Origin of the sequence: Cystobacter fuscus DSM 2262, from assembly GCF_000335475.2 — a bacterium.
In the GTDB taxonomy this organism is placed as follows: domain Bacteria; phylum Myxococcota; class Myxococcia; order Myxococcales; family Myxococcaceae; genus Cystobacter; species Cystobacter fuscus.
Genome location: NZ_ANAH02000065.1, coordinates 1 through 115343 on the forward strand (window position 1 = coordinate 1; position 115343 = coordinate 115343).

The following is a 115343-nucleotide window of genomic DNA, read 5'->3' on the forward strand; positions in this document are numbered from 1 at the left end:
ATCAATACCTGGTAGGTGACTGGAATGGTGATGGGTTGGACAACCTGGCGGTTCGTCGTGGCAATTGCGTCTACATGGACTTCAACTTCGATGGCGTGCACGACCGGCTTCAGTGCTATGGCAACGGTATCTCGGAAGATCAATACATGGTAGGTGACATGGACTTCAACTTCGATGGCGTGCACGACCGGTTGCAGTGTTACTACTGAAGCGTTCTCTCTTGTACTGCTCCCAGGAGGAGGGGCGCGGGCGGGGGGCCGGTGAAGGCAGAGTACGAGGCGGTGCGAAGTAACCTCGTCCCGATGCTAATACAATGAACCCCTCTCCTTCGCCTTGAAAGGCGGATTGCCCTGCACGGACCCACCTCTCGTGATGGGAAACTTCGTGCGGGTCAGCTGCCGCTGAGCTTCGCGTTTCAGGGATGGCTGGATTGGGGCAATCGGTCCCGTTTCTTTGAAGTGGGAAGATAGCATTTACCTTGGTACTCCGCCTGAAGTTCCGTGCAAGGAGGCTTCCAGGCGAGTTCTACCCAGCAACCACCATTGATCTCCACTTCGCCCGCCTTGAGTCTGCATGGCGCTGTCGCCTGATCCTTGAATGGCTTCGAGGGTAATGGGTAGGCGATGAGTCCCTCGTACAGCTCACTGCCATTGGCCATATGGGGTGCATTGACTTCCGAGGTGTTGGTTGGTGTCGGAGCGGACGTGGCCTGGACCCGCGCGCCTCCAGTATCCCTTGCCTCGTGGAGCCAGAACCCCAGGGTGACCACGGCCAGTCCCGCGACCGCGACCCCCTTCCAGGAACTCCCGAGGCGGCGAGCACGTTCCGCCCACTGCTTGACGAATCCCGCCGAGCCTCGTGCGAGGTGGGCCTGGACCTGGGCGTTGTTCTCCACGCGTTCGACCGAGGCCGCCATCAGGACGAGGATGTTGGCCAGTTCAGACACCCGCGCAGGGGAGGGCGCCTGCTTGACCTCCAAGGTCACCCGGGTGGGGGTCGGCCGACACGTGAGTTGCACCCGCCACGGGCCCTCGGGCTGCCAGTCCACGTGCTCTCCCAGTCGCAGCATCAAGGCCGCTGTCCCCGTGCCCACATGCCGTGCTTCATAGAGAAGGCCCAGGTCCGGCCCCACCTCTTCGCACCGCCTGACGAGGTGGAAGGGTCCCATCCAACCACCCGTGATGCTCTGCTCGTCCGTCACGCGACCTCCTTACTTCGCAAGTAGGTGCGTCGTAGCAGATCATCGGACGTGACTCAAGAGGTCATGGCACATGACCACCCGGAGAGGTCATGTCGCGTGGCTTACTCGGGATCGAGGGCCCAGGTACCTTCTTCCCATCGCTTGAGTGCTTGCCCGGCTTCGAAGGGCACCAGACCTTGACCCTTCGCGGCTTCCTCCCTCACTCCCCCAGGCCCGTGCACCACCAGCCCCCCCTCCTCGCCCCGGGGCTCGCTCCGCCTTCGCCTCCACGGGCACCAACGCCGCCTTCGCGGGCTGCTGCTGCCCGGCTCGGCGCCTCGTGCTTCCCGACCGGCTGAGCGTCCAGCTGCTCATTCCCAACTCCTTCTCCGCTTCCTCCACGCTCACCCCTGCTGCTGGCGCGCTCGCACGTACTCCAGCGCCTCCTGTCTCTGCTTCTCCGACAACCCCATGCGTCCTGAAAATGGGGTCTTGCCTCCCAATCCTATGGGGGGTGGACAATCCCCGGCTCACGCCCCTTGGGAGCCCCGAGGGGCAGGAGGAGTCGGTCATGCGTCAGCTCGTCACCCAGGCCCTGTGACTGCTGCTGATACCGATGTTGGCTCGAGGCGCCCCGCCCGGCCGGGGGGCACTCGAGCCCGTTGAGGTGCGCGAGTACGACGGCGGCGGGGGGCGCAAGGGGGTCCAGCTCATCTTCGAGAGGCTCTCGCCCGACCAGGGCGAGGCACCGCTGACCCGGGAGGACGGGCGGGCCATCCGTGAAGCCTTCGAAGCGAAATACGGCAAGAAGGAGCCACTGCCTCCGCCACGGTACCCAGGGGGGACATGGGTCGCGAGTGTGGGGACACGACTGGTCAGCACTGCCGCTCCAGAGTGGCAGGAGACGATTCGCAAGGACTATGAAGAGCTTTTCGGGAAGGGACCGTCTACCCTCGTGTTGCCAGCCAACCTGGAAAACAGCCGCTTCTTCCAGGCGCTGAGGCTCTCCCCTCAGTATATGGGAGAGGGCGCGCGCGAGGCGGCCGAGGAGCTGTTCAACTCACCCGCCTTCATTGTATCCCTGACTGTTTCCATGGGTTTGTATCTCTGGGCTCTTGTGGCACCCGATCCCCTTCTGAGCAAGGGGTTCGTGGCGGCTGTCACGATATGGCTCTTGGTCACGTATGGCGCCACGGAAATCATGAACGTGGCGATGGCGGTCAAGCAGCTGTACCTGGAGGCCGAGGCGGCGCGGAACTTCGAGCAACTGGACAAGGCCGCCCAGAACTTTGGCCCGAAGATAGGCGGCACGGCGCTGAGAGTCCTTGTGACGATAGCTCTGGGGCGGTTGGCGGGGAAACTGCCGCAGGTGCCCAAGGCGCCGGGTGGAGGTGGGTTGTGGGCAAGGCTCGGCACGCCCCAGTACTCAAGGCCGCTCGGACAACGGGGGGCTGCCGAGAGGACAACAGCAAGGGCGACGCTCCGGAACATCACGTGGCGACCAACAAGAACGACATCGCCGAGGTCAGAGGTGGCCCTTGGACTCCACAGTTTGAGCTTCTCTTCGAGCAAGCCGGCATGAGTCTCAACGATCCAGCGAATAGGCTCTTTGTCATCGACCACAAAGGTCCTCATCCCGAGGAGTACCACCAGAAGGTTTACAACAGGCTGAGAGCTGCACTCAGGAAATGTGGGACAACGAGCGAATGTAAGGCGAATTTGACCGAGGCGCTCAACGAACTCGCGAGCGAGATCTGCAAGCCAGGATCGGCTCTCAACAACCTCGTCACAAAGAAACCATGAGCATAAAATCTAGACATTACGACATGCGGGGTGATGTGCATGTTCCGGGGCGATGGTACATCCAAGGCCCCCTCGATACTCAGGGGAACAGAATCATTCCTTGGGAACTCGAACAAGGGAGACCTGTACATCTGGAAGGCATGCCACTCCTGTCTGTGCGCTACCCCGGGCTAGCGCTCGATTATACGGAGTCAGCGTCTGCAACTATTGTGAGTCGTCGTTTTGTCTACCTTTGCGAACGGTTGGGAATTCAGAGCGAGGTACAGTTCATCCCGGCACGGGTGGAAGGCCAAGCGGAACCGTACTTCATCCTCAATGCGCTCCGCATCATCCGGTGCGTTGATGAGGCTCGATGCGAAGAAATTGCCTTCTGGGAGCCCAGGCACGGGGATCCCGAAAGGGTAGGTCACTACCGTAACGTCGCCGGTCTGAAGATTGATCCAACGAAAGTGGAAGACGCCAATATCTTCCGTCCATGGGGCTGGACGGTGGTGCTGATCGTCTCCGAGCGCGTCAAACTGGCCATAGAGAAAGAAGGCCTCACCGGCGCCAGGTTCATCGAAGTGTAGCTGGGGCCTTCCGCACCGAGCAGCTCACCGGCCGGCCTGCTCGCATGGAGATCGTGTCCTTCCGGCAAGGGTGCGTGAATGGCGACCGGCCCGCTGCTACCGCGAGGGGTCCACCCGAGTGGATTCGAGAGGACGGACAGATGGTGCGCAGGACGGGTTCGGAGGCAGAGCTGAAGAAGCTCCGGGAGCGGATTGAGCAGTGGCGGCAGGCCGCCGCGGGCGGGGGATGCCGGCTGAGCTGTGGGACGCCGCCGCAGCAGCGGCGCGGCGGCTCTGACACCATCTCCTTCGGCCGCAGTGAAGATTGAGGTGGTGGCCCGTGGCGAAGCGCGACTGACCATCACGCTGCCGACGGTGAGCGGGCTGGACGTCGCGGCGCTGGTGAACGCGTTCTCCAACGGAATGATGTTCTCGGTGTTGTGAAACGCCTTGGCCCCGAAGCGCTTCACGTTGCCCGGGGTCTTTCGACGATGTGGTGCCACTCTTTTTCGGGACGCGCCGGGCCCATGGCCTTCTTGAAGCCGCTGAACGAGCCCCACGCCCTGAAGCCACTGGAAGGCGCCTTGGCCGCGGCGCCGCTCATGGCCCGAGCCGTCGTGGCGACCGCGCCGGGAGCGAGGGCGACGGTGACCTTCATGGAGACGCCTCCTGGCTTCCCCATCCTCCCTTGAATACCCGTCCCCGGGTGCAACCCCGGGCCTCTCGCCCTGTCCGGCGGTGAACCCGACCCCCGTACGGGCGTACGGGTAAGGGGCTGAACGGAAGCGCTACGGGAATGTTGCGGCGGCCCGGGCGGAAGATGATTCTGCGCGCCGGATGAACGTGCTCGACAAGGTACTGACGTTGCGGCCGACGAGCGTGGTGAGCCGGCTGGGCCCCGCCTCGCGGCTGCCCGTGCTCAGTCCCCGCGAACTCTCCCTGGCGCTGGAGAACGCCCCGGCGGCGCTGCCGTGCCTGCCCGTGCCCGCCCGGCCCATGCTGCCCGGCCTGCTCGCCGCCGCCCGGGGCGAGGACGCCGTGCTGGGGCTCGTGTGCCCCCATCCCCTCGCGGACCGGGGCGCCGCCGAGCGCTTCGTGGCGGCCGTGCAGGAGGTGGCCGAGGCCGATGGTCACGCGCGCCCGCTCTTCCTCCAGGCGGGGCCCGTGCGCGTGACCAGCACGGCCCCGGCGAGCCTGGCGCCCGTGAAGGACGGGCTCTTCCGGCTCGTGGACACCGGCTTCTCCCTGGTCGCGCTGGACGTGTCGCGGCTGCCCGCCAGCGGCGCGGTGGAGGCGGTGCTCCGGCTGTCGGAAACGTTGGTCGAGCGCGAGTTCGCCCTGGAAGTCTCCCTGCCGGGCGGCCCCGAGGGCGAGGAGCTGGAGGGCGCGCGCCTCCTCCTGGAGGGGCTGGCGCCGCGGATGCCGGGCCTGCGCTTCCTGCGCGTCTCCGAGTCGGTGCTCGGCGAGGAGGTGCAGGACGTGCAGTTCCTGCGCTCCCTGGTGGACCTGGCCGGGCAGCACGGGCTGGGCATCTCCGTGGGCGAGGCGGGGCGGCGCTCGACGCGGGTGCTGCCCACGTACGTGGCGGCGGGGGTGAAGAAGGTGGAGTGCGCGGCGCCCTTCGAGCGCCTGGCGCTGGCCGTCCGGCCCGCCGCGGAGCGCGAGAGCCTGGAGCAGAAGGCGCACAAGGCGGGACTGACGCCGGGGGAACTGCTGGGGGTGCTGGGTGGACAACTGTCACCGTTGGAGTCCGCGGACGCCTCGCGGCTCGAGGCGCTCACGTTCGCCGAGGCTTCCGAGGTATTGGAGGCCCTGGGCGCGAGCCGGACGGGCTGGAAGTCCATGCTCTTCCTCGCCGAGAACCGGGGAGATTGATGCGGATTGTTGCGGGCAGTGCGAAGGGACGGGCCCTGGCGGGGCCCAAGGCGACCTCCAAGCATATCCGCCCCACGGCGGATCGCGTGCGCGAGACACTCTTCAATGTGCTCGGCCAGTGGTTGGAAGGGCAGCGGGTGTTGGACCTGTATGCCGGCACGGGCGCGCTGGGCCTGGAGGCCGTGTCGCGCGGGGCCAAGGGCGTGGTGCTGGTGGACTCGGATCGCGAGGCCCTGGCGTTGTGCCGCGCCAACACCGACACCCTGGGCTTCTCGGCCCGCGTGGAGGTGCTCGCCCAGCCGGTGGCGCGCGCCCTGGAGACGCTCGGCCGCAGGGCGGACCGCTTCCAGCTCATCTTCGCCGACCCGCCCTACGCGGCGCGCGTGGTGGAGACGGTGCTGGAGGGACTCTCGGCCCACCAACTACTCGCCGAGGGGGGCACCGTGGTCATCGAGCACGACAAGCGCGAGCCCGCGCCCGAGGCCCACGCGGGCTTCACCCGGGTGGATCAGCGCCGGTTCGGCGACACGTTGGTGAGCTTGTTCCGCATTGCTTGACCCGTTGCCGGGGTGCGTCGAGACTGAACCGACATGCGTATCGCCATCTATCCAGGCTCGTTCGATCCACTGACCAACGGTCACTTGAGCATCATCCATCGCGCGCTGCAGATGTTCGATCGGGTGATCGTCGCCGTGGCGGTGAACCCGAAGAAGACGCCGCTGTTCACCGAGGAGGAGCGCAAGGCGTTCATCCGCGAGGCCTGTCCGGACCCGCGCGTGGAGGTGGATGCCTTCCATGGCCTGTTGGTGGAGTACGCCAAGGCGCGTGGGGTGAACGTGCTGCTGCGCGGCCTGCGGGCCGTGTCGGACTTCGAATACGAGTTCCAGCTCGCGAACATGAACCGCAAGCTCGCCCCCGGCGTGGAGACGGTCTTCATGATGACGGGCGAGGATTATTTCTACGTGTCGTCGAACCTGGTGCGCGAGGTGGCGCTGTTCGGCGGAGACGTGGAGGGGCTGGTGCCTCCCGGGGTCTTCCAGGCCCTGCGCGCCAAGTACACGAAGAAGTAGGGCAGGGTGCCCACCGCCGTTGTCTCCACCGTTTCCTCTTTCTCTTCCCAGGTCGATCATGAACCTCGCGAACCGGCTCAAGGCCATCAAACCGTCCCCCACGCTCGCCCTCACCGCGAAGGCCAAGGCGCTGGTGGCCCAGGGCGTGGACGTGGTGAACTTCGCCGCGGGCGAGCCCGACTTCGACACGCCCGACTTCATCAAGCAGGCGGCGATCGATGCCCTCGGCAAGGGCTTCACCAAGTACACGCCCACCGCGGGCATCCCCGAGCTGCGCGAGGCCATCTGCGCCAAGCTCGAGCGCGACAACCACCTCACCTTCGCGCCGGAGCAGGTGCTGGTGTCGGTGGGCGCCAAGCACTCGCTCTACAACATCTTCCAGGCGCTCTTGAACGAGGGGGACGAGGTCATCATCCTGTCGCCCTACTGGGTGAGCTATCCGGAGATGGTGCAGCTGGCCGGGGGCAAGCCCATCATCATCGAGACGCGCGAGGAGGACGGCTTCGCGCCGGACCCCGAGGTCATCCGCAAGGCGCTCTCGCCGCGCACCAAGGCGCTCATCATCAACAGCCCGAGCAACCCCTCCGGCGTGGTGTTGTCGCGCGACACGCTCGCGAAGATCGCCGACGCGGTGCGCGGGCATGAGTGCCTGCTGGTGAGCGACGACATCTACGAGAAGCTGCTCTACACGGGCGAGTTCGCCAACATCGGCAACGTGGCGCCGGATCTGGTGTCGCGCCTGGTCGTCGTCAACGGCATGAGCAAGGCGTTCTCCATGACGGGCTGGCGCCTGGGGTACGCGGCGGGGCCCAAGTGGCTCATCTCCGGCATGCAGATGGTCCAGGATCAGTCCACGTCCAACCCCTCGTCCTTCTCGCAGAAGGCCGCGGTGGCGGCGCTCAAGGGGCCCGAGTCCATCTTCGAGCCCATGGTGAAGGAGTACCGGGAGCGGCGGGACATGGTGGTGGAGCTGCTCAACTCGTTCGACGGGGTGCGCTGCCGCGCGCCCGAGGGCGCCTTCTACGTGCTGCCCAACATCTCGGGCCTCTATGGGCGCTCGTACAAGGGCACGCCGCTGCGGGGCTCGCTCCAGGTGTCGGAGATCCTCCTCAACGACTTCCGGGTCGCCGCGGTCCCAGGCGCGCCCTTCGGCGTGGACGCGAACATCCGCGTGAGCTTCGCCACCTCGCGCGAGCAGCTGCGCAAGGGCCTGGAGCGCGTCCGGGAGTTCACCGCCTCCGTACGCTGAGGCATCCCCCCCGCTGGCTTGCTCGGCCGCAACCCGAGTGGACGGCGGGGGGCACTTCCCGTACGAGGGCCGCCGCCTGGCTTCAGTCCGTGTAGGCGAACGCCTTCCAGCCGTCGTCGGTTTGCCGGTAGAGGATGACCGCCGCGTGCCCCGACAGGTTGGCCACGGCGGCGTACACCTCGGTCCCCCGCGGGATGACGGCGCCCAGCCGGGCAGGGGGCTTGCCGTACTTCCTCTCCAGCTCCGCGTAGGGCAGCACCTCGATGTCGTACAGGGTGACGAGGTCCGTGCGCTTGTTGCGCAGCTCCTTCACCCACGTGGCCACCAGGGACTCGGGCGCGTCGAACCGCCGCTCCTCCAGTTGGAAGGGGAAGGCCAGGTACCCCACGGAGCCCCGGACATCTCCGGCGAGCAGGGAGTCGACCAGTGCGTGCGCCTCCTTGCGAATGCGCTCCGGCTCGCTCCCGGTTCGTGACGTGGGCCGCGGCTCGGGCACCTCCTCGGCGGGAGCGGGAGCGGGAGCGGGAGTGGGAGTGGGAGTGGGAGCCGGGGCGGGGGCCTCGGACCGGGTCCGGGAGCGACGGCGAGAAGGCCGGGGGCTCTCGGAGGCGGGCGCCTCCGCGGCGGGTGCCTCGGCGGGCGGGGCCTCGGTGGGCGGGTTTTCCTGGGAGAGGGCGGGAGCGGCGGACAGCAGCAGGAGCAGGGACCAGCAGCGCATGGGACCTCACGAGAATCGACGCGGAGCCTACCAGAGGCCGGCGGGGGACCGACCCCTTCACACGAGTTCGTGCAAGCGCGGGCGAACGTGCTATGGGCCCCCCCTCGATGCCTAAGCGAAATGATATCCGGAAGGTTCTCGTCATTGGCTCGGGCCCGATCGTCATCGGGCAGGCGTGCGAGTTCGACTACTCAGGGACCCAGGCCATCAAGGCGTTGCGCGAGGAGGGCGTCGAGGTCGTCCTGCTCAACAGCAACCCGGCCACGGTGATGACGGACCCCGAGTTCGCTCACCGGACGTACATCGAGCCCATCACCGTCGAGGTCGCCGAGCGCATCCTCGCCCAGGAGCGTCCCGACTCGGTGCTGCCCACCATGGGCGGCCAGACGGCGCTCAACCTCGCCAAGGCGCTCGCCGAGCAGGGGATCCTGGAGAAGTACGGCGTGCGGCTCATCGGCGCGTCGCTCGAGGCCATCAACAAGGCCGAGGACCGGCAGCTCTTCAAGGCGGCCATGCAGAAGATCGGCGTGGCGCTGCCCAAGAGCGGCTACGCGACGAACATGCAGGAGGCGCTCGCCCTCATCGACGAGGTGGGCTTTCCCACCATCATCCGTCCCTCGTTCACCCTGGGCGGCACCGGCGGCGGCATCGCCTACAACCGCGAGGAGTTCGAGGCCATCTGCCGCTCGGGCCTCAAGGCGAGCCCCAACTCCACCATCCTCGTCGAGGAGAGCGTGCTCGGCTGGAAGGAGTACGAGCTGGAGGTGGTGCGCGACTCGGCGGACAACGTCATCATCATCTGCTCCATCGAGAACCTGGATCCGATGGGCGTGCACACCGGCGACTCCATCACGGTGGCCCCGGCGCAGACGCTCACCGACCGCGAGTACCAGCGGCTGCGCGAGGCGTCCTTGCGCATCATCCGGGAGATCGGCGTCGACACGGGCGGCAGCAACATCCAGTTCGGCGTGAATCCGCGGGACGGGCGCATCGTGGTCATCGAGATGAACCCGCGCGTGTCGCGCTCCAGCGCGCTCGCGTCCAAGGCGACGGGCTACCCCATCGCCAAGGTGGCCGCGAAGCTGGCCCTGGGCTACACGCTGGACGAGCTGCGCAACGACATCACCCGCGACACCCCGGCCTCCTTCGAGCCCACGCTGGACTACGTGGTGGTGAAGGTGCCGCGCTTCAACTTCGAGAAGTTCCCCCACGCCGACCGCACCCTCACCACCAGCATGCGCGCGGTGGGCGAGGTGATGGCCATGGGCCGCACCTTCCGCGAGGCCTACCTCAAGGCCATGCGCTCCATGGAGTCGGGCCGCACGGGCCTGGAAGCGCCCGAGCTGCCCACGGAGAAGGAGGAGCGGCGCAAGGTGCTGCGCGACTACGTGCGCGTGCCCCGTCCCGAGCGCCCCATCTACGTGGCCCAGGCCTTCCGCGAGGGGCTGAGCGTGGAGGACGTGCACGAGCTGTCCGCCATCGATCCCTGGTTCCTGCGCCACATCCAGGGCCTCGTCCGGGAGGCCGAGTCCATCCAGGCGCTTGGTGGGCTGGACAAGCTGCCGGATGACACGCTGCGCGCGGCCAAGGCGGATGGCCTCTCCGACAAGTACCTCGCCCAGCTGCTCGGGTGCACCGAGGCGGAGGTGCGCGCGCGCCGGCACGCCAAGGGCATCCGCCCCGTGTACAAGCGCGTGGACACCTGCGCCGCCGAGTTCGAGGCCTACACGCCCTACCTGTACTCCACCTACGAGGAGGAGGACGAGGCGCCCCCCACGGCGCGCCAGAAGGTGCTCATCCTGGGCAGTGGCCCCATCCGCATCGGCCAGGGCATCGAGTTCGACTACTGCTGCGTGCACGCGGCGTTCGCGCTGCGCTCGGCCGGGTACGAGACGGTGATGGTCAACTGCAACCCGGAGACGGTGTCCACCGACTACGACACGTCGGACCGGCTGTACTTCGAGCCGCTCACCATCGAGGACGTGCTCGAGGTGTCCCAGCGCGAGAAGCCCGTGGGCGCCATCGTCCAGTTCGGTGGCCAGACGCCGCTGCGCCTGTCGGTGCCCCTGGAGAAGGCGGGCTTGCCCATCCTCGGCACGTCCCCGGACGCCATCGACCGCGCCGAGGACCGCGAGCGCTTCGCGCAGCTGATTGAAAAACTGGGCCTCACCCAGCCGGAGAACGGCGTGGCGCGCAGCCACGAGGAGGCCTTCCGCGTGGCCCAGCGCATCGGCTACCCGGTCATGGTGCGGCCCTCCTACGTGCTCGGCGGCCGGGCGATGGAAGTGGTGTACGACCAGCAGAGCCTGGAGCGTTACATGCGCGAGGCGGTGAGCGCGTCGCCCGAGCACCCGGTGCTCATCGATCGTTTCCTCAAGGAGGCCATCGAGGTGGACCTGGACCTCGTCGCCGACCGCACCGGCGCGGTGCTGGTGGGCGGGGTGCTCGAGCACGTGGAGGAAGCGGGGGTGCACTCGGGTGACGCGGCGTGCACGCTGCCGCCGCACTCGCTGTCGCCCGACCTGGTCGAGCGCATGAAGGATCAGGCCATCGCCCTGGCGCGCGAGCTCGGGGTGGTGGGGCTGATGAACGTGCAGTTCGCCATCCAGGGGAAAACCATCTACGTGCTGGAGGTCAACCCGCGCGCGAGCCGCACCGTGCCCTTCATCTCCAAGGCGACGGGCGTGGCGCTCGCGAAGATCGCCAGCCTGTGCATGGTGGGCAAGACGCTCGCGGAGCTGGGCGCCACGAGCATTCCCGAGTTCAAGCACGTGGCCGTCAAGGAGTCGGTGTTCCCCTTCGCGCGCTTCGCTGGCGTGGATGTCATCCTCGGCCCGGAGATGAAGTCCACGGGTGAGGTGATGGGCATCGCCGCGGACTTCCCGTCGGCGTTCGCCAAGAGCCAGCAGGCTGCGGGCGTGAAGCTGCCCCGCAGCGGCAAGGTCTTCATCTCGGTGCGCAACGACGACAAGCCGGCGGTGGTGGACCTGGCGCGGCGCCTGCGCGCGCTCGGCTTCAAGCTGGTGACCACGGGCGGCACCCACGACTACCTGGCGGCCAAGGGCATCGAGACGGAGAAGGTGCTCAAGGTGGCCGAGGGCCGTCCGCACATCGTGGACAAGATCGTCGACGGGCAGATCGTCCTCGTCATCAACACCACGTTCGGCAAGCAGGAGATCTCCGACAGCTTCTCCATCCGCCGCGAGGCGCTGATGCACAGCGTGCCGTACTTCACGACCGTGCAGGCGGCCCGCATGGCCGTGGGCGCCATGGAGTCGTTGACCCACACCGAGCAGACCGTCAAGCCGCTGCAGGACTACCTCGGCGTGAAGTAGTCGTCGCCCACGCGCTCCGGGCCGTCGCGGCAGAGGTGGCGGCCGACGAGCGGGGGAAGAGCCGGTCGATGCATGACCGGCTCTTCGGCGCATGGCACCGCCCTACACCCCCAGAACGGCACCCAGTACCTCGATGAGCGCCCGCGGATTCTCCCGGAAGTAGAAGTGGCCGCCAGCGAAGCGATGGAGCCGGAAGTCCGAGGTGGTGTGCTCACGCCAGAGTTCGAGCTTTTCCAGCGACACGGCATCCCGGTCGCCGCCGAACACCTCCAGCGGTACCGTCAGAGGCGACCCCGGCCGGTAGCGGTACGTCTCCAGGAGGGTGAAGTCCGCCCGGAATGCCGGTAGCAGCAGGGCGAGCAACTCGGGGTCGGCCATGACGTGTTGAGGGATCGCTCCGTAGCGTTCGTCGATGGCCCTGGCCAGGCTCGCGTCTGGCAATGCGTGCAGGTTGGAGGCCGTCCGAGGCAGGTGCGGAGCGGCGTATGCGGACACGATGAGTCGCTCGGGGAGCGGCCGGCCCTGGACGGCCAGCTCGCGGACCACCTCGAACGCCGTGAGTGCACCCAGGCTGTGACCGAAGAGAACGAAGGGTGGGGTGAAGTCCGTTTCAGCGAGGAACCGGTCGACGAGCTCGTGCATGCTCGCCGGTGGCGCCTCCGCGACGCGCTCCCCGCGCCCCGGCAGACAGACGCCGTAGACCTGAACGCCGGGCAGTTCACGACCCCACCGGACGTACTCGCCAGGCAGGCCTCCCGAGTGCGGAAAACAGTACAGGCGAACCCTGGGCTCTCCAGGGATGGCCTTGCCTACCAGCCACGGGCTCTTGGCTCTCATGGGTTGATCCTTTGCATGGTGGGGGCGGCGCCGGCCCGGCGTTCCTCGATCACCGAGGCGAGTCTGGCGGCGTTGCGGCTGCGCAGGATGTCGGCGGCTGTTACCGCGACCGCGAACTCCGTCCGCGCCCAGGCGGCGACCTTGGTCGCGATCAGTGAGTCGCCACCGAGATCAAAAAAGCTGTCCTGCGCCTCGATGTCCGGCTCTCCCAGCGCCTTGCCGAACGCCACGAGGAGCGCGGCCAGCACCGGTGGATGGGGCGGGTTGTCGCGGCGCATTCCCTCATCGGGTGTCCCTTGGGCCCTGGCACCGATCCAGGAAGCAGGTGTGTTGCCCGAGGCGGTGGGGCGGGCATGTTCGGGTGGAGGCACCAGATAGCGACGTCGCTCGAATGGGTACGTGGGCAGCGGGGTTCGCCGGCGACGCTCGCCCGCATGCAGTGCGGTGAGGTCGACGCTGGCACCACCTGCCCAGAGCTGGCCCATGGCGGCGAGGGCAGTGCCCAGGTCGGAGATGGCATCCACGGGATGGGGCAACATGTGCACGACGACGTGCCGGTCTCCGAAATCCGGATGCTGCCGGGTGAGTGACTGCAGCGTGCGTCCGGGCCCGACGTCGACCAGGACTCGGCTCTCCGTCGCCAACAGGGTAGACAGCGCATCGCCGAACCGGATCGGCTGACGCAGGTGCGCCACCCAGTAGTCCACCGTGCGCAGCCTGTCGGGGTCGGCCCAGGTTCCCGTGGTGTCGGAGAGCATCGGCAACTCGGGTCGGTGCATGTGCAGGCCGGCGACGACCTCCGCGAACCGGTCGAGGATCGGCTCGACGAGCGAGGAGTGCCCGGCGGTCGCGATCCGCAGGACGCGGGCCTCGATCGCTCGCTCCGTCAGCTCCCGCACGAATCGGGCCACCAGGTCAACGGGGCCGGTGACCGTGCACTGCCGCGGTCCGTTGACCGCGCCCACGGACAGTCCCGCGGGCAGCAGTGGCGTGAGCTCAGCCTCGGGCATCCGTACGGCGGCCATACCGCCCGCGGGGATCAGACCGAGCAGCCGTCCCCGCTCGACCACCAGCTTGACGGCGTCGGCCGGGGAAAACACGCCGGCCACGCAAGCGGCCGCGTAGGCACCCAGGCTGTGCCCGACCACGGCACTCGGCCGCAGCCGCCAGGACATCAGGAGCTGGGCCATCGCGTATTGGACGGCGAAGACCGCGGGTTGGCTGACGGCGATGGTGTCTAGCCGTCGTCCGGCGAGGTCGCGCTGGTGGTCGCCTTGGGGGAACAGCACGTCGCGCAGGTCCAGTCCCAGTGACGGGCCCGCCAGGTCGGCGATCTGGTCGAGGCCGCGGCGAAACTCCGGTTCCTGACTGTAGAGCGCGGCGGCCATGCCGACGTGTTGGCCCCCCTGCCCGGGGAACATGAACACCGGCGCGGGACTGGCGGTCTTCGCGATGTTGCCTTCGAGGCTGCCCCCGCGGAGCGCGGCGACCGCCTCGCTCGGGTCGGCGGCGACCACGAACCGGCGGTGCGGGTACGCGGTGCGACCGGTCTGGAGGGTCCATGCCACGTCGGCGAGGTTGACGTCCGGGTGGGCCCTCAGGTGGTCGGCGAGCTGCCGCGCCGCCGTCTCGACGCCGCTGGGGGTGCGCGCCGACAGCACGAGAAGCTGATGCGACCGACCCGCCGAGACCTCGGGCGCGGAGGGGGCCTGCGCCACCACGGCGTGCGCATTGGTACCGCCCACCCCGAGCGCGTTGACGCCACCGATCCGAGGGCGGCCCGGGGTGCCCCACTCGCGCAGCCGGGTGTTGACCTCGAACGGCGACGAGGCGAAGTCAATCGCCGGATTGGGCCGCTCGAAGTGCAAGCTCGCGGGCAGCACGCCGTGCTCGACAGCGAGCACCGTCTTGATCAGCCCCACGACGCCGGCCGCGGCATCGGCGTGGCCGATGTTCGTCTTGACCGAGCCGATCCAGCAGCGGTCGCGCGAGCCGGTCCCCGCACCGAAGGCCTTGGTCAGCGCCGCGACCTCGATCGGGTCGCCCAGTGCGGTGGCGGTGCCGTGAGCCTCCACGTAGCCGATCTCGTCGGAGTGGACCCCGGCCGCGGCGTGCGCGGCGCGGACGACCTCGACCTGCCCGGAAACGCTGGGCGCGGTGAACCCGATCTTGCCTCGGCCGTCGTTGTTGATGGCCGAGCCCCGGATCACCGCGTGAATGTGGTCGCCGTCGGCGAGCGCGTCGGCCAGCGGTCGGAGCACCACCAGCCCCACGGCGCTGGCACTGACCGTCCCGGCGCTGGCCGCGTCGAAGGTCCGGCAGTGGCCGTCGGGGGCCACGATGCCGCCGGGCGTGTACCGCATCCTCGGCAGGCTCGCGATCACGCTTGCCCCGCCCGCGATCGCCATGTCGCAGTCGCCGGCGAGTATCGACTGAATGGCAACATGCACGGCGACCAGCGAAGTCGAGCAGGCCGTCTGCACCGTGACGGCCGGACCGGTCAGCCCGAGCTGGTAGGCGATCCGGCTGCTCAGGAAGTCCACGGCCGTGGATTGCCGGAGCTGCCACTCGTCGACGAACGGTAGCTGGTCGAGCCGGGCCCGGACGTGCTCGGCGTAGTGGGTGCCGGAGCCGCCGACGAAGACCCCGGTCATCGGCCGGCCGGAGCCGCCGTACCCGGCGCTCTCCAGCGCCTCGTGCGCGCACTCCAGCACCAGGCGGTGCTGCGGATCGAGAATCAGCGCATCGTTCGGCGAGTAGCCGAAGAACTCCGCGTCGAACTCGGCCGCCCCCGCCAGCACGCCATACGCTGGGACGTACTCCGGGTGCGCGGGGTCGCGTTGATCGTCGAGCACCGAAATGGATTCGATGCCCTGGCACAGGTTCCGCCAGAACTGCGTCACGCTGGCGGCTCCGGGAAATCGTCCCGCCATGCCGATGACGGCGATGTATCGACTCGGGTCGTTGTCCTCGTAAGCGATGTCGGTCATGTCGTGCTTCCCTGGAGCGCCGATGTGGAGGACGCTGCGATGTGGCTTGCTGCCATGTGGTCGAGTGCGCGCCTGTCGAGCTTGCCGTTGGACAGGCAGGGAAGCTGGTCCATGGCGCAGAATGCCGCGGGCACCGCGGCGTGCGGCAACATGCCGCGCATGTGGCGCCGCAGCGCCACCGGTTGCAATTCGCCGGGTGCCGAGACGACGAAGCCAACGAGTGCGATCGGGGTGCCGGCCTGACGGACCACGCCAATCGCGCTGCTCCGGCCGCCAGAAGCCGCGCTCAGGGCGTGCTCGACCTCCATGAGCTCGAGCCGGACGCCAGCGAGCTTGAGCTGCCCGTCCCGGCGGCCGTGATAATGCACGTGTCCACGCTCATCCACCCGGGCGAAGTCCCCGGTGCGGTAGAGCCGGTTCGCTCCCCGCGAGGTGGCCGGCTCGGTCGTATAACCGAGAGCCACTCCGGGGCCGCCGAGCCACAGCTCGCCGATCTCATCGGTCGCGGCCGGTCCGTTGTCGGTTCGCAAATAGGCCTCGGTGCCGGGGATGGGCCGGCCGATGGGCACCGCGGTGGCGTCACCATCGCTCGGCTGGCACTGGTGGACGAGAGCCCAGACCGTGCACTCCGTGGGGCCATATTCGTTGTACAACGCGACTTCGGGCAGCAGGTCGAAGTGGCGACGTACCAGCTCCGGTGGGCAGGCTTCGCCAGCGACGATCACCGCCCGCAGCGAGGACAGGCTGTCGTCTTCGTCGCTCTCCAGCAGGATGCGGTAGAGCGACGGGATGAGCAGGACATGCGAGGCGGCGTACTGCTGGCACGCGTCGCGGATCGCGACGGTGTCGACCACGGAGGGGCTGGGGATGACGAGGTGCGCCCCGGTGGCGAGCGCCCAGTAGATGCCGGCGACCGAGCTGTCGAAGGAGATCGACGAGCAGAGCAGGAACACCGACGGGGCTGATGGGTAGTACGCCAGCCGGGCCTGGGTCGAGTACGCCAGGGAGTGCCTGGACACCACCACGCCCTTGGGCACCCCGCTCGACCCGCTGGTGAACAGGGTGTAGGCGGCCAGGTCGGGAGCGTGGCGCGACGGCGAAGCCGGTGTCGTCCCGTCGAGGTGCGTCGGGATCCGAAGCACGGTCTGGAAGGTGCAACCGGGGGGGAGCTCGGTACGCGACCGCGGGTCGACGACGGCAACGACCGCGCCGCTCTCTCGGATCATCGCCATGCGCCGTTCGACCGGGAAGGAAGCGTCCACGGGCACGTACTGCGCGCCCGTGCGGAGCACGCCGAGCATCGCCACCACCGCCCATCGCGACAGCGGGCAGTGGATGACCACGGGCGTACCCGGCCGAACTCCGGCGGCGTACAGCTCGAGCGCGAGCGCGGAGGCCGCCTGGTCGAGCTCGGTGTAGGAGTGGGTGCCGTCGCGGTCGGTGAGGGCCGGTCGCGAGCCCCCGGCGCGGATGCCGGCCGCGATCATGTCGGCGAGGTCCGGGACCCCGTGGAGGGGGGCACCTACCGACTGGGGCGTCCAGCCGGGGCGAAGTGCGTCGAAGGGGGAGGGAAGTGCCATGGTCAGCCTTTCTGGGGTTCCTGGGCCGGGGCCCTGGCGCCGAACACGAACAACGCCGCGGCCATGACTTGGAGGACGGCCAGGGCATGGAAGATGGTCGGCAGCCCAGCACTCTGCGCCGCCGTGCCCGCGAGGGCCCAGCCCAACGCCCCCGCCGCGAGTGCGAGCGCGGTGGCGACAGTCAGGCTCTCGGTGCGTTTCGCGGGCGGGATGCGCAGGGCGCGCACCGCCGCGATCGGAGCGCTGGAGACTCCGTTCAGCAAGCCGGCCAGCAACAAGCAACCCGCCAGGGCCTCGATGCTCAACGGCAAGAGCAGCATGACGAAGGCCAGGCCCAGCGCCACCCGGCCCACCACCGCCAAGGTCAGCGCGGGCACTCGCCGCAGCAGGAGCCCCACCAGCAGCGTCCCGGCGACGGCTCCGCCGCCGAACATCGCCAGCAGCACGCCCGCCACCATCGGAGAGCCGTGCTGCTGGGTGAGGGCGATGACGGGCAGCAGGGCGAACAGGGCCTGCCAGACCATCTCACCGATCACGAGCCCGAGTGACCAGCTCCCGACCAGCCGGTCCGACAGCAGCATGCGCGCTCCCGCACCCACGGACCGGCGACCGGCCTTGACCGGCTCCGTGACTGGCTCCGTCCGGGGCAGATACAGCCGCAGCAGCACCGCCGACGCCACGAAGGACGCCGCGTCCAGCATCAGCACCACGGGAGCGCCCAGCGCGGTGATCAGCACGCCGGACAGCAGCGGGCCGATCAGCACGCTGAGCCGCGTGGCGGTCTGCAGCGTCGCGGTCGCCCTGCTCAGCAGGGCCTCGTCCTCTCCCACCACGAGCGGCAAGATGGACTGCTGGCTGGCCAGGTAGGGCGCGTAGAACGCACCGACCGCGAACATCACGACGATGAACACGCCGATATTCAGCCAGCCCAGGTAGTAGAGCAGCGGCAGGAGGGCGACGAGAGGCCCTCGGACGGTGTCGCCGACGAGCATCACCCACCGCGGGCCCATGCGGCCCACGAGCGACGCGCCGAACACGCCGAACACGGCGATGGCCGCCAGTTGCGCCGCCATGACCAGGCCCATGTCGCGCGACGAGCCCGTGAGCTGAAGCACCAGCCACGGCATTGCCACGGCGCTCAGCTGGGTACCCAGCATCGACATGAACTCGGCGGTGAGCAGAACCCGCAGGGTGCGCTGGCGCCTGAGCCGAAGCTGACTGTCTTCCGAGGTGCTCATGTCAGGCTCCATCCGTAGTGCCTCGGCCGCGGCGAACGGGCCGGGCCGCACGGCGTGGCCGGACCGGTGCCGACTGCGCGCCGTTCTCCAAGGCCGTGGCGAGCGCCGCCACGGTGGGGTGTTCGAACAGGTCGACGATGGGGATGTCGCGGCCCAGCTCCGCGACCAGCCGGCTATGCAGCCTGGCCAGGCTCAGCGAGTTGCCGCCGAGGTCGAAGAAGTTGTCGTGCGCACCGATGTCCTGGGTGCCCAGCACCTCCGACCACACCGCGGCGATGCGACGCTCGAGCTCGCTGCCAGGGGCGGTGAATCCGCTCCCGCCGACGAGGTCCGTTCGGATCGGACGGGGCAGCCTGGCCACGTCGACCTTGCCGCTGGTGTTCAGGGGCAACTCCGTGAGCCACACCACGGCCTCGGGGACCATGTAGACCGGCAAGCTGGAGCGCAGCCGCGCCAGCAACCGCGCGGTGTCGGTGCGGCCGGGTTGGCTGGGGATCACGTAGGCCACCAGCGCGGGTGTCTGTTGCGAATCGCCATGGACGACCGCCTGGGCCACCTCCGGCTGGCGGAGCAGCACCTGCTCGATCTCGCCGGGCTCGATCCGGTACCCGCGGATCTTGAGCTGTCGGTCGGCCCGGCCCAGGTACTCGACGGTGCCATCGGCGAGCCAGCGGCCAAGGTCGCCAGTCCGGTAGATCCGGAGCGACTCGCCATCGAGTTCCACCGAGCGGAACCTGTCAGCGGTCAGGTCTGGCCGCCGGAGAATGCCGGTGGCCAGACCGCCGCCAGCCAGGCAGATCTCACCGGGGACACCCACGAGGCACCGGCGCCCCTGGGGGTCGAGCACGAGCACGCGGACCCCAGCGATGGGCCGGCCGATCCGGTTGATGGGAGGCTGCGGCACTGCCTCGAGGTCGTGGATCGTGGCGACCACCGAGTTCTCGGTGGGGCCATAGGCGTTGCACACCCTGTAGGGCAGCCCGGGCGGCGGCCACTCCGAGAGCGCGGCGCCGCCGATGAACATCCAGCGCAGCCGCGTCGGGCCCGTCCCGGCCCTCCATACGGCCTCCGCGAGCGGCGTGGCCAGGAACGCGACGTTGATGTCGTGCTGGTCCAGCCAGGTTCCGACCGTCGATGCGACGACCGGCGCCTCGTGCGGCACCAGGCAGGCGCCAGTCGCCAGAGCGGACCAGACCTCCCATTGGGACGCGTCGAACCCGACGCTCATCAGATGCGAGCAGCGGTCGCGGTCGCCAATCGTGTAGTGGCGCGCGGTCCACTGGATCAGCTGCGCCAATCCCTGGTGCGTGACGACCACGCCCTTCGGGGTACCCGTGGTGCCGGAGGTGTAGATCACGTACGCGGTGGATCCGGCGCTCCAGTTCGGGTCGTCCGCCTCGGTGCCCCCGGCGGTCGCGTCGGTCTCGTCCACGCGGAGGGTCGGCACGGAGCCTGACCGTGCCGCGCCGTCGTGGTCGGTGAGCAACACAGGCGCGTCGAGGTCCTCGAGAACGAACCTCACCCGACTGTCTGGCCACGCCGGGTCGATCGGGCAGAAGGCCGCACCAGCCAGCCAGCTTCCCAGCATCGCCACCGTGAAGTCCTCGCCGCGCGGGAGCAGCAGCGCGACCACCGGGTCCGCGCCGCGCAGCCTCGGTCGGATCCCGGCCGCCAGCGCCCGTGCACGTCCGACGAGTCCCTGGTAGTCCAGCGTTCCACGCAGCGACTCGACGGCCGGTGCCGAGGCCCGGTCGCGGCCGTGCCGCAGCACCAGCACGGGGACCGGAGTCATCGGCTCGGGTTCGGGTCCGCGCTCCCACCGGCGCAACCGCGCGAGCTCGTCCGCGGCGACGTCGAGCGCCGCCACCGGCTGGTCCAGGTGGTCCGGCATCAGCTCCATCAGCCGGCCCAGCAGGGTGGCGAAGCGCTCCACGTCGTCACGGCGATAGCGCGCCCCATGGTACGCAACGTTGCCGGACAGCTTCGTGCCGTCCAGGGTGAAGCCCACGGTGAGGCCAAGCTTGCCGGCGTAGCCAGCACCCGCGTGGCTGATGTCGGCGGCCTGCAACGGGCGTCCAGCCAGCGAGGCGGGCTGTGTCGGCACGGCACTGAAGGTCAGCGACACGTCCGCGTACGGAGTCCGACCAGGTCGGCGGTGCGGGTTGAGCCGCTCCACCACCTCCTCGAACGGTGCTCCCGCGTGCTCGAAAGCCTCCAGCACCTCCGAGCGCATGCCGTGCAAGACGTCCAGGAACGTCGCGTTGCTGGCGAGCTGGGAGCGCAGCACCACCGTGTTCAGGCACGGCCCCAGCAGCTCGGCGAAGTCCGGGTTGTCACGGTTCGCGATCGGGTTGCTGATCACCACGTCGGCGTGGCCGGTCCAGCGGTGGAGCAGAGCGGCCAGGCCCGCCGCCGTGACGATGAACGGTGTGACGCCATACCGGGCCTGCAACGGTCGCAACCGCTCCAGCAGGTCGGCGCGCAGTGGGATCGTCACGACGCCGTGGGGCCCAGGCTCCGCCGGGGGGCTGAATTCCACGTAGGCCGGGGCACCCGCCAGTTTCTTCTCCCAGTAGGCCAGATCGTTCCGGCGCTGCACGCTGTCCCGCTGAGAGAGCTGCGCGGTGACGAAGTGTCGGTACTGCACCCGGTCCTCGGCGGCGCTCGTCGCGGTCCCCCGGGACGAGCGACCCTGTGTCGCTTCGGTGAGTTCGCCGAGCAGCCCGGCAATGCTGCCGGCCAGTGCCGAGGCGTCCGCGGCCGATACCCGCTGCCCCTGATACGACAGAATGGCGGACAGCTCGCCGTCCTGCTCGGCGACCGTCAGGGTCAGACCGAACTTCGCTTCGTGCGACCACAGCGAGTCGAAGAACAGCGGGGTCAGCTCGATCCCGCCCAGCAGGGCCCGCCGGTCACTGCGCAGGTTCATGTTGAGCGTCACATCGATGTAGGGCGTGTGCCCCACTCCGCGGGCCGGGGAAAGCCGGTTCACGACCTCCTCGAACGGCGCCCCGGCGTGTTCGAGCGCGCCGAGCATCTCGGTGCGCATCGTCTGGAGGGCGTCGCCGAGGGGAGCGCCGGCGGCCAGATCCGAGCGGAGCACGAGCGTGTTCAGGCAGGGTCCGAGCAGCCCAGCGAAGCTGGCGGGGTCCCGGGTGGAGACCGGCACGCCCAGGGTGATGGTGCGCTGTCCCGTCCACCGGTGCAGCGCGACGGCCAGCGCGGCGCCGAACGCCATGAACCACGTGACCCCGTGCTGGGTCTGCAGCGGCCGCAGCCGGTCGGGCAGGTCCGCCGGGAGTGGCACGCGAACAGCGCCGTTGCGGCCCGCCGGAACCGGCGTGGGGAACGCCAGGTTCGCCGGTGCGTCGGCCAGCTTTCGCTGCCAGTAGTCCAGCTCGTTCTCGCGCCGCGCCGAGTCCTGGCGGGCCTCCTGCGAGGCCACGAAGTCCCGGTACTGCACGGCTGGCGGCGCCGCGGTTTCGCCGGTGACGACCGCACGGTAGTAACGGTCCAGCTCGGCCAGGAGCACGGGGACGGACTCACCGTCGATGACGAGGTGGTGCAGGCACAAAAGCAGCGCGTGCCCCTGAGCGCCGAGGTCGGCCACGGCCACTCGCAGCAGCCGGCCCGAGGCGAGGTCGAATCGTCTGCTGGCGGCCGCGTCGAGCCACCGCGCCATCTCGGCGTCGGGGTCGCGCGAGGCGCGCAGGTCCAGCATTTCCACCTCGGGCCGCCATCCGCCGGTCACCACCTGCCGGACGGTGTCCTCGTCGGCCACGAACGCCGTCCGCAGCAACTCGTGCCCGGCCACGAGCTGGGTCAGGGCGCGACCCAACAGCTCGACGTCGAGCTTGCCGGCTGCCTTCCACGCCAGGACGACGTTGTTGCGGGCCTGCTCGTCGACGGCCTCGGCGAGCCACAGGCGTCGCTGGAAGGCGGTGGCGGCCAGCTCGCCCGCGGCGCGCGCCGAGGACGATCCGGAGTGCCCGGCGGACGGCTGCCCGCCGATCTTCTGGTCGATCAGGTCCGCGAGATCCTGCAGACGGGGGCACTCGAACAGCGTCTTCATCGGCAGGTCGATCCGGAACCGCCGACGGAGCTGGTTGACCAGCCGGACCGCCAGCATGGAGTGACCACCGAGGGCGAAGAAGGAGTCATCGGCGGACACCCCGTCGACACCGAGCAGCTCGGACCAGATGCCAGCCATCGCGACAGCCGTGGGGGTGCGAGGCTCGGACCCGGCGCCGCTGTCCAGCGGGACGGCACGCGCACGCACGGCGGCGACGTCGAGCTTGCCGTTCGAGGTCAGCACCATCTTGTCGACGAGCTGGAACACCGACGGGATCATGTACTCGGGCAGCTTGCGTGCCAGGTGGCCACGCAACTCGGCCAGGGCGACCCCGACCCGGCTCTGGACGACCGCGACGAGGCGATCGTCCTCGGCGATGACGACCGCTTCGACGACCGCGGGATGCTCGCGCAGGCAGGACTCGATCTCACCGAGCTCGATGCGGTAGCCGTGCAGCTGCACCTGGGAATCGGCGCGGCCAATGAAGTGCAGCGCGCCGTCGGGGGTGTAGCGGGCGAGATCCCCGCTGCGGAACAGTTTGCCGGAGCCGACGGGCGAGGCGACGAAGCGCTGCGCCGTGAGCTCCGGCCGGTTCAGGTAGCCGCCGGCCACGCCCGCGCCGCCGACGAAGATCTCGCCCACCGCGCCAACGGGCAACAGCCGGCCGCGGGTGACCGGGTCCAGCAGCAGGAGCGTGGTCGTGGGGATCGGCGTGCCGATGATGCTGGTGTCGGAGTCGACGTCGGCCCGGGTGACCGTGCGGATGCTCGAGTGCACGGTGGTCTCGGTGATGCCGTACATGTTGACCAGCCGCACATGCGGGTAACGCTCCATCCACGAGCCGAGCATGGCCGGACGCAGCGCCTCTCCGCCAAAGATGACGTAGCGCAACCGGCTGAGGCTGCTGGGCGACTGGGGCTTCAACCCGAGCAGCCGCCGGAACGCGCTGGGCGTCTGGTTGAGGACCGTGACGCGCTCGCGCTGCAGCAGTTCCCAGAACTGCTCGGGGTCCTTCGCCTGCTCCTGGGTGACCAGGACCACCCGTCCGCCGTGGACCAGGCCGCCAAACAACTCCCATACCGAGAAATCGAAGGCGTAGGAGTGGAACATCGTCCAGACGTCGGACGCACCGAAGCTGAACGGCAAGCGGTCGTTGACCAGCAACCGGACGAGGTTGCGATGCGTGATCACGACACCCTTGGGCCGGCCGGTCGTCCCGGATGTGTAGATGCAGTACGCCGGCGTATCCAGCGCGACCCGCGGCAGCGCCGCTCCGGAGTTGTCGGACCGTGTCGGGTGCATGACCTGTCCGGCGAAGCCGTCCAGACCCGGATGAGACACCGCATCGTCGGCCACGATGGCCCACCGGGTGCCCGAGTCCGCGAGGATGAACTGCACGCGATCACCGGGCAGCGCTGGGTCGATCGGCAGGTAGCCGGCGCCGGCCAGCAGGACGGCCAGCATCGCCTGGACCTGCTCGGGGCCGCGCGGCAGCAGCAGGGCCACCAGCTCGCCCCGGCCGACGCCCTTCGCCACCAGCGCCCGCGCCAGTGCCTCGGCCCGGTCCAGCAGCTCGCGGTAGGTCAGCGAGATGTCCCCCGCGGTGATGGCCACCGCCTGTGGCCGGGCGAGTGCCCGCTGCCGGATGAGGTCGTGGACCGCCGTCTCGGGGTACCCGGCATCGGTGGCGTTCCACACCATCAGCTGGGTGTACCGCTCGTCCTCGGTCAACGGATCGGCATCGCCGATCGCCCGCTCGGGCGCGGCGATGAGCTGGTCGAGCAGCGCGCGATAGTGCTCGGTCATGGCCCGCATCTGGTCGTCGTCGAAGTACCGGCCATTGAAGACAAGCCAGCCATCGAGCGAACTGGAGCCCGGCTGCAGGAACAGGTGCAGATCGTACTTGCCGTATCCGCTGGCCGTCTGAACCTCCTCGGCGACGATGCCGCCGGCGGTACGCATCAGCCTGGGATCCTCGGAGTACGTGAACAGCACGTCGAACAAGGCCGTACGGCTCATGTCCTTGGACGGGTCGACCCGGCGTACCAGCTCGTCGAAGAACGCCTGATCATGTGCTCGGGCGTGGGCCGTCTCGGCGGCCGTCTGCGCGACGAGCGCGGTGAAAGGCATGCTCACGGCCGGGCGCAGCCGTACCGGCAACAGGTTGGCCAGCGGGCCGACCACATGCCGGGTCTCCGCGCGCCGCCCGGGGTGACTGACGCCGATGACCATGTCCTGCTGGCCGGAATACCAGCCGAGAAGCGCGGTGAAGGCGCCCAGCAGCACGTCCGAGACGCTGAAGCCAAGCCGCTCGGCGTTGGTCGCGAGGGCGGTGGGCAACGAGAACGCGACGCGCCGCTCCTCGTAGACGTGGATCGCCTCGCGCGGCCGCCGCTCGGGGAGCCGCAGCACGTCGACGGCGGGTTGCAGTCGAGCCGCACGGGAGTCCAGGTGCTCGGCATTGACCTCGGCCGACACCTCATCCAACCAGCCGGCGTAGCTGCTCTGGACGGGGGCCTCGCCGGCCATGCCGGCCAGGAGTTGCTCGGCGATGAGCCGCAGGGAGGCTCGGTCGACCACCGCCTGGTGGCCAACCAGTGCCAGCCAACCGCCGCCAGACTGCTCGGGCAACACGGCGACCCGCAGCAGACAGCCGCTCGTCAGATCGAACGGGGCCACCGCCCAGTCGGTCAGTGCCTCGGGCACACCGGAGCCCGCCACCCCGGGCTGCGCTGGCAGCCACTGCGGGCTGACCGTCACCTCGGATCGCACTCGCTGCACGATCCGACCCTCGACGCTGTCGAGCACGGTGCGCAGGGACTCGTGTGCCCGTACGACCGCGTCGAGCGCCTTGGCCAGCACGTCGGGGGCGGCGAGACGGTCGACCCGAAGGAACAGCGGCAGGTTGTGGTACACGGGCGACGTCGGGTACACGTGGCCGGCCTCGAACCGGTCGACGAACCACATGCGTTCCTGATGGGCCGAGGCGGCGCGCGCGATCGCCGGGAGACCGGAGTCGGTTGCCGGCGGAGCGGACACGACCACCGTGCTGCCGGCGGCCGTGGGCCTGTAACAGGCGTTCAGCTCCCGCAGCAGGACGCCCATCGACTCGCCGTCCCACAGCAGGTGGTGCAGGCAGAAGAAAACCAGCTGATCGGCCCCGGGGAGCTCGACGAGGGCCGCGGTCAGCAGGCGTCCAGACGCCGGATCGAACTCATGATGAGAGGCACTGGCCAGCCAGTCGCGCAGCGCCGCCTCCGAGTCCGCGCAATCGCGCAGGTCGACGCTGTCGACATGGGGTGACCACGGCTCGCCGACGACTTGCCACAACTCGCCGTCGCGCTCGTGGAACGCGGTGCGCAGCAACTCGTGTCGCGCCACCATCCTGGCCAGCGCGTGGGACAACTCCGCCGCATCGAGGCCGCCACCGGGAACCCGCCACGCCAGCGGGACGTTGTAGGCGGCACGGCCGGACTCCACCCGCTCGGCGAACCAGATGCGCTGCTGGAAGCTGGACGCGGGGACCTCCACGGCGGGGGCAGCGGGCGGAGAAGTCTTCTCGGCGGCCACGTTCGGCTTCGACGCCCGGACCTGCTCCGCGAAGTCAGCCAGGCGCGGATACTCGAACAACGTCCGGATCGAGACCTCCGTGCCGAAGTGACGCGACACCGCGAGAACCAGACTCTCCGCGAGCAGCGAATGCCCACCCAGCTCGAAGAACGAGTCCTCGGGGGTGATCCCGCCGACTCCCAAGACCTCCTGCCAGACGCCGACCATCGCGGCGACCTCGGCGGGGTACGCGGCCGCGGGGCGGGCATTGGTGGCGAGGGGGGCGGAAGGCGCTGTCGGGCTCGGCGCGGCCAGTACGGGCAGCGCGGCGTTCGGGTTCGTACCCAGCTCGCGCAGGATCGCGCGATAGTCGGCCGCCATCGCGGCGACCAGGGTCGGGCCCACGGCTCCAGCCGGATCCTTCCACAGCACATGCGTTCCCGCGCTGTCCTCGCGGACCATGACGGCCAGGGTGAACCCCGCGGTGCTTTCCATGTCCAGCAGGCTCAAGGTGGCGGTCGCATCGGGAGCGCACAGCCGCAGTGCCTGCACATCGACGCCCTCACGCAATCCCGCATTCCAGTACTGGAACACTGTCTGGTGGGTCCGAGCACGGGCGGCCGGGCCGGTCAGCCCAGCCGCTCGCATGATGGCCGGCAGCGGCAGCTCACCGTGCCGCATCGCATCCTTGACCCGGCCGCGCAGGCGGTGCACCAGATCGGCGTAGCTGTCCGAACCGCGGACCTCACTGCGGATCGGCAGTGCGTTCACGAAGTAGCCAATCCGGTCGCGCAGCGATTCGGTGGTCCGCCCGTGAAACGGCAGGAACGAGATCACGTCCTCGGAGCCGGTGTGTCGGCGCAGCAGCGCGAAATACCCGGCCATCAGGATGGTGACATAGGAAACGCCCAGGTCCTCGGCGCGGCCGCGCAAGTCGGCGACGAGCCGTGGCTCGAGTGTTTCACTCCGTACCGTGTACTGCGGTGCATCGACGGTGGCGGGCAGGGCGAACTCCGGGGCCGCCGCGCCCAGGACTCGGCGCCAGTACTCCCGGGACGGGTCACCGGCGGTGGTATCGGCCAGCTCCCGCGAACGGCGAGCATACTCCGTCAACGCCGCGGTAGGGTCGGCCGGAGGCAGCGACTCGCCCGCATAGGCCCGGCGCAAGGCATCGAGCAGGATCAGGATCGACGCCCCGTCGAACACGAGGTGGTGGATCGCCAGCAGCAGGACCGTCTCGTCCGGCCCACGCAACACATCGACCCGGGCCAACGGTCCTCGGCGAAGGTCGAAGGGGTGCTGCCAGGTCCGGCGTATGGCCGCGTCACGGTCGCCCACGAAGGTCGACTCCCGCACCTCGATGGGCGGCGCGTCGGACCAGTCCAGCACGAGCCCGTCGGCGCCCGACGTGATCCGAGCACGAAGTTGCGGGTAGGCCTCTCCCAGTGCGGCGATGGCCGCGCGCAGCCGCGTCATATCGAGCGTGCCGCGCACCAGGAATGGGGTCGGGATGATGTGCGACCATTGGCTGGGATCCAGCTTCCAGCCAATCCACATGGCCTCTTGTCCGACGGAGAGAGGGATTTGCCGTGGTGCGGTGTTCATGTGTTGCTCTTTCTTGACCGGTCAGCGCCGGGAGCCGGTGGCGGCGTCGTAGGTAAGGTGATCGAGGGTGGTGCCGCTCAGCCATGCGGCATTGAGCGATGGGACATGGGTGGGCGCGTCGGCGGAGAGCCGGCGACGCAGATCGGCGATGCGGTGCCCGGCCGATACGCAATAGACGTCGGCCAGATCCTGCCCGCTGTGGTCGCCGGTAGAGGCCATCTTGGAGGCGCGGGCGAGCGTCAGGGACATGACGAGGAGTTCTCGGGCAATGCCGGTGAGCAAGATGAGAGTCCGCTCGTTCTCCTGCAGCGAGGCACGATCGGCGTTGCGGCGCGCCAACTCCAGACAGGTCGCCCCGAACCGATGGACCTCGTCCGCGACCCAGCGGAGGTGGCCGAGGTTGCGGTCGGTGAGGACGGCGCCGTCGAAATCGCGCCGGCCTGGCTCGTTCTTCGCCAGTTCGTCCGCGTGGTCGGGCTCGGGGTAGTAGTACGACAGGATCGACATCCGAGCGATCCAGTTGTCGATCTGGAAGTCCACGCCCCCGGAGATCCGCAGGTTACGCGCGTCGCGCATGAACCGCTCGACCGGGACCGGCGGCGCGCCCCGCTGTTGTTTGCTGTGCGCGGTCTCATAGCCCTCCGCCGCCAGCAGCGACATCGTCCGGTCGACGACGTCCCAGCAGAGCAGCGAGCTGACGTTCTTGGAGGCGTTCTGCTCGAAGCGCTGGTTGATCTGCCGCCCCTGGTCATCCGGGAGCAGGCACCACTGCGACATCGTCTCGATCGCGAAGGTCTGCGCGAGCGACTCCGCCAGCTGCTGCTGAATCTCCTGGTAGTCCGCCAGCTTCCGGCCGTCGACCTCCCGCCGCAGCACGAAGTCTCGCGCCCATTGCACGCACAGCTTGGCGATCGCCAGCGACGGCGCCGCGATGAGGTGCAGCCGGCCCCGAGCCACCATCTTCGCGGTCTCCGGGGTCACCCGGACCTGATGTTCGGAGGCGCGCTCCACGAACATCTGGTCCGCGGGCACGAGCACGTTGTCGAAGTTCAGCCAGCCGTTGGGGAAGCCCTTGATTCCCATGTACTCGTGCCACTGTCCGGCGGTCACGCCAGGACTGTCGGTCCGCACGAAGAACATCTGGACCCGCTCCTGGCCGTTGTCGCGGACTGTCGCCGAGACGCTGACCAGCTCGGCGACGGGCGCGTGCCCCACGAAGACCTTCTGGCCGTTCAGCAGATAGGCCTCCGCCGTTTCGACTCGCGTGGCGGTGGTGGCGCGGCGCTGGTTCGCCGCCCCCTGGGGCTCGCTGTCGGCGCTGGCCGAGAGGCCGCCGCGAGCGACATGCGCGCGCAACAACTCACGCAGCGGCCCTTCGGGCACCACCGAGAGGAACGCGCTGGCGCCGAGCGCGTTCTCGATCGCGATCGACAGTGCAACCGGCGTGCTCCAACTCGCGGCCGCCACGACGACCCGGAACGTGTTGTAGTGCGAGAGTTCGTGCCCGCCGACCGATCGATCCGCCTGCAGCCGAAAGTAGCCGCGCGTGGCCAGCTCCGCGAGGAAGCCTTCAGGGAGCTGGCGGTCGCGGTCGACGGCCGTGGGGTCGATTCGCTCGCGAAGCAGAACGTTCAACTGCTCGACGAGGCGGTCGCCCTCGGCCCGGTCCTGTACGTCCTGGACAGGAAAGTCTCGGATCAGGTCCCAGCGGAACCTGCCCTGATAGAGCTCCTCCAGGAAGCTGGGCCGATTCGGGTCGCTGGAGAAGTTACGGGGTTTCTTGCTCATCGGATTCCTCGGGCTCAAATGGCGGCGGCAGGTCTGTGCGGGGCTACTGACGCTCCGACAGCGCCCGCCGGTCGGTCTTGCCAGACGCGTTTCGCGGCAACTCCGCCAACTGGACGAATCGTCCGGGCACCATGTGGGCGGGGAGCGTCGTGCGGGCGAGCGCGGTGAGTTCCTGCGTCGAAACGGCATCGGCGGCGTAGAAGGCAGACAGCATCCGGCCTCCTACCCGGCTACGGGTACAGACCACGGCCAGTTCCCGGATCCCGGAGGCCTTGCGCAACGCCGCCTCGACCTCTCCGAGTTCGATCCGGAAGCCGTTGATCTTCACCTGATCGTCGGCTCGACCCGAATAGCAATACACGTTGTTCTTCGTCCGCGTGGCCAGGTCACCACTGCGGTAGTAGACCCTCGGAGGATGGCCAGGGAGCGCCAGCAGGCGGAACCGTTCCGCGGTGAGCTCGGGCCGGTTGAGGTAGCCGACAGCGACTCCATCACCGGCAACCCAGATCTCGCCAGTCACCCCCGGCTCGACGGGAGCGCCACCGTCGTCGAGGACCTGAAGCTCCCAGCCATTCAATGGCTCGCCGAGGTCGGTGGCGAATTCGCGTTCATCGCCGGTGGATTGGAGCTCGGCGGGCAGAATCGGCCGAGTGGTGACGAACACCGTGGTTTCCGTGATGCCGTAGGTATTGATGAACTCACAGTCGGCGCGAACCGATTCCCGCCAGGACCGGATGTCGGCCACATCGATCGACTCGCCACCGAAGATGATGCGGCGCACGGTCACGGGGCGATCCGCGAACTGCCGCGCGGCGGCGGTCAGGTAGCGAAAGACAGAGGGCACGATGTTCATGACCGTGACCCGCTCCCGTACGAGCAACTCGGCACTGGCGCGCGGAGAGGCGGCGACCTCCGCTGGCACCACCACGAGGGTGGCACCCGTGGCCAACGCTCCCCACATCTCCCAAACCGAAAAGTCGAAGCAATAGGAGTGGAAGAGCGTCCACACGTCGGTTTCGCCAAACTGGTGCCGCGAACACACGGCATTCACCATGGCCACCACGCTGCGCCTGCGCACCTCCACGCCCTTCGGCTGACCCGTCGAGCCCGACGTGTAGATGACGTAGGCGGTGCTCTCGGGGTCGGCCTCGAGTCTCGGCGTGACAGGGACGTCCACGGACCAGTCGACCCGGTCCAGGCGAAGCACTCTCGCGACGCCGATTCCGTCAGGCACCTCCCGGTCGGAGATGATGACTGTCAGTCCACTGTCGCTGGCCATGAACTTGAGCCGCTCCAATGGGTACGCCGGATCGAGCGGCACGTACGTGTGGCCGGTCGCGATGATTGCAAGCACTGCCACCACCACGTCGGCCGTGCGTCCCAGGTGTAGACCGATACGGATACCCGGCTGCGGACACAGCTCGCGGATCGCCACCGCGAGCACATCCGCGCGGCGGGCAAGTTCCGCGTAGGTCAAACTGCCGCGCGGGTCGCGCACCGCATCCCGGGCGGCAACCCTGGCGGCCTGATGCGAGAACAGGCTGTAGAGGTCACCTGCTGATGTCATCGACATATTCTTTTGCCTTGTTTTGAGGAGACTAGAGATTGACGCGTACGCGCAATCGGCGAAGCCAGCTGTCGAGTTGGAGGACCATTTCGACGTCGGCCCGACCGAGCCAGCCGCCGCGGTCAAGCAGGCGGTGGTTCTCGATGACTTCCGTGGCGCGACGAAGGTCAATCAACGGACGTACGGGGGCAGTCGAGTCATCGAGCAGCATCCGCAGCCGTGTGACGAGCGAGGCCTTGTAGTGCGCGTCATAGGTGATTGGGTAGGGAACCTTGGCCCTCGTGAGCACTGACGGGGGCACCAGGTCCTTGGCAATGGCCCGTAGCAGGCTCTTCTCACGTCCGTCGAAGCGCTTCAATTGCCATGGGACGTTGTACAGATAAGAGACCAGGCGGTGGTCGGCAATAGGAAACCGGATCTGAAGCCCCGCCGCCGCTCCGAGCCGCTCCGAGTGATAGACCGTCTGCTCCAACAGGCGCGTCACATGGAGGTAGTCCACCTCCCGCGCCACACGGTCGACGGCGGCGGTGCCCGCGAGCTGCGGTACCTCTGCCTTGGCCTCGCGGTACAGCCGATCCAGGTAGCCGGCGACGTCCACCGATCGCAGTAACGCCTCGTCAAACAGCCCAGTGCCGATTCCGTACTCCATGCCGAACCCGCGGGCTCGCGCGATCCACGGAAACATGGAGGGCTCGCGCACCCCGTCGGTCGCACCGGAGAGGCCGCTGAAGATGGCATCAGCGGCCTCTCCGCTGAGTACCACGGGCACCCGCTCCGCGACGCGCCGGCTGAAGATGAACGGGGTGATGTTCTTGTCCCCGAAGGGTGACGGGTGGTCCTTCGCCGCGAGCACGGAGGACAGGAGCACTGGATCAGACAGCTCCTGCGGGCGGACCGCGACCTCGTGGTGCTCGCAGCCCCACATCTGGACAACCTCTTCGGCGAACGGCCGATCAGGCACCGCGGCCGCCGTGTCGCCGAACATCACCGTGAATGTCCGCGGTGGCTTGCCGGAGTTGCTGGCGATCAGACCTGTCAGCGCGCTGGAGTCCAGGCCACCAGAGAGCAGGACCGCGGGATCGAGGCCGCGCAGATCCCGGCTGATGGCGTCAACGAGCAGCTCACGGATCTGCTTGAGGGTGTCTTCGCGGCCGAGGGTGTGGGGGCGGGCCTCCAGCGTCCAGTACCGGCGGTGGATCTCCCGGTCGCGCGTGAATCGGACCGTACCACCCGCCGGCACTTCGTACACGCCGCGCAGCGCCCCGCGCCCAGGGCTGCGCAACTGGGTAACGAGGGCGCATAGCCCATTGTCGTCGATCTCCGGAGTCACCAGGGGGTGCGCCGCCAGGGCCGCGACCTCCGAGGCGAACACGACGCCATGGGGTAGCAGGGCATAGCTCAGCGGCTTGATGCCCACCCGGTCTCGCCCGAGTAGCAGCTCGTCGGTCCGAGCGTCCCAGACGGCAAATGCGAAGTTGCCCTCCATCCGCTCCACCGCCTCGTGCCCCCACCGCAGGTACGCATGCAGCACGACCTCGGCCACCGACGGGGGCCCTCCCGCACAGGAACCAGCACCCGCGGCGGCCCACAGGTCATCCGCGTTGTGAAGGTACCCATCGCAGACCGCCGCGACCATCGCCTGACCGTTCTGCTCAATCACAGCCGGCTGGGCCGTCCCTACCCAGACGGCATCCGTCCGCTGCCCCAATATCGCCCGCGGGCTCAGCCACAGACCCTCGCCGTGACGCCCACGCGCGACGAGCGCCGCCACGAGCTGGGACGCGGCCAGCCCTTCAGACCTCAGATCGCGTTCGCGATCGATCCACCCGGCAATCCCGGACATTACCCATCCCCCGACATTCCGAGATCGCTGACCAGCGCCTCGATGCGCGCCGTGACGCAAAAGACGAACTTCACGGAATTTTCCATGATTTTGTTTCCGTGGTGATGTGTGATTATGGCTGGCTTATGAGCTGTAATTATAGAAGCCACTTGCATTCAGACTCTTGAAAATCATCTTCTTCTCAAGGGATGAGAGAACTGCTCGGGAAACACTTGCAGGCCGTGGCCAGATGATTCCGAGGCGACAGCAAGAGGGGGCGAAGAGGGGGCGCCTCATAGTGAATGAGAGCCAATGAAGTAAAGCAAGTTCGTAACCCCGCGAACTCATTGGGTGTAGAGCCTGTCGTGCCGCCGTAGCTGAGAAGTTTCTGAGGAATACACTCAGCCCCTGCATGGGCGGGTTGTAGCGTCTGGCTTAGAATCTTCTCAGGATCTCCCCAGGCGGGCCTTCCAGGTTCGAGCCATGTGCTCTCCGCTTTGACTGCTGGATGCCCACTTTGGTGTTTGCTGGGCGAATGTGTGGGACTGAGTCTGCCCGGGGCGAGGTGTGACGCAAATGCTGGCGAATATCGTACCTATTCGGGCAGCTACTAACCGAGCGGGTGCTCGAGCGTTTCGTAATACGGCCTTGGCCAGGATGCAGCGAAATCATGCGACTCCAGGTCTTCTCCGCGTCGCGTGCGTCCGCGCGTGTCCAACCGGTTCGAGGCCTCTGGCCTGAATCGTGGCTTCGTCGACGAAACTCGCATGTGACGCTCGGTCGAGAGTTCCTGGAGCGTCTGGTCCACGCCGTGGAAGGCGCGATCCACCGGGCTCGGCGTGTCCCTCAGCCAGCCGCCGTTGGCGTGGGCCAATGAATCTTCATCCCAGGACTCCCGAGGCCCCCACTTTGGATTCACCCGGATTCAGGTTCCAGGCACGAGTCCCTGTCCGGTGAGCTTGAGCGCGAGCTGGCGCACTTCCTGGCTGTTGAAGGGCTTTCTCAGCTCCTTGAGCAGCTTGAGATCCCTGAACTCCCGCATCAGCTCCGCCCAGGAGTAGTCGGAGTAGGCCGAGCAGAGCACCACGCCCAGCGAGGGATCCACCTCGCGCAGCCGCCGCAGCGTCTCGGCGCCATTCCAGCCGGGCGGCATCCGGTAGTCGAGGAAGACCAGCGAGTAGGGCCGGTGGGCCTTCAGGGCCGCCTGGATCTTCGCCAGGCCTTCCTGCCCCTGGTAGGCCGAATCCACCTCGAACATGTTCTCGTCACAGACCACGGCGCGAACGGGCGCCGAACCGAAGAGCGCCGCCTCCAACTCGTCGATGTCGCTCTGGCTCCGGCGCTGGGGCGGACCGAGGATCCGGCGGAAGTCGGTGTGAATGGCCTCGGAGTCGTCGATGACGAGAATCCGCTTCTTGCTCGCACATGCGCTCATGCGGCCTCCTGGTGGGGCAGGTAGGGGAGTTCCAGCGTGAAGGTGGCTCCATGCCCCGGGCCGTTGCTGTGGACGGTCAGCGAGCCACCCATTTCCTGGGCCGCGATGGCACTGGAATGCAAGCCGAAGCCATGTCCCTCGTCCCGGGTGGTGAAGCCGTACTGGAAGATGCGGGTGAGCATCTCCGGCGCGATGCCCATGCCGTTGTCGTGCACCTGGATGCGGACGCGGCCGGACTCCGCGGGCTCCAGCTCCACGCGCAGTGTCCGCTCGGCCGGTGGCACTCCATCCATGGCGTACTTGGCGTTGCTGACCAGATTGACGAGGATCATCAGCGTCTTGTTCTTGTCGGTGAGCATCGGCGGCAGGGCCGCCAGGTGCCGCACCACCTTCACCTGGTGACGGGTGAGTCCGGCCGAGTTGATGCGCAGCGCGTCCTCCACCAGGTCGGCCAGCTGGACGGACTCATGCAACCGGGGCGTGCGCGCGTAGTTCTGCTGCACCTTGACGATGTCACCCACGTGCTCGGTGTAACGCCCCACCTCCTCGAGCAGCGAGATGATCTGCTGGCGCTCGTCGAGCAGGTTCTCCCCCAGCTTGCTCAGCAGGGGCATGACGTTGCGTCCGCGCGTGTCCTGGGTGAGGAAGGTGCCGAGGTCGGACTGGCGCTCCTGGAGCAGGAGGGCGATGCGGCCCACGTGCTCCACGCGCAAGTTCGCCACGCGCTCCTTGGCGAGCTGGGCGGAGGTGTAGACGCTGTTGAGGACGTTGCCCACGTTGTGCAGCACGTTGGTGGCGATCTCGGCCATGCCGGCGCGGCGGGCGGTCTGCACCAACTGCATGTGGACTTCCTTGAGCTCTCGCGTCCGCTCCTCGACGTGCTGCTCGAGTCCCTCGTTGGCATGACGCAGCTCTTCCTCTCGCCGTTGCACCTGGTTGGCCATGCTCCGGAAGGCGCGGGCCAGTTGCCCCAGCTCGTCGCCCCGGGAGGTGTCCAGCTCGACGTGGAACTCACCGGCGGCCACCCGATCCGAGGCCTGGGTGAGGGCGAGCAGCGGACGGGAGATCTGCTGCTGGAGCACCTGGTACAGGATGGCCAGCTCGAGGCACAGCGAGAGGACTCCGAGTAGCAGGACGGTCCGGGCCGCCTGGAAGGCGGGCCCGGTCACCGTGGATTCGGGCAGCACGGTGGCGAAGTTCCAACCGGGGCCCTGGAGCCGGGCCAGGGCGAGGTACTCGCCGTACCGGGGCAGCTCCAGCACGGTCTCGTCGGGGGGGAGGTTCTTCGCCTGCTCGATGAGGCTCCGCAGGTGGGCCTGGGGATCCGTGGCGCCTGTCTGCTCGGATTGGGCGATGAGCTCCCCATTGTCGCGGAAGATGAGGTTGTACGCACCCGGCAGGTGATCGTTGATGGTGCGGGCCATCAACTCCTCGAGGAGCACGTCATGGCTGAGTGTCGCGAGGTGGCGGCCCTCCTGCTCCATCGGCGTGGAGACCGAGGCCATCGGCTCGTGGCTTACCGGATCCTCGTAGACGCCGGACCAGGTCGTCTTCCGCTCGGGATCGTTCTGGGGAAGGCTGATGGTGTAGTGCGTGAAGTCGGTGATCCGGAAGTCCGGCGCGACCTGCTGGCACCAGGCGGAGTTGGCGGGCCAGTAGAGGACGAAGGCCCCCTCGGGCAGCGTGATGCCGGTATTGGTGAAACGGACATGGAAGGCGGGTCCGTACCAGGAGACCACGTCGTATGAGGCGAGGAGCCTCCGGCGCAGATCCGTGTCGACCGTCACGCCCCGGGGGACGAAGACACACGGCTCCCGCGTCCCCTCGAACTCCTCGGCACGGTTGCGCAGGGTGCCGTCGGGCTCCTGGACGAAGAGGCGAGCGAAACGGGCGTCCACCTGCTCCGGCGGGAGGGCCTGGAGTTGCTCCTCCAGGGCCTTCTTGAGCAGGGCATGGTTGTCCTCGGCCAGCAGGAAGATGGCCTGCTCGCGTTGGCCGCGCTCCGCGACATGCTGCCTCAGTTGAGCGAGCGCCTCGGTGTGCAGCGTGCTGTACATGTGGAGGTAGCTGAGGAGCGTGGTCAGGGCGATGATCACCGCGATGCGCACGCCCATGTGGATGAGCGTCGAACGGGCCAGCGGAGCTCGGAGGCGGGAGGGATGCGGCATGGCGAGCGGTCGGCGTGGCCTGAGCAGTCTATTTCAGCGAGCCGTCGATTGTGACCTACACGACGCCAGGGCCGTCTTGCCAATTCCATCCGGGAACGTGCCGGAAGGGGCTCGTCGGGCTGGTTCCTGGGCTAAGACGGCCTCGTCCTCACGGGCGGTGAACTACTGAAACGCTACGCGAGATACAAGGGGGCAGCGACATGGCGGAACGCATGGTGAAGTCCAATGGCATCGAATTGTGGACCGAGAGCTTCGGCGAGCCGGGCAACCCGCCGATCCTGCTGGTGATGGGCGCTTCGGCCCAGGGCCTTCTCTGGCCCGAGGAGTTCATCGAGCTGCTCGTCGCCGGGGGGCGTTACGTCATCCGCTACGACCATCGGGACACCGGCCAGTCGACCTGCCTCGACTTCCAGAAGAATCCCTACACGTTGGAGGACCTGGCCCGGGACGCGCTGGGGGTGCTCGATGCGTACGGCATCGCCGCGGCCCACCTGGTGGGCGCCTCACTGGGCGGGATGATCTGCCAGCTCGTGAGCATCCGCCACCCGGAGCGCGTGCGCTCCCTCACGGTGATGATGTCCACGCCGCTGCGTCCCGGAATCATGGAGAGCTTCCAGCAGGCCTTCCAGGGGAAGACTCCGGAAGGAGAGCTTCCACCGCCCGCGCCCCGCGCGATCGCGGTGCAACTGGCGGCGGCCAGCCACCCGCCTCGCAACCGCGAGGAGATCATCGAGCTCCAGGTGAAGATGGCTCGGACGATGGCCGCCAGCGCGGTCCCCTTCGATGAGCAGGAGTGTCGGCGCACGGTGGAGCGGATGTTCAACCGCGCGCGCAACCCCGCTTCCTCGATGAACCACGGGTTCGTGCCCTCACCCACGCCAGCGCACGCCGAGGCGCTGAAGCACCTGCGCGTGCCCACGCTCGTCATCCACGGGACGGATGACCCGATGTTCCCCGCCGCGCATGGGGTCGCCGTGGCGGAGCGCATCCCCGGAGCGAAGCTGCTCATGCTGGAGGCAATGGGCCATGATCTTCCCCGCCCGCTGTTCGGGGAGATCTCCCGGGCGCTCCTCGCCCATACGGGCGCGAAGGCCTGACGCCGGGCTCGTCAGGCGAGCGCAGGAGCGAGCGGCTCGGCGAGCGGCCCGTGCTGTTGCTGGAGCGGGTGCAGGGGCAGACCCTGTCCGAGTCCACATCCACCGGGCCCCCCTCGGGTGTGCGTCTCGCGCCAGGGCTCAATCCCTGGCACCGCGGTGGCTCAGTAGAAGGAGAACGGCCACCACGAGAGCATCGGCTGGCCCGCGTCATCCCTGGCCAGGTTGCCGTTGCCCGGCATGCTCTGCATCCAGTACATCACCCAACCCCCGCTGCAATCCGGGGCGATGCTGTTGTAGGCGGAGAACTTGGAGGTGGAGAAGACCTCCCGCTTGTCCTGGCCGCCGGGGCCGTTGCGCATGCGGAAGTTCTCGCAGGTGGACACCTGCGCCTGGGGGCTCTGATCGTCGTAGTGGCCGCGCGAGTTGGGCGCCAGGTGGATGCTCTGGCAGGCCGGCACGTAGGGCTGGATCGTTCCCTGGCTCGTGCCCACGTTGTAGCTCACCCGGCCGCCGGACCCCTCCAGGGCCTTCTGCACACAGGTGCTGTCCCAGGCGGTGGTGCAGCACTGCGGAGCCGACGCGCAGACGCTGGCCGCGGTGGCGCTGCACGTGCTGGACAGGGCGGCGCCCACCACCAGCTCCTGGTGCGCGCAGGTGCTCGCGGCGTGGTTGAGGCAGGCGTTGGGGTTGTCGTAGGGACAGGAGTACCAGCTCTCGAAGGGGCGGCCGTAGCGGGTGTCGAGGTTGAAGTCGGCGAACTCCTTGAAGTACCGGGTGAAGTAGGGGATGAGGCCGCGGTTGCCGGTGGACTCGATGCCATGGCCCATGCTGTGCGAGTAGCAGCCGGGGCCGCGGGTGTTGTTCACCCAGCCGATGCGGATGGAGCGCGTGCAGTGGGCGGGCAGCGCGGCCACGTCCTCGTCATCGAAGCAGCCATTGCCCGCGCAGGTGTCCATCGGCTGGCCGGCGATGCGGTTGCGGTTCGCGTCGTACCGGGGCTTGAGCTCCAGCACCTCGGCGGCGCTCACGTCCGGCACGTCCGCGTCGCCGTACACCCAGACCTCGTGCACCACACCCGCGTTGACGGCCTCGCACAGATCCATCAGGTGCCCGTCGGCCGCGCGCAGGCCGTAGTACTGGGCGAACTCCTGGGAAAAGAGCTTCGCGTAGTCGAAGCTCCAGTAGCCCTGCGCGGGGTTCTCGCGCGGGTACTTCGTGCTGTTGCGCCAGGCGTAGCCCGCGGGCACGCTCGCGTCGCGCAGGTCCACCGGTTTGATGGTGTATTGCAGCATGGGCTCGGCCGATGCGTCGCGGTAGGCGTGGTAGCGCGAGCCCTCCGTGAGGGCGTTGTTGATCTGATTCAGGTGGCTCATCATCGCCGCGTTGTCCTTGGCGTTGACGAAGTTGAGCGCGAGCACCGTGGGCCGCAACATGCGCACCTTCTCGTGGTTCTGCGCCAGCCAGGGATCCGAGTTGGCGGCGGACTGCGTGTTGGGCCACACCTCCTGGCCGAGCTGCTGCACCTGGGCCTGCGTCAGCGCCACGTTGTACAGGCGCACCTCGTCAATCAGCCCGCCGAAGCCGGAGTTGGCCGGGTTGTTGCCGATGACGAGGGGACGGTTGGACTGCTGGAGTGTCCCGGAGACGGCCTTGGTGGCCCGCAGGACGCCATTCACGTAGAGCCGCAGGCTGGTGCCGTCATACACGCCCGCCACGTGCGCCCACTGGTTGGGCACCGCGGCCACGCGCACATCATGGGTGACGCCCCAGGTGCCGCCCGGCAGGGCGATGGAGAAGGAGTACTCCCCATTCCAGATGCCGAGGTTGTAGGAGTCGTAGCCGTACCACTTGTTGAGGATGGCGCGCCCACCCGTGAGCGTCTGACCGGGCTTGACCCAGGAGGCCAGCGTCAACGCGTTGGTGAGGTGGAAGGCCGGACGGTCCGGCACCTCCACCTTGTCATCCGTGAGATCGAACGAGCCGGCGCGGCGGATGCGCCCGTCCTCGTCGCAGCCCGCGCCGTTGGAGCGCGTGCCATGTGCGCCGTTGCCGGACGCGTCCGTCACGGTCGTCGTGGCGCAGCCATCATCGAACTTCCAATACGCCAGCGGCGCGGGCAGGGCGAGCAGTCCCCGCTGGCCCTGGTGGGTCTCCGAGGCCCGCTCGGGGCTCTCCTCCGTGGGGAAGCTCTCCCCGGTCGTGTCTGGCTGCACACCATTGCAGCCCGCGGCGAGCGCTCCCCACAACAAGACTCCCCTCAGAAGATCGCGGTGCATTGTTCGAACATCTCCCCCTTCATGGCGCGAACCATTCGCGCTTCGTCAGAGGGAACGTGGTGCCCGCGATTTCTTACGTGCGCCTTTTTTCACCCGCCCGAGCCCTAGGTCGGGTCTTGATGACCGGGATCCTCGATCCTCACGGGAGGCGTCTCCCCGACCTGGTTCTCATCGGGAGTGCCGTTCGGGGTTTTCTTTTTCTCGCTCGCGGGGCGTCGGGCAGTGGGCGTGCCCTGTGACGTGGAGTTCGAAGTGGAAGGCCGGGTGGGAGTACGAACGTCTGCCATGTGTGTCTCCTGCGTGTGAAGCGGGATGCCGCGTCAATGGGACGGCATCCCCGCGAATTCTTACGTGGGCTCACTCGTAGAGCAGCACGCCCCCGAGCCACCGTTGACCCTTGCCCTCGGCGAGCCACTGGCGCCGCTCGTCCCTCAGCGCCGAGGCCGGCGAGCTGCCCTGGCGGATCCGCTCCCGGACGGCGTTGAAGAACGCGGCCGCCTCCAGATCCGGGATTTCCTCGGTGGCGGCGAGCACCGCCCGGGCTCCCGCCTGGATGAAGGCCGCGGGCAGTCCCGAGGGCTCGTGGAGGATGTGGGCGCCGCGCGCGGCCCGGCAGGCGGCCAGCACCACCAGCGGCGCTCCCTCCAGGTGCTGCTCCCGGATGTGCCCCGCGCCCAGCTCGTCACTCATGCCCTCCTTGGCGAGCACGAGGGAGGAGAAGCGTGAGGCGGTGAGGAGGCCGTGGGTCACCAGATCGATGTCCGTCGCGTCCCGCATGGCCGCGAGCACCCGGGACGGTGTCGCCTCCGTGCCCAGCAGCACCCGCTGCTCCTCGGTCGGGCCAAAGGCCGTGCTCCATGCGTTGAGCTGTCCCAGGGTCCGCACCCTCTCGGAGGAGAGCGCCACGTCCTTCACCACGAGGTGGATGCCGCGTCCCATCGGCGGGGCGGGGGGAGGCCCCGCTCGCAGCCTGTAGCTCCACGCCACGTCCGCGGGCAGCAGGCCCGGTCGATCCATCAGGGGAGGCCGGGCGAAGGCCTCCACCTTCTCACACCCCTGAAGCGCGGCGAGGGCCTCGCCGGGAACGAAGCCGCTCAGGTTCTCCGGTAGCGGACTCCGGCGCGCGCCTTCGTGGTAGCCCAGGAGCTGACCCGCGGCGCCCCGGACGATGAGCAGGCTCCGCTCGCTGTCCTCGGTCGCGGCGACCAGGCACCGCCCGGGCAGGGGGTGGCCCTGCTCCCGGCCGAACAGCTCCAGCGCCGCGCCATGGTCGCCAGCCTTGCCCGCGTCGAGGATGAGCGACGTGAAGGTATAGGCCCGGAGCTTCTGGGCATCCTCGTCCCGGGTCAGGACGTCACTGGACTCCAGCTCCTGGAGGAGCTGCTCGAGCAGGGCGCGGCCCTTCTGGCGATCCCTCTCGATGGTGAACCGGCCCAGGGAATGTCGCAGCAGCAGGCGTTGGACCCGCGTGGTGCTGGCGGGCGCCTCCGCGAGCGCCCGGAGCAGGGCGGCCTCGTCCCCGGGGGTGGGGCGCTGCCGCGAGATGTCCGCGAGCGCCAGCGTTCCGACGAACGTCAGGGGGAGTTCCGTGGCCATCGCCCGATCGAGCTCCACGCGCGCCAGGTCGAAGCGCAGCTCGCTCAGCGCGAGGTTCGCCAGACTCTGGTGGGCGAAGCGCTCGTACTCCTTGTCCCCCTCGCGTCGCATGAGAAGCTCCGCGAACCAGGCACGTGCGAGCGGCCCATCGTCGCGCAACCGCGCGAGCTGCGCGAGGTGGCCGAGCGCGAGCTCCTCCTTGTCCCGGCTGTTCGTCGCGCGGGCACGCCGCCAGGCCTGCTCCGCGGCCACCTCCGCCTCGTCCAGCCGCAGCTGCTTGGATTCGATTCCGGCGAGCTCCATCTCGATGAACTGACAGCGGTACTCGATGGGGGTGGTGGCGCAGAGCGAGCGGGCGCCCAGGAGCGTCTGCCGGGCCTCCTCCTCCTGGCCTCTCGCCACCTGGGCCGCCGCGCGCTCCTGGGCGGCGAGCAGCCGGAACCAGGGATCCTGGCTGGCCTCGGCCCGCGCCTCGAAGTCCTCGAGGTGGCGGCCCACGGCCTTGGCGTAGACGAGCGCGCCCATGAGCAGATCTCCCTCGGGGGAGCTCAGCAACCGCGCGATGAGCGCCTGGACCTGCTCGGGCGGAAGGGTGCCCTGGCGAAGCTGGCCATAGGCCTGGGCCAGGGGGGCCCGGCGCGCGAAGTCACTCGCGGCGATGCGCTCGACATAGCGGGCCAACACGTCTCCTCCGGCCTGCTGATCGAGCTGCCGCGCCAGGGGAAGGAGTGCCTGGACCTGCTCGGGCGAGGTGCGGGTCCGAACGGCGTCATAGAAGTACAGCCGGAAGTTGGGGGCGCGCTCGGCGAGGAGCTCCGCGGAAGGTGGAGTGCCATTCGCGGCGAGCGCCCGCCCCGCGCTCACGACGCTCTTCCACCGCTGGATGCGGGCCTGCTCGGCGGCGCGAAGTGTCTCGGCGCGCTGGCGTGCCTCCTGCGCCCACCCGGGCTCTCCCCGCTGGGCGATGTCGAGGAAGAGGCGGGCCGAGGGCTCCAGGAGATCCAGCTCCCTCAGGGCCAGGGCCTTGTTCCAGAGCGCCGGGGGGAGTGTGGGCTCCTGGTCGAGCGCGCGCTCCAGGTGCCGGAGCGCCTCCTCGGGAGAGCCCTCGAGGAGCAGGGCCGTGGCCCGGAGCGTCTCGTTCCGAGGTGTACCCGGCAGGGGCGCGAGGTACTCCAGGGCCTGCGCCACCAGACTCTTGTCGTTCCTCGCGAGCAGGGCGGCCGCCAGCCCCGCGCCGTCGTCGTTCCGTTCGAGCTCCGCGAGCGTCTCGAGCGGAAGCCTCGCGCCTCGCGAGGGCTCCTGCCCCATCCTCCGGGCCGCCAGGGGCCGGTGGGGCTCGGCGTCCGCGAGGGCCAGGCGCATCTCGAGCCGGCGCTCCGGCTCACGCATCAACCAGGGATCCGTCCGCGAGGCTCCGGGCCGCACGAGGACGAGGGCGAGGAGCGCGGCACAAGCCACCCCCACGAGGGCCGCCATGCCCCAGCGGGGGAAGGCGCGGCGGGGCGGCGCGGGGAGGGGAGCCGGCAGCCGCTCGACATGGCGCGAGGCCATCATCTTGAGCTGCAAGAGGTCTCCCAGCCCGGCCTGGCACCGGGCACACTCCAGCAGGTGCTCGCGGAAGGCCTCCGCCTCGTCGGGAGCCAGCTCGCCATCCGCGAAGCGCTCGAGTCGTTCACAGTGCGCGGACATCAGTTGTCTCCCACTTGGATGAGGGGTTCGAGCAGCTTGCGCAGTTTCGAGCGGGCGTCGTGGAGCCGCTTGGCCACGGTGCCCTCCTGGATGCCGAGTTCCTGGGCGATCTCCTTGTACTTCCGGCCTCGGGCATGCATTTCGAAGGTGGTGCGCGCCACCGGGCTCAAGGCCTGGACGGCCGAGCTGAACTGCTCGTCGGAGACGCGCTCGTGGAGGGGGCGCGGGGGCGGCTCGGGAGCGGCCGGGAGCGCCTGCCGGGCCAGCTCCTCGACGCTCCGCTCCCGGGTGCGCTGTCTGCGGAGCTGATCGTAGAAGCAGTTCGTCAGGGTGGTGACGAGCCAGCTGGCACAGACATGCTCGTCGGGTAGCTGGGAGACCTGGCCGAAGGCCGCCAGGAAGCGAACGATCGTCTCCTGGGTGAGATCCTCGGCATCGGCGGGATTGCGGCAGAGGGCGCGAGCCTGGGCGAGCAGCCAGCGCCGTTGCCGGGCGAGGAGCTCATGTAGCCGCTGGGCAACCACCTCATCGGCATCTGACGGCAGGGTCATTAGCACTCACGAAGGGGACGGAGAGCGGGGAGCCTCTTACCCTCGAAGTGCCAGAGCGTTCAAACCCGGACGGTTGCCTGGGGAGGAATCATGCCTCCAGGGGGCGCTCGATGGTGAAGGTGGCGCTCTCCCCTCGGGAGGGAGAGAGGGCCTCGGACCTTCCTCTCCCGACGTGCCGCGCCCCGCCAGGCGATGAGGTCCGAGCGGAGGAAGTTCCTAGAGGTGCAGGCCTCCAGAAACCTCGATGCGCTGGGCGGTCACCCACCGGTTCGCATCGGAAAGCAGCGAGGCGATCATCGGACCGATATCATCGGGAACGCCGGTCCGGCCGAGCGCGGTGTTCGCGGCCACCTCCCGGTTGAGGGCGGGATTGTCGCGCACCGCACCTCCGAAGAAGTCAGTCTCGGTGGCGCCGGGCGCGACCACGTTGACGGTGATGCCGCGCGGGGCCAGTTCCTTCGCCATGTAGCGCGTGAGGATCTCGACGGCCCCCTTCATCGAGGCATAGGCCGCACTGCCCGCGCTGACGAAGCGGGTGAGCCCGGTGGAGAGATTCACGATCCTTCCGCCCTCGGCGATCAGCGGTAGCAGCTTCTGCGTCAGGAAGAGCACGCCCTTGAAGTGGAGGTTGCAGAGCCGATCGAAGTCCTCTTCGGTGATCTGGTCGAACGGGGCCGGGTGGTGTGCCCCCGCGTTGTTGACGAGATGGTCGAAACGGTCTCTTGCCCACACGCTCCGTAGCGCTTCTTGCACCTGCTTGGCGAAACCATCGAAGGAGGCGATGTCGCCGACGTCGAGCCGCAGGGCGACGGCCTTTCGTCCGAGCGCTTCGATGGCCACTACGAGGTTGTCGGCTTCAGCGCGATTCGAGTGATAGGTCACAATCACATCGGTGCCGCGCCTGGCCAGGCTGATGGCCGTGTTGCGTCCGAGACCGCGGCTGGCACCGGTGACGAGTGCCACTTTTCCTGTTGGGTTCATTTGCATCTCCTTCGGCCTGGGCCACTCCCAGGCGTGTTGGGTGAGTGCAATCATGCGAAAGGCCACTTGGGCCTTCATGCTCGAACCCTCGAATTTCTTGCCTGATCCTCCAAAAGTGGTGGGTGGTGCCTGGAGGCCGCGGTACAGTTGGCTGGAAGGAAGGTTCGCGGGCCGAGCGGCTCGTGCGCGGAGACCCTGCATGCCGTCGGCCCTGAAGACCGCCCTGGTGCAGTTCATTGACGCGAGCGGCGGTGGTGATGGTGTGTTCTCCACGCCGATAGACGGTCTCGCCGTGATGAGGACGAGCCGAGAAGTCCTGCCTCATCATTTGATCTACAAGCCGGCGCTCTGCATCGCCGTGCAAGGCTCGAAACAGGTATCGCTGGGCGATAGCGTGTTCGACTACACAGGGATGCAAGCCCTTGTCGTCGGCGTGGAACTTCCGGCGTTCGGAAGGGTGACCCGGGCGAGTGCCACCGAGCCCTATCTGGGCATGACCGTCGAATTCGATGTCGGTGTCATGAGGGAGGTCATGGAGCAGCTCGGTGTTCCGCCCCAGCCAGGAGGTGATGCCGGCTCCGCGGTTTTCGTGGAGGATCTCTCCGCTCCCCTCGTGGATTGTCTCACGCGGCTGGTGCGCATGCTCGCGACGCCCGTGGCGATCCCCATCCTTCAGCCCTCTGTCATGCGGGAAATCTACTTCTGGTTGCTGACGGGTCCCCATGGTGGCGAGTTCCGCAAGCTCGCGCTCCCGAATGGTCACATGCAGCGTATCGCCGACGCGATCTACATCCTGAGGCGGAATTTCTCGCGTCCCATTCGCATCAAGGAGCTGGCCGCGGCCGCGCGGATGAGCGAGTCCTCCTTTCATCAACACTTCAGGGGGCTGATGTCCATGACCCCGCTTCAATATCAGAAACAGTTGCGGCTGCTGGAGGCACGGCGTCTGATGGTGGCGGAGGGCGAGAACGTGACGCAGGCCGCTCTTCAGGTGGGCTATGAAAGCGCATCTCAGTTCAGCCGGGAATACGCGCGCATGTTCGGGACGCCGCCCAAGCGCGATACCCTGAAGGCACTCCAGAAGCCGCGCGCCAGGGCGTGAAAAGGCCTGGCGAGACGAGGGGGCGCCGTGCGAATACCCCCGAACGCCGTCTCCCCTCACACAGGTGAAGGCCCGAGTCCCGCTCTTCCCCCGGGAACCCCGGGCGTGACAGCGTTGTCGGTGGCCACGTCCCCATTTCGAGGGCAGGTGGCCCCTGGGCTCGCCGATGGATCTCTTCCGCTTCGCGGGAGGAGACCCCGAGGGCATGGGGAACAGCCGCGGGCGGGGAACGTCTGTTCGCCCCTCAGTCGGGAGTGCTTCGGACCGGGAAACGGACGAACTCGGCCCCATCCGTTGCCAGGAACTGATCCAACAAGCGGAGGATGTCGGTGAGCGTCTTCTCCAGGTCTCCGCCATTCGCATGGAGGATTTGCTTGGCCCACCACTCTGGCAGATGGCGCCAGGTTGGATGCTGTTTGTAGATCCACTCGTTGAAGCGCGCTTGAGGGCTCACGAGGCCCGCATCTCCCAGGGCGTCATCGTAGCCCACCAGGTAGATGAAGAGATGATCGAGCGTGAAGTCAGGCGCGAACATCCCAGGGCGTTCGCAGATGTGGCGCATGTGCTCGAACACACTGCCCGCACGCAGAGCAGGACTCATGGAAGTTGGCTCACGATCTTCATCGAAAGGGTTCCAGGCGATTGCAACCGAGCCATGTACTCAGCGAGGGGCAGGCCAGCGGGTCCCGTCATGGCGTCATACAAGCGGTTCTCGATCTGTACCGCGTAATGGACCGCGTTCTCCGAGATTTGAATGGTTTTCGAGCGAGCACCCACGGGAAGATCGAAGCCGATGAGGTTGGCTCCTCGATGAGTGCCTGACGTGGTGAATTCGACGTATGAGGGCTTTCTTCCCAGTTGTTTGAATCCCTCGAAAACACTTCGAGCAACCTGGATGCATGGACCTGTTTTTTGATTGGTCGTGCTGAACGCGGACTGAAGGGCCAGCAGCCACTGCGGGGCGGTCCTTCCTGTCTGTAACTCCCAGAAGCTGATGGCCTCGGCGAAGTCCCCTCGTGCTATGGCGGCCAACATCCGAGTCCGGAGCGTGTCCGGCATCTGGAGAATGGCCTGGGAGACCCATCCCGCTGCTCCATTCGTGGGCGATGCCTGAACCGCTGTCGTCAAGACAAGCGTTAGAAAGAGCACGCGGATGTTCATTGATCCCCCCGAGATGTTGTCCGTCCGAAAGCACCTGCTCCCGGACGGACAACGCACCGTGTCCGGTACTACCACGGTGGGGTCGATTCCTGTCCCCGCCGGGTGGTACTAGAACGACAACCGGAAGTGGATGGACTTGGGCCGGGTGAGCTGATCGAAGCCCAGCGCGCTCAGGCTGTGTCCACGGCCCGAGTTCTTCACGCCAATCCATGGCAGTGCCGGATCCACCGAGTCGCACCGGTTCATGTAGACGGTGCCGAACTCGAGCTGGGTGGCGAAGCGCGCGGCACGCTCCCGATCCTTCGTCCAGACGCTCGCCGTCAGGCCGAGGTCCGACTTGTTCATCCGCGCGAGCGCTTCCTCGTCCGAGTCCACCGGCGCGATGGGCAGCAGCGGCCCAAAGGACTCCTGCCGCATCAACTGCATCGAGTCGTCCAGGTCCGTGAGGAGCGTGGCCTCGAAGAAGCGGCCCTTGCCCTCCACCTGGGTCCGCTTGCCGCCCACCACCACCCGGGCCCCCTTGCCGCGGGCGTCCTCCACGAGCTGCTCCAGCTCCAGCGGGTGGTTGGGCTGCGCGATGGGGCCCAGCGTCGTCTTGTCACTCATCGGATCGCCGAGCACGTACCCGCGCACCAGCGCCTCGCACGCCTCGGTGAAGCGCTTGTAGAGCGAGCGGTGCACGTAGACGCGCTCCACCGCGCAGCAGCTCTGGCCCGCGTTGTAGATGGCGCCGTCCACCACGTTCTCCACCGTCTTGTCGAAGTCACAGTCCGGTGCCACGTACGCGGGATCATTCCCGCCCAGCTCCAGCCCCATGTGCCGGAAGCGCGCGGAGCCCGCCAACGTGAGCCGCTGGCCGCCGTACACCGAGCCGGTGAACACCACGTGGTCCACCCGCGCGTCGCCCACCACGCGCTCGCTGGTGGGGTGATCGCAATGCATCGCCTGGACGAGGTGCGGGGGCGCTCCCGCCTCGACGAAGGCCCGGGCGAAGTGCTCCCCACACAGGGGCGAGCGCGGCGAGTGCTTCACCACCACCGCGTTGCCCGCCAGCACCGCCGGCACCACCACGTTCACCGCGGTGAGCAGCGGGTAGTTCCACGCGGGCAGATCCACCACCACGCCCAGCGGCTCCTTGACGATTCGGCGCTCGAAGCCCGCCTTGGGCGGCAGCACCACATCCGCCAGGGCCGTGTCCGCGATGGAGATCATGTACCGGGCCCGCTCGGCCATGCCGCGAATCTCTCCGCGCGCCTGGGCGAGCGGCTTGCCCATCATCCGGGAGATGTCCGTGGCGATGGCCTCCGCCTTCGCCTCCATGGCGGCGACCATGCGCTCGCACCAGTCCTTGCGCTGGGCGAGCGAGGTGGCACGCGCTGCCCGGGCGGCGGCTCGGGCCTGCTCGAGTACGGTGTTCACGGTGGCCTCGTCCGCGAGCGGAACGGTGCAGGCGACGTCGCCCGTGTAGGGATTGTCGACAGTCAGGGTGGTCATGGCCGACAAGGGTAGTGCCTTGGGACACGTCTCGTCCCGGGGGATGTCCAGCGCGGCGCCCTTCGTGCGTTCGCTCCTGGACGGCCGGAGGGCCGGGACGTACGGTGCTGCCATGCGCCGTCCCCCGTTCGCGAGCCTCCTGCTCGCCGTCCTCGCGCTACCTGCCTGTGTCTCCTCGCCCCCCCTCCGTCCTTCCGCGCCGACGCTGAGCGCCGTGGCGGACGCGCTCTTCGAGTCCGTGGAGCGCGAGGGCACCGGTGTGGGCGTCCTCGTGGTGGATGCGGCCACGGGCCTGCCGCTCTACGCCCGGCGCGAGAACGCCCGCTCGCTCCCCGCGTCCACCATGAAGGTGGTGTCCACCTCGGCGGCCCTGTCCGCGTTCGGCCCGGACTACCGCTTCCACACGCCCGTATGGTTGGAAGGCGCGCAGCTCGGCAACCTCTTCCTCGGAGACCTCGTGGTGGAGGCGTCCGGAGATCCCTCCCTGGGCTCGTGGCGATTTCCCGAGACGGCCCTGGCCTGTGAGCGGCTCGCCGATGCGCTGCTGGCCCGGGGCATCCGGCAGTGGCACGGGGCGCTCCAGGTGAGCCAGGCCAATTCGGGGCCGTACGATCTCTATGGTCCGGGCTGGGCCTGGGACGACGCGGCCTCGGCCTACAGCGCGGCCCCCACCGCCTTCGTCTTCCGGGAGAACGTGGTGGACCTCACCCTCACGCGCCCCGAGGGCCAGGACTGTGCCTCGCCCCTGCGGCGGCCCCTGGAGGTGCGCTACACCCCGCCCATCGATGCGTCCTCGACCGTGGTGTACACCGACCCGAGCGCCCAGCGGGCCGGGGTGGGGTGCGTGCGCGAGCGCGGGACGGGACGCACGCGCTGCGTCTGGCGCGCGCCGGGAGGACAGTGCCCGCGCCAGGCGTCCCTGCGCGTGTCCGTGGACGAGCCCCAGGCGCTGTTCACCGCCTGTCTGGAAGAGGCCCTGCGCGCGCGGGGCATCTGGCGCGTGCCGGAGGCCCAGGCGCAGGCCGTTCCCCCCGCGCTCCTGCGGCGAGAGCCGCTGCTGGACTTCGTCAGTCCCTCCCTCGCCGAGTTGGTGAAGGTGACGAACAAGGAATCCCTCAACCTCTACGCCGAGCGGCTCGCCTTGCGCTTCGCCCGCGAGCGCACGGGCAACGAGAGCTATGCCGCGCTGCGCGAGGCGATGGAGAAGGAGCTCGCGCGCCGGGGCATCCCCCCGCGGCTGTTGCGGTCCGTGGATGGCAGTGGCCTGTCCCGCTACAACCTGGCCACCGCGCGGGGGATGGTGGGGGTGCTCGCCACCAGCCTCCAGGAGCCGTCCGCGAGCGCGCTGGTGGACAGCCTGCCCATCGCCGGCGTGGATGGCACGCTCGCGAACAGTGCCTTCCCGCCGGAGCTTCGGGGCCTCATCCGCGCCAAGACGGGGACGCTCTCGGGGCAGAAGGCCTATGTGGGGCTCGCCGAGCGCCCTCACGACGCCGAGCACCCCCGCGTCGTCTTCGCGCTCCTGCTGAGCAACCTCGACGAGCAGCCGGCCTACACGGCGGGCCAGGTGTTCGAGCGCTTCGCCGAGGCGATGGTGAAGCTGCCCCCGCGCTGAAGACGATGGGGCAGCTCAAGGGCGCGAAACCCACTCGTCCGGCTATGCGCAAACGAGATGTGCCCAGTCCTGATGGCTTGAATGGACCCGCTCGGCTTTCCGAGCACCATGTATTCGAAGATCCGCATGAGCGGCAAGAACAGAAGCGCTCCATTGGAGACGAATCTGTCCTCGAAGGAAATCCATTTGTCCATCCACGTCTTCGAAGCTTGATCTTCTCTTACAGGAGAATGATAGGCGTTGGTTTCGGGCGTTCGTGGGTTTGAGGTTGGTTTGGAAAATTCATTTTCAACATGACAGGTGCGAAGTCATAAGAAGGGCGTTACTGCGGCGTGACAGCCCAGCCCGTGCCGTGTGCCGAAGTGTGCGTCCAGCGTGACAGCCCATCCGTTCTCCGCACTTCATGGGGCGCACAAGCACCTTGCGATAAACCCTCTTGGGTGCAAAGAATCCATACTCATCGTGAAGGAGGGGACGATGCGGAATGGGGCCGCCATCCAGGTCGAGTTGCTGGGACGAGCGCGGGTGCTCCTTTCGGAAGAGCCGCCCCGGCAGCTGGAGCGCAAGGCGGCCGCGCTGGTGACCTATCTCGCGCTCGAAGGGGCCACGCAGCGGCGCCGGCTCGCGGGCCTTCTCTGGCCGGGGACCTCCGAAAGAAAGGCCCGTGGCAACCTGCGCCAGCTCCTGCACCGCTTGAGAGAGAAGCTCGGAGACCACGGCATTGAAGGCGATGACCCCGTATGGCTGTGCGACGGCTTGCTGGTCGATGCCGTCGCGCTGCGCAAGGTCGTCCTGACCGGAGAATACTCGCGGCTCTCGAGCTTCACTGGAGAGCTGCTCGCGGGTTTCTCTTTCGAGGATTGCTCCGAGCTGAACGAGTGGCTGCGTCATCAGCGTGGCTACTTCCGCGACATGAGGTTTCGTGCCGCTGAAGAGCAGGCCCTTCAATTGGAGAAGGAGGGACAGTTCGGCACGGCCATGGACGCGGCCCGGCGTCTGCTCAATCTGGAGCCCACCTCCGAGTCCGCGTGGCGGATGGTCATGCGGTTGCACTTGCATCAAGGAGACCGCTCCGCGGCGTTGAAGGCCTATCACGCTTGCAAGAAGTTGCTCGAACGGGAGCTGGGTGTCCAACCCTCGTTCCAGACTCAGGAACTCGCCCGGAGCGCCGAGCAGCCGTCCTTCCCGGAACGGGCACCTCCCAAAACAGACGTAAGCGAGCTGTCTCTTTCCGTTCTCTCGCCGCCAGAGCTGATCGGCCGCGAGCGGGAATGGGCCCTGCTGAAGGAGTCCTGGGCCGGCAACCAGCCCGTCTACATCTTTGGTGAGGCTGGTATCGGGAAGACCCGGTTGGTCACTGACTTCTGTAATGCCCAAGGCTCCTGGCTTCTGGTCTCGGCAAGGCCGTCCGACCCTTCCTTCCCCTATGCCACGTGTGCGCGGATGATCCAGCTGCTCCTGGAAGTCACCTCCGCTCACGCCCTGGAACGCAGGGTCCTGCAGGAACTCTCCCGGCTCAGTCCGATGCGAGGCGTCGAGGTGCGCTCCCCTCCCTCCAGTCCCGAGGAGAAGCTGCGTCTCTCCGAAGCTTTCGCCCAGCTCCTCTCGCTGCTCGGCCATGAGATGGACGCGATGGTCCTCGACGATGCACACCATTGTGACCCAGCCAGCTTCGAGCTGTATCTCCGCGCGCAGGATCTGTTGGACCAGAACGCGTCTTCCAGGAGGCCACGCATCATCACCTGCTTCCGGACGTTCGAGCTGCCGCCCCCGTTCGGGGAGCTGCTCCATCGTTATGTGGAAGCGGGATTCGCCAGGAAGCTCCTGCTGGAGCCACTGCCGCCGGACATGATGGCCCCCCTGCTTTCCAGCCTGGCCGTTCCGGAACTGGAGTCCCTCGCGGAAGACATGGCGAGCTATACGGGTGGTAATCCGCTCTTCATCGTCGAGACCGTCAAGTCGCTCGTGGAAACCCGGCACATCTCGAAGCTTGCCCTGACCTATCTCCCTCCGCCGCTCCGAGTGGTGCTCATCCTCGAGCAGCAGTTCAGACGGCTCTCGCCAGATGCGTTGAGGCTCGCCCGCCTCATCGCCATTGCCGGCACCGCCTTCCGGCCCAGGCACGCCTCCCGCATCCTCGACTTGTCGCTCGAACAGCTCGCCATGCCCTGGAAGGAACTGGAGCGGGCACGGCTGCTGTCCGGCACGTCCTTCACCAGTGGGTTGGCGCGGGGGCTGGTGATCGAGACCATGCCCCCGGGTGTGCGAGATGGCGTCATTCAGTACATCCTCTTTCTCCTGCGGCAGGAGCGCTGACCACCCCCGAGCTGGGGTGGAGTGGAGGAGGGGAGGAGCCACTTCGACGAGCAGCCGGCCTACACGGCGGGCCAGGTGTTCGAGCGCTTCGCGGAGGCGATGGTGAAGCTGCCTCCGCGCTGAACTCCTGGCCGCCCCTGCATTCTTCTTATGCTTGAGCGAAGCGGGTCCCGAGGCGAGGTCCTGGAGAGGCGGATGAGCCACGTGGGGAGCATCAGGAGGGTTCTCGTCACCGGCAGCTCGGGACGGCTCGGCGGGGAGATCTGTCGGCAACTCTCCGGCGAGTACCAGGTGACGGGCCTGGACACCGCACCTGGACCCTTCACGCAGGTCATCGGGAGCGTGGATGACCGTGCGCTCGTCTTCGCCCAGGTCGCGCGGGTGGACGCGGTCATCCACGTGGCCTCGCTGCACGCCCCACACCGGGAAGTGCTGCCGAAGTCGCGCTTCGTCGACGTGAACGTGCAGGGAGCGCTCCATCTGCTCGAGGCGGCGGCGAAGCACCGTTGCCAGCGCTTCGTGTACACGAGCACGACCTCGGTCTACGGGCGCGCGATGGAGCCCCGAGCGGATGCCGCCATCTGGGTGACGGAGGAGCTCGCGCCCGGGCCGCGAGACATCTACGACGTCACCAAGCTGGCCGCGGAGCAGCTCTGCTGGCTCGTCCACGAGGAGACGGGGCTGCCCGTCATCACCCTGCGCACCGCGCGCTTCTATCCGCAGCCGAGGGAGCTGATGGCCATCCACCGGCTCCACCGGGGGCTGGACGTGCGCGACTGCGCGTGGGCCCACCGGTTGGCGCTCGAATCCCCGGTGCCCTTCGGGCTGTACAACATCTCCGCCCGATCGCCCTTCCGGCGCGAGGACCTGACGGAGCTGCTGCACGACGCGTCGGCCGTCATCCGCCGCCGGGCCCCCACGGAGGCCGGACTGCTCCTCCAGCAAGGCATCCCTCTCCCCTCGCGCCTGGACCGAGTCTACGTCATCGAGCGGGCCGAAGCCGAGCTGGGCTTCCATCCCCGATTCAACGCACTCGAGCTCCTGCGGGACGAGTGAACGCCGACCTCCTCACGAGATGCGGGCGCGCCACGGCAAGGCCGAGCGCGCGCCGCCCGTTTCTTCCCTGGCCGAGGCGGGCCTCTCAGGGCTTCAGGTAGGGGCCGTCCACGCCCACCTTGCCCGGCGCCGGGTTGCCCGCGAGGTCGAGCACGTACACCCGCAGGTTGCCCTTGCCGGAGACGCTGGCGGTCAACGTGCCGCTCGTCACCGTCTTCACGTCCCCGGTGACGGCGTCCTTGTAGGTGCCGTTGGGGATGCCATTGAAGGTGGCGCCGCCGGAGACCGTCACCAGCGCGAAGCTGTCCACGCCCTTGGCCGAGTCCGTGAAGCGTCGCTTGAAGGCCATGCCGCCCACGACGCCGTCCGTGGAGTACTGGCCCTTCTGGAGCGCGGGGATGCGCCGGCGGATCTGATTGAGGCGTTGCAGGTGCTTCGCCAACGGCCTGGCGAGCGTCTCGGCGACCTTGCCCGAGGCGCTGCCCACCACGCCGAAGTCCGAGGCCGAGACGCTGCCCTCGAGGTTGTCGCCATAATAGGCGCGGCCGGTGGTGGCCAGGGCGCACGTGGGGCCGCAGTCGATTTGCTTGCCGGCCTGGAACTCGATCTCCGAGCCGTAATACAGCGTCGGGATGCCGCGGAAGGTCCACATGAGGCTCATGTTCTCCGCCCAGGCGTCGGTGCCTCCGGCGTAGCGGGTGCTGGACTTGTTCGGGCCGTAGTCGTGGGAGTCGACATACACGACGTTGTAGGTGGCGTCGTTGTAGCTGTCGTCCGAGTCCTTGCCATTGAAGAAGGCGTTGCTGGCCTCGCCGAAGTTCATGTGCATGCGCATGTCGATCACGCTCATGCCGGAGAACTGGCTGTGATCCGGCGCATGGTAGACATTGCCCTGGAGGAAGGCATTGGTGGACGTGGGCTGCGAGGCCGTGCCCTGGGCCTGCTCGTAGTTGTACTGCTCGAGCGCGGCGGCGGTGTCATCGGTGCTGTACGTCCGGCGCTCCTTCCAGGTGAAGAACTGCGCGGAGTGGTTGGGCGAGCCGCGGTTCCACTTGTCATTCACGAACGAGCCGACCTCGCCGAACATGAAGAAGTCCTTGCCCTTGGTGCCGAACTTCGCCTGGGCGTGCTGCTGGGCGGCCGGCAGGAGGCGCCGGTTCCAGGTGACGCGGGGGATGTGGACCGCGGTGTCGATGCGGAAGCCATCCACGCCCATGTCGATGTACTTGTTGTACACGTCGATGAGGAAGTTCTGCACGGGCGTGCTCTCCGTGTTGAAGTCCGCCAGGTCCTCGTGGATCCAGCAGCTGCGCGAGTCCTCGCCCTCCCAGTTGCCAATCCAGCACTGGTGGAAGTACTGCGCCGGGAACATGCCGGAGGTGGGATTGGGCCACTGGCAGTTGTAGAGGCGGTAGCCCTCCTTGCTGTAGCCGCCCGTGGCGACGCCCCAGTTGCGGCAGGTGTTGCCCGCGGGCTCGGCCGTCGACCACAGGTCCCCATTGTAATAGGACTTGCCGGAGGTGGGCTCCACCGTCAGACCGTCATAGGTGAAGCCAGACACGGGCGCGTCGTAGTACCAGCTCCACTGGCTGTCGCGCACGCCGTAGACCTTGGGCGAGAACAACCCCTTGGCTCCCCAGCGGCTGGAGTGGTTGTAGACCACGTCCTGGATGATCTTGATGCCCTTGGTGTGGGCGGCGTTGATGAGATCCTGGTAGCTCGCGCCGGAGGACTCCAGGCGGGGGTCGACCCGGTAGAAGTCCCAGCCGTGATAGCCGTGATAGTCATAGTCGGAGCGGTTGAGCACCACGGGGGTGATCCACACGGCGGAGAAGCCCAGGGCTTTGATGTAGTCGAGCTTCTGGATGAGCCCCTTGAAGTCGCCGCGGAACATCGGATCGTTGTTGGCGGCGTTGCCCGACTGGGTGTGCATGCTGCCGCCGCGGTTGTTCGAGGAGTCGCCGTCGTAGAAGCGTGCGGTGAGCACGAAGTAGATGGAGTCCTCGCGGATGTCTCCCCCCAGCGGCTGTCCCGCGGCGGCGGGGGGCGGGGCGTCGCCCGTGGTGGCCGAGGCCGTGGTGCTCGCGGCGGACTTGTTGCCCGCGGCGTCGAAGGACTTGACCGTGTAGAGGTAGGCGGTGCGGGCGCTTAGGCCGGTGTCGTTGTAGCTGGTGGAGGAGGTGGTCCAGGTCTTCGTGCCCTGGGTGCCACCGGTGCGCACCAGCTCGTAGCCCGTCACGCCGCGATCATCGCTCGAGGCGTTCCATGACAGCGTGATTTGGGTGCCAGAGGCCGAGGCGGTGAGCCCCGAGGGAATGGACGGCGCGCTCGTGTCGGGGGGGAGCGTCACGCAGGGGGAGGCGGCGTTGGTTGTGACCACGCCATCCTTGACGGTGATCCGCCCCGTGCCCAGGGAGTAGTCCGCGCCGCCGTTGTTGTCCCAGGTGGTGCCGTTGTTGAACGCCGCCTTCATGCTCGTGGCGGAGCCCAGGGTCACGGTCTTCTTCACCCAGTTGGCGCAGGCGGTCTCGTTCATCGCCACACCGGGCGACGGGGTCCAGGTGCCACCGGTCGGCGCGTAATGGATGTTGACGGTGCTCCAGCCGCGCGTGCCGGTGAAGTAATACACCTCGGCCTGGTTGGTGGTGGAGGTGGTGCAGGGCGAGCCCGCGTTGGCCAGGAGCTGGCCATTCTTGACCTGGTGGGTGCCGCTGGTCGGGAGGTTGTAATTGGCACCGGACTGGTTGTTGGGGTTGTCCCAGTGGTTCTGCCCATCGGTGAAGACGGCCTGGAAGGTGCTCGCCGTCCCCGTGGTGAGCACCTTCATCACCCAGTTCGTGCAGGCCGGGCTCAAGGCCGTGCCCGGCGAGGTCGTCCAGCTCCCGCTGGCGTCGTGGTGGATATAGGGCGCGCTCCACGCCTTGTAGGGGGTGTAATAATAGACGGTTACCGTGCCAGCGAACGCGGACGGACCTGTCAGCATCAGTGCCAGCAGGGCACTTCCTTTCCAGCGGACATTCATGGACTCGCGACCTTTCCAGGTGGTAGGGTTAAGACAGCGGGCGCTTGTATAGTCTTTTCTGGGTTTCTTGGAAATCGAGATGCTCGAGTCGTCCCGGATGTCTTGATGCGTCACGGATGAGGACCCCATGCGATTGTCGTGTCTTGGACTGGTGTTGGTCTCGTTGGGAGTGGGGGCCTGTGGGGTGTACGACGAGCCCCGGAGTGGGGACGAGCCCCAGGGTGGGAACGCGCCCGATTGTGTCGATGATGCGAAGGAGAACGACGACACGCTGGAACAAGGGCTGGCCGCCGGTCCCATTGGCCATGTCTTCAACCGTGGGCCCTTGAGTCTCCCTGGAAGGGTGGCGTGCCCCGGAGATGAGGATTGGATTCACGCCCGTGCGGACTGCTGCAGTGCGTCCGGCGCGCGGGTGAGCTGGGATGCCGCGCAGGGGCCCTTGGAGGTGGAACTCCTCGATGCCGCGGGCGCCCCGATCTCGCTGGACGCGCCCGATGACATCGTCCAGCGCCAACCGGGCGAGGTGTACCTGCTTCGTGCCAGGTACGGGGGCTCGTTCCTCGTGCGCGTCCGTACCCCTGCCGCGGTGGCGGTGCCATACTCCGTCGAGGTGTTCGCGCCCTTCTACCTCCCCTAGGGAGCGGACGCACAGGGGAGCGGAGCCGGTGCACGCGTCAACGCGCAATCACATACAGCCCTCAGGTTCAACATCACCCCCTGCGTCACGGAGGAGGAATCCATGCGGTGGCCATGTCTTGGGCTGATGCTGCTCTCGTTGGGAGGGGCAGGGGCCTGTGGTTCAACCGGGGCGGTGTCCGCCCCCCGGAGTGGGAACGCGCCCACGTGTACCGATGATGCGCGGGAGGATGACGACACGCTGGAACAAGGGCTGGCCGCCGCTCCCATCTCCCATATTTTCAACCATGGGCCCGCGAGGCAGGAGGGGCGGGTGGCCTGCCCCGGGGACGTGGACTGGATCCACGCCCATGCGGACTGCTGCAACCCGTCCGGCGCGCGGGTGCGCTGGGATGCTTCGCTGGGGCCCTTGGAGGTGGAACTCCTCGACTCCGAGGGAAACCCGATCCCGCTGGGCGCACCTGGCGACATCGTCCAGCGGCAACCGGGCGAGGTGTACCTGCTTCGCGCCGAGTACGGGGGCCGGTTCCTCGTGCGCGTCCGCACCAGCGGCGAGGTGGCGGTGCCGTACTCCGTCGAGCTGTTCGCGCCCGTGTTCGTCCGCTGAGCCATCCTCCATGGCTCCGCAGGCCACACCCGCGTGCCCTCCTTGTTGCTCCGTCGTCGACAACACGGGGAGCCGCGGTGTGGCCTCGCTCTCCGGGAAGGCCGCGAGGACGGCTCCGCTCGTGCTGGTACGCACCGTGCAACTCCCGCCGCGTCCACCCCCGGAGAACGCGATGATGAGACGCTCTGCGCTTCTGCTGTTCCCAGTCCTGTTCGGCCTCGCTTGTGGCGAGGACGCTACCGCCCCTTCTTCCGCCGAGGAGTTCCAGGCCAGCTCCGCCGCGCTGTCGGCGGTCTTCTCGGGCAGGGTCCTGGATGCCAACAACCAGCCCGTCGTCAATGCCCGCGTGACGGTGAATGGCATCAGCCGCTTCACCAACGGCACGGGGGCGTACTCCCTCTCGGTGACGGAGTCGCCAACGGGGTACGTGCTCGACATCCGCAAGGACGGCTACGGCCCGGTGAACAAGCTCCAGATGTCAGGCCAGCTCAGCCAGGTGTACGTGCTCCGCAAGGCCTACACGCAGCAGATCAGCCCCACGGCCAACACCGTCATCCAGGACCGGGTCTCCGGCATCCGCGTGGATGTGCTCGCGAACACCCTGCGCACCGCGACGGGCGGCCTGCCCGTGGGCGGCGTGCTGTTCTCCATCGTTCCGCACGGCCCGGACACCATGCCCGGTGACTTCACCGCGCGCAACGCGCTCGGCCAGACGGTGGCGCTCGAGACCGTGGGCGCGGTGACGCTGTCGGCCGTGGACAGCCAGGGCACCACGCTCGTGTTGGCCGCCGGGGCCACGATGAACGTGCGCCTGCCCGTGCCCGCCGCCCTCGGCGGCACCATGCCGGCCTGCGTGCTCAACGGGAGCTGCCGGACCGTGATGTGGCGCTTCAACCCGTCCACGGGTCTGTGGATCGAGCAGAGCGCGAGCCCCCAGTTCTCCACCACGGCCACGACGTTCCGGCTCACGGGCGTACGCCAGGGCGGCATCATCGATCCCCTGGATGGCCTGGGCACCTGGAACACCGACATCGAGAAGGTCAACCCGTCCTGCTCCATCATCGAGTTCGTCAACATCCCCCTGTCTTGCTACAACCCGCTGGGCACGACCCCCGAGCCTGGGCTCACCCTGCACCTCTCGCAGACGTCCTCGGGCAACGTGCTGTGGACGAGCACCGGGACCGTGCGCTCCAGCGCGACGTACATCGCGCAATACAACCTCCCCTCGAATGCCCCCCTTCAGTTGAAGGTGGAGTTCCCGGCGGATGATTGCGCCGACAACCTGACCCTGAGCGCGACCCCGGGGCCGTACACGGTTACGGGTAACACCATCTCGTACAACTCGGGCGCGCCCGCCTCCGGTCCGGGTTATCCGAAGGACTCGGCCGGCAACCCGATCGACTTCGCCGACGTGGCCGTCGGCGATCACACGTGCAGTTCGCACATCTACATCGAGGCGCATCCGTAAGGCGGCTCGCGTGGCACCCGGCGGCGTGCGCGAATCGGGCGCACGCCGCGTCCCCCCGGGGATGATTACACGCCGGCCGTCGCCCGGCACGCCTGACGACATGCAAGGGCGGTCGTGCTCCTAAGGGGCGAATCCCGCGGAGCGCATGGACAGGTCGCAATGCTCGATCAGGAGTTCGGTCAGCACCCGGATCTTCCGTGCGGGATGCTGACCCGGCGGTCGAACCACGTACGCACCCGCCGCGGGTGGTGGATGCCGCGTCATGACGGGCACGAGGGCTCCGGAGGCCACGTGTTCGTCGGTGAGCCAGTCGGGCAGGAGCGCGATCCCGACGCCCGCTGTCGCAGCCGCGAGCAGCGCCACGCCGTTGTCGGCCTTGAAGCGTCCCTGCGGACGAACCGTGATGACCTCGTCGCCGTCCATGAACTGCCAGGTCTCGGTGCCCTGCATCAGGCACGGGTGAGCGAGCAGTTCCTGCGGGGTCTCGGGCGACCCGTGCGCCTGGACATAGGCCGGGCTCGCGACGAGCTTCCCGTGGATCGTGGCGATGCGTCGTGCGATCAGGTTGGAGTCCTGGATGTATCCCACCCGTATCGCGCAGTCGTACCCTTCGGCGATGAGATCGACGAAGCGATCGCTGTAGCTGGTCTGGATGTGAAGCTGGGGGTGGCGTCGCGCCATTTCCGCGAGCACGGGAGCGAAATGAGTCAGGCCGAAAGACAGTGGCGCGGCCACACGAAGGCGTCCGCGAAGGTCACCGGCGGGAAGGATCGTCTCCCTTGCCGCGTCGATCTCGGCGCACACCCTGGCGGCGTGGTCACGGAACGTGGCCCCGGCCTCCGTGAGCGCAGCCCCCCGGGTTGATCGGGTCAGCAGCTGGACGCCGAGTTCCCCTTCGAGACGGACGAGCCGACGGCTGACGATCGACTTGGACACGCCGAGCCGCAGTGCCGCGGGCGAGACCCCGCCGGCATCAGCCACCTCCACAAACGTTCGCAGATCTTCGACGTCCAACTCAGCGTTCCACTTTCCGCGACACAGCTCGCCACGGAATCGTACTACCGCGTCGAGCGCCAGAACGCCACATTGAGTCTCCCAGCGGCGTTGTCGCTGGCGCACCACTCAATCACCCACTTCGCCACAACGGCACAAGGATGCTCCGATGACTTTCCGCAACGGCCTCTCTTCGCTTCTTCGTCCCGAGGACTCGGTCCTCGTCTTGATCGACCACCAGCCGTTCCAGCTCGCGAACGTGAACAGCCACGATCCGCACATGGTGGTCAACCATGCAACGGCCTTGGCGAAGGCCGCCAAGGCCTATGGCGTCCCGACCATTCTGACGAGCGTGATCGCCGATCGAGGCGGCCTCCTCTTCCCGCAGATCACCGATGTCTTCCCGGGCCAGGAGGTGATCGACCGGACGTTCATCAACACCTGGGAGGACCGGAAGGTCGTGGACGCGGTCAAGGCCACGGGGCGCAAGCAGCTGATCATCGCGGGCCTGTATACGGAGATCTGTGTCGCCATGCCGGTGATCCAGGCCCTCGGCGAGGGCTGGGATGTGACGGTGATCACCGATGCGTGTGGCGCCTTTTCGGTGGAGGCGCATCAGGTGGCCATCCAACGCATGATCGCGGCCGGCGCCAACATGATGACGTGGCTGGCACTCGTGTCCGAATGGCAGCGCGATCACGCGCGGACGGCGCACGTGGCTGAATTCGTCGACCTGCTCAAGAACCATGCGGCTGGCCTCGGCATTGCGTTCCTGTGGGAGCAGCAGTTGCTCAACACGCCCGTGCCCGGCAAAGCACGATGACCTGGGCGGGGGTGTGACGGCTCATCGGGCCTCGCATCCCCGTCACCGGCAAGGCCGGCCTGTGCGGTGCGGACGGCCCTCGTTCAGCCGACGTCAGGCCTTGATGTACTTCTCGGACACGTCCGAGAAGTCACGCTTCACATACCGCTCCAGTTGCATCGTGTTCACCGCATGCAGCAGCGCCTGGAAGTGTTTCACCAGCACGGTCTCGTTCTCGATGGCCGTGAGCTTGTGATCTGCTCGGGCCGCCCCCGTCTGCGGCCCTCCTCGGCCCCTCCGCTCCACTCCACCACCTCTCCACGGGCCTTCAATCCTTCCTATGCGCACTGCCTCCAGGGTCATGGGCCCCACGCGCTTCGCCTTGCGTGACGTGGCCATCGGATTTCCTCCTCCCGGGCGGGGATGATACAGGGTCCGTGGCCCGCGACGGACGTGGGCCTCATGGGAGGGAATACAATGCACTTTCGTTGGCTGGCCATCGTGGCCGCGTCGGGACTCTGGGTGGGGTGTGGCGGCGAGGCGGACAAGGCCCTCAATGGCTACAAGAAGGCCTCTCTGTCCTCCAAGGCGGACGTGGAGCAGTGGGCGGCGACGTCCAGCGCGCCCAACGTGTACGTGGCCGCCAACCAGGTAGCGCTCCTCTTGGGCCTGACGGGCATTGGCAGCGGCACCCAGGACACCTCGTGCCCCGCCCAGAAGAAGGACGGCACCACCACGACCTTCACGGGCGGCTGCACGGACGAGAACGGCGACGAGTGGTTCGGCTCCATGGAGCGGAAGCTCGAGAAGGAGGGGTCCGAAAACGCTACCCTCACCTACAAGGACTTCGGCTTCCATCAGACCACCAGCTGCTCGGGCAAGAGCGGCAAGACGAAGATCCTCTTCGCGGGGACCGCTTCCGTCAAGGGAGCCGACACGAAGCAGGAGTTCGACCTGGACATCCGCATGGACGTCTCGGGTCTGGATGAGGACTCCTGCGTGGAGCGCACCGACTCCGGCGCCTGGTCGTACCAGGGCACCTACGAGGGCTCGTCGGAGCTGACGGGGCGGCGCACGTGGAACGGCTCGGGCCGCATCGGCACCTCGGAGCTGGGCGTGGTCGAGGTCGAGACGAAGGCGGAGGTGGTGGACCCGTCGGAGTGCGGCGACGAGGCCCTCTCGGGCACCACCACCATCAAGTCGGACGGCCACACCGCCGTCATCACGTACGATGGCGCCACGGACTGTGATGAGTCCTCCACCGTGAAGTCGTCCCTCGACGGGGGCGCCTCGGTGGAACTCGAGGGCGTGAGCTGCACGAGCGCCACCGGTCCCGCGATCTCGGCCTGGGGCCTGGGCCTGCTCGGGGCGCTGGGGCTGATGCGCCGCCGCGCCCGGCGCTGAGCCGCGAGCGATGAAGTCCTCCCCGGCGCCTGTCTCGAGCGCCGGGGAGTCTGCTCACTGGAACCTGCGGCGATTCCTATCCGGCACCGCCGTGGTGGCGGTGCTGGTCGCCACCTGCATGGCATCCGGCCCGCCCTCCGCGCAATCGGGGCATTGCGCCAGCTCGTCCCAGCACTCCATGTGCACGGCGAAGAGCTCTCCACAGTCCTCACACGAAGACTCGACGACGACATTGGCGAACAAGCCCTTTGATTCCTCTCCACAGACAACACAGGGCAGGGAGTGCCTGGGCTTGAGCGCTCGGCTGTCTGGGAAGAGGTGGGAGTCGAGCAACGCCTGCTCGACACCTTCATGGGACGGCCTGATGCTGCAGTGGAGCGTTTGAAGGTGCGCCTGAAATAGACACGCGCAGAGGAGCGGACGCGGCTCAAAGCGGCGGGTGCGCGTCCCCTGAGAGTAGAAGGTCCGCGAGGTCACTGTGACGCCGTCGAGAACCGTATTGGCCGTGGCCGCGGAACGGGAGCCGCTTCCAGCCGCGGTTGCGCCGGACGGAAGGTCGAAATCCGTAGCTGGAGGAGGTGTGTCTCCGGCAGGGCGCGTTGGTCGTCCTCGTTCATCTATGTAGCATTACGTGTCTGTACCCTCGAGGCCGCTGCTGTCCCGGGCTGAACGCATGACGAGAAAACCCTTCTCCGCCTCCCGATGACAAAGATTCGCAATGCATACCTTCCCAAACCAAAAGCACCGCACATCCGGAGAAGTACTGAAGGCGAAGACCTCTCCCGACATGTACTCCGAAAGGGCAAAATGTAGCCCTGGTCCAATCAATACCAGGAGCGGAGCTGTTGTCACCTCCAGCGGCCCCGGAAGGAAAAAATCCCGTTTTTCTTGAAAATGATGCAATGTGCGTTGCAGTGAAGGCGTTTGCCTGAAAACCTGGGACTGCCCCGAAAGTCAGCCACGAGGCCCCGCATGATTTCCGCTGCTCGTCACATCTCCCTGGTTGCTCCTGCTTCCTCGACGGATCACTCGCCCCAGAAGGACTCGGGGCTCGTGCTGGACTGCCGCCCCTTCCGGGCCCAGCTCCAGAAGCTCCTCGCCGAGCGCCGGATGCCGTCTCTCATCACGGAGACCGAGCGCTTCCTGTTCGAGGCCGAGCTGCTCTTCCATTCGTTTCCGGAGCCCCTCCGGCGAGCCGTCTGTGAGTTCAAGAGCGGACTGAGCCGCTACCCCTTCATCGTTCTCTCCGGGCTGCCCACGGATCCCGCGCTGCCGCCCACGCCCCTGAACTCGCGGCGGCCCAGCATGGAGGGCAACCTGCTGGGGGAGGTCATCTCCGCCGCCTTCACGCGAGCGCTCGGCGAGCCCTTTGGCTATCTCCAGCAGAACGAGGGGGAGATCTTCGAGCACAACTCGCCGGTGAAGGTTCACGAGCGCGCCCAGTCCGGCGAGAGCTCGCTGGAGGAGCTGTTCTATCACACGGACGCTTCCTTCCATCCGCTGCCCCCGGACTTCGTGGTGCTCTGCTGCCTGCGTCCGGATCCGGAGCGCGCGGCCGTCACCTCGTTCTCCGCCCTGGATGACATCCTGGCCCGGCTCACGCCCCGGCAGCGCGAGGTGCTCGCCCAGCCGCGCTTCATGGCCGAGGGCGTGGAGTACGACTACGACGAGGTGGACGTGCGCGGCAACCGCAACCCGCTCGTGCCCCTGCTGCGCGGAACGCAGGAGCGCCCCTTCATCTTCTACGACCAGGACGTGCACCGCCCCCTGGACCCGGAGGCCGCCGAGGCGCTGAAGGCGCTGGATGAGGTCATGGAGGCTTGCGCCCTGAGGGTGCGTCTGGACGCCGGGGACGTGGCCCTCTTCGACAACCGCCGGAGCATCCACAAGCGCTCGCCGTTCCAGTCGCACTACGATGGGACGGATCGCTGGTGCCTGCTCACCTACGTGAGCGCGAGCCGTCTGGAGGCGTGCACGGAGCGGCGCGCGCCCGGTCGACGCCGCATCATCGACATGCCCGCCAACGTCCCCTGAGCCCCCAAGTGACGGGCCCGCGCCACCGGGCGCGGGAGGCCGTCACGCGGCGTCGTCCGCGAGGACCTGGGGCTTCACGCTCTTTGCCGGACCCGTCTCGTCGTTCGCGATGGGGAACCGGAGGATGAAGGTGGTGCCCTGACCTGGCTGGCTCTGCACCTCGACGCGGCCCTGGTGGCGGGTGATGATGTTGTAGCTGATGGACAGGCCCAACCCCGTTCCCTTGCCAGGGGGCTTGGTGGTGAAGAACGGGGTGAAGAGCTTGGCGCGCACCTCTGGCGGCATCCCATGCCCCGTGTCCGAGAAGCGCACCACCACCATATTCTCCTCCTGCTGCGTGGCAACGCGGATCTCCCCCCGCTCCGTGATGGCATGGGCGGCGTTGCTCAGCAGGTTGGTGAACACCTGGCTGAGCTGGGTGGGGTAGCCACGGATGAGCGGCACCTGCCCGTAGTCGTGCCGCACCTCGCACCGGCCCTCGAACTGATGCATCATCATCTTCAACGCGGTGGCCAGCTCCTTGTTCAGGTCGACCAGCTGTGGCTGTGCGGTCTCCTCCCGGACGAAGCTCCTCAAGCTGTGGACGATGTCCTTCACGCGCTGGGCCCCCGCGCGCGAGTCCTGGAGCAGCTCGTCCACGTCTCCGAGCAGGTAGTCCAGGTTCTCCTCCTGCCGCAAGGCGCGCAGGCGCTCGAGCAGCTCGTCCGGCGGCCTCTTTCGCTCTGGACCCATGGCCTCTTCCAGCTCGGTGTAGAGCCGCAGCAGCCGCGTGAAGTACGAGACGTACTGGGTGAGCGAGGACAGGTTGCTCATGATGTAGCCCATGGGATTGTTGATCTCATGGGCGATGCCGGCCGCGACCTGTCCCAACGAGGCCATGCGCTCGGACTGATGGATCTGGAGCTGCTGGGCCTCCAGCTCCCGGGTGGCGAGCCTCAGCTTCGCGGTCCGGCTCTGCACCAGCGCCTCCAACTGGTCGCGGTGGTGGCGGAGCTCCTCCTCGCTCTGGCGCAGCAGCTCCTCGGCGCGCCGCCGTCGCTGCTCACTGCGCCACCCCAGGATGACGCTGCTGCAGGTGGAGAGGAAGGGCTGGAGGAACTCGATGACCCCCTCGTCATAACCTCCGGGGCGGTTGGCGATGCCCACCATCCCCACCATCTCTCCACCGGACTTGAAGGGCAGACCCAGAAAGGCGCGCAAGGCGGGGTGTCCCTCGGGGATGCCACCCCGGCGCGAGTCCGTCGCGGGCGTGTTGGCCACCACCGGCTCCTTCCGGGTGAGCACGACTCCGAAGAGAGAACGGAGGTTGCGGAACTCCATGCCCGTGGGCGCCATCCGGGCGTAATGCTCCCTCAGCTCGTCCGTCCAGGCGATGTTGGTGATGGCGTGGGTCCGCAGGAAGGGCGAGCCATCCTCGTTGTGGTGCACCTCGCCAATGAAGCCGTATTCACTGTCTGTCAAATCGAGCAGTACCCCGAGTAACTTGTTGAAAAGTCGACTCGTACCACTGCCCTCGATGAACTCCAGCTGCGCCTCGGTGAGGGCCTGGAGCAGGCGGTTGGAGCGTTGGAGCTGCTGCTCTGCAGGGCCGCGAGCCACAGCGGACGCGTCGGAAGGGGTGGACGGAGTAGTCTTCGCGGAGTCGGACGAAAAGCCCAAAGCAGCTCACCTCGAGTTTCCCGGATTCTACTCGCGAGGAGCGTTTCTTGCTCCCCCCTCCGAAACAATTCAGCCGGAGTGAAACACCGGTACAAAAAAGCAGACCACCGCGATGCGCGGCGCCAACCCTCTCCCTCGGCACGGCCCTCATTCCGCCTCGACGCCCTGGTACCGGGGCCACGAGGGCTGAGCAGCCACGACCTTGGTTCTGGCCAGAGGGCGCCACAGCAGTGGAAGAAGCAGGGGGCTGGCGGTGCGGCCGGAGAGCTCATCGTCACCGGAGGATCGATCGCCGCCGCGGCCGGTAGTGTTCTCCTGGTCTGCTTGACCGTCAGCGCGGCCGTGGAAGGGGCGGAGACCCCGATCGACATCGCGGATGAGTTCTACGTCACGCACTTCTCGGCTACGGGAGGGCGCTGACGCGAATGCATGATGCCTTCTACGACTACAAGACCGAGAGTCCTGATACAGAGTTCGATCGGCTTGCATCCAAGCCCATCCTCTTCGCGGCTGAACGCACTCGGCACGGTGGTGGCCTCGGACACCACCAAGGTCATGCGAAGGATGCCCTGCGGCTCATCGCGGCGACTGGGCAGATCGTCGATCGCCCCTTCGAGATCGGCGATCGTCCGGGCGCATCGGACCTGAAGGGCGCGCCCTTCGTCGGTGAGCGACACGACCCTGGTTGTTCGGTGGAACAGCCGCGTCCCGGTCTGCGCCTCCAGCCTCGCGATCGCCTTGGCGACCGCAGACCGGGTGACGCGGAGCTTGAGAGCCGCTTGGGCGAAGCTGCCCGCGTCGGCTGCGGCCAGAAATATCCGTATGACATTCAGATCGTCCATCCAACCTCTTGGGGAACATCGGGGGCCAGAGTGGGGAGCCTCATTCGTCAATCAGCAGACTACATTGAGGATTGGAGAAGTCACTCACAAAGGAGAACGGCGCATGACCCGAAAGACAGTCCTCGTGACGGGCGCAAACGGCTACATCGGAAACGCGGTCGCCAAGGCGTTCAGCCGCGCCGGGTGGAAGGTCTACGGCCTGGTCCGGCGCGCGGAGGCGGCCAACGATCTGGCTCGTCATGAGATCCACCCGGTCATCGGTACGCCGGAAGATCTGTCCTTCCTGGATCAGACCGAGGGCTCGGTGTTCGACGTGATCGTGTCGAATACCGAAGACCCCAAGAATGCGGTCGACCATCTGGCGAAGGTTCGCACGATGATGAACACGATCGTGCGCCGGAGCGAGGACGCCGGAGTCCGTCCGCTGGTCATGTTCTCCAGTGGTTGCAAAGATTACGGCATGATGGCCGAAAAGCACGGCGATGCAGCGCTTGCCCCCCACACGGAAAACAGCCCGCTCAATCCTCCTGAGGTGCTGATTGCGCGGTGCACGCTCGGCGCGACGCTGCTCGACAAGGTTCAGACGCCCTATGACGCGATCGTCCTGCGCCCGACGATCGTCTATGGATTGTCATCCAGTCTCTACGGTTCGCTGTTCGATCTGGCAGCAAAGAGTGATGGCGTCCTCAGGTTCATGGCCGATCCAAACGCCGTGATGCACTCCTGCCACGTCGATGACTGTGCCGAGGCCTATGTGATGCTCGCTGAGCATCCGAACCGCAGCGGGGTTGTGGGCCAAGCCTTCAACATCTCAAACGCGCGATATGAGACGGCGCAGCAGATCGGAGAGGCGCTGGCGCGCTCTTATGGGCTCACGCTGGAGTTTGCCGCGCCGGAAGACGGTTCGGGTTTGAATTTAAACTCCGTGCACGGCCTCGCCAATTCCTGGCAGTGGGTTGGCTCGGACAAAATCCGCGCCGTCATCGGCTGGAAGGAACGGCGAGCGACCTTCGCCGAGGCGATCGAAGAATACCGCCTCGCCTACGAGGCGATAGTTCCCGCCAAGAACCAACATGTGCGCGACGCCGCCGGAGCCCCAGGAGTGTGTCGGACTTGAGCGCTCGGCTGTCTGGGAAGAGGTGGGCGTCGAGCAACGCCTGCTCGACACCTTCATGGGACGGCCTGATGCTGCAGTGGAGCGCTTGAAGGTGTGCCTGAAATAGGCACGCTCACCCTGGCGCGGTGTGACCGCGGAGGACAACGTCCTGCATGCGCTGGATGACATCGGCCCCGACACGGATGTCACAAGGGGCCCGTCCGCCGCGACTTCATCTATGAGTGCGATGGAGACGCTCCCGGCGGGGAGGGGCCGCCGGGAGCCGCCGGGGCTCAGCCGAGGATGAGCCGCTCGATGAGCGCCTTCTGCACGTGCATGCGGTTCTCCGCCTCGTCCCACACCGCCGACTGGGGACCGTCGAGCACCCCCGCGGAGATCTCCTCGCCGCGGTGCGCTGGCAGGCAGGCCGCACGATGGCGCCCGGCTTCGCCTGGGCCAGCAGGGCCTCGTCGAGCTGGTAGCCATTCAAATCCTTCATGCGCCGAGCGGACTCGGCCTCCTGGCCCATGCTCGTCCACACGTCCGTCACCAGCACGTCCGCGCCCTGGACGGCCTCGGAGGGGTCCGCCGTGACGTGCACGCGCCCCCCGGCCTCGGCCAGCAGCGACGCCGCCGGACGGTAGCCCTCGGGACAGCCCAGCCGCAGGTGGAAGTCGAAAAAGCGCGTGGCCTCCACGAACGAGCGGCCCATGTTGCTCGCGCAGTCACCCAGGAACGCCACCGTCTTGCCCTTCACTCCGCCCAGCCGCTCCTCCACCGTGAACAGGTCCGCCAGCACCTGCACCGGATGGCCTCCCTCGGACAGGCCGTTGATGACGGGCACCGCCGACGCCTTGGCGAACGCCTGGAGCCGGTCGTCCCCGAAGGTGCGGAACATGATGCAGTCCGCGTAGCCGGAGATGACGCGCGCGGTGTCCTCGATCGTCTCGCCGCGGGCGATCTGGCTGCTCGCCGAGGTGATCGTCGTCACCGTGCCGCCGAGCTGGTACATGGCCGCCTCGAAGGACAGGTGGGTGCGCGTCGAGGCCTTCTCGAACACCGCCACCAGGTGGCGGCCGGCCAGCGTCGTCACCACCTCCTTGCGCTTGCGACTCGCCTTGAGGGCATGCGCCCGGTCGAAGAGGGACCGGTAGTCGGCCTCGGTGAGGTCCGCCAGGGAGAGGAAGTCTTGCTTCACAGTGCAGCCTCCTGCAGCGAGTCGAAGAGGGTGGCGAGCCGGGGGATGGCCGTGGCCATCTCCCGCGCGCGCGCCGCGTGGGACTTGAGTTCCACCAGTTGTTTCTCCACCGACGCGGGGCCGGTGCCCCCCGCGTTGGCCTTGCGCTCCACCGCGCGCCGCGGATCCGCGCTCTTGAGCACCTCGGCGTCGAAGCGCGCATCCACCGACTGGGCCAGCTCCAGCGTCACCTGCGCCAGCGGCAGCCCCTTCTCCTGGCACGCGCGCACCAGCGCGCCCGTGGACTTGTAGGCCGTGCGGAAGGGAATGCCCTTCATCGCCAGCGCCTCGGCCACGTCCGTGGCCTGCATGTAGTCCGACTCCACCGCGGCCAGGCACTTCTCCTTGTCGAAGTACACCTTGCCCAGCGCCAGGTGGAGCATGGACAGCACGCTGGTGAGCAGCGGCCCCGTCTCCAGCAACACCTGCCGGTCCTCCTGCAGGTCGCGGCTGTAGCCCACCGGCAGGCCCTTCACGAGCACCGCCAGGTTGGTCAGGTTGCCCACCGCGCGTCCCGCCTTGCCACGGATGAGCTCGAAGACGTCCGGGTTGCGCTTCTGCGGCATCATGCTCGAGCCGCAGGCGATCTCCCCGTCCAGCTTCACGAAGCCGAACTCGGGCGAGGCGAAGTCGTAGAAGTCCGTGGCCACGCGGCTGGCGTGCAGCAGCGAGCGCATCGCCGCGTACGCGAAGTCCATGGCGAAGTCGCGGTCGCCCACCGTGTCCAGGCCGTTCATCGTCACGCGGGGAAAGCGCAACAGCTCGCGCGTCACCTCGCGATCGATGGGCAGGGACGTGCCGCCGATGGCGCCCACGCCCAGGGGCATCGGCGCCACGCTCTGCAGCACGAAGCCGAGCGCGTCCACGTCCCGGACGAACATGGCCGCGTAGCCACACAGCTGGTAGGCCAGGGAGATGGGCTGCGCGCGCTGGCGGTGCGTATAGGAGGGGAGGATGACGCCGCGCTCGGCCTCGGCCCGGGCCACGAGGCCCTCGATGAGCGTGGCCAGCACGCCGAGCGTCTCGGCCACCTTCTCGCGCACGTGCAGCCGCAGGTCGACCGCCACCTGATCATTGCGCGAGCGCCCGGTGTGCAGCAGGCCCGCGCGCTCACCCAGCACGCGGGTGATCTCCACCTCCACGGCCATGTGCACGTCTTCCTCGTCGGCCAGCCGCAGCGTGCCCGCCTGGGAGGCCTTCCAGATGGCCACGAGCTGCTCGCGGATGGCGCGCGCGTCCTCGGAGGGAATGAGGCGGGTGCGCGAGAGCATGGTGAGGTGGGCGAGGCTGCCCACCACATCCTCGCGCAGCAGGGCCTTGTCGAGCGACAGCGAGCTGGTGAAGGCCAACACTTCCGGGTGGAGGCCGGTTCCGCCCGTCGCGGCCGTCTTGGCAATCGTCATGGGGTGTCTTCCTTTCCAAAGAAGGCTTTCAACTTCCGGTTCAACGTGCGCGTGGAGCGGCCCCGCGCCGGGGCGACGAAGATGGTGTCATCTCCGGCGAGCGTCCCCAGGCACTCGAGCAGCCGCGCGTGATCGATGGCCGAGGCCACCAGGGGCGCGGAGCCGGGACGGGTGCGGACGACGACGAGCATCTCGTTGTCCTCCACCGAGAGGATCATCTCCCCCAGCTCCATCAATCGGGACTCGCCCCCGCGCGGGGGGGCCGCCTCCAGGCCGTACACCGTGCCGCCCTCGGGCAGGGACACGCGCATGGCGCCCAGCTGCGCCAGGTCCCTCGAGAGCGTGGCCTGGGTGACGTCGAAGCCCTCGCGCGAGAGCAGCTGTCCCAGCTCCTCCTGGGTACCCACCTGGTGCGTGCGCACGATGCGGCGGATGGCGTCCTGGCGCGCGGCCTTGTCTCCATTGTTCCGAAGCGGACTCACGTTGTAGGGCCTCCGGGGTCCTGGCTCAACGGGTGACAAGCGTGCCCACGCCCTTGTCGGTGAAGAGTTCGGCGATGAGGCTGTGGGGCACGCGCCCGTCGATGACGTGCACCCGCTCCACGCCCCCGCCAATGGCCTTGATGGCCATGATCGCGCGCGTCTGCATGCTGCCGCTGAAGGCGCCGGCGTCCAGGTGGGTCTGGAGTTGCGCGGCCGTCAGCTCGCTGAAGAGCTCCTTGTCCTTGAGGATGCCCGGTGCGTCGTGCAGGTAGACGAGCTTGTGCGCCTTGAGGGCCGTGGCCACCTCGGCGGCCACCACGTCCGAGCCCAGGTCATAGGTGAGGCCGTCCTCGCCCAGGCCCACCGGGGAGATGACGGGCACATAGCCCTGGCCGAGCATCATCTCCAGGAACTCGGGGTTGACGCGCGTCACCTCGCCCACGTGCTCGCGCGAGCGCCCGTCCTCGCTGGACATGCGCCGGGCGCGGATCATCGCCCCGTCCTTGCCGGACAGGCCCACGGCCCGGTCCCCCATGTTGTTGAGGATGGTGACGAGGTCGGAGTTGACCGAGCCCGACAGCACCATCTCCACCACCTTGAGGCCCGAGTCGTCCGAGACGAGCACGCCCTCCTGGCGCAGGCCCAGCTTGTCCAACGTGCGGGTGAGCTCCGGCCCGCCCCCGTGGACGATGATGGGTTGCAGGCCCGCGGAGCGCAAAAGCTCGATGTCGCGGCAGAAGGCCTGCTTGAGCGACTCCTTCACCATGGCCGCGCCGCCGTAGCGGATGACGCAGCGCTTGCCGCGGAAGCGCGAGATGTACGAGAGCGACTCGACGAGCAGCGTCGTCTTGAAGGCGGGGCTGTAGTTGGCCAGCCGGTCATCCTTGCCCACGCCGCCGTCCGGCTTGGACACGATGAGCGAGGTGTAGTCCGCGTTGATCTTCACGTAGTCGTACGAGAGATCGCACCCCCACGCCACGGCGGACGCCTCGCCATCGGTGAGGTGCACCTCCACGCGCACCTCGGGCTCGCGCATGCGGGCCTTGAGCACCGTGGCGTCGTAGGGCTGGGGCGTGCCCTCGTAGACGCAGACGCCCTGGATGCTGACCCGGGCGGGGTAGGGGTCCACGGCGTAGCCCTGGGTGCCAGCGCGCGCGCCCACGGTGGCCAGCACCCGGCCCCAGTTGGGATCGGCCCCGAAGACGGCCGCCTTCACCAGGGTGGAGCCCGCCACGGCGCGCGCCAGATCCTGGGCGATCGCCGGGGTGGGCACGCCCGTCACCTCCACCTCCAGCAGCTTGGTGGCGCCCTCGCCGTCCGCGGCGATCTCCCGCGCCATCTCCTGGCACAGCTCCGTCAGGGTGCTGGTGAAGGCGTCCCACTCCGGCCCGGTGCCGGTGAGGGGAGGGTTGCCCGCCCGGCCGTTGGCCAGCGCGTACACGGTGTCGTTGGGGCTCATGTCCCCGTCCACCGTCAGGCTGTTGAAGGAGCAGGACACGGCCTGGCGCAGGGCGGTGGCGAGCGGCTCCGGGGCGATGGCGCAATCGGTGACGATGACGGCGATGACCGTGGCGAGCGACGGGTGCATCATCCCCGAGCCCTTGAAGATGGCGGACACCGTCACGTCCCGGTCGAAGAGCCGCACCGAGCGCCACACCTGCTTGGGGCGCGTGTCGGTGGTCATGATGGCCTCGGCGGCGGCATCCGACTCGGGGCGCAGGCCCTCCTTGAGCGGGGCGAGCACCGCGCGCACCTTGGGCACGGGCAGCGGATGGCCGATGACGCCCGTGGAGGCGCAGAGCACGGCGGAGGGGGAGACGGAGAGGAGCTGGCCGAGCTCCTCGCGCAGGGTGCGCACGGCCTCGAGCCCCGCGGCGCCAGTGAGGGCGTTGGCGTTGCCCGAGTTGACGAGCACGGCCTGGACGTCCGCGGCGGGCAGGCGGGGCTCGGCGTCCTGCACGGGCGCGGAGCGGGCCTTGTTGGCGGTGAAGCAGCCCGCGGCGGCACAGGGCGTGTCGCTGTAGACGAGCGCCACGTCCTTGCGCTGGGGTTTGAGGCCGGCGTGCTGACCGGAGAAGAAGAATCCCGGAGGGACCCTCACGGAGTGAAGCCCCGGAGGGTGGACAGGCCGAGCGTCTCCTCCCAGCCCTTCATGAGGTTGAGGTTCTGCACGGCCTGGCCCGCGGCGCCCTTGACCAGGTTGTCGATCGCCGCCGTCACCACCACGCGGCCCGGATCATGCCCCGTGGCGTCCACGGCGAGCCCCACCGTGCAGCGGTTGGTGCCCACCACGGCCTTGAGCCCCACCGCGTCCGGCGAGGACTCCACCGAGAGGAAGGGGCAGTCCGCGTAGCTCTTCTCCAGGGCGGCGCGGGCCTCGGCGGCGGTGGCGCCCTGGGCCAGGCGCGCGTAGGCGGTGACGAGGATGCCGCGCTTGAGTGGCAACAGGTGCGCGGTGAAGGTGAGCGGCACGGCACGCCCGGCCACCCCCGCGAGCGTCTGGGCGATCTCCGGCGTGTGCTGGTGGCGCAGCACGCGGTAGGCGCGGAAGTCCTCGTCCACCTCGCTGAAGCTCATGTCCTCGTTGCCCTTGCGGCCCGCGCCCGTAGTGCCCGAGGCGGCGTCGAAGATGATGGAGCCCTCGTCGAGCAGCCCCGCGCGCAACAGCGGCGCCACGGACAGCGCGCACGCGGTGGCGTAACAGCCCGGGTTGGACACCAGCCGCGCCCGGGCGATGCGCTCGCGCGAGACGAGCTCCGGCAGGCCATACACCGCCTCCGCCAGCAGCGCGGGCGAGCCGTGGGTGAAGTTGTAGAAGGACGGGTAGGCCGCCGTGTCCTGGAGGCGGAAGGCGCCCGAGAGATCGATCACCCGCACGCCCGCCTCGAGCAGCCCCGGCACGAGCTCCAGCGAGGACTCGGCGGGCGTGGCCAGCAGCACCACCTCGCACTCGCGCGCCAGCTCGGCGCTCTGGTCCAGCGGCGCATAGCGCAGCTGCCCCACGGGGCCCATGATTCCCAGCCGGCGGCCCACCGACTCGCCCTTCCAGCGGTCGCTGGTCACCAGCCGCAGCTCCACCTGCCCGTGGGCCGCCAGGATGTGGGTCGCCTCGACGCCGGAGTAGCCGGACGCGCCAATGATGCCGATCGCCGCCTTATGCATGAGCGTGCATGGATATTCGCAATGCTGCATACACGCAAGGGGCAAATACGTGGCGGACGCGGCGGCGGGCCCCCGTGCCCCGGAGGGCGGAGCCTCAGGGCAGGGGCAGGGTGGTGGAGAAGGCGCCAGCCGCGTTCGACGTCGTCTCGCCGAGCAGCAGGGCGGAGTTCTCTCCCTCCACGGCCACCAGGCGGTAGAAGCGCAGGGCGGCGTTGGGCACGTCGGGCTGCTGCCCGCTCCCCTCGCCGAGGCGGACATAGCCGGTGACGCGGCGGCCCTTGGGCAGCGTGACGGAGACTTCCTGGGGCGTGGCGGGCGGGGGCGACACCCAGGGGTGCACCGTGACGATGCGGCTGAAGCGGGGCAGGTTCTCCAGGGAGGTGAAGTCGAAGCGGTAGACGCCGGGATCCAGCCAGAGCTCGAAGTGGCCCGCCTCGTCCGTGCGGCGGAGCGCCTCGACGCGACTGGAGGCGGGCCGGGGCGTGCCCGCCACTTCCTTGAGCAGTGTGGCCTCCACCAGGACGCCCGCGGCGGGCAGCGAGCCGACGGGCCCCAGCACGGTGCCCTCCACCTTGCGCCGCTGCTGGCAGACCACGTCCCCGAGCTTCGAGACGCTCACGCGCGGCACCACGATGCTCGTCTCCGTGGAGCCGGCGGGGGAGTTCGCTCGCGGCAGGATGGTCAGCAGGAGCTCGCGGTTGCTGCCCAACGGGGAGCTGGGCAGCGTGAGGAGCTCGAAGGTGCCATCCCCCTGGGACTCCACCTGCGGGCTGCGGTACTGCCCGCCGCCCAGCACCGAGCCCGACACGAAGAGCGTGGCCCCGGCCACCGGCTTGCCCTGCGGGTCCACCACCCGTCCCTGGAGCCGCACCGGCTCCCCATAGTCGGGCAGCAGGATGGGCTCGAGCAGCGCCCGGCTCGGATCGAGGTGGACGAGCATCTGGGGCACCAGGTCGTTCGTGGAGGTGACCCGCAGGGTGAGCGAGTCGCGCTCGAAGTCCGTCCGGCGCAACACCAGGGAGAACAGCCCGGTGGGGCCATTCACCTCCGCCCGCTGGGTCAGCGGATTCTTCCGCTCATCGAGCGCCTGCACTTCCAGCGGCACGTCCGCGGGCATGAGCTCTTTGTCGTAGCGCAACACCCTGGCGGTCAGCCGGACGAGCTGGGAGGGATCGGGCAGGAGGAAGTCGAGCATGGCGCTGCTGCCCGGCTGCACGTCGCTGCTGCTGGACAGGGGAGGAAGCTCTTTGTTGGCGGTGAGCAGCTCCACCGCGTAGCGCCCCGAGGCCACCGACAGCGAGTAGATGCCCTCGGCGTTGGGATCCAACGTGCTGGCCTCCTGCCTGCGCTGCACTCCGGGGATGAGCAGGCTCTCGCCCGAGATGCGCAGGGTGATGGGGGCGGAGTAGGCCGTGCTGGAGGTCGGCCCCTGCACGCGCACCCGCGCCCGGAGCGTGGAGGGGCCGCTGAGCAACAGCGTCTGCTGGTCGCGCAGCTCGTCCACCCTCAGATCCTGGGCGAACAGGCCCTCCTTGGGGTTGGGGACGACCTCCACCACGAGGTTCCTGCCCGGATCGCCGCACCCGTCGACGAAGCACACCTGGTCGTCCGCGCAGTCGCCGTCATCGCGGCAGCCCAGGACCCAATCCCCAAAGGACTGGCCACAGCCCAGCAGCAGCACCCCCGCGAGCAGTACCCTCGCCAACAGTCCCATGCCCGAGCGGTTCATGGGCAATTTCCCCGCTCGGTCCGCACGAACCACACATAGGACGTGGCGTAGCCGGGATTGGTCAGCGTCTCGCCGTTGGGCAGCTGGACGATGTCCGCCTGGGGCACCCGCCCCTGGAGGGCCCGGTCGGAGACGACCACCTCGACGACATGGTCACCCGGGGTGTTCAGCCGGCTGAACTCGGCCGAGTTGAAGATGGGCTTGATGGTGGGGCGCTCTTCACGTCTCGGATCGTTGCCCTTGGGCAGCAGGGTCACTTCCCGGTCCGCGCCACGCGGTTGGTTGGGATCGTAGTCCACGTACCAGTACGCCGTGAGCGTGTCGCCCACGTTGGGATCCTCCACGATGATGGAGAACTCCAGCGCGCAGAGGGGGACGGAGCCGAAGCCTCGGAGGATGCGGTAGGGGGGTTGCACCAGGTTCTCCACGATCCGGGGGGGGTCGTTGCGTGGGAAGGGCAGCCCGTCCAGGTAGTACTCGTCCTGGGGTAGGACACAGCCGCCCAGGACCCAGACCGCGGTCCCCAAACCCCACCCCTTTTGGAGGCAGAGTCCTAGCAATTGGCTGGCCAGCCGACTCGGGGGGGATTTCGTCGTCGCCATGCGCATTTACCCGGGGGTCACGGGAACGGGGGGGGAACGAACCGTGACAACCCTGTCATGAATTACAACAATTCCTCGTCGCCGTCCGTGGCGGGAGGCAGGGGCTCGCCGCTCTTGTCCGCTTCCAGCTTCTCGAAGTGGCGGAAGATGGTGCGCGGGTCCACGCCCAGATCCTTGGCCGTCTTGGTCTTGTTGCGGTTGTTCCGCTCGTAGACCTCCTGGATGTACTGCTTCTGCCAGCGCTCGCGCGCCTCGGCCAGGGGCAGCACCGGCTCCAGGTTCTCCGGCTTGAGGTCCAGGTCATCCGGCCCGAGCAGCGGCTTGTCCGAGAGCACCACGGCCTTCTTGATGCGGTTCTCCAGCTCGCGGATGTTGCCTGGCCAGCCGTACTTCTTCATGGCCACCGTGGCCGAGGGGGAGAAACCCTTGGCCCGGGCGCCGAACTCCTTGGTGTACTTCTGCAGGAAGTACTTGCCGAGCACGAACAGATCCTCGCCGCGCTCGCGCAAGGGGGGCAGCTTGAGCGTCACCACGTTGAGCCGGTAGTAGAGGTCCTCGCGGAAGGTGCCCTTGCGCACCTCTTCCTCCAGCACCCGGTTGGTGGCCGTCACCACGCGGATGTCCACGGGCTCGCCGCGGTGGTCGCCCACCTTGTAGACGACCTTCTCCTGCAGGGCGCGCAAGAGCTTCACCTGGAGTTGCAGCGGCATCTCGCCGATTTCGTCGAGGAAGAGCGTGCCGCCGATGGCCGCCTGGAAGCGGCCCATCTTGGTGTTCACCGCGCCGGTGAAGGCGCCGCGCACGTGGCCGAACAGCTCGCTCTCCAGGAGGTTCTCGGGAATGGCGCCGCAGTTGATGGTGACGAAGGGCCCCTTGGCGCGGGGCGAGTGGCGGTGCAGCTCGCGCGCGATGAGCTCCTTGCCCGTGCCCGTCTCGCCGGTGATGAGCACGGAGATGTCCGTGGGGGCGATCTTGTCGATGCGCTTGTACACGTCGAGCATGCCCTGGCAGGCGCCGACGATCTCCCCGTAGCGCGTGTCATCCAGGCGCTTGCGCAGCTCGGTGTTGTCCAGCTTCAGCTCGTTCACCAGGAGCGCGTTGTGGATGAGCAAGAGCGCCTGGGCCGCGAAGATGGTGAGCATGTCCAGGCTCTTGGGCTCGAAGCGGTTGACCAGCCGATCGTTGCCCACGTAGAGCACGCCGAAGAGCTCGTCGTCGCGCACCAGCGGCACGCACATGACGGAGAGCATCTGCAGGTTCACCACGGACTTGCTCACCTTGAACTCGGGATCCTCCAGCGCGTCGCTGAGGATGAGCGGCTGGCGCGTGCGCACCACCTTCTCGATGATGGAGTCGGACACGCGCTCCACCGCGTCCTCCAGGTTCTCGCGCGAGAGGTTGCGCGCCACCTTCACGCGCAGCTCGCCATTCTCCCGGAGGATGAGGAAGCCCTTGTCCGCCCGCGTCACCTCGATGGCCTCGTCCAGGAGGCTCTCCAGCAGCGTGTCCCGGCTGGCACCGCCGCCGAGCACCCGGGCGCTGAAGGCGGTGAGGCGGCGCAAGAGCAGCAGCTCGCGCCCCACCACGCCGGGCACCTCGCGGGTGGTGGAGTCGGGATCCGCCGTCGGCTCGGCCTGGTGGGTGAGGGACAGCGGGGGCGAGGCCGGGGCGGCGGGGCCGGGCGCGGCCTCCTCGCGGGTGAACACCAGCTCGGTGGCGCCCACGCGGATGACGTCGGAGGTGGCGAGCACGGCGCTGTCGCGCTTCTTGCCGTTGACCTGGAAGGTGGCGCCCAGGCTGCCCAGCTGGTAGCGCGCGCCATCGAAGAGCACGTGCAGGGCGCTGTCCGGCACGGACGGATCCTCCAGCGCCACGTCGTTGTCGGCCGAGCGGCCGATGCTGGTGATGCGCTTGTGCAGCAGGACCGTGCGGACCTTGCCCTGGGGAGAGCGGATGGTGAGGCTGGCCATGAGCGGACGCGTTCCTAGAAGGCGAGGGTGAAGCCGGCGCTCGCGCCACCGGAAGAGGGAACCAGGTGCAGCCGGGCCCGGGGCGCGGCCGGGTCCGGGGGCGTCTCGATGCGCGTGCTCACCACCTCGTCCTGGTGACGCCACAGCGCCTCGAGCACGCCCAGGGCATACACTCCGTAGAAGCCCAGGGCCGTGTTCCTGTTGATCGTCGACAACAGCTCGGCCTGATCCTTGTTGCTGGTGGGGATGTAGCGCACCTGCACCTCCCGGGGGCCGCGGACGTCATCCACCGACACCTTCTCCGTCCTGTAGAGCGCCTGGTGGGCGAAGTAGGTGGCGAGGCTGGTGGCGGCGAGCAGGCCCTCGGTCGCCGCGAACAGGGCGCCCATGCTCGTGCGGCCCTGCTGGAACTGGCCCGCGCCAAAGGGGACGAAGTTCACCAGCAGGCTGCGCTTCTCCACCTGGCGCACCGTCACCTGCCGCGACATCTCCTCCATGCGGCGGCGCTGCTCCTCGGCCTCCGCGCGCTCGCGCTCCCGGCGCTCGGCCTCCGCGCGCTCGCGCTCCAGCCGGGCCCGGCGCTCCTGGCGCACCCGCTCCAGCTCCTCGCCCATCTGCTCGCGCAAGGTGTCCAGGAAGTTCACCGCCGGGGGCGGCACCGCGAAGGGATCCAGGTGGAAGTCGGGATCCAGGCGCAAGAGCGCGCGGAAGTGGCGCGTGGCCTCGTCGGTGTGGTGCAGGTGGAAGGCGCTCAGCCCCGCGAGCTTGTGCAGCTCCAGCAAGTCCTGCTCGGACAGCCGCCCCCGGTCGATGCGGCTCGTCGCGCGCTCGAGCACCTCGGCGTAGTGGCCGTACTCGTAGGTGGCGCGCAGGGCGGGCACCTCCTCGTCCACCCAATCCGCGGCGAGCGTGATCCCGGGCACCCACAGCCCGAGCACGACGAGCAGGCGCAGGCAGCGGCTCATTCGGGGACGAGCACTCCTCTCACGATGTCGGACTTGCCCGGCTCGACGTAGGCCACGCGCTTCTCGGTGCGGTAGCCCGAGCGGCTGATCTCGTACTCCACGCGGTGCTGGAAGACCGCGGGGCCACGGACCGAGGGAATGTCGAAGGGGCGGGCCTGCGTGTCCCGGGCGGTGCGCGTCACTTCTCCCACGCGCACCAGGGCATCCGCCGGCTCGAGGTCGAAGGACAGCCGCGAGGCCTTGAGCTGGGCGCGCAGCCGGAAGACGTTCTCCGCCCCCGGACGCACCTCGATGCTCTCGCGCGCGTCCTCGCAGTAGTCGCAGGAGATGGTGATGGTGTGCATGCCCGCCAGGAGCGCCACCGAGTGCTGGGCGAGCGGCTCGGCGCTGCGCGCTCCGTCATCCACGCGGATGTAGCCGTAGGGCCGCACCAGGATGGAGACGGGCACGCGGGCCTGGACCGCGGGGGCCTGGGCCATGGAGGCCTGGGCCGCGGGGCGTGGGGCGGGCTTCTTGTCGCTCGCGGGTCGCCGCTCGAGCGGGGCCGGAGGGGGCTTCGCGGTGGACACCGTCTCGGGGGGGGCGGAGGGCGTCGCCCTGGCCGCCTCGGCCGCCGAGGCCGGGGGCGAGACGGGGGGGGCGGGCGGGGGCGCCTCGGTCCGCCGCGGGGCCTCGAGCTGGTTCAAGGCGAGGTGGACCCCCACACCGAGCGCCGAGACCAACAGCAACCCTCCGCCGATCCGCGCGCCCCGCGTGCGCCAGCGCTTGCGGCGGCGCTGCCGCTCCAGGCCCTCGAGCAGGGTGAGCGCGCGCGCGTTGGTGCCATCGAGCGCGAGCACCTGGTTGAGGCAGGCCAGCGCCCGGGGCGTGCGGCCCTCGGCGAGCAGACGCTCGCCGCGCTCGAGCCGCGAGGCGATGATGCGCGGGCGCATCAGCTTCTGGTACGAGGCCGGGTCGGCGAAGAAGGACACCAGCTCCTCGCCCACGCGCGCGAAGCCGAGCCCGGCGAGGTAGTCGGCCAGCGCGTCGCGCAGCGCGCCCGCGTGGGCGTAGCGCCGCGAGGGCTGCCGGGCCAGGCACGTGGCGCAGATGTCCGCCAGCTCGTCCGAGAGCGTGGGCACGCGCTGGCGGGGATCCTCGTAGGCGCCGTCGAGGATACGCTTGAGCGTGGCGGTGGCGTTGGCGGCGGTGAAGGGCAGCCGGCCGGTGATGAGCCCGTAGAGGATGGTGCCCAGCGAGAAGATGTCCGCGGCGGGCCCGGCCTCGTGGCCCTCGATGATCTCCGGCGCCATGTGCGCGGGCGAGCCCACCAGCGCGCCGGTGAGCGTCATCCGCTCCTCGGCGTCGAGCAGCCGGGCGATGCCGAAGTCCATCAGCTTGAGCACCCCGTCCTCGCGCACCATGACGTTCTCGGGCTTGAGGTCGCGGTGGATGACGCCGGCCTCGTGCGCGTGGGCGAGCGCGGCGGCGATCTCATGGACGATCATCGCGGCCAGCTCGGGGGGCTCGAGCGGGCCCTGGCCGTCCACGTACTCCTTGAGGGTGCGGCCACGCACGTACTCGGTGACGAGGAAGGCCTCGCGCGCTCCCTCGGCCGAGAAGTCGAACACCTCGAGGATGTTGGGGTGGTGCAGCCTCGCCACCGCCCGGGCCTCGCGCGCCAGGCGCTGGCGCGACTCGCTCTTGTGCGCCAGGTGGGGGTGCAGCACCTTGACCGCCACCTCCCGGTCCAACGCGGTGTCGAGCCCCTTGTAGACGACGCTCATGCCCCCCGAGCCCAGCTCCTCGAGGATGCGGTAGCGCCCGATGTGACTGCCGATGAGCGTCATGGAGGCGGAACGAGGTGGGAGACGGGCGCGCGTGTCAGGCAGAAGGCGGCGGGTATGACAGCGAAGTCGGGGTGCGGAGTCTAGAAGCCGAGCCCGCCGGGGCGCAACGCATCAGTCGCGCTTGAGACGGCGGCGCGCGGCGAGTCTGTCCAGCAGGGCGTGCAGGAGCGGCTCGGCCTGGCGGGGAAGCGAGCGGTCCGTTGGCGAGTGAACGGGCAGGGTGCGCGCGAGCCGGTAGATCTCCTCGAGCCGTTCGCGGATGAGCTCGCTGTCGGGGCGCTCCTGGAGGGCGCGGCGGTAGGCGGCGGCGGCGCCGACGTAGTCGCCCAGGCTGAAGAGGCGCTCGCCCTCGGCGACGGGTGAGGAGGGACCCTGGGGAATGGACTGGGGCAGGTTGCTGGCCTGGAGGGCACGCGAGGCCTGCAATTCCTGGGGATCCACGCTCTCGCGCAGGTGGGCGAGCTTGGTGGCGAGGGCGGGATCGTCGGGGAAGGCCTGGCCGAGTGTCTCGTAGAGGTGCAGGGCCTCGTCCAGTTCTCCGCGGCGCAGGGCGCGTTCGGCTTGGGCGACCATCTCGGCGCGGGCTTCGGGGGTCATCTGCGCCTCAGGTTACCGTGCGGGGCGCGGAAGTCATCTCCAAGTCTCGGGTGCTCACACACCCCGTGGCGAGGCCTTCACCTGTGGCACGGTCGTCAGGGGTCACCGGGTTCCGGGGCCGGGGCGTTTGGTGCTTGCCGCCTGACCTTGGACGTTGGCGGCATGAACCGACCCGACGAGTCACGAGGGCCTGGATTGGAGACAATTTTTTCATTTATTACAGGCTTTTCTGGTTTTGTTGGGAGTAACCTTTAGTATGGGAACAATCCACGGGGGGTACTGGATGACTTCCACACTGCGGGTACTGCCTGTTCCAAAGTCCGCTGAGAGGCCATGGAAGTGGGTGGCCCTGTTTCTGGGGTCCATCGTGCTGGCGACTGGTTGCGCGACGGTGACCACGGCCTCTGGCGACGGTGTGTTGCTGGACCACGGTCCTCTTGTTGCTCTGTCCGGGTCCGAGTTGAAGGTGGCACTGGCGAGCCCGACTGAAATTGTCATGCGCGCGGTGCCCGGAGGCGCCGTGCGGGCGGACGCCTTCGACTATCTGCTGCTGCTCGCGGGACTGGACAACGTCAGTGAGGAACTCCCGCGAGACGCGATCCTCACGCCCCAGAAGGCGGCTTTGGTGTTGGCTGGGCTGCTGCGCAAGCCCGTGACGCCTGGCTCGTTCCCGCCGCGCATGGCGGTCTGCCACCTGCTGCGCGAGGTGGTGGCGGGAGGGTCCGTTTCCCGTGAGGAGCTGTCTCGTCGCGTGGAGCGATTCAAGCGCGTGGCCGTGTTGCGGCCGGACGGCTATCTGGCCTGGGCACTCAACGGACGCACGCAGCAGAAGGTGGGTCCGGTGGCGTGGAAGGACGAGGCGTTTCGCGCCGGTCCCTTCGAACTGGGACGTTTCTACTCCAGCCATGGAGGAGTCTTCCGGTCGGCGGACGCGCAATTGCGCCCCATCATGAAAGAGCCCCCACTGGCCGAGGAGTACGACGACGCCGACTACATCAGCCGCACACTGGATGGAGCGGAGGAGTCCTTCGTCGAGCTGTACCACGCCATGGGCCAGTTGCTCACGCACCCGCTGGACAGCCTCGCGGCGCTGCAACGCCTTCCGGCGGGAGTGGCGGCCCTCATCGCGTCCTCTCCGGACTACTTCGAGCGCTTCCGGTACATGACTCGGGGCGAGCAGGTGAAGGCGCTCTCGAAGTTGATGACCCAGCTCTTCGTCACCTTTGGCGCGGTCAAGGGCACGACCAGCACGTTGACGAGAACCTTCTCGGGAACGGAGGCCACCGTGCCCGTCCTGTCCCTCTCGGCCGAGGGGGCGCTGATGGTGGAGCGCGTCGCGGTACCGGTGGGGAAGGTGGCCACGGTGCTGAGCGGTGGGCCATGGGCGGCGATCATCGTCCAGCAGGCACATGGGGCTGCTACCGGAGCCTCGGAGGCATCGCGGGGACAGATGCGGCCCGCCGCGGAGGAGCTTCTTCAGCAGGCCACCCGGCTCCCCCCCGAGCGCCTCGGCGGGTACCGAATCTTTGGAAACAAGGGGTTGGTGGGTCAGACCTTCCAGCGGAATATCTTGTTGATCGAGGCCGACAAGGGAGCAGCTTTGAGCAGATTGATAGCGGCCCTCGAGGCTGAAGCGCGCGCCGCGGGCGCCTCTCGGCTGAGCATTACGGGGCATGCCGTGATCAACAAGGGATTCTTGAAGCCGGAAATCGCGCAGCGGTTCGGGTTTGAACTCCGGCTCATCAACAAAGACACCATTGAGTTGGTCAAGGAGTTGCGGCCATGACAAGTCTCAGCGCGGAGGCGAGGCGTCAGAGGCTTCTTCGGAAATTCCACCACTCAGGTGACGCGGGGAAGTGGACACGCCCCTTCGATGGTTTTCCGGCGGATGTACGCGCGAACCTGCTCCACGTGGCCGCCGTCCAGGACGGGGAATTGCCGGTGCTTTCATATTTCCGAGATCCACGGCATTGGGTGTTACTCACGACGGAGCGGGTCGTGGCCTCGCGGCCTGAAGGTCTCCTGAGTCTTCGCTGGAGCGACATCGAAGGCGCGACGGTGGATGCCACTCACGCGAACGAAGCCCTGGCCTCCCTTCCGGAAGGAAAGCTGGCCCTCAATCGCCTGAAGGTTCTGCTCCAGGGAGGAAGGGCCGTGGAGTTGGAGCTGGAAGCCGGGGCGTCGTTCCTTGGTTTCTGGAACGCCTTGAAGATGGTGGCCTCCCTTCGTCACGCATGAGCCCCTTCACGGGGAGCGCGGCCCGGCAACTCGCTCCAGGGTGAGGCGCGCGAGCCGGAGGATCTCCTCCTCGGAGAGTTGCCGGGTGGGGATGAGGTTGCGATCCGCCTTGAGCTGGCGTGTGGCCCCCTCGGCCTGGAGGTGGAACTGTCCCTGCTCCTGCGCGGCGAGCTTCTGGGTCCCATCCGCGCCCCGGCCGTTGGAGAACAGCGGCTTGAGCTTCTTGAGCGCCGTGTCCTCCTTCACGCGGCCCACCAGCCAGGTGCCCACGTTCTCGCGGCACTTGTAGTCCAGGTCCCCCGGGCTCTGGGTCGCCAGCATCACCCCCACGCCCGCCGAGCGCGCGCGCTTGAGCAGGCTCTCCATGGGTTGCTTCGTCGCGGGTTGGCCCAGCGCGGGCAGGTACAGGTCCGCCTCGTCGAAGAGCAGCACCGCCTGCAGCGTGGAGGAGGGGTGTTGGCTCGCCCAACGCAGGGTCTCCAGCAGGAGCTGGGACACCCAGAAGAGCACGCTCGGGGTGCCGCCCAGGAACTTGGTGCTGATGACGCTCAGCCGCGCCCGTCCCGTTCCCCCCGCGCCACTCCGGCCGAGCAGCGCCTCCAGATCGAGCCGTTCCCCGCTCGCGGACAACAGCACGCGCGAGTTGAGGCGCAGCATGGTGAGATCCTGGGTGAGCTTCGTGAAGGACTTGGGATCCAGGCCCTCCGCCTCGCGCACGAGCTCCGGATCCGCCGAGTGGATGAACTGCTGCAGCATTTCCAGTGTCACGTCCCGGCCGCCCAGGGGCCGGCGCACGAGCAACTGGAGCGCCTGGCCGAGCAGGGCGCGCGCGGACTTGTCCCGCGAACCGCTCTTGTACTCGAGCATGCCGGCGATGGCGTCCGCCGCCTGCTGCACGGCCTGCTCGCGCTCCTCTGCGGGCAGGGCATCCAAGCCCCGGGGCACCACGGGAATGGCCAGCGGACGTCCATCCGAGCGGCCCGGGGTGTAGAGCGCCACGTCCAGGCGCTCGCGCAACTGGCGGCGGCGCTCCTCGAGGGCCGGGTCCGCCAGGGGCTCGCTCCAGGCCTCCTCGCGTGCGTACCCGGCCAGGTCTCCCTTGCGGTCCACGAGGATGACGGGGATGTCGCGCGCGAGCAGCTGCTCCGCGATGTTGAGCGCCACCGTCGTCTTGCCGCTGCCGGTGCTCCCCAGGAAGGCGCTGTGCCGGGTGAGTACCTCCGGATCCAGGGTGATGATGCTCTCGAAGAGCCCCTCCTGGGTGCCCAGACGCAACGGACCCGTGGGCGTCCGGGGCCGCGGCGCACTCGTCTTCGGAGGAGCGTCCGGGGACTTCGGTGCGGGGGCCGTGGCGTCCTGGCTCGGACGTGGCCCGGAGGCGGGCCCTCCCGATCCAGACGGCGGCTGGCCCTGGCGGGAGCTGCCGTTGGGGTCGATTCCCAGGATGTCTCCCAGCAGCTTCAGCCGGGTGAGGGGCCGTTGCGCCTGGCGCCAGGCATTCAAGGCGCTCGCGTCGTGGGGCTTCTGGAGGAAGGCGCGCAGCGCCAGCAGGTCGCGCAGATCTCCATCTCCGAGCACCACCCGGCGTCCCCCCTTCTTCTGCAGCCGCAGGAACTGCTCGGCCACGACGGTGCCCGTGCTCGAGGGAAATTCGGTGGTCCGCACCAGCACGGGCACCTGTCCCTTGGCGGATTGGATCGCCTCGGCCATCTGCCGGCCCAGGTGCCCGCCCCGGGAGGACTTGTTGCAGAGCGCGACGAGGAGCCGCTGGCCCTCGGGTCCCGAGGTGAGCTCCAGGGAGGCGCCGTCCCGCGTCCGCACGGTGACGCGCGCCGCGCTGTCCAGCTCGTCGTTGGCCGTCTTCAGGCTCCAGGCGAGCAGGATGGAAAGATCCTCGTCCTCCGTGGGCACTTGCGCCTGGAAGGTCGCGCGGAAGTCGATCCACGCCTGTTCCAGCTCCGCGACTGGCGTGGGCTGTGGCGGGTGCCCCTCCGTCTTCCCTCCGCCCTGCGCCGGGCCCTCCAGGGGGAAGCGCTCGGGCAAGCGGCCCTCCTGGATGGCGTGGTCGCGGTAGCGGCGGAGCAGATCCAACACATCGCGGGGACGCCAGCCGCTCAGCGACTCGAAGCCCGCCGGAGGGAAGGGCCAGGTGGGATCGCCCGGATCGAACGCGGCCCCCCGCCGCTCGTAGAGGACCTTCAAGCGCAGCGCCGCGATGTCCCGCGCCGTCTGGGCCGTCACCAGGTGATCGAGCTGCACGGGCTCGGGATCATGCTCGATGCGATCGAGCATGGGGCGCATGAGCCCCTCGCGCGCGCTGACCCAGAAGTCGGACAGGCAGCAGACCACGATGATCGCCGTAGGCACGTTGCCCGCGAGGTGGACGAGGAAGTTCATCGCCCGGCGGAAGGGGGGCTCCATGCCCGGCCGCAAGGCGAAGTCGGCGATGTCCTCCACCTGGTCCACGCACAGCACGAACGCCTGGCCCAGCACTCCCAGCAGGTGGCCCACCTGCTCCAGCATCCACTGCGGTCCCTCCTCGTCGGCATGGGAGACGAGGTTGCCGAGCACCCGGGCATCCGCCGGGGACAGCTCCCGGCAGCGCATCCACTGGAGCACCGCGTGGTGCAGGCGCACGTCCCGGTGCTGGAGGAAGAGCAGGGCGCGCAGCAGATCCACGGACACCGCGCGGAAGCGGGGATCCTCCCGATGCAACTCGTAGGCGACCGTGGACACCATCTCGTGCAGCTCCTCGTCCTCGAGGATGCGCTCGGCGGCGATGAGGGGGGCGAAGACGCTCTTGCAGGTGCCCATCAGCGCGTCCGACAGCTTCATCAGCCCCGAGGTCTCGTCCACGCGCTCGTCATAGGGGCGGTCGAGCGAGTCCATCACGCAGCGCAACACGTGGCGCCCGTAGTGGGGCGTGTCGACCGTCATCGGCAGGTAGCCGACATAGCCCTGGGTACGTCCGTGCACGAGGTTGCGGAACGCGCGCACCAGGTGCGTCTTGCCGCTGCCGGACTCGCCGCGCAACAAGAGGATCTTCCCCGTGTCGGGTGGGGGCGAGGCCACGGCGCGATTCAACAGCCGTTGGAAGGCACGCCGCGCGGTGGCGTTGACGGACTCCACGTCGAAGGGATCCTGCTTCCACAGGTGCTGGCCCTGCTGGACGCCGCTGAACACCTCTTCGCCGTCGGTGAGGAAGGCCTTGAGTCGGGGATCGGAGGTCATGGACGTTCCTGGGCAGGGGAGTCGACGACGACGAAGTGGAAGCGGGCACCCGGGGTGCGCACCTCGGATTCGGCCACCACGGTGGGATCCATGGCCGACACGAGATCCGCCCGGCTCAGCGACAGCCGCCGGGCGCGGTTGGCCTCCAGGAGCGCGGCGTTGAAGGACTCGCGGTCACGCCACGCCGGTTGGAGGGCCCGCCACACATGGGCGATGAACACCTTGTCGGGCCCGAAGCGGTGGCCCGCCGGAAGCGACCGGGCCGTCGCGAGCACCTGCTCCGCGAAGCCCGAGGTGGCGCTCGGACGCGGAGCCGGGGCCGGGGTCTCGGGTGGGGGAGGAGGAGGCTCGGTGGCGGACGGGGGTTGTTCCCCGGAGAGCAGCCAGGCGCGCGCGTTGGCGAGCCGCACGGCGTCCGCGTCCACGCGGGTGGCCCCGGCGGCCCGCGCGGCGAGCTGCTCCAGCGCGTGGTCCGGGTCGGTCACCTCCAGCTCCAACAGGGAGCCCAGCAGGTGGGTCTGGACGGCGCTCAGCGTGAAGGGCCGGTGGGTGTCCACGCCGAGCTGGCGCCACAGGAGCCGGTCGCGCACCTGGAGGAGCGTGGGGTGGGGCTTGCCCCCGCCGCCGAGCTGGCGCTGGAGCAGGGCCGCGCGAAACCCATCGGCGTCCGCGAGCCACGCGAGCGTCGTGGGCGAGGAGGGCAGCCCCAGTCCGAGCGCCTGCAGGTAGGTGGCCTTGAACTTCTTCCACGTCAAGCCCCGGGGCCGGGCTTCCGTGCCGAGCAGGCGCAGCCCCCGGGCGAGGCCCCCGTCGGACAGGGTCAACCCCCCCCGAGGGCCCACGCTCACGAGCGACTCCTGGCGCAGGTGCTCGACGAGGGCCAGGCAACGCTGCTTCCACTGCGCGCGGCCGAGGTGGTGCTCCACGAGGGGACCGAGCGCCTCTTCCAGCTTCGAGCGGGAACCCTTGCGCTTGGGTTGGGTCATGAGCCAACAGAGGGCGAGCTCCGTCAACCGGGTATCGAGCGTGTCCATGGAGCGCCCACACTCCCGCGAGCCTTCCGTGCCCTCAATCCCTCCGAAGGGGTATGGACAGGGGGAGCGCGCTTCCCCATGCGGTTGAGCGGGCAATACGCGGCCGTTCCGCTAGTGTGGGCGGCGCATGTTGACCTTCCTTCTGCTCGCCACGCTGGCCCAGGCCCCGGCGCTTCCCGGGAAAGAGCCCCCGGAACCGGAAGACGTACCGGACGAAGCACCCCCGGCCGTGGTGCCTCCCCTGCCGGTGGCCACGCTGCCCCCGGCCACTCACGAACTCTTCGAGCGCATCAAGCGCCGCGTGGCCCAGGTGCGCATCATCGAGCGGCGCAGCGGCACCAAGTCGTCCATCGGCTCGGCGTTCTTCGTGGACGCCCAGGGCCACGCCGTCACCAACTACCACGTCATCTCCAGCATCGTGCACCAGCCGGAGGACTACACCGTCGAGCTGGTGCGCGAGGGGCAGGACGCGCAGGCGGTGCCGGTGCGGGTGGTGGACGTGGACGTGGTGCACGACCTGGCCGTCATCCAGCAGGACGCGCCGGTGAAGGACTGGTTCGAGCTGGCGGCGACGGAGCCGCCCCAGGGCGCGCGGCTGTACGCCATGGGCAATCCGCACGACCTGGGCACCACCATCGTCGAGGGCACCTACAACGGCCTGGTGCAGGACGCGCTCTACGACAAGGTGCACTTCAGTGGCGCCATCAACCCGGGCATGAGCGGCGGCCCCACGGTGACGAGCGAGGGCCGGGTGGTGGGGGTCAACGTGGCCACCCTGGGCAACCAGCTCGGCTTCCTGGTGCCGGTGGTGCATGCCCGCGCGCTGGTGGAGCGGGCCCGGGGGCAGCAGGGAGGAGAGCCGGCGGCGCTGCTCGCCGTGGTGGGCGCGCAGTTGCTGGACAACCAGCAGCGCATCACCGAGCGCCTGCTGGCCGAGCCCCTGATGTCTCAAGGACTCGGGGATTACCGGGTGCCGGGCCGCTGGCGGCCCTTCCTCAAGTGCTGGGGCGACACGCCGCTCGAGCCGGAGAATCCGTACACCGTCACCCGCTACCAGTGCTCCTCCGAGGAGGACATCTTCCTGAGCGGAGAGCACCGCACGGGGGTGGTGGCCTATGATCATGCCTTCGTGTCGAGCGACGAGCTGGGGCCGCTGCGCTTCGCGGCGCTCTACTCGGCCACCTTCGGCGACGACGCGGGGGGCGTGGACGCCACGAAGGCGGACGTGACGAACTTCCGCTGCAAGACGGAGTTCGTGCAGGTGGGGGGCATGGCGGTGCGCACGGCGCTGTGCCTGCGCGCCTACAAGAAGTTCCCCGGCCTGTACGATCTGGCGCTCCGGGCGGCGACGAACAACGCGAGCACCTCGGGGGTGCAGACGAGCCTGGATCTGGCGGGGTTCTCCGCGGACAACGCCCGCGCGCTGGCGCGCCGCTACCTGGAGGCACTCGCGTGGACGAAGTGATCTTCCTGGAGGTGTTGGAGGGGGATGACGTGGTGGCCTCGCGGCACCGGCTGGAGCGCTTTCCGGCGACGGTGGGACGGGGCTACACCAACGACGTCATCCTGGACGATCCGAAGGTGTCGGCCTCGCACCTGCGCATCGAGCGCACGGAGGAGGGGGTGCTGGTGCTGCGGGACGTGGGCAGCCACAACGGCACGTTCCGGGTGGCCCCCTGGGCACGGCTGGCGGAGCTGGTGCTCACGGATGATGCGCGCGTGGCGGTGGGGGACACGATCCTGCGCTTCCGCGGCCGCAACCACCCCGTGGAGGACACGCGCATCTCGGCGGCGACGGTGGCGCCCCGCCATCGCCTCTTCGAGCGGCCCTTCGCCTTCCCGGCGACGCTGGCGGCGACGGTGGTGGTCGCCCTGCTCGACGAGTACCTGACGAACTTCCAGAAGACGAACTGGGGCGCGCTCGCGCTGGCGGTGGTGCTGCCGGTGTCCGCCGCCTTCGTCTGGTCGGGGCTGTGGTCGTTGGCGAGCAAGGTGACGCGGCGGCACTTCCACTTCGGGGCCCATGGCACCATTGGAAGCCTGGGGCTGCTCGGGGTGATCGTCGTTCCCATGCTGCTGAACCTGGTGGCGTACAGCCTGGCGCTGGGCGCGTGGACGCGGTGGCTGTTCCTGGCGGGCACCCTGGGGTGGGTGGGCTTCGTGCTCTTCCACCACCTGCGCTACGTGACGCGAGCGGAGCCCCGGAGGCTCGGCTTCATGCTCGGGGGAGTGCTCGTGTGCCTCGGGGCGCTGACGCAAGCGGACTCGCTCCTGGACGAGGAGGAGTTCTCGTCCTCCCTGCCGGTGGAGCGCACGGTATTGCCGCCCGCGCTCCGGGTGGTGCCCGCCCGGAGCATGGACTCCTTCTTCGAGGACACGCGCGAGTTGCAGACGGAGGTGGACGAACTCGCGAAGGAGAAGCCCTGAGCGGTCAGAAGCCGCGCACGGCGTGGGGCTACCTTCTTCACCGCCTCCACGACGTCCCAGGGCTCATTCCTCGTGGAGGCCTCATAGTCGCGCAAGGGAGAAGGGGTAGATTGCGCGATGATGGACGTTGCGGTGGTGCACCGCGAGGTAGGGCTCGTTGCCAATCTGGATGACGCTCTGCGCGGGCGGATCGGCTTGCTGGCCGAACCACGCGTCTGCCTCCGCTCGCGTATTGAACGTGGCGACCGCTGGCGGGAGACCCGCCTCCAGCATTTCCTGGAGATGGTAGGCGAGGGCGGGGTGCGGGCCGAGCGAGCGACGGTCGGGGTCGCGCAGATACACGACCATGTAATACGCGTCCCCGATGAGCACGTAGGTCAGATGAGGCGGCTTGGGATGCGCATGCAGCCATGCGTCCGCTTCCTCGCGGGTCTTGAAGACGGCGACGACGGGAGGAGGCTCATGAGCGGAGAGGCTCTTGCGGTAGTCCTCGAAGTCATAGGAGTGACCCGTGGATGAAATGAATCGGATGGCGTCGATGGCAACGAGGAGCAGCTCCTTTTCTTTCGGCGAAGGGTTGTCCTCGCGAAGCCGTCCGAGCAGTCCCTCCACTTCAAGAGAAAGCTCTTCAATCGTCATGGTGCCACCGCCATTGGGGCTTCCGTTGAAATGTCTGCGGAGGCCATCAGTGTCGCGGGGATGAGGATGAGGACTCCCGCACCGGCAGAGGCCACGACAAAGGCCACACCCGCGATGACGAAAACACTCCCGACCAGAATGGATTGGTGATGGCGCTTCAACCAATCGGTTGCCGCTTCTCCGGACGAGAACTCTCGCGGTTTGAGATCCTGCAAGTCCATGCAGTCACGATACGGTCGCATGCATCGCTTGTTGCAGTACTCTTCCTTTCCACCTTTCCCTCGCCCCTGCGTGGTGTGCCCAAATCCGCGGGGAAGAGGGCGGCTCATGCACTCGCGCATGCACTCCAAGAGTTCCGCGTAACAGTCCCGCCCGGAAGCGAGCACGATTCTCGGAGCATCGCTCAATGCTGGGTGGACGTCCTCGACGGAGCGCCAGTCATGGTGGACCTGGCCAGGGCGTGCTTCCTTCAAGATGAGCACGAGGCGAGCGAATTCCTCTGTCTTCGCGACCGCTGAGTCGTGAGAAGGGAGCGCATGCTGGCTGGTGCCGCAGGAAATCAGCAGCGCTGCCATCACCACGGCCATGTGGCTTCCGAGGCTCATCTCATGCCTCGTATCCCAGGCCCGAGTACCTGGAAACTCCGGAATCAACACCCCGGGTGTTACCCAACGCTTCACTTCGGGGTCAGCGCGTCCACCAAGCCCTGGGCCACCGCCGCCGCGAAGGCCTCCAGCGTGCGCTCCTCGCGCCAGCGCGCCTCCTCCTCGAAGTCCCAGGCATGGTGGGTCTCGATGATGACCGAGGGCATGCTCGGCTTGCGCAGCACGAAGATGCGCCGCCCTGGCACATGCCGGCTCACGAAGGTCCCCGGTTGCTCGGGATCCGTGGCGTACAGGCCCACGTAGTCCTCGCCTCCGTAGGGCAGGAAGCCCGCCTCTCCCATGCGCCTCGCCAGCGCCCGTGCCAGCGCCAGCCTCCGTGACACCAGCGGCGTGCCGCTGTCATCCGCGTAGAGCACGCTGTAGCCAGGGGCCGCGTCGTTGCGCGCGCACCAGCGCTCCGGCGCCGCCAGCCACTCGCTCGCCTCGCCCCGCGCGTCCGAGTGCAGGCTCAGGAAGAGGGCCGCCCGCCACTGCTCCGCCTCCTGGAGGCGCTGCGGATAGGCGGGCTGTTGGCCCGGCTCGCGGCGGCTCAGCTTCACCTGGAAATGGCCCGTCGCCTCCAGCCGCCGCGCCAGCTCGCGCGCCACCCGCAGCGTATAGGTCTCCTCCGCCTCGCAGGTGACGGACGAATTGCCCTCGTTGCCGGGCGCGCCATGTCCCGCGTCCAGGTAGATGCGCGGGCGCCCGAAGCCCCGGGGGAACTCCACCTTGGCCACCGTGAGCGGCGCGCTCGCCGAGGGCCACGGGGCGGTGGGGGGAACTCCCGGGAGGGCCGGGGTGGGGGAGGACGGGGCGGGAGGGGACTCCGCGCCGTGGGCGGACAGGCTCGTGGCGATCAGCAGGAGCCCCAGGAAGGGTTTCAGCATGGCACCTCGGACACTCGGGGGCGCGCGGACGTTCCCCGCAACGACGACGGGCGGGCCCCCGGTGAGGGGAACCCGCCCGCCATCACTTCACCGCCCGGCTCGCGCCAGGCGTGCCTTCTCAGGCGCGGACTTCAGGAGTCGCCTCGGGCTGCGGAGGCAGGCTCTTGTCGGCGCCCTCCTTGAAGGGAGACTTCTCCAGGGCCGCCTCGAGCACCTCGTCCATCCGCGTGGCGAAGATGAACTCGATCTCGTTGCGGGCCTGCTCCGGCACGTCCTGCAGGTCCTTGCGGCAGCGCTCCGGGAGGATGACGCGCTTGATGCCCGCGCGGTGCGCCGCGAGCACCTTCTCCTTGATGCCGCCCACCGGCAGCACCAGGCCACGCAGCGTGGCCTCGCCCGTCATCGCCGTGTCGCCGCGCACCCGGATGCCCGTGAGCAGGCTGGTGAGCGCGGTGAGGATGGTGACGCCCGCGGAAGGACCATCCTTGGGGATGGAGCCCGCCGGGAAGTGCAGGTGCAGGTCCGTCTTCTCGAGGAAGTTCGGGTTGATGCCGAGCGACTCCGCCTTGCTGCGCAGGTAGCTCAGCGCCGCCGTGGCGCTCTCCTTCATCACGTCGCCGAGCTGGCCGGTGAGCGTCATGCCGCCCTTGCCCGCCATCTTCGTCGCCTCGATGAAGAGCAGATCTCCACCGGCCGCCGTCCAGGCCAGACCCGTGGACACGCCCGGCACCTCGGTGCGCTCGGCCACTTCCGAGTAGAACATCTCTGGCCCCAGGATCTCCTTCACCCGGTTGCCATCCACGTTCTGCTTCTCCGTCTTGCCGCCCGCGACCTCCACGGCCACCGCGCGGCAGATGTCGGCGATGCGGCGCTCGAGGTTACGCACACCGGCCTCACGGGTGTACGCCGTGGTGAGGATCAGCAGCGCCTCGTCGGTGATGGTGATGTGGTCCGGCGTCAGACCGTGCTCCTTGAGCTGCTTGGGCACCAGGTGGATGCGCGCGATGCTCTGCTTCTCCTCGAAGGTGTAGCCCGTCAGCTCGATGATCTCCATGCGGTCGCGGAGCGGCCCGGGGATGGGATCGAGCTGGTTCGCCGTGGCGATGAACATCACCTTGGACAGGTCGAACGCCACGTCCAGGTAGTGGTCGCTGAACGTGCTGTTCTGCTCGGGGTCGAGCACCTCGAGCAGCGCCGCGCTCGGGTCGCCGCGGAAGTCCGCGCCGAGCTTGTCGATTTCGTCCAGCATCATCACCGGGTTCTTCATCCCGGCCTTCTTCATGCTCTGGATGAAGCGGCCCGGCAGCGCGCCGACGTAGGTGCGCCGGTGGCCACGGATCTCCGCCTCGTCACGCACGCCGCCGAGCGACAGGCGCACGAACTTGCGGCCCACCGCCTTGGCGATGCTCTGGCCGAGCGACGTCTTGCCGACGCCCGGGGGACCCACGAGGCACAGGATGGGGCCGCGCATGTCGTTCTTCAGCTTGCGCACGGCCAGGTACTCGAGGATGCGCTTCTTGACCTTCTTGATGCCGAAGTGGTCCTTGTCCAGCGTCTGGCGCGCGTTCTCGATGTCGAGGTTGTCCTCGCTCATCTTCGCCCAGGGCAGGTCGGCGATCCAATCCAGGTAGGTGCGCGCGACGGTGTACTCGCTGGAGGCCGCCGGAATCGTCTTCAGGCGGTTGAGTTCCTTGTTGGCCACCTTCTCCACGTCCGGAGGCAGGCCCGCCTTCTTCAGGCGCTCCTGGAGCTCGTCGAGCTCCTCCTCCTCCTCGCCCATCTCGCCGAGCTCTTCCTTGATCGCCTTGAGCTGCTGGCGCAGGTAGTACTCGCGCTGGGTCTTCGACATCTCGCCCTTCACGGCGGAGTCGATCTTGTTGCTGAGCTTGAGGATCTCGCGCTTGCGGTTGAGCAGCTCGAGCACGAGGTTCATGCGCGCCTTGAGGTCCACCGTCTCCAGGACGGCCTGCTTCTCCTCGATGGGCACATCCACGTTGGCGGCGATGAGGTCGGCCAGGTGGCCCGGGTGGGTGATGGACTCCACCAGCTCGGTGGCGGCCGCGGGCAGCTCGGGCATCAGCTCGATGACCTCGCGCGCCAGCTTCTTCAGGTTGATGCCGAGCGCCTCGACCTCGACGTTCTCCGAGGCGGTGCGATCCTCGACGGCGTCCACGCGCGCCTTGAGGTAGGGGGCCTCCTGCACGAGGTCCAGCACGCGGAAGCGCGCCAGGCCCTGCACGACGAGCGAGTAGTTGTCCTCGCCCATCTTGAGCAGCTTCACGATGCGGGCCACGGTGCCCATGGTGTAGAGGTCGGACGCGCCAGGATCTTCCTCCTCGGCGCGGCGCTGGGTGACGACGCCGATGACCTGGTCATCGCGAACGGCGTCCTTGATGAGGGCGATCGTCTTCTGACGGCCCACGGCCAGGGGCAGCACGCCCCCGGGGAAGAACACGGAGTTGCGCAGGGGGAGGATGGGGAGGACCTGCGGGATGTCCTCCTTGTTGATCATCCCCGGAGGCGCCATGGCGGCCGGCATGGCCGCGGCGGAGGAGGGGCCCTTCTTCTTTTCGTCGGACATTGTCTTCGCTGCCTCGATGGGCGGCCCGGCCGGATCGTCGTCTCTCCCGGGCTCGTCAAGTGGTTCTAGTGGCGAATTTCTCTTCGGGGGTTGTTCCAACGTAGCAATCAAAACGGACATGGCAAACGCGACCTGTACTTTTCCCCCTCGTCGTCGGCTGCCGGACGGTTACCCGTCCCTCGATTCGAAAGGGGCGATACGGCGTGGCACACGCTACTCTGCGCCGCATTTCCCCTGGAGACTCCATGCGTCATTCCATCCCCCTGAGCGCACTGCTGGCCCTCACCCTGTGGAGCGGGGGCTGCTCCACTCCGGTGGACGCGCCCGGCTCCACCCTGCCTGGCACCTGCCAGGCCAACGCCCCGATCCTGTCGGCGCAGAAGACGGATCTGCTCTTCGTCATCGACAACTCCGCCTCGATGGCCGAGGAGCAGGCGGCGATCGCCACCGAGCTGCCCGCCTTCCTGGAAGAGCTCCGGCGGGACAACGGGTTGGAACAGGACTTCCGCGTGGGGGTCATCACCACGTCGGTCTACCTGAACGCGGACATCAATGGCCACGTCCAGTTTTCCCTCTATAACGATCAGGCCGGACGGCTGCAGCCGGTGCCGGATGCGCAGGGCCGGCCCACCGCCGAGCGCTACCTCGAGGGGACGGATCCGGAGCTGCTCGAGAAGTTCCGCCGCCTGGTCAAGCAGGGCACCCAGGGCAGCGGCCAGGAGACGCCCTTCGAGGCCGTCCGCCTGGCGCTCACCCCTCCGCTGTCCACGGCCGTCGTGGGGGCGGGCGGCAACGGGGGCTTCCTGCGCGATGGCGCCCGGCTGGTCGTGGTGGTGGTCTCGGACGAGGAAGATTGCAGCTCCACGCAGCGGCCCGCTCCGGTGGCGCTGACGACGGACACCTCGCGGGACCTGTGCAGCGAGCAGGCCGACCAGCTCACGCCCGTCCGGGAGTACTACCAGCTCTTCCGGGGGCTGGTGGATGGCACGGGAGCGACGCGCGAGGTCCTGTGGGCGACGATCGGCCCCGTGGGGCTGACGGACAAGCGGGCCGAGCTGGTGACGGACACGACCTCCCAGGGCACGTTCGTGCGCAACGCCGACTGCCCGACTTCCTACGGGCCCGGCTACCGCCAGCGGGAGATGGCGTCCCTGTTCGACTCGGGACTGCGCAACCTGGACTCCGTCTGCCGGGCGAACTTCCGTGACACGTTGGTGTCCATCGCCTCCGTGGCCCGCACGTCTCAGAGCATCGAGGTGATGAATCTGCCCGATCCCCGGCTCGCCCAGGTGCGCGTGACGCGCGAGGACGGCTCGATCCAGACGTGCAGTGTGGTCGGGGGAGACGTGTCGTATGTGCCGTCCGCGCAAGGCCGCGCCGCGCGCCTGTACTTCCAGTCCTCGTGCCCGCGCCAGCTGACGGATCAGAAGATCGAGGTCAAACTGCTGTGCGCCAACTGAGGGGCGTCCGCTGAAGGGTGTCCCCCGAGCGCTTCCCATGAGCAGGCGCCGTGCGTGGGGGTGTGTGATCCTCCCGCGTACCCACTCGATCGTCCGCCCCCCAGGCGACATTTGCTGGCGCATGTCAGAACGCCCGGCATACTGAACCTCGTTTCAGGTCCAGTGCGGGGCAGGTGACGTGATGAGTGCGACGGCCGGGAATCTGGCGGTGACGGTGGAGGCGTTGAGGGAGCAGATCCGCCGGTTGCAGGCGGCGCCGAGGAAGTACCTCGCGGCGCTGCGCACGGGGGTGGAGCCCTTCGACGCGCTGTTGCCCGGCGGCGGGCTGCCGCTGGGGCAGGTGGTGGAGTTGTGGGGCGAGCGGGCCTCGGGGCGCACGAGTCTGGCGCTGCGGGCGGTGGCCTCGGCGCATCGGGAAGGCCGGCTGTGCGCGTACGTGGATGGACCGGGAGAGCTCTACCCGCCCGCGGCGGTGGCGGCGGGGGTGGATCCGTCCCGGCTGCTCATCGTGCGGCCCCGGACGGTGGAACACCTCGCGTGGTCGGCGGTGCAGCTGGTGCGCAGCGGCGCGTTCGCGTGCGTGGTGCTGGATTTGACGCGGGCCCCTCCGGGGACGGCGCGGGGCGAGGATGGGGTGCGGCTGTCCCCGGCGGAGGGCAAGCGGCTGATGGACGCGGCGGGACGGGGCGGAAGCCTGCTGTTGCTGCTGACGGCGTCGGAGGCCCCCGCGGACGGGATGTTGCGGCTGCGCACCGAGTCGCGCGGGGACCGGGGCCTGTCGGTGGAGGTGGTGCGCAGCCGGCAGGGAGGGCTGGGCACGAGCACGCTCCTGCCCTGGCGGGCGCTCTACCCGGAGCTGACCGAGGGCGAGTGCCCCTGGGGAGCCCAGCTGCCGCCGGCCGAGGCGGTGACGGTGCCGGAACTCGTGCGCGAGCCGAGCCCCGAGCGCGAGGGGCACCGGGGCATCCTGGGACAACGTCCGGGTCGGGACGTGCCCATGCCGTCGCTGCGTCCGATGCTGGCCTCGGAGCCGGGGCTGCACTGAGTCGAGGGGAGGGAAACGGTCATGCGCCTGGCATATCTGCACTTTCCGCGCTTCGCGGTGCAGCGCAAGGTCATCGAGCTGCCGGAGCTCACGGGCAAGCCCTTCGTGCTGGTGGAAGAGGTGCGGGGCCAGCAGCGGGTGGTGTGCGCGTCCACGAGCGCGCTGAAGGCGGGCGTGCGTCCGGGCACGACGCTCACGGCGTCGACGGCGCTGGAGCCCTCGCTGCGGCACTTCGCCTGGAAGCCCGAGGAGGAGCGGCGGGCGCTGGTGGCGCTGGGCGAGATGTTGATGGGACTGGCCCCGGGCTTCCAGCTCTCGGCGCCGGATGGGATGTGGCTCGACGCGGGGGCGGCGAACCTGGTGAATGGCGAGGAGGGGCTGTGCGCGAAGGTGCTGGCCCAATGCGCGGAGCTGGGTTGGCGGGGGCGGGTGGTGGTGGCCTCGGAGAAGTTCACCGCGCGGGCCCTCGCCCGGCATGGGGAGAAGCGCTTCGCCGTGGTGCCGGATGGGGAGGAGGCCCAGGCGCTGGCACCGCTGCCCCTGAGTGCCCTGGAGGGCCCGGAGCAGACGGCGTTCGCGGCGCTCGGGTTGAGCACGCTCGGAGAGGTGGGCGCGCTGCCCGTGGGCGCGGTGACGGCGCGGGGTGGGGCGGCCGGGATGCGGGCGCACGCGCGCTGCCGGGGTGGGGATGAGACGCCGTTCATCCCGGAGGTGTTGGAGGAGGTGTTGGAGGAGCGGCTGACGCTGGAGTGGCCCGCCGAGTCCCTGGAGCCCCTGCAGTTCGCCCTCAAGACGGTGTTGGATCGCCTCTGCGGGCGGTTGGGGGGCCGGCGCCGCGCGGCGGTGCGGCTGAGCCTCACGTTGAAGTTGGATCCCTCCGGACAGGCGGTGGTGCCGCTCACCCTGGCGCGGCCCACGGCGCAGTCGAAGATGTTGTTGGACCTGACGCGGCACCGCCTGGGCGACGTGCGGCTGGAGGGCCCCGTGGCGGGGCTGCTCCTGCGGGTGGAGGAGGACTGCGAGGACCGGGGCCAGCAGCTGTCGCTCGGGGATGCGCCGGAGGGAGACGCGGCGCTGGAGGTGGTTCTCTCCCGACTGGCGACGGCGCTGGGCGAGGAGTCGCTCTTCATGGCGGCCCTGGAGGACTCGCACCGTCCCGAGGCGGGGTACTCGCCGCGCGCCTTCCGGCCGCCCACGGTGAGTCGGGGCCTGGAGGGGGAGCTGCTCCAGGCGGTGGAGGCCCCCGAGGCCGTGCCGGAGGTGCTGCGCGAGCGGCCCTCGCGGATGCTCAGCAGCCCAACGCCCATCGACGTGGAGATGACGCCCGAGGGGGAGTTGCTGGCGGCGCGGGTGGGGGGCAAGAGGCGCCGGGTGGTGGCGTTGATGGGCCCGGAGCGGCTGAGCGGGGACTGGTGGGATGAGCGCCCGTACAGCCGCGACTACTACCGGGTGCACTTCGAGGGGCTGGGTCAGGCGTGGGTGTTCCGCGACGCGCGTGACAGCCGCTTCTATCTCCAGGGCCTGTTCGATTAGCGCGGTGGTTCCTCCGAGCCCCGCGTCAGCCGCAACTTCCCGCGCAGCCCGGGCGAGGTGAGCACCTCTCCCTCCGCGGTCACCACCACGGCGGAGGCGCCGTGCTTCTGCGCGAGCGCCAGTCCCGCCTCGCCCCCGAGGATGAAGACGGACTTGGTCAGCACCTCCGCGTCCACCGCGCTCGGCGCGAGGATCGTCGCCGAGCGCGAGGCCATGGCCGGGTAGCACGTCCGGGGATTGATGATGTGGTGGTAGCGCTTGCCGTCCAGGAGGAAGAAGTTCTCGTAGTCCCCGCTCGTCGAGAACGCCGCGTCGGAGACCTCCAGCACCGCGAAGACGCGGCCCGGCTCGCCCCGGGGCTCCCGGATGCCCACCTTCCACGGCCGGCCCGCCTTCTTCCCCGCCGCGTAGAAGTCCCCGCCCGCCTGCACGAAGAAGTCCCGGAAGCCCAGCGCCCGGAGCTTCTCCACCGCCTGGTCCACCCCCCAGCCCTTCGCCAGTCCTCCCAGCCCGAGCTGCATCCCCGCGCGCGCGAGCCGCACCCCACACCCCGCGCCGCCTCCGTCCGCCTCCGGGGCGAACTCCAGGCCCCGGTAGGAGATGAGCGCGCAGCGGTTCTTCAGCTCGGCCGGATCGGGCAGGGTGGGCGTCAGCTCCGTACCGAAGCGCCACAGTCCCCGCAGCGCGGCCCATGTTGGATCGAACAGCCCGCCGGTCTGCTCCGCTCCCCGCACCGCGCGCCGCAGCGCCGCGCACAGGTCCTCGGGCACCGGCACGAAGCTCCCGTCTCCCGCCCGCCGGTTCACCTCCGAGAGCGCGCTGTCCGGCCGCCACTCGTTCATCACCTCGTTGACCCGGGTGAAGGCCGCGAAGGCCCCGTCGAAGCCCTCCCGCGCCTTTCGGGACGTGCCTCCCACCAGCGTCACCGTCACGTGCGTCCCCATCATCGGGCGCGTCTCGGTGCGCACGCGCGGCTCGGGCGTGGCGGCCAACATCACCAGCAGGGCAGGGAGCACCATGGCCCCGTTCTGTCCCACGCGCGTCCTCCTCGTACCAGCCCCCTGGTTGGCTTGACCGTTTGTGTGGGCGCGTAGTACGCCCCTGGGCCTTTTGTTGAGACTGAGTTTCAACATCATCCCCTCCCCGGTGGAGGCACCTGACGCGGCGCGGGGGACGATGCCGCCGCGCTCCTTCCTGGTGCTGCTGCTGGGGCTGGTGGGGGCGGGCGTGGCGGCCCGAGTGCTCGCGCTGCCCCCACTCCTGCCGGATCTGGACGCGGTGAACTTCGCCCGCGCGCTCCGGGGCTTCGATCTGTCCACCCAGGCGCCGCACTTCCCGGGCTACCCCGTGTATGTCGCCCTGGCCCGCCTGGCCTCGGCCGCCGGAGCCTCCGAGGTGGGCGCCCTCGCCGTGCCCGGCATCGTGCTCGGCGCCGTCTGCCTGGGAGTACTGGGGCTCGTGGCGCGGCCGTTCCTCGGAGCGATCGGGGCCCTGACTGCGACGGCCCTCCTGGCCCTGCTGCCGCTTCCCGTCCTCTTCGGCGCCACGCCCGGTTCGGACGGCACGGGGTTCGCCCTCCTGGTGCTCGCGGCCTGCGCCGTCCTGGGCTCGGATCGCTCCCGCCGCCACGCGGTGCTCGCGGGCGCGGTGGTGGGACTGGCCCTCGGCGCCCGGCCCTCGTTCCTCCCGGCCCTGTTGGGACTCGCGCTCCTGATGCCCCGGCGCCACGGGCTGGCGGCGGCGGGCGGCGTGTTGCTCGGGGTGGGCGCGTGGCTCGTGCCGATGGCGGTTCTCACCGGGCCGGAGCGGCTCGTGCGCATCGGCTCGGGCTTCCTGCTCGGCCACGCGGGTGAGTGGGGTGGCACCGTGGCGGTGCGTCCGGACCTCGACTGGCGGATGGAGCGCTTCGGGTTCGATCTCGTGGCCGCGGGCTTCGGGTTGCCGTGGCCCGGCAGCTCCGCGGGTCCGGCGCTCCTCTTCGCCGCGCGCCTGCTCCTGGCCCTCGGCTTCACCGGGGCGTTGGGGGCGCTCGTCCTCGCCGGGGTGCGCTCCTCCCTGTCCGCTCCCGAGGGGCGGATCCTCCGGCTCGCCCTCGCGATGGGCCTGCCCTATGGGGCGTGGATGTTCCTCGGTCAGAACCTGCTCAAGGCCCGGCATGCCCTTCCGCTCGTCTTCGCGGGGGCCCTGCTCGTGGCGGTGGGCGTGGCGGTGCTCGCCCGTCGCTGGCCGTCACGCACGGGACCGATTGCCGGCGCGCTGGCCGTGGCGTGCGCGGCCGTCATGCTGCCCGTGGCGCTCGCGCAGGGACGCGAGTCCTCGCCCGCGGCGCGGCTGGTGGCGCACGTGGCGTCCACGCTGCCGCCCTCGGGCATGCTGCTCTTCACCGGCGAGGAGGCGCGGCTCTTCGAGCACTACGTGCCCCACTACCGCGCGGGCCGTCCGGCCACGGGCGAGCAACTGCGCCGCGAGGTGACGCGCGTGGCCGCCGCGGGCGCCGACGTCTACGTCACCTCCACCGCTCCCGGCGTCGAGGCGCTCGCGCCGCACCTGGTGCCCGTGGCCCGCTTCTCCTGTGATCCGCGCGTGCGCTCGCACGCCCACGACATCGTCCTCTACCACTACCGGCTCGCGGCCCTGGCCGCTCCGCACGAGGTTCTCTGATGCGCCTTCGTGTCCTGTTGTGCCTCGCGCTCGGTCTCGCCGCCTGCGAGGAGACACTTCCCGCCGGGTTCCGGCCCGTGCAGGACTCGGCCGAGGGCGCGGCCCGCGTCTCCGTGGCTTTCAACCGCATCACCTCCGGCCGCTACCGCGCCGTCGCGCCCACGTGCATCGGCCAGCGCTATGTCTTGCGCTCGTCGCTGGACACGGCCATTCCCCCGGGCGAGCCGCTTGCGCTGGAGGGGGGCCTCGCGATGAAGCCCGGGCAGGTCGTCGAGTTCCGCAACTACCAGCCCGACATCCCCACCAACGTCACCTCGCTGTCGGCGCCCGCGCCGCTCTTCAGCCCCAACCTGGTGCGGCCCTACAACACCCGCACCGAGGGCAAGGAGACGTTCTCCTTCTGGCGCTACGCCTTCCCAGAGCCCGGGGCCTACGAGTACTTCGACACCAACATGGGCACGCCGGGCCGACAGGTGGTGGACTCGTACTACGGCACGGTCACCTATGTGGGCGAGTCCAATGCGCCCCGGGCGGTGGTGTGCGTGGATCCTCCCGCGTGTGTCGCGTCCGCCGAGTGCCTCGCGGGCAGCGCGCCCGAGGGCACCGTGTGCTGCACCTGCCCGGGCGTGTGCTGCGAGACCGATCTTCACTGCTCCCTGGACAAGACGTGCCTGCGCGGCCGATGCGTGGACAAGGACACCGGCGAATGAGTCCCTCTCTTCCGCGCCCTTCTCCGAGCCCTTCCATGACGCCGCGCCGACCGCTGCTCCTCGTGCTGTCGCTGTTGCTCGCGCCCCTGGCCGCCCGGGCCCAGGACGAGGGTCCGCCTCAGCCAGCCCGGGACACACCGCGCGCGCCCGAGCTCCAGCCACCCGCGCCCCCGGAGGGCCCGCGCCTGGAGCTGGAGGGGCTGGAGGATCCCGCGAATCCCTCGGGCACCGCGCCTCCCGCCGAGGCGACGCCCGGGACGAACGAACAGGACACCTTCCGCCAGCGCCTCCAGCCCACGAGCACGCTGTCGCAGCGCGCGGCGGCCATCCTCGATCGGACGACGCTGGGCGGCTACGCGGAGCACGACTTCATCGTGCCGGGGCAGGGCAAAAGCACGTTCCGCAACCACCGCTACGTGCTCTTCGTCTACAGCCACATCTCCGAGCGCATCTCCACGGCGACGGAGATCGAATTCGAGTTCGCGGGCAGTCCGCTCAAGCGTGACGGTGTGCTGACCACGGGCGAGGTGTTGCTCGAGTTCTCCGTGGTGGACCTGAAGCTGACGGACTGGATGACCTTCCGGGCGGGCGTCATCCTCGTGCCGGTGGGGGCGTACAACCTGCGGCACGACGCGCCGGCGCAGGAGTTGCCCGAGCGGCCCATCGCGTACACCACGGTGGTGCCCACCACCTGGTTCGAGTCCGGAGCGGGCTTCCTGGGAGGCTTCGATCTGGGGCGGGACTGGCGGCTGTCCTACGAGGCGTATGCCATCAACGGCCTGGACGCGAGGATCCTCGATGACCAGGGCTTCCGGGCGGCGCGAGGCAGCCACCTGGAGGACAACAACCACGACAAGGCGCTCACCGCGCGCGTGTCCCTGTCTCCCTTCCTGGGCCTGGAGGGAGCGGTGTCCGGCTACACGGGGGCGTACGATCTCGAGGGCCGCCGGGTGAACATGCTCAACGCGGATGTCTTCTGGCGGATTGGCGCGTGGGATCTCACGGGCGAGGTGGTGCGGGCCTTCATCGATCCGGGCTTCGTGCAGGGCTTCCCCGACGGCTCCACGGCCAACACGCGCGATCGCGTCCCCACGGGCATGTTCGGCTTCTACGCCCAGGCCAACTACCGCTTCCGCATCGAGCCCTTCTTCCGGCTGCTGCCGGACGAGTGGCATGACGGCCACTTCACCGCCTCGCTGCGCTACGAGGAGAAGGACACGGACACGGAGTTCATCACGGTGGGAGACTCGGCGCGGCTGACGCTGGGCCTCAACTTCCGGCCCCTGCCACCCTATGTCCTCAAGACGAGCGTCTGGTGGGAGAAGGGCGGCGGGGATGGCCTCCAGCCCCATCTGTGGACGCGGGACTTCTGGAGCCAGGGGCATTGGACGGCGCTCGCCAGTGTGGCCTACCTCTTCTGACCGGGCACTCCTCCCATGCGCTTCTTCCCGTTGATCGCCGCGCTCCTGCTCACCGCCGCGTGTGCCACGCCGCCCCGGCCCGCGGGCGCTCCGTCGCGCGTGGTGGTGGTGGGAGCCTCGACGGTGCCCCGGCCCGCGCCGCGCGGAGTGGTGGCCGACGTGTTCGGCGGCGAGGAGCCTCGCGACGTCGTGGCCCGGGAGGCGGCCGAGGCCCTGCGCGCGCGGGGCTTCTCGGTGCTGGGGGTGGAGACCGTCGTGGGGCCGGCGCCCACGGTGGAGGAGGCGGCACGACTCGCGCGCGAGCGCCAGGTGGACGCCACGGTGGTGCTCGTGCTCACGCGGTTGGATCTCTCCGCGCTCCAGCCGCTCGGCCAGGTGGAGGTGGCGCTCGAGTCGCGCATGGTCGGCCCCACGGGGCAGGTGTGGACGAGCGAGGAGCGGAGGACGGCCACCGCGGAGCGGCTCTATCAGTCGCGGACGAATTGGCGCTCGCACGTCCGGCAGGCCGTCATCCAGTCGGTCCGGGAGTTGCCATGAGCATGCTAAGGGGAGGAGCCGTGAAGCACTTCGTGTTGGCGTGGATGGTGTTGCTGGGTGGAGTGGCGGCGCTGCCCGCGCGCGCGGCGGCGACGTACTTCACCACGCCGCAGGTCCTCAAGGAGTTCTTCCCCCAGAGCCAGCGCGTCACCTACCGCAAGGTGAAGCTCGGTCCCGCGGAGCAGGCGGCGTTGCAGGGGCGGCTCGGCTACAAGCCGGCGAAGGCCGAGTACGTCTTCTTCGTGGCCACCACGGGCGAGCACGTGGACGGCTACGCCCTCATCGACGAGGAACTCGGCCAGCACGAGCAGATCACCTTCGCCGTGAAGCTGTCCCCCACGGGCACCGTCGAGCGCCACGAGGTGATGGTGTACCGCGAGGCCTACGGGCAGGAGATCTCCGACGCGCGCTTTCGCCGCCAGTTCCAGGGCAAGACGGTGAAGGATCCGGTGCGCGCGGGGACGGACATCGACGTGGTGACGGGCGCGACCATCTCCTCGCGCTCCATGGCCGTCGGCGTGCGCCGCTCGCTCATTCTCCTGGACGAACTCGTCCTCAAGCCGAACGCGTCCCAGAACACCAAGGGGTAGCCCGCTCGTGCGCCAGTTCGCCCGGCCATTTCCCATCACCCGACTGTCGCTCGAGGCGCGAGTCCTCTACACCGGCTTCCTGCTGTTCCTGGTGCTGGGGCTGGCCTCCTCGGTGTGGCTCTACGCGGATTCGTTCGGGGCCCTGTCGGCCCGGAGCGCCGCGGAGTACTACCGGGGAGGCGCCGCGCCCGCGCCCGTGGCGGACGACGCCGGAGGCCCCGCGCTGGAACTGCCCGACGAGGCAGTGGCCCCCGAGCCCCTGCGGCTGGAGAAGCCGGCTCGCCAGGTGATGGAGACGTTCCACTTCCATCTGTTCACGGTGCCCGTGGTGCTGCTCATCGTGGGGCACCTGTTCATGCTCACGTCGTTGTCGGTGCGGCTCAAGGTGGGCGTCATCGCCTTCTCCTCGGCGGCGACGTTCGTGCACCTGCTGGCGCCGCTGCTCGTGCGCTTTGGCGGGCCGGGGTGGGGCGTGCTCATGCCGGTGTCGGTGGTGGGCGCGGCGCTGGGCTGGCTGCCCATGCTGCTCTGGCCGTTGTGGGAGATGTGGCGGCCCCTGCCCGTGGAGGCGGACGGGGAATGATCAGCGTCGTCATCCCCGCGCGCGACGAGGTGCACGCCGTCGCGGGCGTGGTGCGGCGGGTGCGCGAGGCGCTCGCGCACGAGGCGCATGAGATCCTCGTCGTGGACGATGGCTCGCGCGACGGCACGGGCGAGGCGGCGCGGGAGGCGGGGGCGCGGGTGCTGACGGTGGGCGGAATCGGGTACGGCGCGGCGATCAAGGCCGGGGCCGCCCAGGCGCGAGGCACGTGGCTGGCGCTCCTCGACGCGGATGGGACGTACCCGGAGGCGGCGCTGCCCGGGCTGGTGGCGGCGGTACGCGCGGGCGCCCGGCAGGCCATTGGCGCGCGGCCGGGCTTCGGACCCGGGGAGTCGCTCGCGCGCTCGGTGGTGAAGGCGCTCTTCCGGGGCGCGGTGCGGTGGGTGGGCGGCTTCGCGGCGCCGGACTTGAACTCGGGCCTGCGGGTGCTGCGCACGGCGGATCTGCTGGCGCTCGCGCCGGTGTTGCCGGATCGCTTCTCGCTCACCACCACGCTGACGTTGGCGCTGGCGGCGGCGGGAGATCCCATCGTCTTCCAACCCATCGCCTACCGGGCGCGTGTGGGCCGCTCGAAGTGGAGGCCCGTGCGCGACACGTGGCGCATGGGCCGCACCGTGGCGCGAGGCATCGGCTGGCTTCGGGCGGGCCGGGCCCCGGGGACGCTCGCGGCCCTGGAATTGCCCTCGGTGCGAGGCACGGGGTGAGCGCGCCGACGGTCGTCATCGGCGCGGGCCCGGCGGGGCTGTCCGCGGCGCATGCGCTCGTCCGGGCCGGGGAGCGCGTGGTGGTGCTGGAGGCCGAGGAGCGGGTGGGGGGGCTCTCGGGCTCGTTCGACTTCGCGGGATTCCAGGTGGACTACGGCCCGCACCGGCTGCACCAGGCGGCGGCCCCCGAGGTGCTGGAGCTCTACCGGCTGGCGCTCGGCGGGGCGCTGCGGGTGCGGGCGCGCCGGGGCCTCGTGCACGTGGGTGACAAGCGCCTGCCCTATCCCTTGTCGCTGCTCGGCATCGCGCGGGGGTTGGGGCTCGCGGAGGTGGCGCGGCATGGGGTGTCGGCGGTGATGGCGCGGCTGCGCCCCCCCGAGGGCCAGCACTTCGGCGCGGAGGCGGCGCGGCGGCTGGGACGGCATGCGGCGCGGGTGCTGTACGAGCCCGCGGCGCGCAAGGTGTGGGGCCTGGAGCCCGAGGCGTTGGACGAGGCGCTCGGGCGGGCGCGGGTGGGGAAGGGCGGCCCGCTGGAGGTGTTGCGCGCGGCGCTCGGGCGGGGAGGGGCCTCGGCGGGGCGGCGCTACTTCTACCCGGAGGCCGGCGTGGGGGCACTGGCCGAGGGCCTCGCGGAGCACATCCGCCGGGCGGGAGGCGAGGTGCGGTGTGGCGCGGCGGCCGAGGGCCTGGTGCTGGAGCGCGGACGGGTGCGTGCCGTGGTGGTGGAGGGGCGGGAGGTGCCGGCGCGGGCGGTGGTGGCGACGGTGCCCCTGCCACGGCTGTGCGACTGGGTGGACCGGCCCGAGGCCGCCGAGGGCCTGGACTACCGGGCGCTGACGCTGCTGTACCTGCTGCTCGCGACGGAGCGGGGCAGCGAGCGGGACGTGCACTACTTCGCGGACGGACGGCTCCCGGCCAATCGCCTCTTCGAGCCGCGCAACTTCTCCGGGCACGGGCCTCCGGGGCGCACGGTGGTGGGGTTCGATCTGCCGTGCGCGGTGGGGGACGAACTCTGGAGTGCTTCGCCCGAGGAGCTGACGCGGCGGGTGCGGCCGGCGCTGGAGCGCACGGGCCTGGCGGGAGTCGAGGTACTCGACAGCCGTGTGCGCCGCGTGGCGGCGGCCTATCCCCTGTATCGCCGGGGCTTCGCGGTGTCCCGGGAGCGCGCGCTCGAGGCCTTGAGTCAGTTCGAGGGCCTCTATCCCCTGGGGAGGAGCGCGCTGTTCATCCATGACAACGTGCACCACGCCTGCGCGGCGGGTCTGGCATTGGGCCGACTGCTCGCGGACGGCGCGAGCAGTAGGGATTGGCGGGCGCGGCAGAAACCCTTCCTCGAGACGCGGATCGAGGACTGACCGAATCCGGTCGTAAGGGGGGCCGCGTCGTCGCGTGTTACTCGCGGTATGAGCGACTCGAGCAGCTCGCGAGCCGAATAATCCAGACGAACAGCCTGTTCACGCCTGAACGCCCATAATCAGGCATGCTGGCGCGAAGACGTCATGGGGACCGGTTCTCGCCCACGGGAGTGCTCCTCCATGTTGGATATTCCAGGGTACAGGGTTCTGGGAACCATCCGGGCCACGGGCTCGAACGCGCTGTTCCAGGCGGTGCGTGAGGCCGATGGTCTGCCCGTCATCATCAAGACGCCCATGGCGGCCTCGCCTGGTCGCACGGAGAGCGAACGGTACCGGCGCGAGTTCTCCATCCTGCAGCGGCTCCAGGACGTGCGGGGCGTGGCCCGGCCCTATGCCTGCGAACGACTCGGCGAGCGGCCCGTGCTGCTGCTGGAGCGAGTGCAGGGCCAAACCCTGTCCGAGTCCACGGGCCAGCCCCTGGAACTGTCCCGGTTCTTGCGTCTGGCCCTCTCCCTGACGTCCACCCTCGGGGAGGTCCACTGCCGCAACGTCATCCACAAGGACATCAAACCCTCCAACATCATGGTGGAACCTTCGGGCGAAGCACGGCTCATCGACTTCGGGGTGGCCACGCTGCAGAAGGTGGAGCATCTGGACGCGGCTCCCACGCACCTGATTGAAGGCACGCTGGCGTACATGTCGCCGGAGCAGACGGGGCGGATGAACCGGGTGGTGGACTACCGCACGGACTTCTACTCGTTGGGCGTCACCTTCTACGAGCTGCTCACGGGGCAGCGCCCCTTCCAGGGCAAAGACGCGCTCGAGTGGTTTCACGCCCACATGGCGCGGCAACCCAGGCCTCCGCACGAGCTCAACCCGCAAGTGCCCCCGGCCCTGTCCGCCGTCGTCCTCAAGCTGCTGGCGAAGACGGCCGAGGAGCGCTACCAGAGCACCGAGGGACTCCAGGCGGACCTGGAGCGCTGCGGCCAGGCGCTGGGCCAGGGCGTGCAGGCGGTGTTCCCGCTGGGCACACAAGACACGCCCCTCCGGTTCCAACTGCCGCAACGGCTCTACGGGCGTGAAGCCCAGGTGTCCACCCTGCTCGAGGGCTTCGAGCGGGTGGCGCGCACGGGGCGGCCGGAGCTCTTCCTCGTCAGCGGGTACTCGGGCATCGGTAAGTCTTCCGTGGTGCATGAGTTGCACAAGCCCGTGGTGGAGCGCCGCGGCTTCTTCCTGAGTGGCAAGTTCGACCAGTTCCAGCGGGACATTCCCTACGTCACCCTCGCTCAGACGCTCCAGGGCCTGGTGCAGCAGTTGCTCGCGGGCAGTGAGGAGGAGCTGGCCCGGTGGCGCGAGCGGGTGAATCAGGCCTGGGAAGGCGATGGTCAGGCACTCGTGGACCTGGTACCTCAACTCGAAGTGCTGGTGGGCCCCCAGCCCGCTCTCCAGGAAGTGTCCCCCAGTGAAGCCCAGCGCCGTTTCTACCGGGTGGTCCACCAATTCCTCTCGGTGTTCGCCACCCGGGAGCAGCCCCTGGTGGTGTTCCTGGATGACCTGCAGTGGGCGGACCTCGCCAGTCTTCAGCTGCTCGCTCAAATGCTGTCGCGGCCGGAGTCCCTCCCGGTGCTATGGATTGGCGCCTACCGGGACAACGAGGTGAGCGCCTCTCACCCGCTCATGCCGGTGTTGGAAGAGGTGCGCAAGGCGGGAGCAAGCGTGACGGATCTCCGCCTGGAGCCCCTGAGCGTGGCGCAGGTGGAACACCTGGTGGGCGACACGCTGCCGGGAGCGGGAGCGGAGATAGTGGCCCCCCTCTCGGCGCAGGTGCACGAGAAGACGGGGGGCAATCCCTTCTTCCTGCTGCAATTGCTGGTGGCGCTCCACCAGGATGGCTTGCTGGTGCGCGTGCCCGGAGGCGGCTGGCGGTGGGATGCCGAGGGGGTGCGAGCCCGGGACTACTCGGAGAACATCGTCGACTTCATGGTGGGCAAGTTGCGCCAGTTCCCTCCGGGCACGCAGCACCTGCTGCGGCTGGCCGCGTGCGTGGGCAACCTCTTCTCCCTTCAGATGCTGGGCACCCTCGCTGGCCTGGGGGCGGTGGAGGACGTGGAACAGGGGCTGGAGCCCGTGCTCCAGGAAGGCATGCTGGTGCGCACGGGCCCGGAGCAGTACCGCTTCCTGCATGACCGCCTCCAGCAGGCGGCCCATTCCCTCCTCTCCGAGGCCGAGCGCGAGGCCGTTCACCTGCGCATCGGCCGCCTGCTGCTCGAGCGTCTTTCCCCGGAACAACTGCGCGAGTCGCTCTTCGACGTGGTGAGCCAGCTCAACGCCGGAATGGCGCTCATGGAGGACCCCGCCGAGCGCCACCAGCTCGCGCGACTGAACGCCGAGGCGGGTGACAAGGCCCGGGCCGCGGTGGCGCTCCCGCGCGCCATCTCCTATTTCTCGACGGCCTTCCCGCTCATTCCGGGAGACCCCTGGGAGACGGACCCCGCGCTGGCCTTCCAACTCCAACTCGAACAGGCACGCTGTGAGTTCATGCACGGCAACCTCGCCGAGGCGCGCCGTCTGGTCGAGGAGCTCCGCCCCCGGGCACGCACCCCTCCGGACACGGTGGCCGTCTATATCCTGAAGCAAAACATCCACTTCGCCGCGGGTGAGGACCAGGAGGGCCTCACGTGCATGCTGGAATGCCTGGCGTTGCTGGGCATGCCGCTCTCGCGGGAGCCCACCCGGGAGGAGGCGGTGGCCGCCTATGAGGAGGTGTGGGCCTTGCTGGGGGAGCGTCCCATCGAGAGCTTCATCGAGCTGCCCCCCATGACCGACCCGGAGATGAGGCTGGTCGTCAGCGCCCTCTTCAAGCTTTTCTTTTCCGCGGCCTCCGCCAACCAAAACCTGGTCACCATCTCCCTGAGCCGGATGGTGTCCCTCACCCTCCGCCACGGCTTCGTGGATGCCGTCGTGAGCGGATATAGCTGGTTTGGCCTCATCGCCGGCGATTTCTTCAAGCAGTACCGGGAAGGCATTGCCTTCGGCAGGCTCGCTCTCGGGTTGGTCGAGCGGTACAATCTGTCCACCAGCCGGGGGGATGTCCTCTTCTGCATGCAGTACAGCAGCCCTTGGACCCAGCCCCTCCCCGAAGTACAGGAGATCACCCTCAGAGCCCTCCACCACTCGATTCAAGTGGGGGACACCATGCCCGCCGCCTACTGCAGCCTTTATAGTGTCACCAACCGCTTCGCCATGGGGCACAACCTGGAGGAGGTCCACCAGGAGTCGCTCGTGCGCGGCGAGTTCTTGCGCAAGACGGCGTTCCTGGAGCCCCAGGATCAGTTCCTCCTCGTTCAGCGCTACGTGCAGCAGCTGCGCGGGCACTCCCTCTCGTTCGGTACGCTCAACGGGGACGGCTTCGATGAGCAGTCCTTCGAAGCCCGGATACCCAAGAGCATGACCCGCACGTGGTGCTCCTATTGGATCATCAAGCTCCAATCGCGATTCATGTGCGGCGACTACGCGCAAGCCCGCGGAGCAGCGGACAAGGGGGCCAAACACCTGTGGGTCCTCAAAGACATCTTCCACCTCTGTGGATTCCACCTCTACCGAGCCCTGAGCCTGGCGGCGTGCTTCGAGGGGGCCACGCCGGAGGAGCAGCAGCGGTTCCTCGAGGACATCCAGAGTGATCAGCAACAGCTCGCGGAATGGGCAGGCCACTGCCCCCAGAACTACCACGCGCCCGAGCGGATGGTGTCCGGGGAACTGGCCCGCCTCGCGGGTCGGCCGGACCTGGCCACACGCGCGTACGAAGAGGCCATCCGCTCGGCCCGGGAGAACGGGGCCACCCAGTACGTCGCACTGGCCAGCGAGCTCGCCGCGAACCTCTGGCGCACTCAGCAGTCGCCCATCGTCGCCCACGCCTTCGCGCGCGAGTCCTGGGCGGCCTACCGGCAGTGGGGCGCCCGGGGCAAGGTCCAGCACCTGGAGTCCCTCTGGCCCCACCTCTCTTCCTCCTCGGCCACCACGGCCACCACGGACGCGCTGACCACCAGCAGTACGGACTCGACCCGCATCGACGCCCTCACGGTCGTCAAGGCCCAGCAGGCCGTCTCCAGCGAAATCGTCCTGGAGCGTCTGGTGACCACACTGCTGCGCGCGGCCATCGAAAACGCCGGAGCCCAGCGAGGCGCCCTGCTGCTGCCCGATGGCGACTCGCTCTCGGTGGCGGCCCACTCCGATGCTTCACCAGAGCAAGTCACCCAAGCGCTGCCCTGGATGCTCCTCTCCTACGTGCGACGCACGCGCGAGCACGTGCTCATCGGCGATGCCTCCCTGCCGCACCCCTTCTCCTCCGATGCCTGGCTGGCCCAGAGCGGAGCTCGCTCGGTGTTGTGCCTGCCCCTGTTGCGGCAGGAGCGGTTCTCCGGAGTGCTGTACCTGGAGAACAACCTGGCCACCAATGCCTTCAGCCCCGCGCGCCTGGCTCTCCTGGGTCACCTCGCCTCCCAGGCCGCCATCTCCATCGAGAACGCCCGGCTGTACGCGGATGTCCAGCACGCCAGAATGGAGCTGCGCCGGGCCAATGAAGAGCTGGAGCAACGGGTGGAGGAGCGCACGCGCGAGCTCAAGCAGGCCCAGGCCCGACTGGTGGACACCGCGCGCGAGGTGGGCATGGCGGAGGTGGCCTCCAACGTCCTGCACAACGTGGGCAATGTGCTCACCAGCGCCGTCGTCAACCTGGAGATGATGCGTCAGTCCCTCGGCTCCTCTCGCGTGGGCCGCTTGAAGCAGGCGGCGGCGCTCCTCGTCGCGCAGCGCGACAACCTCGCGGACTTCCTGACGAGCAGCCCCCGGGGCAGACACCTCCCGGACTACCTGACGGCGCTGGGCGAGGAGATGATGCGCGAGCAGATGCGCCTCATGGAGGACATGGAGGTCATGAACCGGCACATCGAGCACATCCGCGCCATCGTCCAGGTGCAACAGACGTATGCGAAGAGCGCGCTGATGACGGAGGAGTGCGAGCTGTCCCTGCTCATCGACGACGCGCTGCGCATCCAGCTGGCCGCCTTGCAGCGCCACGGCGTCACCGTGCATCGGGAGTTGTCACCCGTGCCGCCAGTGACGGTGGACAAGCACAAGGTGCTGCAGATCCTCATCAACCTCATCAGCAATGCCAAGCAGGCGTTGGACCCAATGCCCGAGGGGCGGCGCAACCTCTGGGTGCGGCTGAGCGCGCAGGGGCCGGTGGCTCGCATCCAGGTGGTGGATGATGGCGTGGGCATCGCCCCCGAGGTGAAAGGCAAGCTGTTCTCTCACGGCTTCACCACCCGCAAGGAGGGCCATGGCTTCGGACTGCACTCCAGCGCCCTCGCGGCACAGCTCCTCAATGGCCGCCTGACCATCGACAGCGCGGGACCGGGCCAGGGCGCCGTGACCACCTTGGAGCTTCCCCTCAACCAGGCCGCGTGAGCCGGTCCATTGCCGCGCGTTTCGCGGGGGTCGAGCCCGCCCGGCTACCTGTGTGCCGGGTCGACGTGCGGACCTGAATGGTCATGACGCTGGAGCAGTTCGACCAGACGGTCCACGTGTGAGGCCAGACGCCGTTCGACCAGATTGGTGACACTCAGCAGCAGACCGGGCCGCGAGGGCCCCACGTACCAGAACGACAGCGGCAGGGGCGCCAGGCCCAGGCTCAGGGCCTCGGCCGCCAGGCGCCGATCGTCGAGGCCTTCCGGCAGGCCGATGCGCACCGCCAGCCCACCGGCGGGTTGGACCTCGAAGGCTTCCCCCAGCTGGGCCCGCAGGCGCGCCAGCAGGGCCTCGCGTCGGGCGCGGTAGAGCCGCTTCATGCGCCGCAGGTGGCGCAGGTAGTGCCCGTCGGCCATGAAGGCCGTCACGGCGCGTTGCGGCTCGTCACCGGGGGCGCAGACCAGACACGCCGCGGCCTCTCCGACCCGTGCGACGAGCGAGGGCGGCACGACCAAGAATCCAAGGCGGAGCGACGGACTGAGGGTCTTGCTGAAGCTGCCCACGTGCAGCACCCGTCCGTCGGGATCCAACGAGGCCAGGGCGGGGGCGGCGCGGCCCTCGAGCTGCAACTCGCTGAGGTAGTCGTCCTCGACGATCCAGGCCTCGGAGGCGTGGGCCCAGTCCAGCAGGGCCCGGCGGCGGGCCGGGGACAGGGTCATGCCCAGCGGAGACTGTTGCCCGGGAGTGACGATCGCGAGCTGGGCGTCGGGCGCGCGGCGCCTCCCCTCGGCGACGACGAGGCCCTCCGCGTCGACCGGGACGGGGACCGGCTCGAGTCCGGTGAGCTCCAGGGCCCGGCGGGTGAGGGGAAAGCCGGGCTCCTCCATCCACACGGGTCCGCGCGGGCGCAGGGCGCGCAGGAGCAGGTCCAGGGCGCCCGAGAATCCCGCCGTCACGAACACCTGCGAGGGGTCGCAGCGCATGCCGCGCACGAGGGCCAGATGGGCGGCGAGCGCCTGGCGCAGCTCGATGCGGCCGCGCGGGTCGGGGTAGCCCACCGGTCCCCAGGCCGAATCCCGGGCGGCCTTCGTCAGCACCCGCGCCCAGGGGGCGAAGGGAAAGGCATCCTGGGCGGGCACGCCCATCTGGAAGGGCAGTGGGGGCTGCTCGAGGCCGCGCCGCATCTCGGGCATGGGCGAGGGCTCGGCCTTCGCCCGTTTCCGGGGAGGCGTGGCGGGCCCCTCGGCGACGAAGGTCCCGGCCGCGCCCCGGCCCTGCAGCAGCTGCTCATCGACGAGCCGCTCGTAGGCCGCGCGCACCGTGCCGCGGGCCACACCGAGCTGGACGGACAGATCGCGCCAGGAGGGCAGGCGAGCTCCGGCCGCCAGCCGTCCACCGCGGATGGCCTCGCGGATGCCGGTGTGGATCTGCTCGGTCAGGGTGGTCCGGGCCTTCCGGTCGACAGTGATTCCCAGCGGAGCGGTCACGGATGGGATGGTACAGGGGATTCGCCCGTTCTTGGTCCTGTTTCCGGCCCGGCGAGAAACCATACTCCGATACATCCACTCCCTGGAACGAGGATGTCTTCATGAGCCAACGAATCGATTTCGCGACCCTGGCCACCCCGGCCTTCAAGGCACTCAATGGCGTGCGGGTCGCCCTGGATCAGTCGGGTCT

80 protein-coding genes and 2 pseudogenes (1 of these 82 running past the window's edge) are annotated in these 115343 nt (G+C 68.7%); 37 read left to right on the plus strand and 45 right to left on the minus strand.

Translation table 11 applies throughout. The annotated features are described in order from the left end of the window. Window positions 1-209 (plus strand): hypothetical protein (locus D187_RS57280; RefSeq protein WP_043434021.1); only part of this gene is annotated, 209 nt, incomplete at its 5' end. Window positions 210-415: 206 nt separating this feature from the next. On the opposite strand, the gene D187_RS51100 is transcribed toward D187_RS57280, so the two are convergent. Further along, window positions 416-1069, minus strand: coding sequence for a hypothetical protein (locus tag D187_RS51100; protein WP_245591951.1), 654 nt, complete (start codon window positions 1067-1069; stop codon window positions 416-418). A 727-nt stretch (window positions 1070-1796) separates the two neighbouring features. Between D187_RS51100 and D187_RS56570 the strand changes: the two are divergent. Together D187_RS56570 and D187_RS54420 are read left to right on the plus strand one after the other, a co-directional pair. Next, window positions 1797-2983, plus strand: a pseudogene (locus D187_RS56570) (AHH domain-containing protein). Window positions 2984-3006: 23 nt separating this feature from the next. Continuing rightward, window positions 3007-3552 carry an imm11 family protein gene (locus D187_RS54420; RefSeq protein WP_051256757.1) on the plus strand — a complete coding sequence of 182 codons (546 nt, stop codon included), beginning with the start codon at window positions 3007-3009 and terminating at the stop codon, window positions 3550-3552. A 365-nt stretch (window positions 3553-3917) separates the two neighbouring features. On the opposite strand, the pseudogene D187_RS55985 reads toward D187_RS54420, so the two are convergent. Next, a pseudogene (locus D187_RS55985) lies at window positions 3918-4183 on the minus strand (AHH domain-containing protein); the annotation flags it as partial. Between the two features lie 185 nt (window positions 4184-4368). Here D187_RS55985 and D187_RS39920 point away from each other — a divergent pair. From D187_RS39920 to D187_RS39935, 4 genes are read left to right on the plus strand one after another with little or no spacing between them, the layout of a single operon-like run. Beyond that, window positions 4369-5406 (plus strand): hypothetical protein, encoded by a 1038-nt coding sequence (locus D187_RS39920; RefSeq protein WP_002625991.1) that lies wholly within the window; start codon window positions 4369-4371, stop codon window positions 5404-5406. Continuing rightward, complete coding sequence (rsmD, locus tag D187_RS39925) at window positions 5406-5963, plus strand: 16S rRNA (guanine(966)-N(2))-methyltransferase RsmD (protein WP_002625993.1); 558 nt, start codon at window positions 5406-5408, stop codon at window positions 5961-5963. Before D187_RS39920 ends, rsmD begins: the two co-directional genes overlap by 1 nt. A 33-nt stretch (window positions 5964-5996) precedes the next feature. After that, window positions 5997-6476: a pantetheine-phosphate adenylyltransferase gene (gene coaD, locus D187_RS39930; protein WP_002625995.1), complete on the plus strand. Its 480-nt coding sequence runs from the start codon at window positions 5997-5999 to the stop codon at window positions 6474-6476. Window positions 6477-6534: 58 nt separating this feature from the next. Beyond that, window positions 6535-7725, plus strand: coding sequence for a pyridoxal phosphate-dependent aminotransferase (locus D187_RS39935; protein WP_002625998.1), 1191 nt, complete (start codon window positions 6535-6537; stop codon window positions 7723-7725). A gap of 82 nt (window positions 7726-7807) precedes the next feature. Here the strand turns inward: D187_RS39935 and D187_RS39940 are convergent, their stop codons facing one another. Next, entirely contained in the window at window positions 7808-8443 is a 636-nt protein-coding gene (locus D187_RS39940) for a hypothetical protein (RefSeq protein ID WP_002626000.1), read from the minus strand. Window positions 8444-8550: 107 nt separating this feature from the next. Here D187_RS39940 and carB point away from each other — a divergent pair, with 107 nt between their 5' ends. Next, window positions 8551-11778 carry a carbamoyl-phosphate synthase large subunit gene (gene carB, locus D187_RS39945; RefSeq protein ID WP_002626001.1) on the plus strand — a complete coding sequence of 1076 codons (3228 nt, stop codon included), beginning with the start codon at window positions 8551-8553 and terminating at the stop codon, window positions 11776-11778. Between the two features lie 102 nt (window positions 11779-11880). On the opposite strand, the gene D187_RS39950 is transcribed toward carB, so the two are convergent. From D187_RS39950 to D187_RS39995, 10 genes are all read right to left on the minus strand, one after another. Further along, complete coding sequence (locus tag D187_RS39950; protein ID WP_043434029.1) at window positions 11881-12615, minus strand: thioesterase II family protein; 735 nt, start codon at window positions 12613-12615, stop codon at window positions 11881-11883. Further along, the gene (locus D187_RS39955) at window positions 12612-15605 is read right to left on the minus strand and encodes a type I polyketide synthase (RefSeq protein ID WP_002626003.1); all 2994 of its coding nucleotides are present in this window, start codon (window positions 15603-15605) and stop codon (window positions 12612-12614) included. Before D187_RS39955 ends, D187_RS39950 begins: the two co-directional genes overlap by 4 nt. Further along, window positions 15602-17092 carry an amino acid adenylation domain-containing protein gene (locus tag D187_RS39960; RefSeq protein WP_002626004.1) on the minus strand — a complete coding sequence of 497 codons (1491 nt, stop codon included), beginning with the start codon at window positions 17090-17092 and terminating at the stop codon, window positions 15602-15604. The genes D187_RS39955 and D187_RS39960 overlap by 4 nt, the downstream gene beginning before the upstream one ends. Window positions 17093-17187: 95 nt before the next feature. Further along, window positions 17188-18423 (minus strand): MFS transporter, encoded by a 1236-nt coding sequence (locus D187_RS39965; RefSeq protein ID WP_002626005.1) that lies wholly within the window; start codon window positions 18421-18423, stop codon window positions 17188-17190. Window position 18424: 1 nt separating this feature from the next. Further along, a complete protein-coding gene (locus tag D187_RS39970) occupies window positions 18425-27649 on the minus strand; it encodes a non-ribosomal peptide synthetase (protein ID WP_020918593.1) in 9225 nt (3074 codons plus the stop codon). 21 nt (window positions 27650-27670) lie between these two features. After that, window positions 27671-29437 (minus strand): acyl-CoA dehydrogenase family protein, encoded by a 1767-nt coding sequence (locus D187_RS39975; protein WP_002626007.1) that lies wholly within the window; start codon window positions 29435-29437, stop codon window positions 27671-27673. 43 nt (window positions 29438-29480) lie between these two features. Next, window positions 29481-31010, minus strand: coding sequence for an amino acid adenylation domain-containing protein (locus D187_RS39980; RefSeq protein WP_081714048.1), 1530 nt, complete (start codon window positions 31008-31010; stop codon window positions 29481-29483). Between the two features lie 25 nt (window positions 31011-31035). Further along, on the minus strand, window positions 31036-32847 hold the full coding sequence (gene asnB / locus D187_RS39985; protein ID WP_043434032.1) for an asparagine synthase (glutamine-hydrolyzing): 1812 nt from the start codon (window positions 32845-32847) through the stop codon (window positions 31036-31038). Window positions 32848-33751: 904 nt separating this feature from the next. Beyond that, window positions 33752-34261 carry a response regulator gene (locus D187_RS39990; RefSeq protein WP_002626012.1) on the minus strand — a complete coding sequence of 170 codons (510 nt, stop codon included), beginning with the start codon at window positions 34259-34261 and terminating at the stop codon, window positions 33752-33754. Further along, complete coding sequence (locus tag D187_RS39995; protein WP_002626013.1) at window positions 34258-36375, minus strand: sensor histidine kinase; 2118 nt, start codon at window positions 36373-36375, stop codon at window positions 34258-34260. Before D187_RS39995 ends, D187_RS39990 begins: the two co-directional genes overlap by 4 nt. A gap of 254 nt (window positions 36376-36629) precedes the next feature. On the opposite strand from D187_RS39995, the gene D187_RS40000 reads away from it, so the two are divergent. Next, window positions 36630-37526, plus strand: coding sequence for an alpha/beta fold hydrolase (locus tag D187_RS40000; RefSeq protein WP_043434035.1), 897 nt, complete (start codon window positions 36630-36632; stop codon window positions 37524-37526). 161 nt (window positions 37527-37687) lie between these two features. Here the strand turns inward: D187_RS40000 and D187_RS40005 are convergent, their stop codons facing one another. From D187_RS40005 to D187_RS40020, 4 genes are all read right to left on the minus strand, one after another. Further along, entirely contained in the window at window positions 37688-39802 is a 2115-nt protein-coding gene (locus D187_RS40005; protein WP_043434038.1) for a LamG domain-containing protein, read from the minus strand. Window positions 39803-40159: 357 nt separating this feature from the next. Next, window positions 40160-43087 carry a CHAT domain-containing protein gene (locus tag D187_RS40010; protein WP_002626017.1) on the minus strand — a complete coding sequence of 976 codons (2928 nt, stop codon included), beginning with the start codon at window positions 43085-43087 and terminating at the stop codon, window positions 40160-40162. Further along, window positions 43087-43638 (minus strand): RNA polymerase sigma factor, encoded by a 552-nt coding sequence (locus D187_RS40015; protein WP_002626018.1) that lies wholly within the window; start codon window positions 43636-43638, stop codon window positions 43087-43089. Before D187_RS40015 ends, D187_RS40010 begins: the two co-directional genes overlap by 1 nt. A gap of 216 nt (window positions 43639-43854) precedes the next feature. Next, window positions 43855-44697, minus strand: a complete 843-nt coding sequence (locus D187_RS40020; RefSeq protein WP_281171829.1) for an SDR family NAD(P)-dependent oxidoreductase — start codon at window positions 44695-44697, stop codon at window positions 43855-43857. A 121-nt stretch (window positions 44698-44818) separates the two neighbouring features. Here D187_RS40020 and D187_RS40025 point away from each other — a divergent pair, with 121 nt between their 5' ends. Then, window positions 44819-45721 carry an AraC family transcriptional regulator gene (locus tag D187_RS40025; RefSeq protein ID WP_002626020.1) on the plus strand — a complete coding sequence of 301 codons (903 nt, stop codon included), beginning with the start codon at window positions 44819-44821 and terminating at the stop codon, window positions 45719-45721. Window positions 45722-45965: 244 nt separating this feature from the next. Here D187_RS40025 and D187_RS40030 read toward each other — a convergent pair whose 3' ends face one another. The 3 genes from D187_RS40030 to D187_RS40040 form a co-directional block, all read right to left on the minus strand. Beyond that, complete coding sequence (locus tag D187_RS40030) at window positions 45966-46322, minus strand: hypothetical protein (protein WP_155893935.1); 357 nt, start codon at window positions 46320-46322, stop codon at window positions 45966-45968. Beyond that, the gene (locus tag D187_RS40035; RefSeq protein ID WP_155893936.1) at window positions 46319-46882 is read right to left on the minus strand and encodes a hypothetical protein; all 564 of its coding nucleotides are present in this window, start codon (window positions 46880-46882) and stop codon (window positions 46319-46321) included. Before D187_RS40035 ends, D187_RS40030 begins: the two co-directional genes overlap by 4 nt. Window positions 46883-46990: 108 nt before the next feature. Continuing rightward, window positions 46991-48376, minus strand: coding sequence for an aldehyde dehydrogenase family protein (locus D187_RS40040; protein ID WP_002626025.1), 1386 nt, complete (start codon window positions 48374-48376; stop codon window positions 46991-46993). Window positions 48377-48488: 112 nt separating this feature from the next. Here D187_RS40040 and dacB point away from each other — a divergent pair, with 112 nt between their 5' ends. The 3 genes from dacB (at window position 48489) to D187_RS40055 (ending at window position 53363) form a co-directional block, all read left to right on the plus strand. Next, window positions 48489-49991, plus strand: coding sequence for a D-alanyl-D-alanine carboxypeptidase/D-alanyl-D-alanine endopeptidase (gene dacB / locus D187_RS40045; RefSeq protein ID WP_002626027.1), 1503 nt, complete (start codon window positions 48489-48491; stop codon window positions 49989-49991). 477 nt (window positions 49992-50468) lie between these two features. Continuing rightward, complete coding sequence (locus tag D187_RS40050; RefSeq protein WP_002626034.1) at window positions 50469-52307, plus strand: ATP-binding protein; 1839 nt, start codon at window positions 50469-50471, stop codon at window positions 52305-52307. A 195-nt stretch (window positions 52308-52502) separates the two neighbouring features. Further along, window positions 52503-53363 carry an NAD-dependent epimerase/dehydratase family protein gene (locus D187_RS40055; protein WP_002626035.1) on the plus strand — a complete coding sequence of 287 codons (861 nt, stop codon included), beginning with the start codon at window positions 52503-52505 and terminating at the stop codon, window positions 53361-53363. Between the two features lie 85 nt (window positions 53364-53448). Here the strand turns inward: D187_RS40055 and D187_RS40060 are convergent, their stop codons facing one another. Next, window positions 53449-56385: a carbohydrate binding domain-containing protein gene (locus tag D187_RS40060; RefSeq protein ID WP_002626036.1), complete on the minus strand. Its 2937-nt coding sequence runs from the start codon at window positions 56383-56385 to the stop codon at window positions 53449-53451. 127 nt (window positions 56386-56512) lie between these two features. Here D187_RS40060 and D187_RS40065 point away from each other — a divergent pair, with 127 nt between their 5' ends. The 3 genes from D187_RS40065 (at window position 56513) to D187_RS40075 (ending at window position 59096) form a co-directional block, all read left to right on the plus strand. Further along, window positions 56513-57022, plus strand: coding sequence for a hypothetical protein (locus D187_RS40065; RefSeq protein WP_002626037.1), 510 nt, complete (start codon window positions 56513-56515; stop codon window positions 57020-57022). 102 nt (window positions 57023-57124) lie between these two features. Continuing rightward, window positions 57125-57628, plus strand: coding sequence for a hypothetical protein (locus D187_RS40070; RefSeq protein WP_155893937.1), 504 nt, complete (start codon window positions 57125-57127; stop codon window positions 57626-57628). A gap of 172 nt (window positions 57629-57800) precedes the next feature. Further along, window positions 57801-59096, plus strand: a complete 1296-nt coding sequence (locus D187_RS40075) for a carboxypeptidase-like regulatory domain-containing protein (protein ID WP_043434054.1) — start codon at window positions 57801-57803, stop codon at window positions 59094-59096. A gap of 120 nt (window positions 59097-59216) precedes the next feature. On the opposite strand, the gene D187_RS40080 is transcribed toward D187_RS40075, so the two are convergent. Further along, the gene (locus D187_RS40080) at window positions 59217-60110 is read right to left on the minus strand and encodes a LysR family transcriptional regulator (protein WP_002626040.1); all 894 of its coding nucleotides are present in this window, start codon (window positions 60108-60110) and stop codon (window positions 59217-59219) included. 148 nt (window positions 60111-60258) lie between these two features. On the opposite strand from D187_RS40080, the gene D187_RS40085 reads away from it, so the two are divergent. Beyond that, window positions 60259-60912 (plus strand): isochorismatase family protein, encoded by a 654-nt coding sequence (locus D187_RS40085; RefSeq protein ID WP_002626041.1) that lies wholly within the window; start codon window positions 60259-60261, stop codon window positions 60910-60912. A 93-nt stretch (window positions 60913-61005) separates the two neighbouring features. Here D187_RS40085 and D187_RS40090 read toward each other — a convergent pair whose 3' ends face one another. Next, window positions 61006-61290, minus strand: coding sequence for a hypothetical protein (locus tag D187_RS40090; protein WP_002626042.1), 285 nt, complete (start codon window positions 61288-61290; stop codon window positions 61006-61008). Window positions 61291-61368: 78 nt separating this feature from the next. Between D187_RS40090 and D187_RS40095 the strand changes: the two genes are divergently transcribed. Then, window positions 61369-62295: a hypothetical protein gene (locus D187_RS40095; RefSeq protein WP_002626043.1), complete on the plus strand. Its 927-nt coding sequence runs from the start codon at window positions 61369-61371 to the stop codon at window positions 62293-62295. Between the two features lie 54 nt (window positions 62296-62349). Here D187_RS40095 and D187_RS40100 read toward each other — a convergent pair whose 3' ends face one another. Beyond that, window positions 62350-62538 (minus strand): hypothetical protein, encoded by a 189-nt coding sequence (locus D187_RS40100; RefSeq protein ID WP_002626044.1) that lies wholly within the window; start codon window positions 62536-62538, stop codon window positions 62350-62352. Window positions 62539-63267: 729 nt separating this feature from the next. Here D187_RS40100 and D187_RS51105 point away from each other — a divergent pair. After that, a complete protein-coding gene (locus tag D187_RS51105) occupies window positions 63268-64329 on the plus strand; it encodes a TauD/TfdA family dioxygenase (RefSeq protein WP_002626046.1) in 1062 nt (353 codons plus the stop codon). A gap of 42 nt (window positions 64330-64371) precedes the next feature. Here the strand turns inward: D187_RS51105 and D187_RS51110 are convergent, their stop codons facing one another. Further along, on the minus strand, window positions 64372-65928 hold the full coding sequence (locus tag D187_RS51110; protein WP_002626047.1) for an ATP-binding protein: 1557 nt from the start codon (window positions 65926-65928) through the stop codon (window positions 64372-64374). 443 nt (window positions 65929-66371) lie between these two features. After that, window positions 66372-66830, minus strand: a complete 459-nt coding sequence (locus tag D187_RS57285) for a LysR family transcriptional regulator (protein WP_051256760.1) — start codon at window positions 66828-66830, stop codon at window positions 66372-66374. Window positions 66831-66933: 103 nt separating this feature from the next. Here D187_RS57285 and D187_RS40120 point away from each other — a divergent pair, with 103 nt between their 5' ends. Further along, window positions 66934-67947 (plus strand): NAD-dependent epimerase/dehydratase family protein, encoded by a 1014-nt coding sequence (locus D187_RS40120; RefSeq protein WP_002626048.1) that lies wholly within the window; start codon window positions 66934-66936, stop codon window positions 67945-67947. A gap of 211 nt (window positions 67948-68158) precedes the next feature. Here D187_RS40120 and D187_RS40125 read toward each other — a convergent pair whose 3' ends face one another. The 11 genes from D187_RS40125 to D187_RS40175 all read right to left on the minus strand — a co-directional run bounded on the left by D187_RS40125 (window position 68159) and on the right by D187_RS40175 (window position 81902). Further along, the gene (locus tag D187_RS40125; protein WP_020918597.1) at window positions 68159-69124 is read right to left on the minus strand and encodes an ornithine carbamoyltransferase; all 966 of its coding nucleotides are present in this window, start codon (window positions 69122-69124) and stop codon (window positions 68159-68161) included. Then, entirely contained in the window at window positions 69121-70566 is a 1446-nt protein-coding gene (gene argH, locus D187_RS40130; RefSeq protein WP_002626058.1) for an argininosuccinate lyase, read from the minus strand. Before argH ends, D187_RS40125 begins: the two co-directional genes overlap by 4 nt. Then, entirely contained in the window at window positions 70563-71048 is a 486-nt protein-coding gene (gene argR / locus D187_RS40135; RefSeq protein WP_002626059.1) for an arginine repressor, read from the minus strand. Before argR ends, argH begins: the two co-directional genes overlap by 4 nt. 25 nt (window positions 71049-71073) lie before the next feature. Then, a complete protein-coding gene (gene argJ / locus D187_RS40140; protein WP_002626060.1) occupies window positions 71074-73149 on the minus strand; it encodes a bifunctional glutamate N-acetyltransferase/amino-acid acetyltransferase ArgJ in 2076 nt (691 codons plus the stop codon). Next, window positions 73146-74210 carry an N-acetyl-gamma-glutamyl-phosphate reductase gene (argC, locus tag D187_RS40145; RefSeq protein ID WP_002626061.1) on the minus strand — a complete coding sequence of 355 codons (1065 nt, stop codon included), beginning with the start codon at window positions 74208-74210 and terminating at the stop codon, window positions 73146-73148. Before argC ends, argJ begins: the two co-directional genes overlap by 4 nt. A 94-nt stretch (window positions 74211-74304) precedes the next feature. Next, a complete protein-coding gene (locus tag D187_RS40150; protein ID WP_002626062.1) occupies window positions 74305-75939 on the minus strand; it encodes a peptidase associated/transthyretin-like domain-containing protein in 1635 nt (544 codons plus the stop codon). Continuing rightward, window positions 75936-76466: a hypothetical protein gene (locus tag D187_RS40155; protein WP_043434060.1), complete on the minus strand. Its 531-nt coding sequence runs from the start codon at window positions 76464-76466 to the stop codon at window positions 75936-75938. Before D187_RS40155 ends, D187_RS40150 begins: the two co-directional genes overlap by 4 nt. 137 nt (window positions 76467-76603) lie before the next feature. Continuing rightward, window positions 76604-78511: a sigma 54-interacting transcriptional regulator gene (locus D187_RS40160; RefSeq protein ID WP_002626064.1), complete on the minus strand. Its 1908-nt coding sequence runs from the start codon at window positions 78509-78511 to the stop codon at window positions 76604-76606. 14 nt (window positions 78512-78525) lie between these two features. Further along, window positions 78526-79476: a hypothetical protein gene (locus tag D187_RS40165; protein ID WP_002626065.1), complete on the minus strand. Its 951-nt coding sequence runs from the start codon at window positions 79474-79476 to the stop codon at window positions 78526-78528. Continuing rightward, entirely contained in the window at window positions 79473-81305 is a 1833-nt protein-coding gene (locus tag D187_RS40170; RefSeq protein ID WP_002626066.1) for a serine/threonine-protein kinase, read from the minus strand. Before D187_RS40170 ends, D187_RS40165 begins: the two co-directional genes overlap by 4 nt. A gap of 111 nt (window positions 81306-81416) precedes the next feature. Then, window positions 81417-81902, minus strand: a complete 486-nt coding sequence (locus tag D187_RS40175) for a tetratricopeptide repeat protein (RefSeq protein ID WP_002626067.1) — start codon at window positions 81900-81902, stop codon at window positions 81417-81419. A gap of 496 nt (window positions 81903-82398) precedes the next feature. On the opposite strand from D187_RS40175, the gene D187_RS51120 reads away from it, so the two are divergent. After that, window positions 82399-83688, plus strand: coding sequence for a hypothetical protein (locus D187_RS51120; RefSeq protein WP_002626069.1), 1290 nt, complete (start codon window positions 82399-82401; stop codon window positions 83686-83688). A 125-nt stretch (window positions 83689-83813) separates the two neighbouring features. Then, window positions 83814-84140 carry a hypothetical protein gene (locus D187_RS40185; protein WP_155893938.1) on the plus strand — a complete coding sequence of 109 codons (327 nt, stop codon included), beginning with the start codon at window positions 83814-83816 and terminating at the stop codon, window positions 84138-84140. A 6-nt stretch (window positions 84141-84146) separates the two neighbouring features. On the opposite strand, the gene D187_RS40190 is transcribed toward D187_RS40185, so the two are convergent. Both D187_RS40190 and D187_RS40195 read right to left on the minus strand, forming a co-directional pair. Next, the gene (locus D187_RS40190; protein WP_002626071.1) at window positions 84147-87371 is read right to left on the minus strand and encodes a helicase HerA-like domain-containing protein; all 3225 of its coding nucleotides are present in this window, start codon (window positions 87369-87371) and stop codon (window positions 84147-84149) included. Next, entirely contained in the window at window positions 87368-88405 is a 1038-nt protein-coding gene (locus D187_RS40195; RefSeq protein ID WP_002626072.1) for a hypothetical protein, read from the minus strand. The genes D187_RS40190 and D187_RS40195 overlap by 4 nt, the downstream gene beginning before the upstream one ends. Window positions 88406-88532: 127 nt before the next feature. Between D187_RS40195 and D187_RS40200 the strand changes: the two genes are divergently transcribed. Then, entirely contained in the window at window positions 88533-89870 is a 1338-nt protein-coding gene (locus tag D187_RS40200) for a S1 family peptidase (protein WP_002626073.1), read from the plus strand. Further along, a complete protein-coding gene (locus tag D187_RS40205; RefSeq protein WP_002626074.1) occupies window positions 89858-90832 on the plus strand; it encodes an FHA domain-containing protein in 975 nt (324 codons plus the stop codon). Before D187_RS40200 ends, D187_RS40205 begins: the two co-directional genes overlap by 13 nt. An 81-nt stretch (window positions 90833-90913) precedes the next feature. Here the strand turns inward: D187_RS40205 and D187_RS40210 are convergent, their stop codons facing one another. From D187_RS40210 to lon, 4 genes are all read right to left on the minus strand, one after another. Next, window positions 90914-91471, minus strand: coding sequence for a hypothetical protein (locus tag D187_RS40210; RefSeq protein ID WP_002626075.1), 558 nt, complete (start codon window positions 91469-91471; stop codon window positions 90914-90916). After that, window positions 91468-92058: a hypothetical protein gene (locus D187_RS58480; RefSeq protein ID WP_245591949.1), complete on the minus strand. Its 591-nt coding sequence runs from the start codon at window positions 92056-92058 to the stop codon at window positions 91468-91470. Before D187_RS58480 ends, D187_RS40210 begins: the two co-directional genes overlap by 4 nt. A gap of 89 nt (window positions 92059-92147) precedes the next feature. Beyond that, window positions 92148-93002 carry an N-acetylmuramoyl-L-alanine amidase family protein gene (locus D187_RS40220; protein WP_002626076.1) on the minus strand — a complete coding sequence of 285 codons (855 nt, stop codon included), beginning with the start codon at window positions 93000-93002 and terminating at the stop codon, window positions 92148-92150. A 118-nt stretch (window positions 93003-93120) separates the two neighbouring features. Continuing rightward, the gene (lon, locus tag D187_RS40225) at window positions 93121-95583 is read right to left on the minus strand and encodes an endopeptidase La (protein ID WP_002626077.1); all 2463 of its coding nucleotides are present in this window, start codon (window positions 95581-95583) and stop codon (window positions 93121-93123) included. Window positions 95584-95828: 245 nt separating this feature from the next. Between lon and D187_RS40230 the strand changes: the two genes are divergently transcribed. The 3 genes from D187_RS40230 (at window position 95829) to D187_RS40240 (ending at window position 99621) form a co-directional block, all read left to right on the plus strand. Beyond that, window positions 95829-97043 carry a vWA domain-containing protein gene (locus D187_RS40230; RefSeq protein ID WP_002626078.1) on the plus strand — a complete coding sequence of 405 codons (1215 nt, stop codon included), beginning with the start codon at window positions 95829-95831 and terminating at the stop codon, window positions 97041-97043. 181 nt (window positions 97044-97224) lie between these two features. Continuing rightward, complete coding sequence (locus tag D187_RS40235; RefSeq protein ID WP_002626079.1) at window positions 97225-98088, plus strand: ImuA family protein; 864 nt, start codon at window positions 97225-97227, stop codon at window positions 98086-98088. Between the two features lie 21 nt (window positions 98089-98109). Further along, window positions 98110-99621 (plus strand): Y-family DNA polymerase, encoded by a 1512-nt coding sequence (locus D187_RS40240; RefSeq protein ID WP_002626080.1) that lies wholly within the window; start codon window positions 98110-98112, stop codon window positions 99619-99621. On the opposite strand, the gene D187_RS40245 is transcribed toward D187_RS40240, so the two are convergent. Then, window positions 99618-100658, minus strand: coding sequence for an FAD:protein FMN transferase (locus D187_RS40245; RefSeq protein ID WP_002626082.1), 1041 nt, complete (start codon window positions 100656-100658; stop codon window positions 99618-99620). The two genes, D187_RS40240 and D187_RS40245, sit on opposite strands and share 4 nt — an antisense overlap. Window positions 100659-100734: 76 nt before the next feature. On the opposite strand from D187_RS40245, the gene D187_RS40250 reads away from it, so the two are divergent. The 9 genes from D187_RS40250 (at window position 100735) to D187_RS40290 (ending at window position 113666) form a co-directional block, all read left to right on the plus strand. Beyond that, window positions 100735-102282, plus strand: a complete 1548-nt coding sequence (locus D187_RS40250) for a hypothetical protein (protein ID WP_155893939.1) — start codon at window positions 100735-100737, stop codon at window positions 102280-102282. Beyond that, window positions 102282-102992, plus strand: a complete 711-nt coding sequence (locus D187_RS40255; protein ID WP_002626086.1) for a cupredoxin domain-containing protein — start codon at window positions 102282-102284, stop codon at window positions 102990-102992. Before D187_RS40250 ends, D187_RS40255 begins: the two co-directional genes overlap by 1 nt. 35 nt (window positions 102993-103027) lie before the next feature. Further along, window positions 103028-104413: a putative porin gene (locus D187_RS40260; RefSeq protein ID WP_002626087.1), complete on the plus strand. Its 1386-nt coding sequence runs from the start codon at window positions 103028-103030 to the stop codon at window positions 104411-104413. Between the two features lie 15 nt (window positions 104414-104428). Next, entirely contained in the window at window positions 104429-104950 is a 522-nt protein-coding gene (locus tag D187_RS40265) for a hypothetical protein (protein ID WP_002626088.1), read from the plus strand. Next, a complete protein-coding gene (locus D187_RS40270; RefSeq protein ID WP_245591950.1) occupies window positions 104947-105540 on the plus strand; it encodes an FMN-binding protein in 594 nt (197 codons plus the stop codon). Before D187_RS40265 ends, D187_RS40270 begins: the two co-directional genes overlap by 4 nt. A 7-nt stretch (window positions 105541-105547) precedes the next feature. Beyond that, window positions 105548-106123: an Aq_1264-related membrane protein gene (locus D187_RS40275; protein WP_002626090.1), complete on the plus strand. Its 576-nt coding sequence runs from the start codon at window positions 105548-105550 to the stop codon at window positions 106121-106123. Continuing rightward, window positions 106120-106845 carry a glycosyltransferase family 2 protein gene (locus D187_RS59000; RefSeq protein ID WP_002626091.1) on the plus strand — a complete coding sequence of 242 codons (726 nt, stop codon included), beginning with the start codon at window positions 106120-106122 and terminating at the stop codon, window positions 106843-106845. Before D187_RS40275 ends, D187_RS59000 begins: the two co-directional genes overlap by 4 nt. Next, window positions 106842-108200, plus strand: a complete 1359-nt coding sequence (locus D187_RS40285) for a protoporphyrinogen/coproporphyrinogen oxidase (RefSeq protein WP_002626092.1) — start codon at window positions 106842-106844, stop codon at window positions 108198-108200. Before D187_RS59000 ends, D187_RS40285 begins: the two co-directional genes overlap by 4 nt. Before the next feature lie 180 nt (window positions 108201-108380). Next, window positions 108381-113666, plus strand: a complete 5286-nt coding sequence (locus D187_RS40290) for a trifunctional serine/threonine-protein kinase/ATP-binding protein/sensor histidine kinase (RefSeq protein WP_002626093.1) — start codon at window positions 108381-108383, stop codon at window positions 113664-113666. Between the two features lie 44 nt (window positions 113667-113710). On the opposite strand, the gene pdxR is transcribed toward D187_RS40290, so the two are convergent. Continuing rightward, window positions 113711-115153, minus strand: coding sequence for a MocR-like pyridoxine biosynthesis transcription factor PdxR (pdxR, locus tag D187_RS40295; protein WP_002626094.1), 1443 nt, complete (start codon window positions 115151-115153; stop codon window positions 113711-113713). Window positions 115154-115254: 101 nt separating this feature from the next. Between pdxR and D187_RS40300 the strand changes: the two genes are divergently transcribed. Beyond that, window positions 115255-115343, plus strand: the start of a protein-coding gene (locus tag D187_RS40300; protein WP_002626095.1) for a carboxymuconolactone decarboxylase family protein. 367 nt of this gene lie beyond the right edge of the window; only the first 89 of its 456 coding nucleotides appear in the window; its start codon is at window positions 115255-115257; its stop codon lies off the right edge, out of view.

Coding starts and splice junctions, on each gene's coding strand:
- D187_RS51100 (WP_245591951.1), bottom strand. CDS start 1,069: ATGCTGCGACTGGGAGAGCACGTGGACTGGCAGCCCGAGGGCCCGTGG.
- D187_RS54420 (WP_051256757.1), top strand. CDS start 3,007: ATGCGGGGTGATGTGCATGTTCCGGGGCGATGGTACATCCAAGGCCCC.
- D187_RS39920 (WP_002625991.1), top strand. CDS start 4,369: ATGAACGTGCTCGACAAGGTACTGACGTTGCGGCCGACGAGCGTGGTG.
- rsmD (WP_002625993.1), top strand. CDS start 5,406: ATGCGGATTGTTGCGGGCAGTGCGAAGGGACGGGCCCTGGCGGGGCCC.
- coaD (WP_002625995.1), top strand. CDS start 5,997: ATGCGTATCGCCATCTATCCAGGCTCGTTCGATCCACTGACCAACGGT.
- D187_RS39935 (WP_002625998.1), top strand. CDS start 6,535: ATGAACCTCGCGAACCGGCTCAAGGCCATCAAACCGTCCCCCACGCTC.
- D187_RS39940 (WP_002626000.1), bottom strand. CDS start 8,443: ATGCGCTGCTGGTCCCTGCTCCTGCTGCTGTCCGCCGCTCCCGCCCTC.
- carB (WP_002626001.1), top strand. CDS start 8,551: ATGCCTAAGCGAAATGATATCCGGAAGGTTCTCGTCATTGGCTCGGGC.
- D187_RS39950 (WP_043434029.1), bottom strand. CDS start 12,615: ATGAGAGCCAAGAGCCCGTGGCTGGTAGGCAAGGCCATCCCTGGAGAG.
- D187_RS39955 (WP_002626003.1), bottom strand. CDS start 15,605: ATGACCGACATCGCTTACGAGGACAACGACCCGAGTCGATACATCGCC.
- D187_RS39960 (WP_002626004.1), bottom strand. CDS start 17,092: ATGATCGCGGCCGGCATCCGCGCCGGGGGCTCGCGACCGGCCCTCACC.
- D187_RS39965 (WP_002626005.1), bottom strand. CDS start 18,423: ATGAGCACCTCGGAAGACAGTCAGCTTCGGCTCAGGCGCCAGCGCACC.
- D187_RS39970 (WP_020918593.1), bottom strand. CDS start 27,649: ATGAACACCGCACCACGGCAAATCCCTCTCTCCGTCGGACAAGAGGCC.
- D187_RS39975 (WP_002626007.1), bottom strand. CDS start 29,437: ATGAGCAAGAAACCCCGTAACTTCTCCAGCGACCCGAATCGGCCCAGC.
- D187_RS39980 (WP_081714048.1), bottom strand. CDS start 31,010: ATGTCGATGACATCAGCAGGTGACCTCTACAGCCTGTTCTCGCATCAG.
- asnB (WP_043434032.1), bottom strand. CDS start 32,847: ATGTCCGGGATTGCCGGGTGGATCGATCGCGAACGCGATCTGAGGTCT.
- D187_RS39990 (WP_002626012.1), bottom strand. CDS start 34,261: ATGAGCGCATGTGCGAGCAAGAAGCGGATTCTCGTCATCGACGACTCC.
- D187_RS39995 (WP_002626013.1), bottom strand. CDS start 36,375: ATGGGCGTGCGCATCGCGGTGATCATCGCCCTGACCACGCTCCTCAGC.
- D187_RS40000 (WP_043434035.1), top strand. CDS start 36,630: ATGGCGGAACGCATGGTGAAGTCCAATGGCATCGAATTGTGGACCGAG.
- D187_RS40005 (WP_043434038.1), bottom strand. CDS start 39,802: ATGCACCGCGATCTTCTGAGGGGAGTCTTGTTGTGGGGAGCGCTCGCC.
- D187_RS40010 (WP_002626017.1), bottom strand. CDS start 43,087: ATGTCCGCGCACTGTGAACGACTCGAGCGCTTCGCGGATGGCGAGCTG.
- D187_RS40015 (WP_002626018.1), bottom strand. CDS start 43,638: ATGACCCTGCCGTCAGATGCCGATGAGGTGGTTGCCCAGCGGCTACAT.
- D187_RS40020 (WP_281171829.1), bottom strand. CDS start 44,697: ATGAAGGCCCAAGTGGCCTTTCGCATGATTGCACTCACCCAACACGCC.
- D187_RS40025 (WP_002626020.1), top strand. CDS start 44,819: ATGCCGTCGGCCCTGAAGACCGCCCTGGTGCAGTTCATTGACGCGAGC.
- D187_RS40030 (WP_155893935.1), bottom strand. CDS start 46,322: ATGAGTCCTGCTCTGCGTGCGGGCAGTGTGTTCGAGCACATGCGCCAC.
- D187_RS40035 (WP_155893936.1), bottom strand. CDS start 46,882: ATGAACATCCGCGTGCTCTTTCTAACGCTTGTCTTGACGACAGCGGTT.
- D187_RS40040 (WP_002626025.1), bottom strand. CDS start 48,376: ATGACCACCCTGACTGTCGACAATCCCTACACGGGCGACGTCGCCTGC.
- dacB (WP_002626027.1), top strand. CDS start 48,489: ATGCGCCGTCCCCCGTTCGCGAGCCTCCTGCTCGCCGTCCTCGCGCTA.
- D187_RS40050 (WP_002626034.1), top strand. CDS start 50,469: ATGCGGAATGGGGCCGCCATCCAGGTCGAGTTGCTGGGACGAGCGCGG.
- D187_RS40055 (WP_002626035.1), top strand. CDS start 52,503: ATGAGCCACGTGGGGAGCATCAGGAGGGTTCTCGTCACCGGCAGCTCG.
- D187_RS40060 (WP_002626036.1), bottom strand. CDS start 56,385: ATGAATGTCCGCTGGAAAGGAAGTGCCCTGCTGGCACTGATGCTGACA.
- D187_RS40065 (WP_002626037.1), top strand. CDS start 56,513: ATGCGATTGTCGTGTCTTGGACTGGTGTTGGTCTCGTTGGGAGTGGGG.
- D187_RS40070 (WP_155893937.1), top strand. CDS start 57,125: ATGCGGTGGCCATGTCTTGGGCTGATGCTGCTCTCGTTGGGAGGGGCA.
- D187_RS40075 (WP_043434054.1), top strand. CDS start 57,801: ATGATGAGACGCTCTGCGCTTCTGCTGTTCCCAGTCCTGTTCGGCCTC.
- D187_RS40085 (WP_002626041.1), top strand. CDS start 60,259: ATGACTTTCCGCAACGGCCTCTCTTCGCTTCTTCGTCCCGAGGACTCG.
- D187_RS40090 (WP_002626042.1), bottom strand. CDS start 61,290: ATGGCCACGTCACGCAAGGCGAAGCGCGTGGGGCCCATGACCCTGGAG.
- D187_RS40095 (WP_002626043.1), top strand. CDS start 61,369: ATGCACTTTCGTTGGCTGGCCATCGTGGCCGCGTCGGGACTCTGGGTG.
- D187_RS51105 (WP_002626046.1), top strand. CDS start 63,268: ATGATTTCCGCTGCTCGTCACATCTCCCTGGTTGCTCCTGCTTCCTCG.
- D187_RS57285 (WP_051256760.1), bottom strand. CDS start 66,830: ATGGACGATCTGAATGTCATACGGATATTTCTGGCCGCAGCCGACGCG.
- D187_RS40120 (WP_002626048.1), top strand. CDS start 66,934: ATGACCCGAAAGACAGTCCTCGTGACGGGCGCAAACGGCTACATCGGA.
- argH (WP_002626058.1), bottom strand. CDS start 70,566: ATGACGATTGCCAAGACGGCCGCGACGGGCGGAACCGGCCTCCACCCG.
- argC (WP_002626061.1), bottom strand. CDS start 74,210: ATGCATAAGGCGGCGATCGGCATCATTGGCGCGTCCGGCTACTCCGGC.
- D187_RS40150 (WP_002626062.1), bottom strand. CDS start 75,939: ATGAACCGCTCGGGCATGGGACTGTTGGCGAGGGTACTGCTCGCGGGG.
- D187_RS40160 (WP_002626064.1), bottom strand. CDS start 78,511: ATGGCCAGCCTCACCATCCGCTCTCCCCAGGGCAAGGTCCGCACGGTC.
- D187_RS40165 (WP_002626065.1), bottom strand. CDS start 79,476: ATGAGCCGCTGCCTGCGCCTGCTCGTCGTGCTCGGGCTGTGGGTGCCC.
- D187_RS40170 (WP_002626066.1), bottom strand. CDS start 81,305: ATGACGCTCATCGGCAGTCACATCGGGCGCTACCGCATCCTCGAGGAG.
- D187_RS40175 (WP_002626067.1), bottom strand. CDS start 81,902: ATGACCCCCGAAGCCCGCGCCGAGATGGTCGCCCAAGCCGAACGCGCC.
- D187_RS51120 (WP_002626069.1), top strand. CDS start 82,399: ATGCGCGCGGTGCCCGGAGGCGCCGTGCGGGCGGACGCCTTCGACTAT.
- D187_RS40190 (WP_002626071.1), bottom strand. CDS start 87,371: ATGACCTCCGATCCCCGACTCAAGGCCTTCCTCACCGACGGCGAAGAG.
- D187_RS40195 (WP_002626072.1), bottom strand. CDS start 88,405: ATGGACACGCTCGATACCCGGTTGACGGAGCTCGCCCTCTGTTGGCTC.
- D187_RS40200 (WP_002626073.1), top strand. CDS start 88,533: ATGTTGACCTTCCTTCTGCTCGCCACGCTGGCCCAGGCCCCGGCGCTT.
- D187_RS40210 (WP_002626075.1), bottom strand. CDS start 91,471: ATGACGATTGAAGAGCTTTCTCTTGAAGTGGAGGGACTGCTCGGACGG.
- D187_RS58480 (WP_245591949.1), bottom strand. CDS start 92,058: ATGGCCGTGGTGATGGCAGCGCTGCTGATTTCCTGCGGCACCAGCCAG.
- D187_RS40220 (WP_002626076.1), bottom strand. CDS start 93,002: ATGCTGAAACCCTTCCTGGGGCTCCTGCTGATCGCCACGAGCCTGTCC.
- lon (WP_002626077.1), bottom strand. CDS start 95,583: ATGTCCGACGAAAAGAAGAAGGGCCCCTCCTCCGCCGCGGCCATGCCG.
- D187_RS40230 (WP_002626078.1), top strand. CDS start 95,829: ATGCGTCATTCCATCCCCCTGAGCGCACTGCTGGCCCTCACCCTGTGG.
- D187_RS40235 (WP_002626079.1), top strand. CDS start 97,225: ATGAGTGCGACGGCCGGGAATCTGGCGGTGACGGTGGAGGCGTTGAGG.
- D187_RS40240 (WP_002626080.1), top strand. CDS start 98,110: ATGCGCCTGGCATATCTGCACTTTCCGCGCTTCGCGGTGCAGCGCAAG.
- D187_RS40255 (WP_002626086.1), top strand. CDS start 102,282: ATGCGCCTTCGTGTCCTGTTGTGCCTCGCGCTCGGTCTCGCCGCCTGC.
- D187_RS40260 (WP_002626087.1), top strand. CDS start 103,028: ATGACGCCGCGCCGACCGCTGCTCCTCGTGCTGTCGCTGTTGCTCGCG.
- D187_RS40265 (WP_002626088.1), top strand. CDS start 104,429: ATGCGCTTCTTCCCGTTGATCGCCGCGCTCCTGCTCACCGCCGCGTGT.
- D187_RS40270 (WP_245591950.1), top strand. CDS start 104,947: ATGAGCATGCTAAGGGGAGGAGCCGTGAAGCACTTCGTGTTGGCGTGG.
- D187_RS59000 (WP_002626091.1), top strand. CDS start 106,120: ATGATCAGCGTCGTCATCCCCGCGCGCGACGAGGTGCACGCCGTCGCG.
- D187_RS40290 (WP_002626093.1), top strand. CDS start 108,381: ATGTTGGATATTCCAGGGTACAGGGTTCTGGGAACCATCCGGGCCACG.